The sequence below is a fragment of the Marinicella litoralis genome (assembly GCF_002591915.1).
Classification (GTDB): Bacteria; Pseudomonadota; Gammaproteobacteria; order Xanthomonadales; family Marinicellaceae; genus Marinicella; species Marinicella litoralis.
Map to the genome: position 1 here is coordinate 1 of NZ_NIHB01000006.1, position 115,343 is coordinate 115,343.

Annotated in this window: 106 protein-coding genes and 1 tRNA gene (1 of these 107 running past the window's edge); 64 read left to right on the forward strand and 43 right to left on the reverse strand. The window is 42.1% G+C overall.

The features are described 5' to 3' along the window. Positions 1–122 (reverse strand): transposase (locus CCS90_RS13350; RefSeq protein ID WP_143751564.1); only part of this gene is annotated, 122 nt, incomplete at its 3' end. A 316-nt stretch (positions 123–438) separates the two neighbouring features. Here CCS90_RS13350 and CCS90_RS13355 point away from each other — a divergent pair. After that, a complete protein-coding gene (locus CCS90_RS13355; protein ID WP_099020078.1) occupies positions 439–738 on the forward strand; it encodes a hypothetical protein in 300 nt (99 codons plus the stop codon). Between the two features lie 114 nt (positions 739–852). Here the strand turns inward: CCS90_RS13355 and CCS90_RS13360 are convergent, their stop codons facing one another. Both CCS90_RS13360 and CCS90_RS13365 read right to left on the reverse strand, forming a co-directional pair. Further along, positions 853–1,983 carry a serine hydrolase domain-containing protein gene (locus CCS90_RS13360; RefSeq protein WP_162846928.1) on the reverse strand — a complete coding sequence of 377 codons (1,131 nt, stop codon included), beginning with the start codon at positions 1,981–1,983 and terminating at the stop codon, positions 853–855. Positions 1,984–2,147: 164 nt separating this feature from the next. Beyond that, complete coding sequence (locus CCS90_RS13365) at positions 2,148–3,602, reverse strand: amidohydrolase family protein (protein ID WP_099020080.1); 1,455 nt, start codon at positions 3,600–3,602, stop codon at positions 2,148–2,150. A gap of 511 nt (positions 3,603–4,113) precedes the next feature. On the opposite strand from CCS90_RS13365, the gene CCS90_RS13370 reads away from it, so the two are divergent. After that, entirely contained in the window at positions 4,114–7,194 is a 3,081-nt protein-coding gene (locus tag CCS90_RS13370; RefSeq protein ID WP_133566565.1) for a hypothetical protein, read from the forward strand. Between the two features lie 330 nt (positions 7,195–7,524). Here the strand turns inward: CCS90_RS13370 and CCS90_RS13375 are convergent, their stop codons facing one another. Next, a complete protein-coding gene (locus CCS90_RS13375) occupies positions 7,525–9,315 on the reverse strand; it encodes a hypothetical protein (protein WP_099020082.1) in 1,791 nt (596 codons plus the stop codon). Further along, a complete protein-coding gene (locus tag CCS90_RS13380; RefSeq protein WP_099020083.1) occupies positions 9,315–10,682 on the reverse strand; it encodes a hypothetical protein in 1,368 nt (455 codons plus the stop codon). Before CCS90_RS13380 ends, CCS90_RS13375 begins: the two co-directional genes overlap by 1 nt. A gap of 746 nt (positions 10,683–11,428) precedes the next feature. On the opposite strand from CCS90_RS13380, the gene CCS90_RS13385 reads away from it, so the two are divergent. Then, the gene (locus CCS90_RS13385) at positions 11,429–13,114 is read left to right on the forward strand and encodes a serine hydrolase domain-containing protein (RefSeq protein ID WP_099020084.1); all 1,686 of its coding nucleotides are present in this window, start codon (positions 11,429–11,431) and stop codon (positions 13,112–13,114) included. A gap of 141 nt (positions 13,115–13,255) precedes the next feature. Here the strand turns inward: CCS90_RS13385 and CCS90_RS13390 are convergent, their stop codons facing one another. Continuing rightward, positions 13,256–13,495, reverse strand: a complete 240-nt coding sequence (locus tag CCS90_RS13390; protein ID WP_099020085.1) for a hypothetical protein — start codon at positions 13,493–13,495, stop codon at positions 13,256–13,258. A gap of 360 nt (positions 13,496–13,855) precedes the next feature. Here CCS90_RS13390 and CCS90_RS13395 point away from each other — a divergent pair, with 360 nt between their 5' ends. The 4 genes from CCS90_RS13395 (at position 13,856) to CCS90_RS13410 (ending at position 19,016) form a co-directional block, all read left to right on the forward strand. Continuing rightward, positions 13,856–14,980, forward strand: coding sequence for a methionine aminotransferase (locus CCS90_RS13395; protein ID WP_246027050.1), 1,125 nt, complete (start codon positions 13,856–13,858; stop codon positions 14,978–14,980). After that, positions 14,977–15,783, forward strand: coding sequence for an amidohydrolase (locus tag CCS90_RS13400; RefSeq protein WP_099020087.1), 807 nt, complete (start codon positions 14,977–14,979; stop codon positions 15,781–15,783). The genes CCS90_RS13395 and CCS90_RS13400 overlap by 4 nt, the downstream gene beginning before the upstream one ends. 122 nt (positions 15,784–15,905) lie before the next feature. Next, positions 15,906–17,267, forward strand: a complete 1,362-nt coding sequence (locus CCS90_RS13405; RefSeq protein WP_099020088.1) for a hypothetical protein — start codon at positions 15,906–15,908, stop codon at positions 17,265–17,267. Between the two features lie 633 nt (positions 17,268–17,900). Next, a complete protein-coding gene (locus tag CCS90_RS13410; protein ID WP_143751566.1) occupies positions 17,901–19,016 on the forward strand; it encodes a hypothetical protein in 1,116 nt (371 codons plus the stop codon). An 87-nt stretch (positions 19,017–19,103) separates the two neighbouring features. Here the strand turns inward: CCS90_RS13410 and CCS90_RS13415 are convergent, their stop codons facing one another. After that, complete coding sequence (locus CCS90_RS13415) at positions 19,104–19,355, reverse strand: hypothetical protein (RefSeq protein ID WP_099020090.1); 252 nt, start codon at positions 19,353–19,355, stop codon at positions 19,104–19,106. Positions 19,356–19,581: 226 nt separating this feature from the next. On the opposite strand from CCS90_RS13415, the gene CCS90_RS13425 reads away from it, so the two are divergent. Continuing rightward, positions 19,582–21,474: a DUF885 domain-containing protein gene (locus CCS90_RS13425; protein WP_099020092.1), complete on the forward strand. Its 1,893-nt coding sequence runs from the start codon at positions 19,582–19,584 to the stop codon at positions 21,472–21,474. 115 nt (positions 21,475–21,589) lie between these two features. Here the strand turns inward: CCS90_RS13425 and CCS90_RS13430 are convergent, their stop codons facing one another. The 3 genes from CCS90_RS13430 to CCS90_RS13440 form a co-directional block, all read right to left on the reverse strand. Beyond that, positions 21,590–22,528, reverse strand: coding sequence for a winged helix-turn-helix domain-containing protein (locus tag CCS90_RS13430; protein ID WP_099020093.1), 939 nt, complete (start codon positions 22,526–22,528; stop codon positions 21,590–21,592). Between the two features lie 102 nt (positions 22,529–22,630). Then, positions 22,631–23,887 carry a pepsin-like aspartyl protease gene (locus CCS90_RS13435; protein WP_162846927.1) on the reverse strand — a complete coding sequence of 419 codons (1,257 nt, stop codon included), beginning with the start codon at positions 23,885–23,887 and terminating at the stop codon, positions 22,631–22,633. Beyond that, positions 23,880–24,833, reverse strand: coding sequence for a patatin-like phospholipase family protein (locus CCS90_RS13440; protein ID WP_099020095.1), 954 nt, complete (start codon positions 24,831–24,833; stop codon positions 23,880–23,882). The genes CCS90_RS13435 and CCS90_RS13440 overlap by 8 nt, the downstream gene beginning before the upstream one ends. Positions 24,834–24,926: 93 nt before the next feature. Here CCS90_RS13440 and CCS90_RS13445 point away from each other — a divergent pair, with 93 nt between their 5' ends. Continuing rightward, complete coding sequence (locus tag CCS90_RS13445) at positions 24,927–25,373, forward strand: hypothetical protein (protein ID WP_099020096.1); 447 nt, start codon at positions 24,927–24,929, stop codon at positions 25,371–25,373. A gap of 29 nt (positions 25,374–25,402) precedes the next feature. Here CCS90_RS13445 and CCS90_RS13450 read toward each other — a convergent pair whose 3' ends face one another. Both CCS90_RS13450 and CCS90_RS13455 read right to left on the reverse strand, forming a co-directional pair. After that, positions 25,403–26,404, reverse strand: coding sequence for a GGDEF domain-containing protein (locus CCS90_RS13450; RefSeq protein ID WP_099020097.1), 1,002 nt, complete (start codon positions 26,402–26,404; stop codon positions 25,403–25,405). A 70-nt stretch (positions 26,405–26,474) separates the two neighbouring features. Next, positions 26,475–26,888, reverse strand: coding sequence for a secondary thiamine-phosphate synthase enzyme YjbQ (locus CCS90_RS13455; RefSeq protein WP_099020098.1), 414 nt, complete (start codon positions 26,886–26,888; stop codon positions 26,475–26,477). Between the two features lie 257 nt (positions 26,889–27,145). On the opposite strand from CCS90_RS13455, the gene CCS90_RS13460 reads away from it, so the two are divergent. From CCS90_RS13460 to CCS90_RS13495, 8 genes are all read left to right on the forward strand, one after another. Continuing rightward, positions 27,146–29,542, forward strand: a complete 2,397-nt coding sequence (locus CCS90_RS13460) for a S8 family serine peptidase (RefSeq protein ID WP_099020099.1) — start codon at positions 27,146–27,148, stop codon at positions 29,540–29,542. A 139-nt stretch (positions 29,543–29,681) separates the two neighbouring features. Then, a complete protein-coding gene (acnD, locus tag CCS90_RS13465; RefSeq protein ID WP_099020100.1) occupies positions 29,682–32,273 on the forward strand; it encodes a Fe/S-dependent 2-methylisocitrate dehydratase AcnD in 2,592 nt (863 codons plus the stop codon). Between the two features lie 92 nt (positions 32,274–32,365). Beyond that, positions 32,366–34,747: a M14 family zinc carboxypeptidase gene (locus tag CCS90_RS13470; RefSeq protein ID WP_099020101.1), complete on the forward strand. Its 2,382-nt coding sequence runs from the start codon at positions 32,366–32,368 to the stop codon at positions 34,745–34,747. Between the two features lie 206 nt (positions 34,748–34,953). After that, on the forward strand, positions 34,954–36,384 hold the full coding sequence (locus tag CCS90_RS13475) for a cytochrome ubiquinol oxidase subunit I (protein ID WP_099020102.1): 1,431 nt from the start codon (positions 34,954–34,956) through the stop codon (positions 36,382–36,384). Position 36,385: 1 nt separating this feature from the next. Then, the gene (gene cydB / locus CCS90_RS13480) at positions 36,386–37,390 is read left to right on the forward strand and encodes a cytochrome d ubiquinol oxidase subunit II (protein ID WP_180236535.1); all 1,005 of its coding nucleotides are present in this window, start codon (positions 36,386–36,388) and stop codon (positions 37,388–37,390) included. Next, complete coding sequence (locus CCS90_RS14865; protein ID WP_133566564.1) at positions 37,387–37,509, forward strand: DUF2474 family protein; 123 nt, start codon at positions 37,387–37,389, stop codon at positions 37,507–37,509. The genes cydB and CCS90_RS14865 overlap by 4 nt, the downstream gene beginning before the upstream one ends. Before the next feature lie 119 nt (positions 37,510–37,628). Then, positions 37,629–38,804 (forward strand): 2-methylaconitate cis-trans isomerase PrpF, encoded by a 1,176-nt coding sequence (prpF, locus tag CCS90_RS13490; protein WP_099020104.1) that lies wholly within the window; start codon positions 37,629–37,631, stop codon positions 38,802–38,804. 29 nt (positions 38,805–38,833) lie between these two features. Continuing rightward, complete coding sequence (locus CCS90_RS13495) at positions 38,834–39,781, forward strand: TraB/GumN family protein (RefSeq protein ID WP_133566563.1); 948 nt, start codon at positions 38,834–38,836, stop codon at positions 39,779–39,781. Here the strand turns inward: CCS90_RS13495 and CCS90_RS13500 are convergent, their stop codons facing one another. After that, a complete protein-coding gene (locus CCS90_RS13500) occupies positions 39,782–40,636 on the reverse strand; it encodes an MBL fold metallo-hydrolase (RefSeq protein WP_099020106.1) in 855 nt (284 codons plus the stop codon). Between the two features lie 5 nt (positions 40,637–40,641). Then, positions 40,642–41,214, reverse strand: coding sequence for an NUDIX hydrolase (locus CCS90_RS13505; protein ID WP_099020107.1), 573 nt, complete (start codon positions 41,212–41,214; stop codon positions 40,642–40,644). A gap of 585 nt (positions 41,215–41,799) precedes the next feature. On the opposite strand from CCS90_RS13505, the gene CCS90_RS13510 reads away from it, so the two are divergent. The 9 genes from CCS90_RS13510 (at position 41,800) to CCS90_RS13550 (ending at position 52,569) form a co-directional block, all read left to right on the forward strand. Beyond that, the gene (locus CCS90_RS13510) at positions 41,800–43,155 is read left to right on the forward strand and encodes an NAD(P)-dependent oxidoreductase (protein ID WP_099020108.1); all 1,356 of its coding nucleotides are present in this window, start codon (positions 41,800–41,802) and stop codon (positions 43,153–43,155) included. After that, complete coding sequence (gene preA / locus CCS90_RS13515; protein WP_099020109.1) at positions 43,148–44,413, forward strand: NAD-dependent dihydropyrimidine dehydrogenase subunit PreA; 1,266 nt, start codon at positions 43,148–43,150, stop codon at positions 44,411–44,413. Before CCS90_RS13510 ends, preA begins: the two co-directional genes overlap by 8 nt. Positions 44,414–44,454: 41 nt before the next feature. Next, positions 44,455–44,940 (forward strand): hypothetical protein, encoded by a 486-nt coding sequence (locus tag CCS90_RS13520; RefSeq protein ID WP_099020110.1) that lies wholly within the window; start codon positions 44,455–44,457, stop codon positions 44,938–44,940. Positions 44,941–44,989: 49 nt separating this feature from the next. Continuing rightward, a complete protein-coding gene (gene aptA / locus CCS90_RS13525) occupies positions 44,990–46,300 on the forward strand; it encodes an omega-aminotransferase AptA (RefSeq protein ID WP_099020111.1) in 1,311 nt (436 codons plus the stop codon). 302 nt (positions 46,301–46,602) lie between these two features. Then, positions 46,603–48,099: a CoA-acylating methylmalonate-semialdehyde dehydrogenase gene (locus tag CCS90_RS13530; RefSeq protein WP_099020112.1), complete on the forward strand. Its 1,497-nt coding sequence runs from the start codon at positions 46,603–46,605 to the stop codon at positions 48,097–48,099. 56 nt (positions 48,100–48,155) lie between these two features. After that, entirely contained in the window at positions 48,156–49,025 is an 870-nt protein-coding gene (locus CCS90_RS13535; RefSeq protein WP_099020113.1) for a nitrilase-related carbon-nitrogen hydrolase, read from the forward strand. A 160-nt stretch (positions 49,026–49,185) separates the two neighbouring features. Beyond that, complete coding sequence (locus tag CCS90_RS13540; protein ID WP_099020114.1) at positions 49,186–50,628, forward strand: NCS1 family nucleobase:cation symporter-1; 1,443 nt, start codon at positions 49,186–49,188, stop codon at positions 50,626–50,628. A gap of 30 nt (positions 50,629–50,658) precedes the next feature. Next, positions 50,659–52,101 carry a dihydropyrimidinase gene (hydA, locus tag CCS90_RS13545; protein ID WP_099020115.1) on the forward strand — a complete coding sequence of 481 codons (1,443 nt, stop codon included), beginning with the start codon at positions 50,659–50,661 and terminating at the stop codon, positions 52,099–52,101. A 27-nt stretch (positions 52,102–52,128) separates the two neighbouring features. Further along, a complete protein-coding gene (locus tag CCS90_RS13550; protein WP_099020116.1) occupies positions 52,129–52,569 on the forward strand; it encodes a nucleoside deaminase in 441 nt (146 codons plus the stop codon). A gap of 15 nt (positions 52,570–52,584) precedes the next feature. Here CCS90_RS13550 and rsgA read toward each other — a convergent pair whose 3' ends face one another. Next, the gene (gene rsgA, locus CCS90_RS13555; RefSeq protein WP_099020117.1) at positions 52,585–53,463 is read right to left on the reverse strand and encodes a ribosome small subunit-dependent GTPase A; all 879 of its coding nucleotides are present in this window, start codon (positions 53,461–53,463) and stop codon (positions 52,585–52,587) included. Positions 53,464–53,552: 89 nt separating this feature from the next. Between rsgA and orn the strand changes: the two genes are divergently transcribed. Next, the gene (orn, locus tag CCS90_RS13560) at positions 53,553–54,122 is read left to right on the forward strand and encodes an oligoribonuclease (protein WP_099020118.1); all 570 of its coding nucleotides are present in this window, start codon (positions 53,553–53,555) and stop codon (positions 54,120–54,122) included. Positions 54,123–54,154: 32 nt separating this feature from the next. Here the strand turns inward: orn and CCS90_RS13565 are convergent, their stop codons facing one another. The 11 genes from CCS90_RS13565 to ccmA form a co-directional block, all read right to left on the reverse strand. Continuing rightward, a complete protein-coding gene (locus CCS90_RS13565) occupies positions 54,155–54,517 on the reverse strand; it encodes a response regulator (protein ID WP_099020119.1) in 363 nt (120 codons plus the stop codon). Positions 54,518–54,703: 186 nt separating this feature from the next. Next, on the reverse strand, positions 54,704–55,654 hold the full coding sequence (locus tag CCS90_RS13570) for an isopenicillin N synthase family dioxygenase (protein ID WP_099020120.1): 951 nt from the start codon (positions 55,652–55,654) through the stop codon (positions 54,704–54,706). 8 nt (positions 55,655–55,662) lie between these two features. Then, positions 55,663–56,790, reverse strand: coding sequence for a tetratricopeptide repeat protein (locus CCS90_RS13575; protein WP_099020121.1), 1,128 nt, complete (start codon positions 56,788–56,790; stop codon positions 55,663–55,665). Then, positions 56,783–57,178: a cytochrome c-type biogenesis protein gene (locus CCS90_RS13580; protein ID WP_099020122.1), complete on the reverse strand. Its 396-nt coding sequence runs from the start codon at positions 57,176–57,178 to the stop codon at positions 56,783–56,785. Before CCS90_RS13580 ends, CCS90_RS13575 begins: the two co-directional genes overlap by 8 nt. Further along, a complete protein-coding gene (locus tag CCS90_RS13585; protein WP_099020123.1) occupies positions 57,175–57,720 on the reverse strand; it encodes a DsbE family thiol:disulfide interchange protein in 546 nt (181 codons plus the stop codon). Before CCS90_RS13585 ends, CCS90_RS13580 begins: the two co-directional genes overlap by 4 nt. Continuing rightward, a complete protein-coding gene (locus CCS90_RS13590) occupies positions 57,717–59,660 on the reverse strand; it encodes a heme lyase CcmF/NrfE family subunit (RefSeq protein ID WP_099020124.1) in 1,944 nt (647 codons plus the stop codon). Before CCS90_RS13590 ends, CCS90_RS13585 begins: the two co-directional genes overlap by 4 nt. 2 nt (positions 59,661–59,662) lie before the next feature. Continuing rightward, entirely contained in the window at positions 59,663–60,121 is a 459-nt protein-coding gene (gene ccmE, locus CCS90_RS13595; protein WP_099020125.1) for a cytochrome c maturation protein CcmE, read from the reverse strand. A 1-nt stretch (position 60,122) separates the two neighbouring features. Beyond that, complete coding sequence (ccmD, locus tag CCS90_RS13600) at positions 60,123–60,299, reverse strand: heme exporter protein CcmD (RefSeq protein ID WP_099020126.1); 177 nt, start codon at positions 60,297–60,299, stop codon at positions 60,123–60,125. Next, positions 60,296–61,069, reverse strand: a complete 774-nt coding sequence (gene ccmC, locus CCS90_RS13605; protein WP_099020127.1) for a heme ABC transporter permease CcmC — start codon at positions 61,067–61,069, stop codon at positions 60,296–60,298. Before ccmC ends, ccmD begins: the two co-directional genes overlap by 4 nt. Before the next feature lie 18 nt (positions 61,070–61,087). Then, positions 61,088–61,750 carry a heme exporter protein CcmB gene (gene ccmB, locus CCS90_RS13610; RefSeq protein ID WP_099020128.1) on the reverse strand — a complete coding sequence of 221 codons (663 nt, stop codon included), beginning with the start codon at positions 61,748–61,750 and terminating at the stop codon, positions 61,088–61,090. Beyond that, positions 61,747–62,388 (reverse strand): heme ABC exporter ATP-binding protein CcmA, encoded by a 642-nt coding sequence (ccmA, locus tag CCS90_RS13615; protein WP_162846926.1) that lies wholly within the window; start codon positions 62,386–62,388, stop codon positions 61,747–61,749. Before ccmA ends, ccmB begins: the two co-directional genes overlap by 4 nt. Positions 62,389–62,702: 314 nt before the next feature. On the opposite strand from ccmA, the gene CCS90_RS13620 reads away from it, so the two are divergent. The 3 genes from CCS90_RS13620 to cobB all read left to right on the forward strand — a co-directional run bounded on the left by CCS90_RS13620 (position 62,703) and on the right by cobB (position 65,273). After that, complete coding sequence (locus CCS90_RS13620) at positions 62,703–62,936, forward strand: hypothetical protein (RefSeq protein WP_099020130.1); 234 nt, start codon at positions 62,703–62,705, stop codon at positions 62,934–62,936. A gap of 207 nt (positions 62,937–63,143) precedes the next feature. After that, on the forward strand, positions 63,144–64,550 hold the full coding sequence (locus CCS90_RS13625; RefSeq protein WP_099020131.1) for a M12 family metallo-peptidase: 1,407 nt from the start codon (positions 63,144–63,146) through the stop codon (positions 64,548–64,550). 27 nt (positions 64,551–64,577) lie between these two features. Next, complete coding sequence (gene cobB / locus CCS90_RS13630; RefSeq protein WP_099020132.1) at positions 64,578–65,273, forward strand: Sir2 family NAD+-dependent deacetylase; 696 nt, start codon at positions 64,578–64,580, stop codon at positions 65,271–65,273. An 89-nt stretch (positions 65,274–65,362) separates the two neighbouring features. Here the strand turns inward: cobB and CCS90_RS13635 are convergent, their stop codons facing one another. Both CCS90_RS13635 and CCS90_RS13640 read right to left on the reverse strand, forming a co-directional pair. Further along, a complete protein-coding gene (locus CCS90_RS13635) occupies positions 65,363–66,271 on the reverse strand; it encodes a sulfotransferase family protein (RefSeq protein ID WP_099020133.1) in 909 nt (302 codons plus the stop codon). Further along, positions 66,271–66,945 carry an aspartyl/asparaginyl beta-hydroxylase domain-containing protein gene (locus CCS90_RS13640; RefSeq protein WP_099020134.1) on the reverse strand — a complete coding sequence of 225 codons (675 nt, stop codon included), beginning with the start codon at positions 66,943–66,945 and terminating at the stop codon, positions 66,271–66,273. Before CCS90_RS13640 ends, CCS90_RS13635 begins: the two co-directional genes overlap by 1 nt. Positions 66,946–67,126: 181 nt before the next feature. On the opposite strand from CCS90_RS13640, the gene CCS90_RS13645 reads away from it, so the two are divergent. Together CCS90_RS13645 and CCS90_RS13650 are read left to right on the forward strand one after the other, a co-directional pair. Then, positions 67,127–67,324: a hypothetical protein gene (locus CCS90_RS13645; protein WP_099020135.1), complete on the forward strand. Its 198-nt coding sequence runs from the start codon at positions 67,127–67,129 to the stop codon at positions 67,322–67,324. A gap of 11 nt (positions 67,325–67,335) precedes the next feature. Then, positions 67,336–68,391 (forward strand): acyltransferase family protein, encoded by a 1,056-nt coding sequence (locus tag CCS90_RS13650; protein WP_099020136.1) that lies wholly within the window; start codon positions 67,336–67,338, stop codon positions 68,389–68,391. A gap of 81 nt (positions 68,392–68,472) precedes the next feature. Here CCS90_RS13650 and CCS90_RS13655 read toward each other — a convergent pair whose 3' ends face one another. Then, positions 68,473–69,075 (reverse strand): carboxymuconolactone decarboxylase family protein, encoded by a 603-nt coding sequence (locus CCS90_RS13655; protein WP_099020137.1) that lies wholly within the window; start codon positions 69,073–69,075, stop codon positions 68,473–68,475. A gap of 131 nt (positions 69,076–69,206) precedes the next feature. Between CCS90_RS13655 and CCS90_RS13660 the strand changes: the two genes are divergently transcribed. The 3 genes from CCS90_RS13660 (at position 69,207) to CCS90_RS13670 (ending at position 73,301) form a co-directional block, all read left to right on the forward strand. After that, positions 69,207–69,770: a LemA family protein gene (locus tag CCS90_RS13660; RefSeq protein WP_211337081.1), complete on the forward strand. Its 564-nt coding sequence runs from the start codon at positions 69,207–69,209 to the stop codon at positions 69,768–69,770. A gap of 4 nt (positions 69,771–69,774) precedes the next feature. Beyond that, positions 69,775–71,637 (forward strand): DUF2207 domain-containing protein, encoded by a 1,863-nt coding sequence (locus tag CCS90_RS14975; RefSeq protein ID WP_099020138.1) that lies wholly within the window; start codon positions 69,775–69,777, stop codon positions 71,635–71,637. A gap of 275 nt (positions 71,638–71,912) precedes the next feature. Next, a complete protein-coding gene (locus tag CCS90_RS13670; protein WP_099020139.1) occupies positions 71,913–73,301 on the forward strand; it encodes a Na+/H+ antiporter NhaC family protein in 1,389 nt (462 codons plus the stop codon). Positions 73,302–73,356: 55 nt separating this feature from the next. On the opposite strand, the gene CCS90_RS13675 is transcribed toward CCS90_RS13670, so the two are convergent. Both CCS90_RS13675 and CCS90_RS13680 read right to left on the reverse strand, forming a co-directional pair. Further along, the gene (locus CCS90_RS13675) at positions 73,357–74,220 is read right to left on the reverse strand and encodes an acyl-CoA thioesterase (protein ID WP_099020140.1); all 864 of its coding nucleotides are present in this window, start codon (positions 74,218–74,220) and stop codon (positions 73,357–73,359) included. Beyond that, positions 74,213–74,782: an N-acetylmuramoyl-L-alanine amidase gene (locus tag CCS90_RS13680; protein ID WP_099020141.1), complete on the reverse strand. Its 570-nt coding sequence runs from the start codon at positions 74,780–74,782 to the stop codon at positions 74,213–74,215. The genes CCS90_RS13675 and CCS90_RS13680 overlap by 8 nt, the downstream gene beginning before the upstream one ends. A gap of 206 nt (positions 74,783–74,988) precedes the next feature. Here CCS90_RS13680 and CCS90_RS13685 point away from each other — a divergent pair, with 206 nt between their 5' ends. From CCS90_RS13685 to CCS90_RS13820, 28 genes are all read left to right on the forward strand, one after another. Then, on the forward strand, positions 74,989–75,498 hold the full coding sequence (locus CCS90_RS13685) for a YceD family protein (RefSeq protein ID WP_099020142.1): 510 nt from the start codon (positions 74,989–74,991) through the stop codon (positions 75,496–75,498). A 29-nt stretch (positions 75,499–75,527) separates the two neighbouring features. Continuing rightward, positions 75,528–75,725, forward strand: a complete 198-nt coding sequence (rpmF, locus tag CCS90_RS13690) for a 50S ribosomal protein L32 (RefSeq protein WP_099020143.1) — start codon at positions 75,528–75,530, stop codon at positions 75,723–75,725. Between the two features lie 99 nt (positions 75,726–75,824). Further along, a complete protein-coding gene (locus CCS90_RS13695; protein WP_099020144.1) occupies positions 75,825–76,769 on the forward strand; it encodes a phosphate acyltransferase in 945 nt (314 codons plus the stop codon). 20 nt (positions 76,770–76,789) lie between these two features. Beyond that, on the forward strand, positions 76,790–77,761 hold the full coding sequence (locus CCS90_RS13700; protein ID WP_099020145.1) for a beta-ketoacyl-ACP synthase III: 972 nt from the start codon (positions 76,790–76,792) through the stop codon (positions 77,759–77,761). An 18-nt stretch (positions 77,762–77,779) separates the two neighbouring features. Next, positions 77,780–78,712 (forward strand): ACP S-malonyltransferase, encoded by a 933-nt coding sequence (gene fabD / locus CCS90_RS13705; protein ID WP_099020146.1) that lies wholly within the window; start codon positions 77,780–77,782, stop codon positions 78,710–78,712. Between the two features lies 1 nt (position 78,713). After that, the gene (gene fabG / locus CCS90_RS13710; protein WP_099020147.1) at positions 78,714–79,451 is read left to right on the forward strand and encodes a 3-oxoacyl-ACP reductase FabG; all 738 of its coding nucleotides are present in this window, start codon (positions 78,714–78,716) and stop codon (positions 79,449–79,451) included. 158 nt (positions 79,452–79,609) lie between these two features. Further along, the gene (acpP, locus tag CCS90_RS13715) at positions 79,610–79,849 is read left to right on the forward strand and encodes an acyl carrier protein (protein WP_099020148.1); all 240 of its coding nucleotides are present in this window, start codon (positions 79,610–79,612) and stop codon (positions 79,847–79,849) included. A gap of 96 nt (positions 79,850–79,945) precedes the next feature. Further along, positions 79,946–81,193 (forward strand): beta-ketoacyl-ACP synthase II, encoded by a 1,248-nt coding sequence (gene fabF / locus CCS90_RS13720; RefSeq protein WP_099020149.1) that lies wholly within the window; start codon positions 79,946–79,948, stop codon positions 81,191–81,193. Positions 81,194–81,206: 13 nt separating this feature from the next. Next, positions 81,207–82,505, forward strand: coding sequence for an aminodeoxychorismate synthase component I (locus CCS90_RS13725; RefSeq protein ID WP_162846925.1), 1,299 nt, complete (start codon positions 81,207–81,209; stop codon positions 82,503–82,505). After that, on the forward strand, positions 82,502–83,308 hold the full coding sequence (gene pabC, locus CCS90_RS13730; RefSeq protein WP_099020151.1) for an aminodeoxychorismate lyase: 807 nt from the start codon (positions 82,502–82,504) through the stop codon (positions 83,306–83,308). Before CCS90_RS13725 ends, pabC begins: the two co-directional genes overlap by 4 nt. Continuing rightward, positions 83,305–84,306: an endolytic transglycosylase MltG gene (gene mltG, locus CCS90_RS13735; protein WP_099020152.1), complete on the forward strand. Its 1,002-nt coding sequence runs from the start codon at positions 83,305–83,307 to the stop codon at positions 84,304–84,306. Before pabC ends, mltG begins: the two co-directional genes overlap by 4 nt. Further along, positions 84,306–84,938 (forward strand): dTMP kinase, encoded by a 633-nt coding sequence (tmk, locus tag CCS90_RS13740; protein ID WP_099020153.1) that lies wholly within the window; start codon positions 84,306–84,308, stop codon positions 84,936–84,938. The genes mltG and tmk overlap by 1 nt, the downstream gene beginning before the upstream one ends. Further along, positions 84,935–85,909 (forward strand): DNA polymerase III delta subunit-related protein, encoded by a 975-nt coding sequence (locus CCS90_RS13745; RefSeq protein WP_099020154.1) that lies wholly within the window; start codon positions 84,935–84,937, stop codon positions 85,907–85,909. Before tmk ends, CCS90_RS13745 begins: the two co-directional genes overlap by 4 nt. A 2-nt stretch (positions 85,910–85,911) precedes the next feature. After that, positions 85,912–86,268: a PilZ domain-containing protein gene (locus tag CCS90_RS13750; RefSeq protein ID WP_099020155.1), complete on the forward strand. Its 357-nt coding sequence runs from the start codon at positions 85,912–85,914 to the stop codon at positions 86,266–86,268. A gap of 3 nt (positions 86,269–86,271) precedes the next feature. Beyond that, positions 86,272–86,766: a hypothetical protein gene (locus CCS90_RS13755; protein ID WP_099020156.1), complete on the forward strand. Its 495-nt coding sequence runs from the start codon at positions 86,272–86,274 to the stop codon at positions 86,764–86,766. Beyond that, positions 86,753–89,311 (forward strand): putative bifunctional diguanylate cyclase/phosphodiesterase, encoded by a 2,559-nt coding sequence (locus tag CCS90_RS13760; RefSeq protein WP_162846924.1) that lies wholly within the window; start codon positions 86,753–86,755, stop codon positions 89,309–89,311. Before CCS90_RS13755 ends, CCS90_RS13760 begins: the two co-directional genes overlap by 14 nt. 48 nt (positions 89,312–89,359) lie before the next feature. After that, positions 89,360–89,989 (forward strand): RNA polymerase sigma factor RpoE, encoded by a 630-nt coding sequence (gene rpoE / locus CCS90_RS13765; protein WP_281275193.1) that lies wholly within the window; start codon positions 89,360–89,362, stop codon positions 89,987–89,989. Beyond that, the gene (locus CCS90_RS13770; RefSeq protein ID WP_162846923.1) at positions 89,979–90,569 is read left to right on the forward strand and encodes a sigma-E factor negative regulatory protein; all 591 of its coding nucleotides are present in this window, start codon (positions 89,979–89,981) and stop codon (positions 90,567–90,569) included. The genes rpoE and CCS90_RS13770 overlap by 11 nt, the downstream gene beginning before the upstream one ends. Before the next feature lie 20 nt (positions 90,570–90,589). After that, positions 90,590–91,045, forward strand: coding sequence for a SoxR reducing system RseC family protein (locus CCS90_RS13775; RefSeq protein ID WP_180236536.1), 456 nt, complete (start codon positions 90,590–90,592; stop codon positions 91,043–91,045). A gap of 58 nt (positions 91,046–91,103) precedes the next feature. Beyond that, the gene (locus CCS90_RS13780) at positions 91,104–92,462 is read left to right on the forward strand and encodes a Do family serine endopeptidase (RefSeq protein ID WP_099020160.1); all 1,359 of its coding nucleotides are present in this window, start codon (positions 91,104–91,106) and stop codon (positions 92,460–92,462) included. 85 nt (positions 92,463–92,547) lie between these two features. Then, positions 92,548–94,332, forward strand: a complete 1,785-nt coding sequence (lepA, locus tag CCS90_RS13785; protein WP_099020161.1) for a translation elongation factor 4 — start codon at positions 92,548–92,550, stop codon at positions 94,330–94,332. Between the two features lie 13 nt (positions 94,333–94,345). Beyond that, positions 94,346–95,146 carry a signal peptidase I gene (lepB, locus tag CCS90_RS13790; protein ID WP_246027049.1) on the forward strand — a complete coding sequence of 267 codons (801 nt, stop codon included), beginning with the start codon at positions 94,346–94,348 and terminating at the stop codon, positions 95,144–95,146. Positions 95,147–95,218: 72 nt separating this feature from the next. After that, positions 95,219–95,578: a DUF4845 domain-containing protein gene (locus tag CCS90_RS13795; protein WP_099020162.1), complete on the forward strand. Its 360-nt coding sequence runs from the start codon at positions 95,219–95,221 to the stop codon at positions 95,576–95,578. 6 nt (positions 95,579–95,584) lie between these two features. Then, entirely contained in the window at positions 95,585–96,244 is a 660-nt protein-coding gene (gene rnc / locus CCS90_RS13800) for a ribonuclease III (protein WP_246027048.1), read from the forward strand. Next, the gene (gene era / locus CCS90_RS13805; protein ID WP_099020164.1) at positions 96,241–97,146 is read left to right on the forward strand and encodes a GTPase Era; all 906 of its coding nucleotides are present in this window, start codon (positions 96,241–96,243) and stop codon (positions 97,144–97,146) included. Before rnc ends, era begins: the two co-directional genes overlap by 4 nt. A 14-nt stretch (positions 97,147–97,160) precedes the next feature. Beyond that, complete coding sequence (gene recO, locus CCS90_RS13810) at positions 97,161–97,817, forward strand: DNA repair protein RecO (protein ID WP_099020165.1); 657 nt, start codon at positions 97,161–97,163, stop codon at positions 97,815–97,817. A gap of 197 nt (positions 97,818–98,014) precedes the next feature. Further along, positions 98,015–99,907: an acetyl/propionyl/methylcrotonyl-CoA carboxylase subunit alpha gene (locus CCS90_RS13815; protein ID WP_099020166.1), complete on the forward strand. Its 1,893-nt coding sequence runs from the start codon at positions 98,015–98,017 to the stop codon at positions 99,905–99,907. After that, positions 99,904–100,797: a hydroxymethylglutaryl-CoA lyase gene (locus tag CCS90_RS13820; RefSeq protein ID WP_099020167.1), complete on the forward strand. Its 894-nt coding sequence runs from the start codon at positions 99,904–99,906 to the stop codon at positions 100,795–100,797. Before CCS90_RS13815 ends, CCS90_RS13820 begins: the two co-directional genes overlap by 4 nt. Positions 100,798–100,804: 7 nt before the next feature. On the opposite strand, the gene CCS90_RS13825 is transcribed toward CCS90_RS13820, so the two are convergent. The 8 genes from CCS90_RS13825 to CCS90_RS13860 all read right to left on the reverse strand — a co-directional run bounded on the left by CCS90_RS13825 (position 100,805) and on the right by CCS90_RS13860 (position 111,535). Beyond that, positions 100,805–101,518 (reverse strand): hypothetical protein, encoded by a 714-nt coding sequence (locus tag CCS90_RS13825; RefSeq protein WP_099020168.1) that lies wholly within the window; start codon positions 101,516–101,518, stop codon positions 100,805–100,807. After that, entirely contained in the window at positions 101,515–102,099 is a 585-nt protein-coding gene (locus CCS90_RS13830; protein WP_099020169.1) for a sigma-70 family RNA polymerase sigma factor, read from the reverse strand. Before CCS90_RS13830 ends, CCS90_RS13825 begins: the two co-directional genes overlap by 4 nt. Before the next feature lie 24 nt (positions 102,100–102,123). After that, positions 102,124–103,752 (reverse strand): vWA domain-containing protein, encoded by a 1,629-nt coding sequence (locus CCS90_RS13835; RefSeq protein ID WP_246027047.1) that lies wholly within the window; start codon positions 103,750–103,752, stop codon positions 102,124–102,126. Between the two features lie 182 nt (positions 103,753–103,934). Further along, positions 103,935–105,965, reverse strand: coding sequence for a M13 family metallopeptidase (locus CCS90_RS13840; protein WP_211337080.1), 2,031 nt, complete (start codon positions 105,963–105,965; stop codon positions 103,935–103,937). Positions 105,966–106,102: 137 nt separating this feature from the next. Beyond that, on the reverse strand, positions 106,103–108,841 hold the full coding sequence (locus CCS90_RS13845; RefSeq protein ID WP_099020171.1) for a DUF349 domain-containing protein: 2,739 nt from the start codon (positions 108,839–108,841) through the stop codon (positions 106,103–106,105). Then, complete coding sequence (gene dusB / locus CCS90_RS13850; RefSeq protein ID WP_099020194.1) at positions 108,841–109,815, reverse strand: tRNA dihydrouridine synthase DusB; 975 nt, start codon at positions 109,813–109,815, stop codon at positions 108,841–108,843. The genes CCS90_RS13845 and dusB overlap by 1 nt, the downstream gene beginning before the upstream one ends. 5 nt (positions 109,816–109,820) lie before the next feature. After that, positions 109,821–111,038 (reverse strand): TraB/GumN family protein, encoded by a 1,218-nt coding sequence (locus CCS90_RS13855; RefSeq protein WP_099020172.1) that lies wholly within the window; start codon positions 111,036–111,038, stop codon positions 109,821–109,823. Between the two features lie 406 nt (positions 111,039–111,444). Next, positions 111,445–111,535: transfer RNA gene (locus CCS90_RS13860), tRNA-Ser, on the reverse strand. A gap of 172 nt (positions 111,536–111,707) precedes the next feature. On the opposite strand from CCS90_RS13860, the gene CCS90_RS13865 reads away from it, so the two are divergent. After that, positions 111,708–112,157: a peroxiredoxin gene (locus CCS90_RS13865; RefSeq protein WP_099020173.1), complete on the forward strand. Its 450-nt coding sequence runs from the start codon at positions 111,708–111,710 to the stop codon at positions 112,155–112,157. 62 nt (positions 112,158–112,219) lie between these two features. Here CCS90_RS13865 and CCS90_RS13870 read toward each other — a convergent pair whose 3' ends face one another. The 4 genes from CCS90_RS13870 to CCS90_RS13885 form a co-directional block, all read right to left on the reverse strand. After that, on the reverse strand, positions 112,220–112,501 hold the full coding sequence (locus tag CCS90_RS13870) for a polyhydroxyalkanoic acid system family protein (RefSeq protein WP_099020174.1): 282 nt from the start codon (positions 112,499–112,501) through the stop codon (positions 112,220–112,222). Positions 112,502–112,504: 3 nt separating this feature from the next. After that, the gene (locus tag CCS90_RS13875; RefSeq protein WP_099020175.1) at positions 112,505–114,298 is read right to left on the reverse strand and encodes a M56 family metallopeptidase; all 1,794 of its coding nucleotides are present in this window, start codon (positions 114,296–114,298) and stop codon (positions 112,505–112,507) included. A gap of 12 nt (positions 114,299–114,310) precedes the next feature. Next, positions 114,311–114,694: a BlaI/MecI/CopY family transcriptional regulator gene (locus tag CCS90_RS13880; protein WP_099020176.1), complete on the reverse strand. Its 384-nt coding sequence runs from the start codon at positions 114,692–114,694 to the stop codon at positions 114,311–114,313. 181 nt (positions 114,695–114,875) lie between these two features. After that, positions 114,876–115,343: the 3' portion of a hypothetical protein gene (locus CCS90_RS13885; protein WP_099020177.1), read on the reverse strand. The gene runs 210 nt beyond the window's last position; the window shows 468 of its 678 coding nt (coding positions 211–678); its start codon lies beyond the right edge, outside the window — the gene reads right to left on this strand; its stop codon occupies positions 114,876–114,878.

Here is a 115,343-nt window from a genome sequence, read left to right on the forward strand (position 1 = left end):
CAATTGTAGAAAGTGCCTTGTGAGATGTTTAGCTGGCGGCAAATATCATCGACTTTGACTCCAGACTCGTGCTGTTTGATGGCGCCAATGATTTGTTCTTCTGTATAACGTTTCTTCTTCATAATGAGATCTCCTCAATATTAGTTTAATTGGAAATCTCATCCTTGTCATGGTTCTGTTTTTGGGGGAAAGGTCAGGTAATTGTAAAGGAATGTTTTCTTGACATAGGATAATTATAACTGATTAATCATTTGTTATAACTGGTGTAAATACCTGTATTAATTAAAATAAATAAGCTGAGGACAGGCATCGCATTTGGTGTACCTAAAGTAACTGCTAAAACCAAGGACATCCTTCGATTTAACAGCCATTGAAGCGGAACAGAGCCATAGCCTGATTAAAACCATTTAAGCCAGCTGATGGCTGGAGCCAGTTAATGTGAATGATTTAAAAATATATTATCACTCTGAAAAAGATGAATACTTTGTCCATCATGATGTCAGCAAGATTCATTACATTGAACTTGATTTCAGAAGAAAAGAAGTCAACTGGAAATTTTACCTCACCCTTCCTGAGGGCATGCATTGGAAAGCCGGTGATCAAATGGGTGGATTAGGTTGTGATCATCATGTCAAAACACAAAGTTTTGAAGAATTCATTGAAAAACCACACCTGGAACTCCCGCCAGAAAAACTTTCTGAAGCGTTAAAGTGTATGGGTACCCCGGAAAAAATTTGAAAACAGATTCAACTCATGTCATTCATGTTTATTATTATGGCTAAGTTAAATTTAATACCACTCAAAGTAAATCAAATGGGCCATGGTCATTGAAGCCCATTGATTGTTGCTTTATCAGCGTTCAGATCTGAACAGATATTCATGTAACTTGGGTGATGAGGGGTCGAGGATTGTGATGGCATTGATCATGGCTTTCATGGCAAAATCACTGGGACCATTAAGCAATATGACCACACCATCTTGAGTGGCTGGGTAGTAGTAAGCCAATGTGATTAATGACCAATCTGAACCGCCGTGGCCAATCAAGCGACCGCCCTTGAATTCAGTGACGTTCCAGCCCAGTCCATAACCCTGGCGGGAAGGGCAGTGGGCATTGGGTAATTTTTCACACTGAAATCCTTTGACCAACGGTTGCTCTGCTTTGATGGTATTTATTTGTTGTTGTAGCTCAGAATTGAGACCGCTGTTATTCATTGACCAAATCAAAAACCTACTCAGGTCTTGGACCGTGATAACCATGCTACCTGCTACTGAAGTGGTGCCTTCATTTGAACACCACCCGCCAGGACGACAGTAATGTCCATAGAATTCACCGCCTTTATCCAGCGCCTGGGCAATGTCATGGTACAGGGCTTTATTAACGCTCATGGACACATTCGACATGCCAGCAGGTGTGAACACATATTCTTGAGCCAAGGCTTCAAATGACGTGTCCAATTTGTTTTCAATGAACTTGGCCAGGTATTGAAAGCCTTCACCGGAGTAGCTGTAATGAGTCCCAGGAGGGTTGATGAATTTTAATTTTCTATCCTCGCTGAAAAAACGCCAATTGGCAAAGCCCGTGCTGTGGGTCAGCACCATACGTGGGGTTAGTTTTAGGTGGCGTTCATCATCGATGATATCTGGGTCAACCCAATGTTCTGACATGGGTTCATCTAAGTTTATTTTTCCCGCTTGAACCAATTGCAATACCGTTTGTGTGGTGACGAGCTTGGTGATGGAGCCGACATCAAACAGGGTGGTCTCGGAGGCTGGTATACCCGGTGCTTGTTGACCATAATGACCGGTCCATTGGATTTGCCCTGACTTGATCACTGCTACACCGATGGTGTTGAGCTTGTGTTTTTGTAGGGTTGCCAAAAAAGCTTGGTCCAGTTTTTCTCTGTGTGGTTGTGAAGCATCTGTGATGTCAGCTTGAATCACTTGACTAAATAAAAACAGTATCAGTACACATGTGTATTTCATGGTTGCGAACTCCCGATAATTTTTGATTAATGCTGGTGCCTTTGTGGCTTGGTTTGTATTGAGAACGTTTGGTACGGCTTTTTGATACATTTTATTGGTGATCAACGGGGTCAAAGGTAATTAATCATCGGGGCCAGTGGTGTTGATTTATTCTAAAGAATAGATTAATTGTAATTCTTTCTGTTACTCCATTTATAATGATCTTTCATGGATTCGTTCCACTTTGCGAGCTTGAGAAGCATGGCATCGATTTGGTCTTTATCCAACCAAGTGCCATTGACGAAAACACCATCGATTGCTCGGGTGTTACTGATATCATCCAGTGGATTTGCATTGAGCAAAATAAGGTCAGCATACTTACCGACACTGACCGTTCCAACCGTGTCTTCGATACCCAGCCATTCTGCTGGTAGACGTGTGGCTGCCATCAATGTTTCTTCATTCGTCATGCCTGCCTCGACCAATAAGGCCAGTTCATCGTGTAGCGAGAAACCTGTCAGTATTCCAGAAGTGCCCGCATCGGTGCCTACCAGCATGGGGACACCCGCTTTTTTGAATGCTTTGACCAATGCTTTATGAAAGTCAATAAGGCGCTCAAAATAAGCAATGTTTTCTGGGCTGGCGTTTTTGTGGTACTGGTTGGATGTTAACCATTTGTCTTGCAAAATCGGGTGTACATATTTCAAAGTATCCATGGTGCGAATTGAATCGAGTGAGCGGGCCTGGTTCGCTATGCTGACAAGGGCCAATAAGTTGGGAGTGACCCAGGTCCCGTTGTTCTTGGTGATTTCAGCAAAATATTCAGCATCCTGCGCAGTCATGTTTCTGTTTCTTATTTGTTTTGAGTATTCTTCAGCGTGAGCAACCAAACCGAAATGAGGTACGAATGCCTGTGCGGTTTTGCCTTTAAATGCATCCGGAATATGTCCAACCACTTTAAGCCCTTGTTTACTGGCTTCATCAATAACAGCTTCGAAAGATTCAACATTTAAATGAGAATAAACTTTCACAAAGTTGTAACCTTCCGCTTTTAAGCTTCGCACGGCTTGTCTGGCATCTGAAGCTGTATTGACAATTCTTCCACCATTGCTTTGATCCCCACCATTGATGACTGGGGCCAATGCCATTCGTGGCCCAATGACCTGGCCACTGGCAATTTCATTTCTCTGTGCAAAGTGCGCAACCCGACCATCCAACTCAAACACTGTGGTTACGCCATTGGCGACATATGTGGTCATGACGTATTGGGTATCCATGAAGAAGGTAGCGCCTTGGGTGGGTTGGTTACCTTTAAAGTTGATACTCGCATTGGTGTGTACGTGCATGTCAATCAACCCAGGTATCAGCCATTTGTTTTTTCCATCTATTATTTCGGCATTGGCTGGAATTTCGCCATTGATGTTCAATATCTTTTTATCTTGAATCACTACCGTGGCATTGTTGATGGTTTCCTTGTCTTTTTCCATTGAAATGACATTAACATGGGTGATGGCAAAAGTTTGATTTGAGCCCAATACTTTGTTCGTAGGGTTATTCGGCTGCTCGGCTGCAAGGGAACTGCTCGAGATCAATATCAATGTGAATACAGAAAATAAGTTGGTTCTGGGTTTGTTTGTCATTCGAATATTTAGCAATCAATTATATGCTGTAACGGTCGCACGCTGGCAAAGTTACTTTTTTATTCTAAAAAATGCGCGCCTGGTTTTCAGCCTTCGCTGGACTGACGAACTTTGTGTATTGGATTAGGCTCTGTCCGCTTCAACTCCGCCTGCTTCGCCTACATGGATGTAGGTGTGCCGTGTTAGCAGGACGCAGAAACGGCCGCCTACATGGGCAGATAATGTTCCTGACATGATTCTGCATTTCACACGTCCATGTGGGTCATGTAGGTGTGCCGTGTTAGATGGCAGGAATTGTTTCCGACAATTCTCTGCATTCACCCCGTCCTGGGGATCGACACGGTAGCGGCCGGCTCCGCTTACTTCGGCTTCGCTCAGTATAGGCGATACACGTAAGTCATGCATATTGACTGTGTTTTGAATTAAATCAGGATTAAATCAGGGTTCATACAGTTTTTAACTCACCTCTATCTTTAGAATTTATGTCTTCTATAACAACTGGGAGACGGTGATGAGACACTTTTTAACGTGGGTACTTTTGTTGATGGCTTTAAGCGCTTCAGCAACATGTCCGGTAGATACCCCTGCCAGCTGTGCCATTGATGATCAACTGGCCAATGGTCGGTGGGATTTAAGTCAAGTCAACGGTCAATATACCTTATTTGGAAGTGAGGTATTTTGTGAATTTTTGAGTGATGGCTTTTGTGACTTACCCGATGATTACAATCCTGTCTCAGGCACTTTCAATGTTTCCCGACTGGGAGGTTCAGCAGCCAATTACATTGATGTGGCCTGTGATGGCAGCATCACCGGACAAGGCCATGAATTGATCAGTGGTACTTTAGAAAAAACCGCTGACATTCAATATGGTTACAGTACGTGTAACGATACCGAACCGCAGGACATGAACTGGAATGTCACGATTGACCGACAATATGACATCAGCGGCCAGGTCACTGGCGTTGGACAAGTTGATTTAAACTATGAGAATGACACCAGTACAATCACAATAACAGGCGTATCTGCTTATGGAGTGGATTGTTATTGGTATTCATATAACGCTAGCTTACCTGATTTCGATCTATCCGGTTCAACGGAATCGGTCACCTTATCAGGCGCTTATGACCCAATTACCTATCAATGGAGCCCAACCACCATACCCACCAATGGTACGAGCTGGCTGGATGATATTTTGCACCGACTGGCATTAAATGACAGTACTCAAGATGAGACGGTACTTGAACCTGAAGGTCACAGTCAGCCTGAAGATCAGTTATACACCACCTACTTTATTCAAGACACGGTCACTGTCACTGATCAAATCAATCATGATGCCACGCCTGAAATGCCTAAAGTGCTGGGTGTCATGCTGAATGAACCGGCTCAATACTTACAAAACGTTCCGGTGAATACCCAGCTCATTGCTACCATAGACTGGCGAGGACAGCCTCCCGGAGACGTTGAGTTCACTTATGGAGGGGTGGTTGAAACCGTGGCCGGCAGTGATATTGTAAACTGGGATTTTGATGCTGGCATGCCTGGAGACAGCATTCAAGTGATTGCCATTCAAGGTGACCAACAATCAGTTCCTTACACATTGGCTGTTCCCAAAGTCAGCCTGCCACCTTGGGCCGGCTCAAGCGGTGATTGGAACGGTTCTGGCGGCATTGAATATCAAGGCTTGCTCAATTGGCCGATTTCCTTGGACACCACCCGCACCCTGAACACGCTGTCCTTGTTTACCGGAGATTGGGGCTTGGCGAACGCTTCTTCTGAATACAATGCCACGGTCTTCTCAGACGGTGGAGCCGGTCCAGGTGACTTGAACACCCAGGTGACTTTTAAATTTGCGGGTAAAAGCGTTGATTTTCAAATCCAAGGACAAAACACCAGTTATTTGAGTTGTGAAGACATGAGTACTGATGGTGATGCCACCATTGAAATACCCATCCCGGGCTGGCAAAAAACCTTAAACCCGCTCACAGCCATACCCGGCCTGCAAAGTGCTGCCTGTGGTTTGAGTGGATTTCTTTGTGATGTGATTCAAAGCGTCGGCATCAAAGCATCAGCCAGCGCCAATGTCTCAGGCACCGGTAACTATGCCGGCGACACTGGCGATATTCAATGGACCGGCGGATCGGTCGGAGGCAGCATCAGTGCTCAGGCCGGTGCCGGTATCCGCTTACCCAAACCACTGCACCAAGTGGCTGGCGTCAGTGTTTCAGGCGGTGGCTCAGGCTGTATTGATTTTCAAGTGGCCCCGGATTTTAATTTATCGCAACTGGGGGCCCAAATTGACCTGTCTGCCCAAGCATTTTTTATGGGGTTCAGTGCATCTGCTGATGAAAGCTGGCCAATAGGTGATGGTTGTGGCGGTCGCCATTTCCAATCACGTGAATTAACCGGCGGTGGCTGGGTACCAGTGGATGGCCATTTAGCCATGGCTCAGCAATGGAACAATCAAAACTTACAAGGGGTGGCGGTTTGGTCTGATCCCGACCTCACTCAACCGCGTCCGGCCGGCCAACTCAAATACCGTTTTTATGATGGCATGACCGATAGCTGGGGTGCGATTCAATCCATTCCGACTGTTGTTGATGTGAACCATTCACCCAGCGTACATTTCGATGAACAGGGGCATCTATTGGTTATTTACCAAAGTAATGATGCGGTCGTACCCACCGACCTTGGTCAATTGGCTGCCTTTGGCAATGGGTATGAACTGAATTGGGTGTTGATTGATTCAATCAGTACTCAGGTGATTAATGAAGGGCAGCTCACTCAAAACACTCAGCATGATTTTGGGCCAAGACTGATTACCAATCAAGCAGGAGAAGTCAGTCTGTTTTGGCAACAAGCCTCGGGCATTGAAGTAACTGGTACAGCGACCGATCCGGTCAGTATTTATCAACTAGACTGGGATGCCATCAATCAAAATTGGGGATCACAAGTTTTAGTCGCAGACCAGTTAATCAACACCTATGGCTGGACCCCGGCGGCATGGTCTAATGACACCAAAGTGCTCATGTTAACCCATGATACGGATGCAGATTACAGTACCGCGGATGACCGAGAAATGGTGGTTTACCGACAAGCAAATGGCAGCTGGGGAGCGCCTGTGGCTTTGACTGCCAATGCAATAAACGATGAGTATGCGGTGGTTGATTATGATGTGGATGGGCAGGAGCTTATGTTTTGGCGTGAGGGTCAAGCACTGCAATCTGCCATTGATGGAAGCTTGACTGGTATTATCCCATTACAACAAGCCACTTATATGGATGGTGTTGGTAACGGTTTGTCCCAAGCTGTTTTGGCACAGCATAACCAGCTGAAAGCGCTGGTCTGGCCCCAAAACACCCAGCTGATGATTTCTGTTCAAGACCATGAGGGCATGTGGCAACCCAGCACAGACTTATCGCTGACAGTAAATAATGAGGCTTTGGATGTATTCTCGGCTGAAATCAATCAAGGTCAGTTACATTTGGGCTGGGCCAGCCGAGAATTTACCGGCAACGGCTATACCGATGTATTAACGCCGCATTTTTCAAAACAGTTATTGTTTGATGAGATTTTCAATCATGGCTTTGAATAAAGAAATCAATGGGTTCGGAGTCGGTGATTGTTCTTTATTAGCGTTCAGATCAAAACAGATATTCATGTAACTTGGGTGATGAGGGGTCGAATGTCGCCCATTATCATCGCCCATGGCATTTTCAATGGTGCTTGGTTTTTATTGTTGGAGAGAATCAATGGTGGGTTCAATTGATAAGTAGTTTTATTGTTTGAAGCACAGGTTGGGGCGGGTGTTACTTTGGTTGGACAAGGAGATTTTAAAGGAATGTTTTCTAGATATAAGAAAATTACCGCAATATAAAAAACATGTCTTTAGTTTGGCATTTATCAACACGATTTTTTAAAGTATTCAATTACCTAGGATGCTCCCCATTCTTAAGGAAGACACTCTAAATCCGACCATCACCCTAACACTGTAATCGTCGAAAATTCGATTACCCCAATGCTTTAAATAGTCAACTTCGACAAATGTAGTGGTGCTTCCAAAATGGGCGTCAAATCCTAAGCCTAAGCCAGCATACCTGCTTCTTTTTTCACCTTCCCATATATTGTCCAATCCCAAAGATCCTTTTGCGTAAACGCCTATTAGGTTTCTGCCAATTCTTTTGGAAGGTGTAAACAAAGACAAATCGAATGAGCTGAGGAATTTGCCCTTTTCATTATAAAGTTGGTACCTGTTTTCCATACGACCACTGAATTTCTCACTGATCCTTCCTCGTAATATAAACCCCAAGGAAGAGGAAGGAATGATGTCATCATTGTCAAGTCTGGTTTCATGAGAAAACCCGAAGGTCATGAAGTTGTATTCTTTGAATTCTTCTCTGTCACAATTTCTTTTAAAACATAATAAGTTTGGGTTTTTATAGTGATCGAAAAATTGAGGCTTGCCATTGATTAATGAATTCATTGAACGATTATCTTGAGTGATTGGATAAGCTTTGTTTGGAATCATTTGAGTAACTTCTTGTGTAATTTCTAGCGCCCTTGTTTTATCACCTAAAATCACCAATGTAAAAAAAGACTCTATGCTTTTGGATGTTTGTTCAGTCACATATTCAGATGAGGATGGGCAAATGGCAACTGTAAAATATTCATGTTTATTAGGTTCGCATTTGACGTCGAAAAAATCTAAGTGATTCAATACTACAAACTCATGTTTATTACAATCATCGAAGATGATACATCTGATAGATTTGAATTCAATTGTCTCTTCAATCATTGGCAGTGATAATACCTTTATACTGGGTTCAGATGTATCCAGTTTCTCTGAGATTTTTTTAATAAATGTTTCAGGTGTTTTTATGAATTTCATTCCAGTTACAGATTGAATTTCTGACAATGCTGCTGAAATATTTTCTTGTGAGTGGTCATGGAACTTTATATAGACAGTTTTTTGATCCAGGTTACTGTCACCATATACATAAAACTTATTCTCAAATGATTCTAATAGCATCCCTGTATGATTGAAACCATCATGATAAGCCTGATCGTAGTTATGCCTCCTCAATGACCTGTTTAGCCCATTGTGACCAGCAGAAAATGAATCTTCTAAGAAATGAAGCCCAAATGCTTTTGCTGCCATTGTGACTTGCATGTCTTGTTGATTTTCTACCAGGCTATAAGCTTCATCAGTCCATTTATTCCATTGCAAAACCGATCTGGGTTGAAAATGAGTTTCGTTGTCTGAGACAAGTTTGGCCCACTGCAGAAATGCTTTTGTCTTTGTGTTCGTTAAAACATCTTGAAAAATTACATGGCTAGAGTCAACTTTGTTGTCTGAAGTTATTTTTATTATTTCATCTGATCCTTCGATATTTGATAAATCAGAACAATTTAAACTGGTGCCATTGTTTAGAAACTTACTGTCTTTGTTTATAGATATTTTTTCATAGTCAGCGACCCAATCCCCTGAGAGTGCCACCATGTGGCTGAAACACAGTTTTATTAATGGATTTTCACAATAAGCGGCATAATCTTCAATTTGTTTCCGGTTCTTTATTTGGCCTTTTATAGCTGCACATGCAGAATCGTATGCCTGGTAAGTGATGTATGCATGTTCATTGTACTTCCATGCATGGCCGTCAATACTGATGGTTAAACTTAGTATCAAAATAAATATCAACCATATTTGTTTATTCATCAGTTTAATTTCACATTACAATTCAACAAGGCTGCTAAAGCCGGTCCATCTGTGACTGCATTGATTTTATCTTTTTCAATGTCGTAGGGATTTCCAGACAGTTTTCTGATTTCGAACAGCATTCTTGACCATTGGTCATTGGTGAAATCGGTTATTCCATCTGGTAGGTTGGCTTTTTTAACCAATCGATCGAAGGTTTCTTGTATGTAATGCTTCGCTATTTTTTCATCATCTGAGGTACAAGCCAGATTGACTTTGGCGATGACTTCATTGCTGATTTTCTCAACTTTTGTTTTTTTGTTTGATGTTTCAACTTGGGTTTGGTATTCATCAATAGCAGCTGACATTTTAGTGTCGAAGCTATTGTTGTTCACTGCTTGTTCCATCTCTTCTTGAAACTCCAGAAATGTTTGAACAGAGTCTAGTTCCAATGCACTGAAACCACTGTTAATCTGAACTATCAAGTAGGTTTGGTCTCGGTATTCACAGAATGAAAGGTTGTTTTTAGTTTTATCACAACTACAATCTTTATCTTTATCTTTTATGTAGATGCGACCGTGTTCAGAACAGTACCTATATGACTTCCAGTCTTGTTGGTCGAATCTGTTTTTTCTGCCATCTTCAATAATATTCTTATTGGGTTGTTGCCTCATGATGATGTAATCACCAGTTGCTACCTGGCTGTATTTGGCTGTTTGAAACCTGCCTCCCTCCGGATGTAATACGAAGATATATTGCAATTCAATGTCGTCTTGTTCGCCACTGAGTAACTGTTCTCCCAATGCTTCTAGTGATTTCATCACAGGTGAAGCTGGGGCATAGGCTTTCGCACCCAGTGTAGCCAGTGTAGATAGCAATGCTTTGGTTTGTTGTGCTTCGCCAACATCAAGTTCTAGAACTGTCAGCTGAATGATCAAAGGATTGCCTTTGTATGTGATGGGACCGTATATAGGTAACATGGAAAGGTTCAAAAATTGGCCTCCGGACCTGACATCTTCTGAATAGTAAATCAGTCTCCCTTTGTTTTTTGTGGCACTGTTTCTAAAGTCGAGGACTTCACCTTGGCCTTGTTCGAAAACCCTGGCCACGATAGCTATTTCGCCGCGAACTGTATTGGTAAACAGGTAAGACAGTGTTTTCTCAAACCGCTCGGAGTAATCGGATATAAAGGCTTGTTTTAAATGGACCGATATGGATTCATCTTTATGAATGATCCTGCTTTCCATTGAAGCATCTTGTTCATATTTTTTAATGAATGTTTGGTCGTCCTTAGCCACTCGGTAATCCGATTCACCGATGTTTAAACTGACTTTATTAGAACAACCCAAAATGAAGATGGAAAATAAAAATACGATAATGGTTTTCATATGACACCCCTCATGATGAGTTTTAAACTCATTTGGTTCATGATCTTGGTTGCATATTTTCAGTCCATCAATATGGCATTTTAATCAAATAGATTTTATATCTTTCCCACGGATATACGATATGTAACCACCCTTTGTCTATACAAAATACTACAATTAACAATATAGAACAATAAAATAATCAAATAAATGCAAATAAAAAATACCCATATTTACTGTGACTGAAAAGTGATTATGGCTTGTTGAGCTTCAATTAACCATGTAGTTAAATCATATCTTCTTTTGATTAATCAAACGTTGGAAGTGCTTCTATTTCCAGCTCTACCTTACCATTACAATTAGACTTCGACTTCGACCTATGATCCAGTCACGATTCTAACAGCGCCATCCATGGCGACGACGACGAGCTCAGTCGGCTGCAATACTTGCTACAAAGCAGATCTCATAAGGTGGGAACACACCCCTCGATCGTGTACAGGAAGTACATGTGCAGCATTAGAATGGATGCGGTAGCTGCCCCCTCTCAAGCCAACAGTAGGGCCTCTTAAGGTAGGGGAGGAAAACAAACACACCTTCGGCTACTCAAGCTTTGGAAGTGCTCAGTCGGCCTGGTGGCTAGGTCACTGAGTACATGGTGAGAGCTGATAGGAAGAACATGGTCTGCTATATAGGCTCTTCAGCATGAATGCTTTTGCTATGCCTATCTACATCCATTAGAATGTTTCTTTGTCAATGAGCACATCGCCATGAATTCCAAGTACTTAAGTCTTTTATTACTGATGTTGTCTCCCTCGGTTTGGGCCACTAAGACGCAAGAAAAAGCGGTAGATGAAATTTTTTCTGAATGGGATAAGGCTAACATGCCGGGTGCCAGTTTGGGTGTGTTTCAAAATGGGAAAATCATCTATGCCAGAGGTTATGGCATGGCCAATTTAGAGTATGACATACCCAATGACGCCAATTCTGTATTTCGAATCGGTTCCACCTCTAAGCAATTTACTGCTGCCTGTATAGTGTTATTGGCGGAACAAGGTAAGCTGAAATTAACGGATTCACTGCACTCTTTTTTCCCAGCGTTCCCAGACTATGCAAAAGAAATCACAGTCAGGCATTTGTTAAACCACACCAGTGGTGTCAGAGATTACCTGACGCTGTCATTCTTGAAGGGTTTGACGGATGAAGATTATTACGAAGACAAAGATGTGATGCAATGGTTGACCAATCAAACTGCATTGAATTTCGCTCCTGGTGAGGAATATATTTACAGCAATTCTGGTTATTGGTTGTTGGGCCAAATTGTTAAACAAGTGACCCAGATGGATATGGCGGAATTTGCCGCCAAAGAACTGTTTGAACCATTGGGGATGTACCACACACATTTTCATAACAACCACAAAGCCATCGTAAAAAACCGTGCATCAGGTTATGCGCCAAAAGAAGCAGGGGGTTATCAAATCAGCATGACCACGCTGAACATGATTGGCGATGGTGGCATATTCACTACCATCAGTGACATCAAAAAATGGGATGATGCCTTTTATAACAGCGAAGTACTGAGTAAAAAGTTTTGGCAAGCTATGATTACTCAGGGCAAGTTAAACAATGGCAAACAAATTGAGTATGCTTCAGGTTTAATTATCGAGCCGTATAAGGGTCTGAATGCCATCAGTCATGGCGGCGCATTTGTTGGTTTCAGAGCTGAGTTGTTACGCTTCCCTGATCAAAAGTTCACCGTTGCGGTGTTCGCCAATCGCAGCGATGCCAACCCAACATCAATGGCTTTTAAAGTGGCAGAAGTGTTCCTGGAAGAAGAATTTAAAACAGCGGCTCAAGTCAAAGACAGTTCTGAGTCCAATGCGGATATTGCTGGAAACGATGAAGCAGCAACACAATTGGCTGCTGTGCCTTTAGAACAATTGACGGGTGAATACCAGTTAAATCCTGGCATTCAATTAACAGTAAGCATTCAAAGTGGCACATTGCATGGCTATCAGATTTGGAATCAAAAAGAGTATGATTTTGAACCCATAGAAAATGCAGTCAATACATTCAAGATTGTGGGTGATGATACCTTCTCCTTTGAGTTTGATGATTTTGAGAATAATCAAGCGCAAGTCATTAACTTGAGTCGGAATGGCAGCATGTCGGCTTGGAATAGGGTGGACATTGTTGATACCAGTGGTGTTGAATTGTCTGGTTTTGTTGGTGATTATTACAGCAAGGAATTGGATGTGGTATATCAAGTCACCTTTAAAGATGATGCCCTTTTCATTCAAGTTGATAACAATGCGCCAGAAGCATTGGCTGTTTTAGCCATTGATCAATTGTCCTATGATGGTATTGTCTTGGACTTCGTAAGGCAAGAGGGCGTTATTACAGGTTTCATCATGTCAGCAGGTCGAGTTAAAAATCTGGTTTTTGGTAAACAATGAATCATTGAAGCCAGAAGATTTACTACCAACGGAAGGTGCCTAAGCTTCGACGAGCTCAGTCGGCTTGGTATGGAGTTTGGATCTGTGATTGGGCTTGATGTGGGTATTTATGGAATTGCGTGAGCTGGTGAAAGGGTTCAATCAAAACATCATTTCGTCATCTGGCATGTGTTCTTTGACCAGTTGGTTCACCAGTTCTAGGATCATTTGTCGTGCGGGTTTGAAAAATTCAGCTTGGTCAGGGAAGGTTTTGGATCTGATGGCGTAGATTTGGTTCCACTTTTCGAGGATTCTGAGTTTATCTTCAAAGCACAGCTCTTGGTCCTCCATCACTTGAGTAGGGGAAGTGTAACTCTCGACTATCATGACATCTTGTATCATTTTAGTTCAAACTCATACTGATATGATTGATTATGTCTCCTGTCCATTAACTGAAATTTTACCAAGACAGCGAGTGATATCAAAGGTCTGAGGGACATTTATTTGTATTTATTTAAGGTTTCCAGTGTTTTTTTGTCTTTTTGTGGCTGGATTCAATCATAAGATTCGATTGGCTTAGTTGCCAAGAGTAGGGTCTTTTAAGGCAGGGAAGGAAAAAAGGCACATTTGGTATTTTCTGCCACGGTTATTGATGAAGTCCTTTAAAATAGGTGGTTTATTCATGTAAACAACAGGAAGGTTATGGTGGAATCATCTTTTCAATCCAAGCTGCCTCATTTGGGGACCAGTATTTTTACTGAAATGTCGCTGATGGCGAATCAGTTTCAGGCGATTAATTTGTCTCAGGGTTTTCCTGAGTTTGATACCCCAGCGTTTCTTAAGTCTGCCATCAAACAAGTCATTGATGAGGGTAAGAATCAGTATTGTCCTTCGGCTGGTTTGCCTGAGTTGTTACAGCAGATTGGGGATTTGGTACAGCGCTGCTATATCAAGGATGCAGCGAGAAAATTGGATGCTTTGAATACCATTACGGTGACTTCGGGTGCCACCGAGGCCTTGATGGTGGCTATTCAGACTTTGGTGCGTCCGGGCGATGAGGTGATTGTGTTTGATCCGGCTTATGATGCTTATGAACCGGCGGTTGAACTGGCCGGTGGGCGATGTCGCCACATTGCGATGAATGCACCAGATTATGCGATTGATTGGTCTTTGGTGAAGCAGGCGATTAATGACAAGACCCGGGCAATCGTGATCAACAGCCCACACAATCCGACGGGTACTTTGTTGGGTCAAAGTGATTTACTGGCCTTACAGCAGATGGTCTTGGAACATGAGTTGTATGTCATCAGTGATGAAGTTTATGAGCACATGACTTTTGATGGTCAAGCTCATGAGAGTGTGTTGGCCTATCCTGAGTTGTTTCAGCGTTCCTTTGTGATTTCAAGTTTTGGTAAAACCTTTCATTGCACTGGCTGGAAGTTGGGTTACTGTGTGGCGCCTGAGGCTTTAACGACCGAGTTCAGAAAAATTCATCAATACGTGACCTTTTGTTCATTCACACCGGCACAATTTGCAGTGGCTTCGATGTTAAAAAATCACCCGCAGCATGTTGATGAGCTCAGTGGATTTTATCAGCAAAAAAGGGATGTGTTGGTTGCGGCTTTAGCCGATTCTCGTTTTAAAGTGTTGCCTTCAAAAGGTACGTACTTTCTGTTGTTGGATTATTCTGCAATTTCGGACTTGGATGATGTGGCGTTTTGTCATTGGCTCACTCAGGACATTGGTGTGGCGGCCATTCCACTCAGCCCGTTCTATCAGGCGGAAATCCTTGAGGTGTATCACCAAAAGCACAAAGTGGTGCGTTTGTGTTTTGCGAAGAATGATGCCACTTTGTTAAAAGCGGCGGAAATACTGTGTCAGCTATGAATCAAGCCAAATCCAAAACAACACTTCATGTTGCAGCCGTGCAATATGACATCCAATGGTTGGATAAACCTGCTAATTTGACCACTTTGGAAGCCCTGATTCGTGGCTTTCATCATGAGAATGATGCAGTTGACTTGATGCTATTGCCTGAGACATTCTCTAGCGGATTTTGTATCGAAGACAATGCTGTTAAGGAGCCGGAGGATGGGGGTGATGTGCTTATTTGGTTACAAGGGATGGCCGCAGCATTTAACTGTGTGGTGGCTGGAACGGTGTTCGTTCAGCAGGGTGGCAAGAAAGCGAATCGATTTTATTGGGTCAGGCCTGATGGTTCGGTTGAGTATTATGACAAGCGTCATTTGTTTCGTCTGGGCAATGAAGGCGATTTTGTGTCTCAAGGCAAGGCAAGAAAAGTACTCGAAATCAATGGTATACGAATACTTCCACAAGTCTGCTATGACCTGCGTTTCCCAGTCTGGTCGAGGAATCGGCAGGACTATGATGTGTTGGTGAATGTGGCCAATTGGCCGGCTGCCAGACGCAACGTGTGGGACACTTTACTGCAAGCCCGTGCGATGGAAAACCAGGTGTTTGTGGTGGGTGTGAATCGCGTCGGGGATGACGGTAAAGGCGTGGCGCATTCGGGTGGCACTTGTGTGCTTGATTTTGTGGGAACGCCCTTGGTAGCAGCTGAGGATAATCGCCAGCAAGTGATTCGTGCTGAGCTGGATTTTTCTGCCTTGGAGCGTTTTAAAACTGATTTTCCGGCTTATTTGGATGCGGATGATTTTGAGCTTGCTTAGTGGTTCTGGGGAGATGAGGATCTTTAATAAATTAACCAGACATGGGTGAAGTCATTGCATGAATCTCGTGGCTTGTGGGTTTCATGATAAACTTTTGAAACCAATCAATAGGTAAGCTCGCAATGAAAATTAAAGAACAATTATTGACACTCATGCTATCAGTCATTTTGCAATTCATTTTGACGACAGCTGATGCCAATGAGGGACCAACTGTACTCGCTTTTGAGGATCATGGTTATGTGAATCCTTTTACTGGAGGCGTGGCATGGGAAACCAGCAATCATGCGGATGTACTGTCGATGGAATGGGCCTTTATTGGGCTGAGTGAAGTACTGCCGCTTTGTTCGGGTGGTTTCGACTGGACATCGGTTGATGATTTTCTTGCCACCGTAGATGCCCGAGGACACCAAGGCATACTTCGTCCAATTGTGTTTGGACCAGGTTATGGTGATGAAAATTATGCTCCCAGCGACCTTTTGGTTAATGCCTTTGTTTATGAATCAACTACATTCGATAACCCCGCTTGGAATGAAGCCAGTGTTCAGTCCTGTATTTTGAAATTTATCGATGCCTTCGCCCTGCAATATAAGAATGACCAACGAGTGGCATATATTCAAATGGGTCTGGTTGGGCTGTGGGGTGAACATCACCTTGATGGCGGGCCTTATAATCTTGCCAACTTTCCATCTTTTGCTTTTCAGAAGACCATGATCAACCACTTTATTGATGGTTTTGGTCACTTTTCAACGGACCTTTTGACGGCATTGTCACTTGATTCGGCACAGGACCATGGGTTTTTCAGCTCGGCCGACACTTCGCTGGACAATCTGCGCTTTGGTTTTTTTGATGACAGCTTGCTTACAGCCAATCACGCGGCCGGCGACAATTGGCGGCAGGATGTTGCTCCAGCTGCGCAGCTGGCGCTGCATAGACAACATGGGTGGGGTGGAGAGGCCTATTGGTCAGGGTGCAACAGCAACGGCTCGTGGACAACCCCGCCGAATGATTGTGGCAATGGTGAAACCCTCAGTGACCAAGCTGAGCGCATCGGTTTGAATTATATGTTGGGTTCGCCCGCATTTGACGATAACAGCATCTCTTCTGCAACCTTACTTGCGGCTTCGCAGATGATGGGTTACAAATTCACCGCTACAGCCGCAACCAGGTTGGACGCCAATACCATCCATGTCACTGTCGAGAACACGGGTGCTGCTTTTTGTCCTTACATGGTTGAGGTATGCACAATAGAAGGCTGCGGTGGAGACCTTTCGACCCTCAGTCCTGGGTCCAGTAGGGTGGTTGCCGTTCCTGCTTTGGCCGCAACGTCTCAAGTGCTTTATTTTAATTCTCCACGACTTAACCCAAACAGTTCACAGAAGATTCGCTGGAGCAACGTGGGTGCCGATGATGAGGCAGCTACATTGACTGTTACGGTTGATGCGGCTGGTCTTATCTTTGCAGATGGCTTTGAATCGATTCCTTAGCTTATTAACTAACGGTCAGAAGGATTCGGCTTGATGAATGTGTAACACACCCCTCGATCCCCTCTCAAGAGGGGAGGAAAGGAACACACCCCTCGATCGTGTACAGGAAGTACCTGTGCAGCATTAGAAAGGATGCGGAAGCTGCCCCTCTCAAGCCAACAGTAGGGCCTCTTAAGGCAGGGGAGGAAAGGAACACTACTTCACTCACTTTGGCTTTGGTAGCGCCTCTTTTTCCTTTGCGGCCTTTCCAACGTTGGGAGATCCTTCGATCTCTGATCCAGTCTCGATTCTAGCACCACCATCCTTGGTGGCGTCGACTACGCTCAGGATGACACTTCGACTTTTGATCAAGTCTCGATTCTAACACCACCATCCTTGGCGTCTTCGATTGTGCTCAGTCGGCTTGGGTGGTAGATTGAGCCTATCGCAAGTAGTGGCAGGTAAGGGGAAGTGTCAGTAGGTGTTTCATTTATTTTGTATATTTTGGCACATTGTAATATGGCTTTTTCTTTGCTTTAATAACAGTCAGTATTTTCAGTAGGGATTGCTGCAAAAATGTGGTTTGGGATGACTGAGGTTGAGAAATAATGTGGTCTTAAGAAGGTCTGTTTTGGGAGTGGTTGAATGAGTAACATGAAGTTTAAAGCAATGGTCGGTTTCTGTTTGATGGGATTGATGGGTGATTTTGCCTTTGCAGCACAACATGAGACCAAGCCTGAACTGGATGAGCTGAGTTGGGATCAGCAGTTTCAGTTACATTTATTAAACAGTGATGATTCTGATTTACAGGCGTTTGGGCTTTTACAATTATCATCCGTTCTTACAGCACCTATGGCTGATGAGCGGGTGGTTAAACAAGTTAAAAAAGCCATCAAATCACTCTCTGAACGAGGCGATTTAAGTTCACAAGCCCTGTTTATTATGACCAATGTTTGTCACAGTCAATTGGAACCTGGCGTTTGTGATCAGTCTTATTTTATAGCCAAACAATTACAAGATTATCCAGATGACATGGCTGTCTATTTATCACCACTGAACCAAGCTTTTCAGCTTGAAATTGAAGGTGAAGTTTTTGACTTGGTTAAGCAAATGGCCGCGACGCCATATCTCAGTAATCACTCTCATTATAGTCAAGCCTATGAAGATGCGTTACACAGTTACTTTAAACAGCATCCATTCTCTGATTCAATGATTGATGAGGCATTGGTGGAACATTTGAATTGGTTTCATCGTGACGATGAAATCAGTGAAGAATTGCTTGAAGGGTTGCGTCAAAACATGCCAGAAAATATATTATTGATAAAAATGATAGTCAGCGAGTTGTCGATGCCAATTTTACCCTACAAGGGCTTGATGGATGCTTGTCGAACCTATGATGAATTAAGCGAGGAATGTTTAACCATAGCCGATAAATTAACTTCTTTATCCAAAGATTACATTGGAATCATCATCGGTTTGGCCATACCTGAGCAGATGTATGAAGCACAGGGGTTGATACAAAAACACCAAGAGGCTTTGTTCAACAAGGAGCAAAAGAAGGCCGAAGTGGCGTGTTTGGGGAAACTGGTCAATGTTTCAGATATTTTTGGTGAAAACCGCAGTGACATGTCAGAACGGTTCAAAGTAACACGGCAAGCGGGTGAGCGAGCTGGAATGATTCACCATGCCAATTTATTGTATCAACGTGCGCTTTTACAAGACGCAGAACAGGCCGAAGCCATGAACCCAGAGCATTGTTTGGTTGAGTGAAAAGTCAATTGAGGTAGCAAGCTTTATCAATCAAATCAAACACCTTTAAAGGTCAGAGCAAGCGTTAATTAAGCATGGTTCATAACATTACTTAGCAAAAACCTTACCACCGATCATCTTATACGCGGGTGTACCTTTGACCAAGGTGTCGCGAGCGAACACCTGTCCACAATCGGGGCAAGTGCAGGGTTCCTTGGTGTAGTCTTTGCTGATGCGTTGTTTGAAGCATTTAAGCAATGAGCCTTTGCCACCTTTGCGGTATTTGAACAGCTGGGCTTTGCATTGGCTGCAATAAACATCAACGGTAGCTGTGGGTCCTTTTTTGTTGGGTTTTGCCATTTGTTTGGATTTTTTCAGTGTGCCTCAGATTAACAGGATGCCAGCTGTTTGGCAATTTCGCTTTGCTGGTTGGGCTATCCAGCCGTGGAAGTGTTCCGTGGGCTTGGGGTACAGTTGTTTGGTGTTTTGGTTTGATTGTTTGTGCTTTGGGTAATTTCAGATTTACCGTGAATTTAGTGGGCGACACCAGTAAGATGTAGGTCTTATTTTAATCGTGGGTTTTTCTATGAAGTTTAAGTATTTATCAGTTGGGTTGGTGTTTTCGGTTTTTTTGCTGGGTTGTCAGGATCAAGTGGCTGATGAGCCGGCTGTGGTTGTCGAACAAACTGAGGTCAAGGTTGAGGCGCCGGTTGAAGCGGCACCGGTCATCACACCCTTACAAGCCAATTTTGCTGCCAGTGCTGCGGTTTTATTTCATGCCAGACCACACTATGCCACTGTTTTGGGGGTAGATGAATCGATAGCGGGTGGACATTACAGTCATCGATTGGATGATTATTCGCCAGCTGCTGAGGCTCAACTCAGATCAAAGTTGCGAGAAATCAATCAGCAATTGGCTTCGATTGAAGTCACCGATGCCACTGATGTAGACAACCAAAAAGTGATGATGAATTTGAATCGTTATTTTTCGGGGAATGAAGCTTTTGATATTGGCTATGTAGACTTGTGGATGGGTTTATCTCCATTTGTGGTCAACCAAATCAATGGTCCATTGATAGATGTACCGAATAACATCGCCACCAATCAGAAAATCAACTCGGTGGCAGATGCAGAGCATTATTTAGAACGCCTGGATGGTTTTGATGCATTCTTACAAAGTGTGATGGCTAAGTTGGATGCCGATACAGCCAAGGGTTGGATTGCGCCAAAGGTGATTTTAGAGAAAACCATGGCTGGGTTGAATGCTTTCATTGCCCCTGAGGTGACACAACATCCTTTGTACACGTCTTTTGAGAAACAGGTCAGTGTGCTTGAAGGGGTTAGCCAAGAAGAAAAAGATAACATGTACAAGCTGGCTGCGGAACACATTGAGAATGGTGTTTATACGGGTTATCGTTTATTGATTGAATCACAAAAACAATTGTTAGACAAAGCCACCACCGAATCAGGTATTTGGGCGCAACCCAATGGCGCGGCTTACTATGCCGATGCGGTGAAAATGTTGGGTGACACCGATTTATCTCCAGAGCAAATTCATCAATTGGGACTGAATGAAGTGGATCGCATTTCGGCAGAGATGGATGCGATTTTGGTGGCCAATGGTCACACCGAAGGCACGGTGGGTGAGCGCATGTTGGTCATCAATGACGACCCGCAGTTTTTGTATGAAGATTCAGCAGAAGGTCGAGCTGAGGTGATTGCTGATTTGAATGGATATATTGATCAAATCAATCAGCGCATGGATGAGTTGTTTGCGACCAAACCGCCTTATGAGGTTGAAGTCAGGTCTTTCCCTAAATCCCGTGAAGCTTCGGCACCTGGTGGTCAATACTCATCACCGTCATTGGATGGTTCACAACCTGGGATTTATTGGATCAATTTACGTGACATCAAGGCTGTGCCTAAATTTGATTTGAAAACCTTGACTTACCATGAAGCCAACCCAGGCCATCATTGGCAAGTCGCGTTGAACTTAGCTCAAGACAGTTTGCCGATGGTGCGTCGCATTGCACCTTACAATGCCTATGTTGAAGGCTGGGCTTTGTATTCGGAGTTGGTGGCCAAAGAAATGGGCATGTACGATGGTGACCCTTATGGTGATTTGGGTCGTTTGAAGGCTGAATTGTTCCGCGCGGTGCGTTTGGTGGTTGACACGGGTTTGCACCATAAAAAATGGAGCAGGGAAGCCGCAATCAAATACATGGCGGAAACCACAGGTACAGTTGACTCTGATGTGGTGGCCGAGATTGAACGATATATGGTTTGGCCAGGTCAGGCTTTGGGATACAAAATGGGCATGATCAAAATTGTTGAATTGCGTCAAACCGCACGTGATGCTTTGGGTGAACATTTCGACATCAAAGCGTTCCATGATTTGGTGTTGTTGGGTGGTGCGGTTCCTATGGCCATTCTGGAAGACAATGTCAATGCATGGATTGAGTCTCAACAAGTGAATTGATTGATTCTGACTTTATAGTGAAAACGCCGGGTATTTGCTGGCGTTTTTTTTGTGTTTTGTTTGTGCGGTTTGCTGACTGAATTATCTTTGGTAGGAAGCTCAGCTTGAATGTTGGCTAGGTTGTTTCGGGCATTTCTATGTGCAGCATGCTGGAGCTGGTTTCGCCATTTTCATTGATGGTTATGGTATACAGGATGTTGTAATTTTGATGGCTCATCGGTGGGTATTTGGTTTCATTGATCAGTCGGTTGACCATATCTGGAATGGTGTTGCTGTGGCCGATGATGAGTACAGTTTGTCCTTTGATTTGGTTCATGAAATTAACCACATCGAATGACATGGGGTAATACATTTCTGGCTTCACTGAGCTGTTTGAAGCGATCAAATTGGCGGTCTGGATGTTGCGTTTGAATTCGGTGGTAAAAACCTGGTCAAAAGAAGTGTGTTGTAGCACTTTTTTCCAATATTTGGCCCTGGCAATCCCAGCTGGTGAGAGCACTGGGTTTTCTGAAGTTTCATCGGCCTTTTCGGTGTGTCTCAATATATAAATTTGGGTCACATTGGATTTTGATTCTTCAATGATTTTGCTGGTTTGATTGGCCGAGGATATGCTCTTGCCGGTTTCTTGCCGGTTTTGTTGGTAGATGAATGCCAAGCTGCCTAACAAGGCAATCAATAACAACCAAACCAAGGTTTTGTGTGTGGACTTGTTGTCCGGTGGTGTTATGTTTGTTGTGTTGTTTGCATCTATCGGTGCTTCAAAGCGATAGCCCACTTTGTGCACAGTCACAATAAGGTCTTCGCTGATACCCGCTTGTTTAAACATTTTCCGCAAGCGTGCTATGGCGGCTGGGATGACTTCAGGTGAGCTGGGTTTGTCGTGCCAAACTTGGTCCATGAAATCATTGCTGTGAACGGTGGTTCCTTCATGTTCGATCAGCATTTGTAGCACCATAACAGCCTTAAGGTCGATGCTCAGTTCGACACCGTTTGAGGTGATGATGTGGTCTGTAAAATCAACTTTAATGTGTTTGATGTTGTAAGTAGGGTTCACAGTGTGGTCACTTTATTGGCTTGGTATTATCTTACTGCTTTGGTCGTCAAAAAATGCAGCAAAAACACCATTTTCTTAAAATATTTTATTCCGCACAGCATTTTAAGGTGATTGATCATCGTAAGTTGATTGAGTCCAATGGATTTGTCCCAAGCGGGTGTTTGAACGGTCAAAAATGCAGGTGTAACTGTTGATCAGCGGTAGGCCACAAAGGGTTTGATCAGGCCATTGGGGTAATTGGTTCATGATCATAAACATCCAATTATTTGGGCCTTTGGCATGGGATTGCCAATATTGTTTCGCGCTGATGGTTAGTGCAACGGGTTCATCTCTGGGCCCGGCAAAGTTTAGGGTCAAATCTGGCCATAAATCGATATCTAGCAAGGCGTTTTGGTAGTCCTTACCCTGTTGGAAAGCTTGCTTGAACGCTTCAATGGTGGAGACAAAGCTTGCGTCGATTTGTTGCAGGCAATTGACCACATATTGATAAAGTTGTTGTTGTAATACCAAAAAGCTACAACCTGAGTCTATGATTGAATTGGAAAAAAAACTGTTAAGGTGTTTTGCATCCAACGGCGGTGCCTTACAAGCTGGGAAACCGTCCACGGCCACACTGATTAAGTGGGTGTTGTAATAGGCGTCATGCAGGACTTTGATGGTTTTTGATTGTTCGGTCGAAATGCCGGTATCACCTATGATGAATTGTCCTTGGTTCAAGGGTTCGGATTCTATTTCGGCCAGACTCATACCTTGATGAGGGATATACTCAACTGATCGCTGAGTGATTAAGGTGAATTGGTTGGGAACCACTTCGTGTTCTTCAAAGTCATCAAACAAGGGAGTGATGTCTTGTTCAGGAAATGGTCGCAGGTATTTTTTGAATGCTTTGATGGCAGTGGCATTTTTTTCAATGGTAAAAGGCCAAGGATAACTAGCTGCCAGGGTGGGTGATTGTTGTTTTAAATATGCACTCACATCGTATGATTTATTGAGGTGATGATAAGCCATTCCCCATATACCATCGGCTTGTTGAAAGCTGTGTTGTTGGGAGGCGCTGACCAAGGCAATGGGCGCATTGTACAATTGAATGGATTGACTGTGGTTGAGTCCTATGTGGGTTTTGATTACTGGACCTGCCCAGCCTCCGGCTCCGTAGACGACGGCTTGGGCCAAGGTGGTGGTACTGAGGTATTGGTCATTAATGGGTTGGTATTTATTTAAGTCGATGGCCAAGGTGCTGCTGCCAGTATCTATCATGACATTCACCTCAACTTGTTCACTGCCGATGTAAAGTTTCGTGGTGTATGCGCCGATACCTAAAGCCAAATTGATGGGTAGGACAATGCGTTTATCAGTCATCATCAACCAGGCGCTGGGTTCTGAACAAGATTTCTTCTTTCATCCTTTGAACGCAAGCATACCCTTCTGCTATGGAGTCTTTGGCTTTGTATAGTTGTAACAAACCGACATCATTCAGACGCGGTTGTAACAAAACGTCAGGCGGCTCACCGGCCAAACGACTGCGGGTCAGATGCGATGACATGATGTTGATGGAATTTGAAATGACATCAAGGCTTTTGGGTTCCTTGACTTTGCTGCCGTCAGAACTGATTAAACTCATGGCTATTTGGAAATTGGCCTTGGCTTTTTCCCAGATTGAATCATCTTCGTTTTCATCTTCATTACTTGCTTCTTCAGAGTTGGTTTCATCTTCTGGTTTTTCATCAACCACTTGGTAACTGTTGATGATGTCGGCATTGAGGTTGACTGCTATCACCACATCGGCCCCCATGGCTTTACACAGTGATACGGGTACTGGATTGACCAAGCCGCCATCGACCAGCCATTTGTTGTCGTGCAATACACTGGGGAAAAGGCCTGGGAATGCCATTGATGACCACAACGCATCGTGTACCGAACCTTTTTGTAACCAAACTTCTTTGCCGGTACTGAGGTCTGTGGCCACGGCACCAAATGGTCGGTCCATGTCTTTAAAATTCAATGATTCCATCCCGATGGTTTGTTCAAACAGTTTTCGCATATTGAGTGCATTAACAAAACCTGCTGCGTTGATATTGATACTGAGGAATCTACGTATGGCACTTTCTGTCATCGACATGGCCCATTCTTCCAGTTGGTCTAAATTTGAAGTGGCATAGCTGGCGCCCACCAAGCTGCCGACTGAACATCCGGCAATCACATCGGGTTCAATGCCCATTTCTTGCAAAGCCCTGATGACACCTATGTGTGACATGCCTCTGGCAGAACCGCTGCCCAATACCAGGCCTATTTTAGCTGAATGCATAATTTAAATAATTTTGACAACAATGTTTAGTTTAACTGAAAAAGCAAAGTATTTTTACTGGATAATTTTAGTTGTTAACACTGGAGTGGTAAAATGAGCCACATGAATAAAACCTTGGAACTCATTGCTCACCAAATCAATGCCACTGATCAAATGATGGTGGCAAGTATTGAAGACTATCGATTTAATTTGGTTGAGTTTAATCATGCAGTGCATATTAAACTGGCTTATTGTTACCTGGTAAAAAATGGACCTAAGACTTCAATCCTCAACATGCAAAATACCTTGAAAGGTTTTTTACATGCCAATGGTGTGGATCGGAATAAATTTCATGTCACCTTGACTCATGCATGGCTAAAAGCAGTGTGGCACTTTATGCAAAATTGTCCTGCGATGAAATCTTCTGATGAATTTATCCAAAACAACCCAGCGCTGCTCAATAAAGATTTGTTGTTGTCGCATTACAGTCATGAATTATTGTTTTCAGACCAAGCCAGAAAAAAATACGTTGATCCAGATTTGAATAGGCTGCCTGAGTAAACTCGGTTGAGAGAATCAGCTTGTGCCTATCAACTTGATATGACTTGGTTCCTGCCTTGTTTTTTAGCGGTGTATAAATTCCTGTCACTTTCTCGGATCCAGTCAATTCGAGTCATCTTGGGTTTTAACCTTGAAAGACCAATGGATACAGAGACCTTGAGTTCAGGGAACATGTTGATTTCTGACACTGCCAGCCTTATTTGTTCTGCCAGTCGTTTGGTTTTTTCCCATGGCAATTCTTCAATAACAACAATGAATTCTTCGCCGCCATATCGAAACACGATGCCGTAATCTTTCACTGTGTTTCTGATCGAATGTCCAATGGTTGTTAATACTTCATCGCCTTGATCATGGCCAAATTGATCATTGATTTTTTTAAAGTGATCAATGTCAATGGTCATTAAGTGGCTGTTGTCTGCCATCTTGTGGTGACTGTCAATGATGTCATTGAGCAAATCATTGAGGGTACTTCGATTATATAAACCGGTCAATGAATCAGTGATGGCAAGTCGGTGGAGGGCGAATTGTTGCTTGTTGATTTGTCGAATACTGACGGCAGTGAAAGCACTGATTAATGAAAGTGTTGCTGAGATTCGCAAAGCCAAGCCGTGGTCAAAAGTATTGAAGGACAAATATGTGCATAAAACAATGGCAACTATATTGATCAACCAGGCTTGCCGCTCAGGCAATAAGTAATAAAAACAAATGATGCCCGGAAAACTCCATAAAACGCCAATGATGCCTTGAGCCGGAATAGAAAAATAACAAAATAACAAGATGACCGGAGAAAGCACAAAAAATGAAATGTTTGAGTAGTATTTTTTCCAAACCAGAACGGTAAATGTATTGAATAAAAAAACGGCTGTGACGATGAAGGAAGCTACGGCTACGTTTAAAGGCCCGTTGATAAAATTATTGATGGCAAATGGTGTGATGAAAACCAAAGCCACATTTCCTAACCACAAAGCGGACTTATTAAGTACACTGAATTCATTTTGTTGGTACTGCAGAATCTTCTTCGCCCTTTTCATAACCCACCGAATTTACACACCTTTAATAGTATAGCTCAATGTTGCAGGCGAATGTAATTATTGCATTTCTTCAATTTTGCAGGGTTAAGGTCAACTGACGATGGTGTGGTCGATCACGATGTTCACAAAGGAAGATGCCTTGCCAGGTTCCTAAAGCCAACTGACCTGCAGTAACAGGAATGGTCAGCTGACAACCCATCAATGAAGATTTTATGTGTGCCGGCATGTCATCATCTCCCTCATAATCATGTTGGTAAGGGAAATCTCGTGGCACCAGGTGTTCTTCAAATCGCTTGAAATCCTCGCGAACGGTTGGGTCGGCATTTTCGTTGATGGTTAAGCTGGCTGATGAATGTTTAATAAACACATGTAACAGACCCGCCTCAACGCCATGAAGCGATGCGCCAACGGCGGCTGCAACTTGATCAGTGATCAGGTAATAACCACGGCCGGGTGTTTTGATGGTCAGGTTAAATTGCTTCATAGGTATTTTAAGGGGGCGTATGTTCTAAAGCATCCATTATAAGCTTTTGTAAACAGTTTGAAATGGTGCTTGCTAAATAGTTGAAGTCGAAAGATTAATTTTGATTAATCCACGTTTGTTCAATTTATTTCGTTTCATGCAGCTGTTTTATTGGTGCAAAAACAACTGGCTTTTATTGATTTATTCTTCAAAAAATGCTTATATAGCTCGGTAATTTATTACCCAATATATTTAACAGAAAAGACGGAGACCCACAGATGAATAGAATACTGATCCTTGGTTTGGTACTTACTTGCTTTGTAAGTGTGGCCAAATCAAATGAAAATAAATACAACTATGTCGTAAAGTTTCATGAAGACGGCTTGTTAACTTACCAAGGTGGTGTTAACAAATTGGCAGCCACAGCGCCTAAGAAACAAGGCAGCTCTGCAAAGTTTTTAGCCAAGTCGGCTGAAGCATTGGCCTACAGTGCTTACTTAAAAGATGTCAAAACAGAAAGAATGAATGAGATTTCACAAGTCCTCAGTCGCGAAGCCAAATCCATGTACCATTACAAAGCGGTCTATCATGGTGTGATGATGGAATTGACTGCTACAGAGGCACAACAATTACGCAGTTTAAATAACATCAAAAGTGTAGAGCAAGAGCCGGTTCATTTCTTAGACACTGAAAGGGGTCCTCGCTGGATCAATGCCGATCAAGTTTGGGACGGAACGGCTGTACCCATAACATCCTTGCCTAACAAAGGTGAAGGCATGATTGTTGGTATCATCGATACCGGGATTAATTCAGGCCATCCTTCATTTGCTGGTACTGGACCAGTCGACGGCTATGTTCATACCAATCCATACGGTGCTGGCAACTATGTCGGTCATTGTATCGGTGGTGACAACGATGGCAACCCACCACCATTTGCAGAGATTCCATGTAACAATAAATTAATTGGTGCCTGGGGTTTTGAGAATGATGGTACGGCGCCAGAAGATGGTGGTGGACATGGTTCACATACAGCCAGTACGGTGGCTGGAAATGTTTGGGATGGACCGTTTTATGATTCAGCGGCTGGATCAACCATTGCATTGGATCAAATTTCAGGGGTGGCACCACATGCCAACATCATTGCTTATGATGTTTGTGGTGAGACAAGCTGTGCTACTGTATCTGCTGGTGTTGACCGTGCGATACAAGATGGTGTGGATGTAATCAACTTTTCAATATCTGGCGGAACCAATCCATGGAATGACACCGATCGCATGTTCCTTGATGCGGTTAATGCAGGTATTTTCGTTGCAGCCAGTGCGGGTAACACCCGTGCCACCAACACCAACCCAATTGCTGATGTTTCTCACAAAGGACCTTGGGTGATGACGGTTGCTGCCAGTACCCATGATCGTGATGGTACGCGTCTGATTGGTGATTTTACAGGAGGCGATACTTCTATTACGCAAAATAACTTGCTTGGCCAAAGTAACACTGGTGGCTATGGTCCTGCTCCGATTGTTTATGCCGGTGACTACTCCAATGGTGATCCTGATCCAGAACAGTGTTTGAACCCATTTCCTGCTGGTACGTGGACCAATGGTGAAATCGTGGTTTGTGACCGTGGTGCCATTGCTCGCGTATTGAAAGGAGCCAATGTGGCGGAAGGCGGTGCGGCGGGTTTTGTTTTAGCCAATGTCGACCCAGATCCAGCTGCCAATACTTTGGCTGCCGATTTTCATGTGATTCCTGGAATACATGTCAAAGTCATCAGCGGTAATATTCTGAAAAACTGGATCAGTACTGGTTCAGGACATATGGCGAGAATTAAAAATAACACCGGTGGTGGCAACCCAGCTGTGGGTGATATCCTTGCTGGCTTCAGTTTGCGCGGACCTAACTTGACATTTGATGTCAATAAACCAAGCATCACAGCACCGGGTGTAACGGTTGCTGCGGCAGTCAATGCAGATGTTGGTACCCCGAATGGTGCTGCTGAAATTGGTTTCTTAAGTGGAACGTCAATGTCTAGCCCGCATACAGCCGGTGCTGCAGCATTGATGCGTGCAGTTCATCCTGATTGGACTGTTTCTGAAATCAAATCTGCCATGCAAATGACGGCTGATTTGACTGGTCGCAAAGAAGACAATGCAACGCCTGTAGATACCGACGATGTGGGTACCGGCCGCGTGGATTTGGCCAATGCGCCGAATGCTGGCTTTGTGATGGATGAAACCTTTGCAAATTATTTGGCAGCAGATCCAGGTAATGGTGGCGATCCTAAAACATTGAATTTGCCCAGCGCAAGAAATTCATTTTGTGGCACATCATGTTCTTGGACACGGACTTTAACCCCTAAATTGGCAGCTGACGCTTCATGGACTGTTACCACGTCCACTGATGATCCTGCATGGAATTTAACCGTGACTCCTGATTCATTTGACTCAGTCAATGTCGATCAAATCTTTGTTGATGGCTTAGAAGGTGTTACATTTGTTCCAGCATCTGATCAAACCATCACCATCACGGCGGCTGGTACCATTCCATTGACCACCGATGGCATGTCATTTGGTACAGTGACCATCAGTGATGACAGTGGTAACTCACCTGATTTGGTGATTACGGTTGCAGTCAATCAAGCACTGCCTTATGGCGGCGTTCCACCACTTGACTGATCAACGGTAAATTGTTGAAATAAAAAAGCCCAAATTAATTTTGGGCTTTTTTTTGTGCTGGTTTTGCTGTGTTCAATGGCAATAACGGTTAAAATCTACAGATAATTATAAAGAATCAACCACAGGCAAGGATATAGACATGAATTCTCAATTTCGTAAACCATTAGCAAACTCAAAGTTAGATTATTTCGATACCCGTCAAGCTGTTGAGGCCATACAGGCTGGCGCCTATGACAAACTGCCGTACACTTCTAAGGTTTTGGCTGAAAACCTGGTACGTCGCTGTCCTCCTGAAGATTTAACGGCAGCCTTACAACAAATCATCGAGCGCAGAAGTGATATGGATTTTCCTTGGTACCCAGCACGGGTGGTGTGTCATGATATTTTGGGCCAGACGGCTTTTGTTGATTTGGCCGGTTTGCGAGATGCCATTGCTGAAAAGGGTGGTGATCCGGCACAAATCAATCCGGTGGTACCCACTCAGTTGATTGTTGATCATTCTTTGTCGGTAGAGCATGCCGGATTTGATAAAGAAGCCTTTGCCAAAAATCGAGCCATTGAAGACCGACGCAATGCCGATCGGTTCAGGTTTATTAATTGGTGTAAAACGGCTTTTAAAAACGTCAATGTGGTGCCTCCAGGTAACGGCATCATGCACCAAATTAACTTAGAGCGCATGTCGCCAGTGATAGAAGCACGAGATGGTGTGGCATTTCCTGACACCTTAGTCGGAACAGACAGCCACACGCCGATGGTTGATGCATTGGGCGTGATAGCGCTGGGTGTGGGTGGCCTGGAAGCAGAAAGTGTGATGCTAGGTCGTGCTTCATACATGCGCCTGCCAGACATCATTGGGGTTGAAATGACAGGGGTTCCACAAGCGGGTATAACCAGTACCGACATCGTGCTGGCCATCACAGAATTTTTACGCAATGAAAAAGTGGTTTCCAGTTACTTGGAATTTTTTGGTGAAGGTGCCGAAGCCCTGACTTTGGGTGATCGTGCCACCATTTCCAACATGACGCCTGAATTTGGTGCTTCTGCAGCCATGTTTTATATTGATCAACAAACCATCGACTACTTGACTTTGACTGGTCGCGATGCAGAACAGGTGAAATTGGTTGAAAACTATGCGAAACAAACTGGTTTGTGGGCCGATCAAATGACCGGTGCTGAATATGAACGGGTGCTCAAATTTGATTTATCTGCAGTTGGTAGAAACATTGCCGGTCCATCCAATCCACATGCCCGAGTATCTGTCAGTGACTTGGCCAGCAAAGGCATCTCAGGTGACTACAGTGCTGAGGGTGATTTGATGCCTGATGGCGCTTGTATCATTGCTGCCATCACCAGTTGTACCAATACATCTAATCCTAAGAACATGGTTGCTGCAGGATTGATTGCCCGCAATGCCAATAAACTCGGTTTGCAGCGTAAGCCTTGGGTTAAAACATCCTTGGCACCAGGCTCGAAAGCCGTGACCTTGTATTTAGAAGAATCCAAACTATTGCCTGAATTAGAGCAATTGGGTTTTGGGGTGGTGGGCTATGCCTGTACTTCTTGTAATGGGATGAGTGGCGCTTTGGATCCCAAGATTAAACAGGAAATCCTTGATCGTGATTTGTATGCCACTGCGGTGTTATCGGGCAACCGTAATTTTGATGGGCGTATTCACCCACATGCCAGTGAAGCCTTTTTGGCCTCGCCGCCCTTGGTGGTCGCTTATGCCATCGCCGGATCCATTCGATTTGACATTGAAAAGGACGTCTTAGGCATCGACCAAGCCGGCAATGAAATCAGGTTGAAAGACATTTGGCCGTCAGATGAAGAAGTCAATGCGATCATCGCTGCCAGTGTTAAACCAGAGCACTTTACCCAAGTCTATAATCCGATGTTTGACATCAAAGCCGCTTTGGCGGCGAAAACCAATCCATTGTATGACTGGGATGTGAAGTCAACCTACATACAGCGTCCGCCTTATTGGGAAGGTGCCTTGGCGGGTAAGCGCACCATGCAAGGTATGCGCCCATTGGCGGTTTTGGGTGACAACATCACCACTGATCATTTGTCGCCTTCAAACGCCATTCAATTGTCCAGTGCAGCCGGTGCTTATTTAGCTAAGATGGGGGTACCTGAAGAAGATTTTAATTCTTATGCCACTCACCGCGGAGATCATTTGACGGCCCAAAGGGCCACTTTTGCCAACCCTAAATTACTCAATGAAATGGTGCGCAATGAAGATGGCAGCATCAAACAGGGGTCGTTGGCACGACTGGAACCTGAAGGCACTGAAATGCGTATGTGGGAAACCATTGAAACTTACATGCAACGCAAGCAACCGCTGATTATTGTCGCTGGAGCCGATTATGGTCAAGGTTCATCGCGAGACTGGGCAGCCAAAGGCGTACGCTTAGCTGGTGTTGAGGTGATTGTGGCAGAAGGTTTTGAACGCATACATCGCACCAACTTAATTGGCATGGGTGTATTACCATTGGAGTTCGTCAACGGTGAAACTCGAAAAACTTATGCCATTGATGGAACCGAAACTTATGCTGTGCAAGGTGACATCACGCCAGGTGCCGACATGCAAGTGGTGATGACCCGCAAAAATGGAGAGCAAGTGACCATTCCAGTGAAAAGTCGTTTGGATACTGCTGAAGAAGTGTCGGTATATGATGCCGGTGGTGTGTTACAGCGATTTGCCAATGATTTTTTGAGTGCCAACAGTTAAAAGTGATTTGAATGTAAGTTGAGTTTAGAAAACTGTACTCATAATCAATTGACTGGATTCATACCATACAAACAAATTAAAGAGGATTGATAATGAATTTTATAAAAGTTAGTTTGGTGGTATCAATGTGGATGTTGAGCTTTGTTGGCCTAGCTTTTGATGATCAAAGGTTGATTGTTGATGTGAAGTGGACTGATGAAGCTCAACTGATTAAATTGGCCGATCAATTTGATCACTTTAAGCTGGATAAGAAGCATCAAACCATGGGGTTGGAAATTGATGGGCTTGAATTACAATGGCTCAAAGATCAAAATTTTCAAGTGACCATTGATGCTGATCGTACGGAGCAATTACAACAAAATTTAAATAAAAACAGTCAGGCCCAATCAAAAAACACAGCAGGAGCAGGGATCCCAGGGTTCGAATGTTACCGTACGGTTGAAGAAACCTTTGCGACTGCCATGGCGCTGGAGGCAGCGTATCCCAATTTAGTCAGCTGGACAGATGAAGGTGATTCTTGGGAGAAAACCCAGAACCAACAGTCTGGTTATGATTTGAATGTGTTGGTTATTACCAATGAAGCCATGACCGATGACAAACCACCTTTATTCATCACCAGTGGTGTGCATGCCAGAGAATATGCCAATGCTGAATTAATCACTCGATTCGCTGAATATTTGGTGCATGCTTATGGCAATAATCCGGATGCCACATGGATAATTGATCATCATGAAATCCATTTGTTGTTGCAAGCCAATCCAGATGGGCGTAAGAAAGCCGAAACTGGTTTGTCATGGCGTAAAAATACCAACAATGCTTTTTGCCCCAACAGCAATACTCGTGGGATTGATTTGAATCGAAATTTTGATTTTTTCTGGGGCTGTTGTGGGGGTTCAAACACTGACCCTTGTAGCTTATCATTTCGAGGCCCTTCAGCGGCATCAGAACCTGAAGCTGCTGCCATACAATCTTATATGAATTTGCTTTTCACTGATTTTCGGGATGATGATTTGATTTCATTGGCGCCTGATCATACTGCAGGCATTTATTTAGACATACATAGTTATGGTGAAGTGATACTTTCATCTTGGGGTTTTTCAACGGATGCACCACCGAATGGTGATGGCATTTTGTCACTGGCCAGGAAATTTGCTTTTTTTAATAATTATGCGCCTCAGTTGGGCAGCTTGGGCACTGTCGATGGGGCAACCAAAGATTATGCATATGGTCGCTTTGGCGTTCCAGGTTATACTTTTGAATTGGGCACTTCATTTTTTGAAGACTGTGGTACTTTTGAAAATTCTATGGTGGAGCCCAACATCAATGCCCTAATTTATGCTGCCAAAGCCTCTCGTCAACCATACACCATTTCACAGGGTCCTGACGTGACCAGTTTGCAACCTTTTGCTACACCTTACAGCACAGGGGATATTGTGAACTTTTCATTGGTGGCAGACGACCAAAGGTATGTTAACGGAAACGGTACAGAACCCACGCAAAACATCAGCCAAGCGCATTATTCAATCAATACACCGCCATGGGATTTGGCAGCAACAACCATCGACTTACTTCCCTCGGATGGGGTTTTAGACAGCCCTCAAGAATCATTTGATGTGTCAATCGATACCTCGGGTATGTCGATTGGTCAACACCTTTTATACTTCAGAGCCAAAGATGCCAATGACAACTGGGGGGCAGTCAGTGCTTTGTTTTTGGACCTCGTTGATCCACAAACATCACCGCATATCCAAGGGGTGGTCCGTGACATCAACACCCTGGCACCCATTGTATCAGCTCAAGTATCCATCAATTCCTATCAAGTACAAACCGATGTCCAAGGCGCTTATGATCTACAAGTGCCTGCGGGGCAGTATGCACTGCAAGTGTCTGCCGCAGGATACTTGTCAACAGCCACTTTCATGGTGGATGTAACACCTGCTCAAACCAGTCAAAATGATTTCAACCTGGTCCCTCTGGTTGAAATATATGCAGATGATGGTGAAAATGGTGACAATGGATGGACAGCACCCAATGGATGGGTGCTTGCAGAAGAGTTGGCTTTCAGCCCATCTCATGCCTGGAGTGACAGCGTGGGTGGTAATTATCCTGACAATGCTGACAATGCACTGACTTCACCAACCATCGATCTGACGGGAATCAACGATGCCACTTTAAATTTCAGACATCGGTACCAGTTTGAAAGCACCTATGATTTTGGCCATGTGGAAATTTCTGCCGATGATGGGGCGAGCTGGTCAGAGTTGCAGGCATTTACAGGCAACAGCCCAACTGGAGAGTGGCCAATGGCAACCTATTCATTGTCTGCTTTGAATGATTCGCCAACAGCCAGAATCAGGTTTCGCGTTACCAGTGATTCAAGCGTCACCAGAGACGGGTGGTATATTGATGATGTCAGTGTGATTGTGCCATTTGTGGCCTCAGTGGATTTGATTTTTATTGATGGTTTTGATTGATTCAATTCTGCTTGAATCCCAAACAGGCAATCGGCATGGCTCGTTTTGGCTTTCTATGGTTTCGGGTCAAAATTGATCGGGCTCACCACCTGAAAAATACTTCGATTAAACATGGGTTAATGCCACTTTCGGTGGTTAAAAAGCTTGAAAAATCGTATAATATGTAGCGATATTTAAGACACCAATTACCCACTTGGAGAACTTTCATGTTCGAGTTGTTTGATGCTGTTCTGGCTGCCCGCTTGCAATTTGCGTTTACCATTGCATTCCATATTATTTTTCCAGCGCTTTCTATTGGTTTGGCATCCTATTTAATGGTGCTGCAAGCTTTGTGGTTAAAGACCGGCAGGGACATTTATCGCAGGGCATGGCGTTACTGGGTGAAAATATTTGCAGTCATCTTCGGTATGGGCGTGGTCTCAGGTATTGTGATGAGCTATCAAATAGGTACTAACTGGAGTGTCTTTTCTGACAAAACGGGTCCAATCTTGGGTCCTTTGATGGGTTATGAAGTCCTCTCTGCCTTTTTCTTGGAAGCTGGCTTCTTGGGTGTGATGTTGTTTGGTTCAAACCGAGTGGGGCGCAAGCTGCATTTTTTAGCAACCACCATGGTGGCCATTGGCACCATGATTTCAGGTTTTTGGATATTGGCGGTGAATTCATGGATGCAAACACCAGCCGGTTATGCCATCAATGATGTGGGACAGTTCATCGCAGCCGATTGGTGGCAAGTGATCTTCAATCCTTCCTTTCCCTATCGTTTTGTTCACATGATGTTGGCTGCTTATTTAACCACCGCGTTTTTGGTTGGCGGCGTTTCCGCTTGGCACTTACTCAAAGACAAAACCAATGCTGCTGCTAAATTGATGTTTTCTATGGCGATGTGGATGGCATTGATTGTGGCGCCGATTCAAATTGTGGCAGGCGATTTTCACGGCATCAATACATTACAACATCAACCGATGAAAATTGCAGCGATGGAAGGCCATTTTGAAAGTCAAAATGGGGCGCCATTGATTTTGTTTGGTTGGCCTGATGTGGCGGCAAAAACGGTGCATGGCAAGGTAGCAATACCAAAGTTAGGAAGTATGATTTTGACCCATGATCCAGATGGTTACTTGGCTGGATTGGATGCATTTCCTGAAGCGGATTGGCCGAATGTTCCTTTGGTGTTTTGGTCATTCAGGATCATGGTGGCAATCGGCATGTGTATGGCGATGGTTGGGCTGTGGTCAATGGTGGCAAGATTGCGGGGTCGTTTGTATGAGTCTAAATGGTTACACCGAGTCGCAGTCACCATGGCACCCAGTGGAACCATAGCCATCTTGGCTGGCTGGATCACCACAGAAGTGGGCAGGCAACCCTATACCGTTTATGGCTTGTTACGCACGGTTGACTCGGTATCGCCGTTAGATGCACCAGCAGTCAATGCTTCATTGTTGGCCTTTGTGTTGGTTTATTTTGTGGTTTTTGGGGCAGGCATTTACTATTTGTTCCAATTATTCAAACACACCCCGAGTTTGAATGAACGTGACATCAAAATGGGACAGCCAAGAAGGGCTGCAGGCATAACACCCATTCAAGGTTTGGATGATCATTCTTGGCATTCAGCTGATAAAAATAAGGAGGATCATTGATATGGATTATGTGTTGATTTGGGCCGCCATCATGGCTTTTGCAGTTTTTGCTTATGTGGTATTGGATGGATTTGATTTAGGCATCGGCTTGTTATTTCCATTCATCAGTGACCAAGATGAAAAATCAAATGCGATGAATTCGATTGCTCCTTTTTGGGATGGCAATGAAACCTGGTTGGTGCTCGGTGGTGGTGGTTTGTACGCAACTTTCCCATTGGCATTTGCTGTCATCATGCCGGCGTTGTATGCACCGTTGATTGTGATGTTATTGGCTTTGATCTTCAGAGGTGTGGCCTTTGAATTCAGGTGGCGTGCTCGATCTGATGCAGCACGAAACAGGTGGGATTTGGGTTTTACCCTGGGTTCTTTTTTTGCCACCTTCAGCCAAGGGGTAGCCTTGGGTGCTCTGGTTCAAGGCATCTCGGTGGTTGACCGTGGTTATTCTGGAGGGTGGTGGGAGTGGTTGACACCATTCAGTATTACGACTGGAGTTGCAGTGGTGATTGGTTATGGCTTGTTAGGGGCATGCTGGTTGATCTACAAAACCGAAAATGGCTTACAGGCGTTTTGTAGACAAGCCGCTGTTTTGCTTACTTGGGCACTGGGTGTGATGATTGCTGTGGTGAGTATTTGGATGTTGTTCAAACAAGATCCTTATATGCGACGTTGGTTTGATTATCCTAATTATTGGTATTTGTCACCGGTACCCTTGTTGGTTTTGTTGTTGGGTGTGTATTTGCTATGGGCATTGAAAAAAGGGCGTGAATTGTCGCCGTTTTTAAGTGTTATTGGCTTATTTGCTTTGAGTTATTTTGGTTTATGTATCAGTTTTTACCCCAATATAGTGCCACCGTCCATCACCATTTGGCAAGCCGCTGCACCTGAATCCAGTTTGAAATTCTTATTGGTGGGTTCTGCTGTGCTGATTCCCATGATCTTGGCCTATACGGCCTATTCTTACTGGGTTTTTCGTGGCAAAGTCAATTCAGAGGATCAATACCATTGAAACCTGAACCCAAGCAAAACAACAAAGGCAAACAATGGCTGTGGTTTGCTTTGATTTGGTTGGCCAGTGTGTGCTGTTTATTTACAATCAGCTACGTGATTAGGTTGGCTTTGTTATAAACGACCACTTGACCACTGTGATGAAAGAAGAATTGACTGATTATTGCGCGCCAGTCGTCCTTTATATTCAGTATAATTGGCATGCAATTTTAAATTTTAACCACAAAACACATTAATTCATGACAAACAAACCGCAAATCAAAGTCCCAGCCACTTACATGCGAGGTGGCACATCCAAAGGTGTATTCTTTAAGTTGTCAGATCTACCTGAAACCGTTCAAGTGCCTGGCCCAACACGTGATCAATTTTTATTGCGTGTGATTGGCAGCCCGGATCCTTATGGCAAGCAAACCGATGGTATGGGTGGTGCCACTTCCAGTACCAGTAAGACAGTGATTTTGTCCAAAAGCAATGAACCAGGTCATGATGTGGATTATTTGTTTGGTCAAGTGGCCATTGATAAGCCCTTTGTCGACTGGAGTGGCAATTGTGGTAATTTAACGGCAGCTGTAGGATCTTTTGCCATCAGCAATGGCTTGGTTGCAAGTGACCGAATACCACAAAATGGTGTGGCAGTGGTGCGCATTTGGCAAGCCAATATCAACAAGACCATTGTTGCTCATGTGCCCATGACTGAGGGAGCCGTGCAGGAAACGGGTGATTTCGAATTGGATGGGGTGACTTTCCCCGCGGCAGAAGTCAAAATTGAATTTGTAGACCCGGTCGGTGATGCAGCGATGTTTCCAACAGGACGTTTGGTTGATGATTTAGTGGTACCAGGATTAGGTACATTCAAAGCCACCATGATTGCTGCTGGGATTCCTACCATTTTTCTCAATGCAGCAGACATCGGATTCAAAGGCACTGAGTTACAAGGTGACATCAATGGCGATGAAAAGGTACTAGCGATGTTTGAGACCATTCGTGCCCACGGTGCGATAAAAATGGGTTTGATTCAATCAATTGATGAGGCGGCGAGCAGACAACACACGCCGAAAGTGGCAATCTTGGCTCCAGCTGCCGCCTATACATCTTCCAGTGGAAAAGTCATCAAAGTGACTGACATTGATTTGAATGTTCGCGCCATGTCAATGGGCTTACTACACCATGCGATGATGGGTACAGCAGCCGTGGCTATAGCCACTGCCTCAGCGATCCCCGGTACTTTGGTTAACCTCGCAGCCGGTGGCGGCGATCGCTCTGAATTGCGCTTTGGCCATCCTTCTGGCACCTTAAAAGTGGGTGCTGAGGTGGTACAAATTGATGGTCAATGGAAGGCGAAAAAAGTGATGATGAGTCGCAGTGCACGGGTGTTGATGTCGGGTTCTGTGCATGTGCCTGGCGAAGTTGTTTAATCATAAGTAAAAATTAAAAGGAGTTGATTGTGTCGAGTAAAAAACCTGCTATTACATTGATGTGTATGATTGGCCTGCTGGTCTTCAATGGCCGTGTGCATGCAGAACAACAAAAAGAATTAATCAACCAGCCCACACAATCCATGTTATGGAAAGTGACTGGTAACGGTCTGGAAAAACCTTCTTATGTTTTTGGCAGTTGGCATTTTTTGTGCCGCAATGAAATTGTTTTTAAAAACAAAGTTAAAGTTGCCATCAAAGAAACTGAACAACTGATGTTTCAAAACTTTGTTACTTATTTGGGATCAGATGACTACTATGAAAACAGAAAGGAAACTGAGCGCATTGACAGCGGGGAACCTATTTATAAAATTGATGACAGGAAAGTAAGAAAACGTCTGTTGAAATTAATTAAAGAACACATGGATTTGAAAATAGATTTGGCCAAAAGGGTGATGCCGATAGTGAAGAGAATGACTCCAATGGAAGTGTTTTTTTCATCCATGCATTCATTCATCAAAGATTGTAGCGGTTTAGGTTCCTTTGATAATTTACTGTATCAGCATTATCAAAAAATTAACGCGCCAATTGGTTCTTTCAATGAAAGAAAAACATTCCTAGAACGTTTGATGGCATCTGGTTTCTTGCAAGCAGAAAGTCTAATGACTTATTTAGAAGAAATTGAAAGTAAACGAGCTATGGTAAGAGCCATGAAAGCTCATTATTATTTGGATGAAGATGTTGATGGTTTAAAAAAGTTGTATCGAATTTTTTTGAACAATGACTTGGTTGATGAAAAAAGCATCAACAAATATGTTTTCAATATCGATACCCAACCATGGGTTGATATGATGGCCTCCTGGATAGCAATTAAACCCACTTTTATTTCAGTTAACGCCAATTATTTATTTAACGATGGTCTTGGTGTGATTGAACTGTTAAAGCAAAAGGGTTATGAGGTTGAACCCGTTCATTAATTAAATTTGATTCATTGGGATTTTAATGTAAACAATGCCATTGTCTGCCGGTTCACCAAAATCTCCCAAGCGCATATTACTTTGAATGGATGGCAGGATCAGTTTGGGTACTGACAATTGTTGGTCTCTGGTTTCGCGTTTTTCTTTATATTCAGCCAATGTGGTATTGGTTTTGATCATTTTATTGTGTGTCTTTTGTTCTCCAATGGTGGTTTTGTGCATTGGCTCTTCTCCCTCATCAGGATAGTCATGACATAAAAACACCTGGGTTTCATTGGGTAGCTGGTAAAGTTTTTGAATTGAATTAAACATGTGTTCTGCGCTGCCTCCTGGAAAGTCCACCCGCGCAGTTCCTAGGTGTGGTGCAAACAAAGTGTCTCCTACAAAAACAGCTTGATTTATGTGGTAACTGGCGCAGGCGGGGGTGTGACCAGGTGTGTGCATGACTTTGGCGGTCAATGTTCCAATTTCAAAGCATTCTTCATCATCAAACAAATGATCATACTGTGAGCCATCAATCGGTGTGTCATCACCAGTATCAAATATCGGAACCCACATCCTCAGCACATTTTTTATGCCTGCGCCAATGGCGGTTTTGCCACCGATGTGTGCTTGTAAATAATGAGCGGCCGAAACATGGTCTGCATGTATATGGGTCTCAAGTATCCATTGGTTTTTCAGCTGGTTTTCATTGATGTAAGTGATGATTTGATCGGCACTTTCGGTGCTGGCTTTGGCAGCATCTTGGTCATAATTCAATACAGAATCTATCACCGCAGATTGATTGGTGCTTTGATCCACCACTATATAGCTAAATGTTGAGGTATCAGGGTCGTAAAAATGTTGTATGTGCATATTTTTCAAGACTTTAGATCGTATTGTTTCAATAGTTCGTAATCGATGATGATGTCTTCTTCCTTGATTGAGAATTCGCCACTGGGCATTTCTCTGATGTATCGTTTCAATGCTGTGATGCCTACTGGGAAAGCAATTTGATCCCAGGGAATGTCTTCTGGAGCAAATAATTTAGCGTCAGACGTTTCGGCCCCAGCACCAAAATTTTCATGTGCCAATTCAGCCCTGAAATAGACATGTACTTGATTGCGTTGGATGATGTTGTAGACGCCAAATAATGTGATGTTTTTTAAATCAGCCAGTACTTCTTCCTTCACTTCACGAATCGCACCGGTGCGAGTGGACTCACCATTTTCCATAAAACCAGCAGGAATGTTCCAAAAGCCACTGCGTGGTTCAATGGTTCTCTTACCCAACAAGATTTTTCCTTTGTGTTCAATGATACAGGCATTAACCACTTTGGGATTTTCATATTGAATGGTATAGCAGCTTTGGCAGACAGCACGGGGCTTGTCATCACCTTGCGGAATCAGGTATTTGACCTCATGGCCACATTGGTTACAGAATTTTATCGTCATTGATATATTTTAACATTTTGTCGTCGATACTGCCCTCCATAGAAAAAATAATTTCATGCCTCGGTATTAAAATTTTCTTGTTGAATGACTTCATTTGAACCAAGTGAAGCATTGTGTTTTCATAATGGATGCTGAATAAGCCAATGACCTGCCTGGGTTGTTGTCTTGAGCCCGCCTTTTTAACGGGTGATTCAGATAAGCGGTTGGCTGAGTTAATAAACCAAGATTTATTTATATGTAATCATCCATAACAGGTCACTTGGCTTTATCCAGACGAATCTAATGTGATTAAAGTAAACAAAATCAAAGACATTCGCAGGCAAAATTAATGTTTCATGTTAAATATATTGTGCTTTGTCTTGACAAATTCGCACAAAATGAATATTTTTAATACCTAGGATTTATTGATGGCTGGTCTTTTATTCAATAGTAAACTGATAAATGGCGATGGTAAATCTCTTGTTTGATTGTTGATTCAATCAAATAATCAAATCTTTGAATAGAATCACTGTATTCTCATAAAGCAGATTCATCGGTCCTGGCACAAATAATAACGACAATAATAATTATAAAGAGGACTGATATATGGCGCTAAAACCGTGCTGCTCAGCTGATGGAAAACCGCTATCCACAGCATCCATAGCATCAAATTTTTCAGATTTGCATGAACCCTTAGGTGTGCAACAAGCCGTCGCAGAAGCCAATCGCTGTATTTATTGTTATGACGCGCCTTGTATAAAAGCCTGTCCAACCGGCATAGATATTCCGACCTTTATTCACCAAATTCGTACTGATAACATCATCGGCTCAGCCAAAACCATTTTGGCTGAAAACATCATGGGTGGTACTTGTGCTCGGGTTTGTCCGACCGAGGTTTTGTGTCAGGAAGCCTGTGTATTAAACAACGAGCAAGATCATGCGATTGAAATAGGGCACTTGCAGCGATTTGCTGTTGATCATTTTATGGTTGAAAGTCAGGCTCATCCATTCACGCGAAACCCAGAAACAGGCAAGTCAGTTGCGGTGATTGGTGCTGGGCCAGCCGGCTTATCATGTGCTCATAGGGCTGCCATGCTGGGTCATCAGGTTACAGTATTTGAAGCCAAAGATAAGCCAGGTGGTTTGAATGAATATGGCTTGGCAGCCTATAAAATGGTGGATGACTTTGCTCAACGTGAAGTGGTATTTTTATTGGAAATTGGTGGCATTGAAGTTAAATACAATCAAGCGCTGGGTGAGCACATATCGATTGATCAGTTGAGAAAGGAGTTTGATGCGGTATTTATCGGTGTAGGATTAACCAATACATATTCTTTGGGTTTGGACAATGAGGACGTTGTTGGTGTAGCTGATGCGGTGGATTTCATTGAACAAATCAGACAAGCCAAAGACAAATCAAAAGTTAAAGTTGGCAATGATGTGGTGGTCATCGGCGCTGGCAATACCGCCATAGATGCGGCAGTTCAAGCCAAAAGATTAGGCGCAGCCAACGTGAATTTGGTCTATCGACGTGGCGAAGAACACATGAGTGCCACTGAATGGGAAGTTAATTTAGCCCGCACCAATGGCGTGAACATACATCTATGGGCGGCACCCAATTCAATCAAGGGCCAAGATTATGTCAAGGCGATTGAATTCAATAAAACCAAAATCAAACACAATAAGTTGGTAAATTCTGGCCAATCCTATCAAATAAAAGCGGATCAGGTGTTGAAAGCCATTGGTCAAAAACTGAATAACTCTGTTTTGACTGATATAGAGACTCACTGCGGAAAAATAGTGGTTAATGATCGATATGAAACATCGCTAAGCGGTGTTTATGCAGGTGGTGATGCGATTCAATTGGGTGAAGATTTAACCGTGCAAGCGGTGGAAGACGGTAAGCAAGCAGCGCATTGCATTGATGTAGCGTTGATGATGAAGGAGGTGAATCATGGCTGATTTAAGTTGTACCGTTGCTGGGATTAAAAGCATCAATCCGTTTTGGTTGGCCTCAGCGCCACCGACCGATAAATACATCAATGTAGTCAGGGCTTTTGAAGCTGGCTGGGGTGGTGTGGTATGGAAGACCCTGGGTGTGGATCCACCGGTAATCAATGTATCTAGCCGTTATGGTGTGCATAAAAACAACAACGAAATAATAGGGATCAATAACATCGAATTGATTTCTGATCGACCCTTACAAGTGAACCTGGATGAAATCAAACGAGTGCGCAAAGAATGGCCAGATCGAGTCATCATAGGTTCGATGATGGCGGTGATTGAAGAAAGTGCATGGAAAGAACTGGCAGTGAAAATAGCTGATGCCGGTGTACATGGCATTGAATTGAATTTGGGTTGTCCTCATGGCATGTGTGAACGCGGTATGGGATCGGCGATTGGTCAAGTGCCAGAGATGGTGGAAAAGGTCACCCGCTGGGTGAAAGAAGTGGTTGATATTCCAGTGTTGGTTAAACTCACACCCAATATCACCAATATTTTGTGGGCGGCTGAAGCCGCTCAAGCCGGTGGTGGAGATGCCGTGGCTTTGATCAACACCGTCAACTCAATTGTTTCAGTGGATTTAGATGCCATGGCACCTACCCCAGTGGTTGGTAGTCAAGGCACTCATGGCGGTTACTGTGGCACTGCAGTTAAGCCAATTGCGTTGAACATGGTGGCTGAAATTTCGCGCAACAATGACACCAAAGATTTACAGATTTCTGCCATTGGTGGTATTGAAAATTGGCGCGATGCGGCCGAGTTCATCGCTTTGGGTGCCGACGGTTTACAAGTGTGTACTGCGGCGATGTTGTATGGTTTTCGCATAGTCGATGACATGATTGCTGGACTCAGTCAGTGGATGGATGACAAAGGTTATCAGTCATTAGATGATTTTCGTGGTCAAGCCGTAGGCAACACGGTTGACTGGAATGCTTTGGACATGAATTTTGACACCAAAGCTTTGATAGATACTGAATCTTGTATTGAATGTGGTCGTTGTCACATTGCTTGTGAAGACACCAGCCACCAGGCCATTGCCTTTGATGTGGCCGAGGATGGCAAGCGAACCTTCACTGTGATTGATGATGAATGTGTGGGCTGTAATTTATGCCAACATGTCTGCCCAGTCCCCGATTGTATAGATATGGTGCCGGTTGACAATGGACTGCCTGAAATGACTTGGCCAGAACATCCTTTAAATCCGATGAACTCTTAAATGATTACCATGAAGTACTTGAAGGGAATGAAGAGAAAACAATGAAGGAACAAGATTTATTAAAAAAGGTTTTTGAAAAAACGAACGCAACGAATCAAGAGTATTGGTTGAAGCAATGTGATGACAAAGAATCTGCCATAGCACTCTCTATGCTTTTTGTTAGAGAGTCGTTAAAGTTGATTCAAAAACCTAATCAAACAGAATGGTTAGATGCAACTATAAAAGATCTTGAATTTCGCATAGGCAGAGATGATTTATATTCAACTGGGTTTTTACCAGAAAAGCCTAATTTACTTTCAGCGGTTAAGTCAGTTAAAGAAAGCAATGTTGATAGGTCTGCTTTAACACATATCATCAGAGAGTCACAAAAAGATGTCCTATATGGAATGTTTTCCTTATTGGGAGGAGGTCACTGTTTTGAAGATGGTTTAGAAAGTGCTTGGGAACTGTTTGAAATAGATGAAGATGGTAAGCCCAAAAGAGGCTTTGTTATGATGAATGAGATAGTCAATGAATTTGAAAACTAAACTTCATTGACTTCCTGCCATTCATGGTTAAAAAAAAGATATAAACAATATGACAACACAAAACTTAGAAAATTACTGGATGCCATTTACGGCCAATCGACAATTCAAAGCCAAACCACGGTTGGTGGTGGGTGCTGATGGCATGTATTTCAAGCTTGAAGATGGTCGACAAATGCTGGATGGCATCGCCGGGCTTTGGTGCTGTAACGCCGGTCATAATCGCCCGCGCATTGTGGAAGCCATTCGCCAACAAGCCGGTGAGTTGGATTATGCGCCAGCCTTCCAAATGGGCCATCCCAAACAATTTGAGTTGGCAGAACGTTTGGCCAACTTAATGCCTGGTGATTTGAATAAGATATTCTTTACCAACTCAGGATCAGAATCGGTAGAAACCGCTTTGAAAATGGCCATTGCTTACCATCGGGTGAGGGGCGAAGGGCATCGCACGCGACTGATAGGTCGTGAGAAAGGCTATCATGGGGTCAATTTCGGCGGTACATCTGTAGGCGGTATGCCTGCCAATCGCAAGATGTTTGGTTCTTTGGTCAATGGTGTCGATCACATTCGACATACGCATGGTGTTGCTGGCAATACATTTTCTAAAGGACAGCCAGAAAACGGTGCTGAATTGGCAGATGACTTAATCCGTTTGATTGAATTACATGACGCGTCCACCATTGCAGCGGTGATCGTTGAACCTTTGGCTGGTTCGGCAGGGGTGTTGTTACCGCCGAAGGGTTATTTAGAGCGGTTGCGCAGTATTTGTGACCAACATGGCATCTTGTTGATCTTTGATGAAGTGATTACTGGTTTTGGTCGATTGGGGGCACCATTTGCCACTAATTTCTTTGGTGTAGAACCCGATTTAGTCACCACCGCAAAAGGTTTGGCCAATGGCGTGATTCCTATGGGTGCGGTGTTTGCCCAAGACAAGATATACGATGCCTTCATGCATGGACCTGACAACATGGTTGAATTTTTTCACGGCTATACATTTTCAGGTAACCCTATGGCTTGTGCCGCAGCCATGGGAACCCTGGATACCTATGAAGAAGAAGGCTTATTAACCCGAGCCGCTGAATTGTCTGATTATTGGCAGGATGCGGTGCATTCATTGCGTGATTTAGATCATGTGATAGATTTAAGAAATTTAGGCTTAATTGCGGGGATCGAATTGAGGCCCCGAGAAGGTGCACCTACGGCTCGTGCTTTTGATGCTTTTTTACAGGCCTATGATGCCGGTTTATTGATTCGTACCACGGGTGATACGATTGCCTTATCACCGCCGCTAATTATTGAAAAAGAACACATTGATTTCGCTTTTGAAACCCTGCGAAAAATAATTCAGTCACTTGATTAATTTTAAAAATAAGTTTCGCACAGAGAACACAAAGAACACAGAGTAAGCAAACAATTATTCGAATGGGTTGTTGGCTTTAGCCGACCTGTTAATCAGGTTGATTTTAAAAGGGTTGACTGAAGTCAACAACCCTCAAATATTGAAGTAAATTAAAGTTTACCTCAGTGGCCTTTGCGAGCTCCGTGCGAAAAAATAGTTTTTAGCAAGAGCTTTAAAAGGTTTAAGAGGTTTGAGGTTTTGTGAGATGTGGTTTTAGGGCATTAAATGAATAGAATATACATGAGAATAAAAGAGATTTAATTATGGCAACAATACAACACATCATAAACGGACAAAGAACTTCGGGTTCATCAGGTCAAACCCAAGCGGTTTTTAACCCGGCCAACGGTCAACAAAGCGGTGAATTGGTTTTGGGTGGTTCGGATGAAGTGAACACTGCAGTTAAATCTTCATTAGCGGCCTTTGAATTGTGGTCTGCCACAGCACCGGCTAAACGAGCTGCGGTTATGTTTAACATGCGTCAGTTGTTGATGGATCGCGCCGATGAAGTGGCATTGACCATCAGTAAAGAACACGGTAAAACTCACGACGACGCCTTGGGTGAAGTGACTCGTGCATTGGAAGTGGTTGAATATGCCTGTGGTATCACAGAAAAACTCAAAGGTGATTTCAATGCCAATGTGGGGCCCGGTATTGATACCCATTCTGAACGGCAACCCTTGGGCGTGGTGGCTGGTATCACGCCGTTTAATTTTCCAGCGATGGTGCCTTTGTGGATGATTCCAATGGCTTTGGCTACTGGCAATTCTTTTATCTTAAAACCATCAGAACGTGATCCATCCAGCGCCAATTTGGTACACGATTTGTTTATTGAAGCTGGCTTACCAGCTGGCGTGCTAAATGTCGTACATGGTGGCAAAGAAGCCGTTGACGCCATCTTGGACCATCCTGACATCAAAGCCGTTAGTTTCGTAGGATCAACACCGATTGCTGAATACGTTTATACCCGAGGTTGCGCCTCTGGTAAGCGCGTACAGGCATTGGGTGGCGCGAAAAATCACATGATCATTATGCCAGATGCTGATTTGGATCAAGCAGCAGATGCACTGATGGGTGCTGGCTTCGGTTCCGCTGGTGAACGCTGTATGGCCATCAGTATGGCCGTTCCAGTGGGTGATGAAACGGCCGATCGATTGATTGCTAAACTCAAACCACAAGTCGAGGCGTTGAACATTGGTCCCTATAATCAAGAAGGTGCTGAAATGGGGCCGGTGATTACTGCAGAAGCCAAATCTCGCATTGAAGGCATGATTACCCAAGGTGAAGCCGAAGGTGCTCATGTGGTGGTCGATGGCAGAAACCATCAGGTTGATGGTTATGAACAAGGCTTTTGGGTAGGCGCCACTTTGTTAGACCATGTGAAAGCGGAGATGTCGGTTTATAAACAAGAAATATTTGGCCCTGTATTATCGGTATTGCGAGCTAAAAATTATGACGAAGCGGTGGCGCTGATTAATTCGCATGAATACGGTAATGGCACCGCTATATTCACCAGAGATGGTGATGCTGCCAGAAACTTTGCATCGAAAATCCAAGTGGGTATGGTGGGCATCAATGTGCCGATTCCAGTGCCCGTGGCATACCACAGCTTTGGCGGTTGGAAACGTTCCATATTTGGCGCCCATGGTATCTATGGTCCCGAGGCCGTACATTTTTACACCAAATTAAAAACAGTGACATCCAGGTGGCCAACAGGCATCAGATCAGGTGCACAGTTTAATTTCCCAAGTATGAATTAGTTACTTGGTGAGACAAATGATAAATTAAATAAAGAACAATAAAAGAGGAAAACAATATGGCAACACTGAAAGCTGGTCTTATACAGATGGGACTCAAATCTTCAACCGACAATGATCCGGAAACCATCAGGAAAGCGATGATTGAAGCGCACATACCGATGATCGAAGCGGCGGGTGAGCAGGGTGTGCAAGTGCTGAGTTTTCAGGAAGTCTTCACTCAACCCTATTTTTGTCCCAGTCAAGACAGTAAGTGGTATGCCAGTGCTGAATCCATTCCTGAAGGCCCAACCACCCAGCTCATGATGACCTATGCAGCCAAATACAAAATGGTCATTGTGGTGCCGATTTATGAAAAAGACGACGTCAGTGGTGTGTATTACAACACCGCTGCAGTGATAGATGCCGATGGCAGTTACTTAGGCAAGTACCGCAAAACCCACATTCCTCAAGTGGCTGGTTTCTGGGAGAAGTTTTTCTTCAAACCGGGCGCATCAAACTGGCCGGTATTCCAAACCCAGTATTGTAAATTAGGTGTGTATATTTGTTATGACCGTCATTTTCCTGAAGGTTGGCGTGCTTTGGCCTTGAATGGCGCGGAGTATATTGTCAATCCATCAGCGACAGTGGCTGGTCTGTCTGAATACTTGTGGAAACTTGAGCAGCCTGCTGCCGCAGCGGCCAATGGTTGTTGGATTGGTGCCATTAATCGAGTGGGCACAGAAGAACCTTGGAATATTGGTGAGTTTTATGGGCAAACCTATTTTGTTAATCCTCGCGGTCAAATTGAAAAACAAGCGAGCCGTGATCAAGATGAATTGATTGTGCATGACTTGGATATGGACATGATTCAAGAAGTCAGAAACACTTGGCAATTCTTCCGAGACCGTAGACCCAGTACCTACGGCAAGTTGACAGATGGTGAGTGATAGGTGGTCAGTAAATTAAATTACGTTGTCATTCCGACTAAGCGAAGCACATGAAGGAACCTCATGATGATTAAGTTCAACCTAGGCTGTTTGAGATCCTTCGGCTTCGCTCAGGATGACAATATAAATGACTTCATGATTAAACAAATCAGGAACAAATATGAACGCAAATAATAAAATCAGACAAGCAGATGATCTTTGGAACAAAGATCTGGCACCGACAACTCAAGACCAACGGACCTGGGATTGGAAATCGTACGCAGCCTTGTGGGTTGCCATGGTGGTTTGTGTGCCGACATATATGTTGGCTGGTGGATTGGTGGCAGAGGGCATGTCGTGGTGGCAAGCAGTGATCACAGTGTTATTGGGCAATGTGATAGTGTTGGTTCCGATGATGTTGATTGGGCATGCGGGTGCTAAGCATGGCATCCCATTTCCTGTGTTATTGCGTTCATCCTTTGGTACCAAGGGCGCGCGCATACCAGCGCTGGCTCGTGGGCTGGTCGCTTGTGGTTGGTTTGGTATCAACACATGGGTTGGTGGCTCAGCCATTTATGTCATCATCAATGCATTGACTGGTGGAGCCATATCAGGTTCACCATTACCATTCTTCGGAATTGATATCGGGCAGTTTATTTCATTCCTTGGGTTTTGGGCCATGCATTTGTACTTCATCAAACACGGCACAGAAAGTATCCGTTGGTTAGAAACTTACGCGGCCCCATTTTTAATTGGTATGGGTTTGGTGTTATTAGGCTGGGCCTATTATACAGCAGGTGGCTTTGGTGAAATGTTGTCAGCACCTTCACAGTTTGCGGAAGGTGGACCACGCGAAGGTCAATTCTTCGGTGTCTTCGTCGCGAGTTTAACTGCTATGGTGGGCTTTTGGGCCACCATGGCTTTGAATATTCCGGATTTTACCCGTTTTGCAAAATCACAAAAAGACCAAATCATTGGACAAGCAATCGGTCTCCCCCTACCCATGGCCCTGTTTGCATTTATCAGTGTGGCGGTGACTTCAGCGACTGTAACCATTTTTGGAGAGGCCATATGGGATCCCGTGGCCTTGGCTGGGAAAATGGGAGGCGTGGGTGTATTGGTGGCTCTGGCTGCATTGGTGGTGGCTACATTAACCACCAACTTGGCTGCCAATGTGGTGGCGCCTGCGTATGGCTTTTCAAATTTGAACCCACGTAAAATCAGTTTCAAAATGGGTGGTTATATCACCGCAGCCATAGGCATAGCTATATTCCCTTGGAAACTATTAGAAACAGCCGGTGGCTATTTATTTGTATGGTTGATTGGCTATTCTGCTTTACTGGGTCCTATTGCTGGAATTTTGATAGTGGATTATTTTCTGGTACGAAAAAGTGAGCTGGAAGCCGTTGATTTATTTGATCATGAGGGACAATATGGTGCTTGGAATTCGGCTGGAATGTTCGCTTTGTTGCTGGGAATATTACCTAATTTACCTGGATTTTTACACGCTGCCGGTATCGTTGAAAGTGTACCAAGCATATTTGACACCCTTTACAGTTATGCTTGGTTTGTTGGACTTTTCATTGCAGGAATTGTGTATTTGGTGTTGAATAAAAACAAATAAAGTGGATTGAATTTTGGTGGAGAAAATATTATGTCAATAATGATCAAAGGCGGCACTGTTGTCACAGACAGTCAAAGTTACCAAGCAGATGTATATTGTGAGAATGGAGTGATTAAATCCATTGGTAAAGATCTCGAGACACCATCAGGTGCAGAGCTTGTTGATGCCAGCGGTCAATATGTCATGCCAGGTGGCATTGATCCGCATACCCACATGCAATTGCCATTTATGGGAACTGTGGCTACAGAAGATTTTTTTACCGGTACAGCGGCTGGACTGGCTGGTGGTACCACCATGATCATTGATTTTGTGATTCCCAGTCCACAACAGCGATTGATGGATGCCTACAAGCAGTGGCGTGAATGGTCAGAAAAAGCCTGTTCAAGTTATTCTTTTCATGTGGCGGTGACCTGGTGGGATGACAGCGTATATAAAGATATGGGTACGTTGGTTCATGAGGAAGGGGTTAACAGTTTCAAGCACTTTATGGCCTATAAAAACGCCATCATGGCAGATGATGAAATCATGTACAACAGCTTCTCTAGGGCTTTAGAGTTGGGCGCCTTGCCTACGTGTCACGCAGAGAATGGCGAAATGGTTTTTCAATTGCAGAAAAAATTATTGGCGATGGGGATGACCGGTCCAGAAGCCCATCCTTTGTCTCGTCCGCCAGCAGCTGAAGGAGAAGCGGCTAACCGTGCCATCAAGTTGGCTGAAGTGATTGGCGTGCCATTGTATTTGGTGCATGTTTCAACCATTGACGCTTTAGAAGAAATCACCCGTGCTCGATCCAATGGGCAAAGGGTGTATGGAGAGGTTTTGGCCGGACATTTGATGTTGGATGACAGTGTTTATTTAAACACTGATTTCGAATCGGCGGCTGCGCATGTGATGTCTCCACCATTCAGAAAGCCAGAACATCAAAAAGCACTGTGGCAGGGTTTGCAATCTGGAAATCTACAAACCACAGCTACGGATCACTGTTGTTTTTGCGCCGAGCAAAAGGCCGCAGGGAAGGATGATTTCAGTAAAATTCCTAATGGTACGGCGGGTATCGAAGACCGCATGACGGTATTATGGACTCATGGCGTTGGTACCGGAAAATTAACACCACAAGAGTTTGTGGCGGTGACTTCGACCAATACGGCGAAGATATTTAACATCCATCCACGTAAAGGCACCATTCAAGTGGGTGCTGATGCTGACATCGTGGTATGGGATCCAGAAGGGACCAAAACGATTTCCAGAAAAACCCATCATCAGAATATTGATTTTAATATCTTTGAGGGAATGAAAGTGAAAGGTGTTCCTTCGCACACCATCAGTAATGGTCGTTTGGTGTATATCAATGGCGATCTCAGGGCTGAGAAAAATACTGGCACATACATCAAAAGAAAGGCTTTTCAACCGGTATTTTCTGCATTGAAAAAACAAGCCAAATTAAATCAGCCAAAACCGGTTAAAAGAACTTAAGCATAATGTTGAATAAAGGATTGAATGATGACAGATGAATTTTTACAGGCTGCCATTGCAGAGGCCAGAAAAGGCTTGGCAACCGGTGGTATTCCCATTGGTTCGGTATTGGTGATAGACGGAAAAATAGTGGGTCGTGGGCACAACCAAAGGGTGCAAAAAGGCAGTGCAGTTTTACATGCTGAAATGGATTGTTTTGAAAATGCCGGCAGAATCAAAGCCGCAGACTATAAAAGAGCCACTTTATATTCAACCTTGTCGCCTTGTGATATGTGCAGTGGAACAGCCTTACTGTATGGAATTCCTAAAGTGATCGTAGGTGAGAACAAAACCTTTCAAGGGCCTGAAGATTATGTTCGCTCCAGAGGCGTAGATGTCCAAGTTGTGAACAACCAAGAATGTATTAAAATGATGGAAGACTTTATTGCCGATAAACCTGAGCTTTGGAACGAAGACATCGGGGAATAGTTTGATCAGTTTTGGCTAAGCCCAGTACTTCATAGAATCGACAATCCGCAAAAAGGAGTGGTAGCGATTTTCCCTGATTTTATTGTCTTTGACAGCTTGCATGATGGCACATTGTGGTTCATGAATGTGGGTACAATTACTGAATTTGCATTGTCCCAAGTAATCTTGAAATTCCCTGAAACCACCAGCGATTTCATGGGGAGTCATTATCCATAAACCATATTCCCACACACCCGGCGAATCAATGATGTTGGCATTCAATGGTTCGTCATAATACATCTGTGTCACACTGGTGGTGTGTGCGCCTTTACCCGTCTTATCAGACAATTTTCCTGTTTTTAATACCACCGATGGCATCATGACACGGGTGATGGATGATTTACCTACACCGGATTGCCCAACAATGACGGTGGTTTTATCCTTCAGTAACGGTTTAATATCATTGATGCTTGCCACTTCATCTTTAGAAGTTTTGAAGACGTTATACCCCAACTGCTCGTATTGATTGATGATGCTGATAAAAACTTTTGAATCAATGTCAGATTTATTGAAGATTAAAATCGGTTCAATGTCTTCATGCTCTGCTGTCACCAAATAACGGTTCAAGATGTCTCTGGTTGGGAATGGTTCGACAGCCATGACAATCATGATTTGATCCACATTGGCTGCCATGTGTTGTTTGCGACCTCGGTTGTCTGCACGACAAAAGCTGTTGAATCGTTTTTGAATTTTTTTAATCACATAAGCAGATTTAGAAGCTTCAATTTCTACCACATCACCGCAGATTGGTTTCATTTTACGAGCAAAGAAAGCCTTGATTTTACTGTGATCATCACAGTTGATTAAAGTGGCTGTGGTTTTTTGGGTTGAGCTTACTCGATATAAATCTGTCATAGCGACATGGTAACTGAAATGATGGATTAATCCAACAAACAGCAGTACTTCAAGGTAAAATACACACTGACATCATCAAGGAATACTCAATGAGCAATAAAAGTAATTTAATTTGGATCGATTTGGAAATGACAGGCTTAAATCCAGCCAAAGACCATATCATCGAAATTGCCACCATCGTAACCAACCAAGAATTAGAAATCATTGCTCAAGGCCCCAGTATTGCGGTTCACCAAAGTGAAAAGACATTGTTGGCGATGGATGACTGGAACACAGAACACCACAGTAATTCAGGACTTTGGGATCGTGTTTTGGAATCTGATGTTTCTGCCAAAGAAGCGGAACTTTTGACCATAGAGTTTTTACAAGAACATGTACCAATTCATTCATCTCCGATGTGTGGCAACAGTATTTGCCAAGACCGCAGATTTTTAGCTAAGTGGATGCCTAAGCTAGAGAATTATTTCCATTACCGTCAAATTGATGTGAGCACAATCAAGGAGTTGATCAGAAGATGGAACCCTCAACTGTTGGACGGTTTCAGTAAGACAGGACAGCATTTGGCAATGGCTGACATTGAGGAATCAATCAAAGAGCTTAAATACTATCGCCAGTTTATGGGCGAAATTGCAGGACAAAAAAAACCACCGACTTTATAAGCGGTGGTTTCAATCAATTTTGAATTTCTGTGTTATGGCAAGTGGGCTTCCAACACTTTTTTCAAAGCTTTGTCGGTAACGGGTTTAACCAAGTACTCTTTGGCACCTTGTCTCAGTCCCCATACACGATCGGTTTCTAATTTTTTGGTGGTGACGATGATAATGGGTATATGAGCAGTTCTTTCATCTTTGCTGATCTTGCGAGTGGCTTGAAAACCATTTAAATCAGGCATAACCACATCCATTAAAATCAAATCGGGCAGTTGTTCCCTGGCGATTTGAATCCCTTCTTTTCCATCTTCTGTGAGTATGGTTTCATGACCCAGTTTCTCAACTATTTTTTGCATGCCATATAACTGAGAAGGTGAATCGTCAATGATTAATATTCTTGCCATAAAATTTACTTCGTTTTTAACCTTTGATTATCATAATGAATATTGAGTCTAAATGCAAAAAAATGTGTCAGATCCGTGCACCTGAGTTTAGTTAGTTGGGTTAATTGGTTGAATGTGGAGATTTTAACCAAAAATTGTCAACTAAATGTAGGTGTTACTAACTCAGAACTTGTACAAGGATGACAATTATTTACTTAAGCCAATTTCTCTCAAACGTTGGTTTAAAAAGTCCCTGCCTGTGATGTCTTCATACAATCGCCCGTCACCTTGACACGAAGGTATGCAACTTAAAACAGCGTCGGGGTGGGGGTGACAAAAGAATGGCATGGAATAACGATCAGAGGAAGCGTCCATTGGGTTGACCACTCGGTGTGTGGTTGCAGGAATCATTTCATTGCTGATGCGCGATAACATGTCTCCGGAATCGATGACAATTTGCCCCGGTGTTGAATCAACCGCCAGCCATTGTCCATCTCGGTCGAGTAATTCCAGACCGCTGTCAGTTGCACCCACCAATAAAGTAATTAAATTGATGTCCTCATGAGCAGCGGCACGCACTGATCCAGGCAGTTCAAATTCTGTCATGGGAGGGTAATGGATCGCCCGTAAAATAGAATTACCATCGTGGGTTAATTTTTCAAAATAATCCTTTGGAACATCTAATGCTGTGGCCAATGATCGAAACATCATCAGAGCAGTTTGGTCCAATTGTTGATACAAGGCATAGGTGCTTTGTTTGAAATTCGGAATTTCATTGGGCCACATGTTGTCAGGGTATTCATTGGCCAAAGGGTGGTCACTGGAGACTTCTCGACCCACATGCCAAAATTCTTTTAAATCAGGATTTTTGCTGTTTTTTGCATGTTCCTGTAACCTTGGAACATAACCTCTTTTGCCACCGTCGTGGATGTTGTACTTTTGTTTGGTGGCCAATGGTAATTTAAAAAATGATTTAAATACTTGATAACATTGGTCAACCAAATCGAAATTAAATTGATAGGGGTTGAGTACGATGAAGCCATATTCCACCAGACCTGCGTAAAATTGATCAACAAAACGTTGTTTTTCAAGGGCAGTTCCAGCCACATAATCTTCCATGTTTAGTTCAGGTACTTTTCTGGTTTCTGTTGTAGTCATGATGTGGGTTATTGATTGAGAGTGAGTTGGACGGTTGTGTTCGATTGACTGGCAGTCACTGTATTACTGAATATATCATCTTCAGCTGGTGTGGCATTGCCAGTCAGGCTTAATTTTGCAGAAAACTCCACTTGATCAAAAGTACTGAGCTTTCGTTGTGGATTTAAATTTTGTTGGTCGCCTACCTTGACTGAAATTGGCCAATTGAATGGTGCAGATATGGGTACCGCAGCAATTGGCATGGGTGGTCCATTTATTTCTTTGGCATAGATAAAAAGGCGGCTGGTGGCAGGCAAATCAATGGCATTGATCGATTGATCTGCACTGACCACAATAAAGTACGTTACCGTTTCAGGTGATTGGGTTGTTTGGTTGGTACTTGAATCCATTACAGGCTTGTTCAATGCCGTCCTGGCCATATTGATTTGTTGTGTGATAGTCGATCTGATGTTTGGGGCGTCAACCAGGGTCAATAATTCAGTCCACATTGATTCAGCTGCTTCAAATTGTTGGTTCTCATAATGGACAATACCTTGAAGCCACATTGCTTTTTGGTACCTAGGCTCGATCTCAAGCGCTTGTTTGAGGTAGCTTTCCGGCTCGCCCAAAAAACTGCCTGTGTTGTTGTTAAAAGCGATGGCTTCGGCCAATGCTGTCAGAATATCAGGACTGTCAGGTGCCAATTGATTGGCTCGATGATAAGCCTTAACTGCAGCTGGGTAGTTTTGCATCGACATCATGGATCGGCCATACAATAGTTGACCATCAACATCATCTGGGTTCTCAGCCAATTTCTGTTCAAGCTGTTTGATGGCTGTGTCGAGATCGGGTGCATTGTTGGCGGTTGTTACTGAAGTTCTCTGTTTCAGTGGAATGTCATGAATCCACAAATAATCAATGACAAAAGTGGCAGGAATAATCAATAAGCTGACCAGTAATATGGTTAAGCCTTTGTTGGGTTGTTGGTTCAGTTCTTGAATGGCAGCGATGTACTGTTTTTGGTTTTCTTCATTGGCATCATTGAGTTGCGCCAACAACCATTTTTTTTCCGCTGATTTTCCTTGACGGCTGAACCAAAAAGTAAATAACAACAAGGCAAAAACAGACAGACCTAAGTAAATAAACAATTCATCCATGTTGTCTCTTCCTGATGTTGATAAACAAAATAATGCCACCAATTAAAAAAACCAACAAGGGTGAAAACCATAAAAACAATGTACTGGCATTCATCGGTGGGTCGTAATTAACAAAGTCACCATAGCGATCGATCATATAAGTTTTGATGGTTTCGGCATCTTGTCCCGCTTTGACAAAAGCGGCCACTTGGTCCTTTAAATCTTTGGCCAAGCCTGCATCCGAGTCAGCCAAGTTTTGATTTTGGCACACCAAACAGCGCAGTTCTTTGGTTAATTGTTGATACAGTTCTTCTTGCTGAACGTTGTCAAACTCATACACATCTATGGCATGTGATTTGATAGACATCATTACCATCATTATGAAGATGATGATTTTAAATACATTCATGGGTTCGTCGCTCCTTGGTTCATTTGTTCAATCAAAGGCATCAATTCTTGTTGGATGTTTTTCTCAGTCAATACGCCCGCAATTTTATAGACAATGGTACCTTGGGCATCAATTAAAAAGGTTTCCGGTGCACCGTAAACACCTAAATTGATGGCAGTGTCTCCCTGATAATCCACCAAAATTTCATGGTAGGGATTGCCCCATCGTTTAAGCCATTTGATGGCATCTTCAGGTTCGTCTTTCCAATTGAGACCTACCACTTTGATTTTGCCCGAATTGGCCAAAGCCGTGACCAATGGATGTTCAAACTGGCAACTGGGACACCAACTACCAAATACATTCAACATCCAGGGTTGACCGATAAAGTCATCTTGGTTCAACACTTGGTTACTGTAAAGGGTGGGGTGTTCAAACTGAGGTATTTTTTTACCGATCAAAGGTGAGGGTAAAACCTCTGAATGGTTGTTCAAATTGACATACAACAACACAATCAATCCGATAAATACACTCAATGGAACCAAAGCAATAAAAACTTTTTTCATGACAGTTTTAACCTTTCTTTCATGACTTGATCAACTTGTTGTTGTTCTAAGCGTTTGTTGCGTTTATTGAACAAAGCAATCAATGCCCCAGCCATCATCATTAAGCCACCAAACCACATCCATCTGATGAATGGCTTGATGTAAATTCTCACTGCCCAATCACCTTTGTCGTTGATTTGCTCGCCCAATGAAACATAGATGTCTTTGGTAAAGCCAGGATAGATATCAGCCTCAGTCATCGGTTGCTGTTGTTTAGGGTAGTGTCTTTTTTGCGGATGTAGCTCGACCAAGGGTTGGCCATCTTGGCTGACCAAAATTGACCCTTGTTGTGCGCGGTAATTTTCGATTTGAATTGATGTGACACCATTAAAGGTAAAGTCATAACCGGCCACTTGGGTGGTTTGACCTGGTTTCAATAACAGGTCTTTTTCGACGTCTTTGTGTTCTGTCATTGACATCCCAAACAAGAACACAGCGACCCCCAAATGAGCCACACTCATGCCGATAAAACCCGCATTGGGTTTGCCTGGGAATTTAATGATTTGCATGATTGAGGTCGAGGCAATCCAAAAACCGCCAAACACCCCAGCGGTGGCTCTTAAGTTCAAACCATCAAACGCAAAATATGCCAACACAGTCAACAGGCCGGCGATGAAAAAATGGGGCAGCAAAGCCTTGACGGCTGAACTCATTTTGTCTTTGTGCCATTTCATTTGAGCACCCAAAGGCAGCAACACCGCCATAGGAATCATTATTAAGAAAAACATCAATCCAAAATAGGGTGAGCCGACTGATATCTTTTTACCCATGGCTTCAAAAATCATTGGGAACAAAGTACCCAATAAAATGGTGAAGGTTGCCGTAATGAACACCAGTGAATTACCAAGCAACATGGTTTCTTTTGATTCTAAGTTGATGGCATCTTTTGATTTGAGTTGATTGACCCTTAAGGCATATAAAGTCAAAGCGCCTCCGGCATAAATGGCCAACAACACCAGAATGAAAATACCGCGAAATGGATCTGCAGCAAATGAGTGTACCGACGTGATGCTGCCTGATCTGACCAAGAAAGTACCTAATACACATAAGCTGAACGCGATGATGGCCAATAAAACAGTCCAACCCCTGAATGCGTTTTTACGTTCACTCACGGCTTGAACATGAATCAAAGCAGTGCCTGCCAGCCAGGGTAAAAAGGAGGCGTTCTCAACCGGGTCCCAGAACCACCAGCCGCCCCAGCCAAGCTCGTAATAAGCCCACCAACTGCCCAAAATAATACCAATGGTGAGAAAGGCCCATGCTAAATTAGTCCAGCGACGTGACCAGCGAATCCATTTTTCGTCGATTTGACCACCAATCAGCGCAGCCACCGCCAATGAAAATGCGACTGACATCCCAACATAACCAAAATACAACAAAGGGGGATGAATGATCATGCCGAAATCTTGTAACAACGGATTCAAGTCTCGGCCATCTAGCGGGGCTGGGTTGGTGATTTCAAAGGGATTGGAAGCAAATAACACAAAAGCAATGAAGCCAGTGGCTATGATGCCTAATACAGAAAGCACCCTTGAAATCTGGCTTAAGCTCAATGAACGACTATAACGAGCCACCGCAGCTATCCACAAGGCTTGAACCGTGATCCACATCAACACCGAACCTTCGTGAGCCCCCCAAGTGGCGGTGATTCGATAACGTAAGGGCAGGGCAAGACTGGAATGTTGCCACACATAAGTGACCGAGAAGTCTTGCAGCACGAACAGACTGACCAAAATGGCAAAAGTCGAAAAAACCAAGACAAACAATAAGTAGGCAAGTGGCCTGCCAGTTCGCATCAAACTGTCGTTGTTCTTATAGTACCCAATCATCGGTAATAACATCAAAACAACAGCGGTGGTGAGAGATAAAATCAGTAAAAATTGTCCAATGGAAGCCAACATGTTTAATTAGACTCCTTGTTGGTGTTTTTATACTTTGGCTTGGCTGCTTCTAAGGCAGCCGCAGCTTCAGGCGGCATGTAATTCTCATCATGTTTGGCCAACACTTCTTCGGCCACAAATAATTGGTCATTCTGCATTTTGCCAATGGTTACCACGCCTTGACCTTCACGGAATAAATCCGGCAAAATGCCTTCGTACTCGACCAAAACACTGGCTGCAAAATCGGTCACCTCAAATTGAACCTTTAAACTGTCAGGAATGCGCCGCATGCTGCTTTCTTTTACCATGCCGCCTAGTCTGAAGCTTCGGTTTACAGGGTAGTTCTGTTGTGATACTTCAGATGGACTTTTGAAATACATCATGTTGTCTTTGAAAGCGGTTAAAAAAATACCAGTAGCGATGCCAACACCTACGGCCACCATCAATACCATCATCAATCTCTTTTTACGGGTTGGTGTCATCTCAGTTATCTCCTGAATGTTTTTGTTGGGTCTTGAGCTGCTTGGCGTGGATCAGTCGTTTGATTTTTTTCGATTGGCTTTTAAGGCTAACGAAATCTGCCAACAGAGCAAAAATAAATACGCCGATTGAGGTCCATACATAAAAATCATATTTACCCATGTCAAATAGTTCCATCATGATTGATCTCCTGACAGTTCTTTCTTAATCACCTGTTTGACCCACTGTTTTTTACTTTCTGTTTTCAGTAAATAGCTTTGTGCACGAGAGAGCATAGAATAAATAAAATAAAATTTTGTCGCCAATGCCATCACCAATAAGGGTCTGAGCATGTCCCAATCTTTGATGCCATTGGAACCACCCATCAATGAAATAGATGAGCCTTGATGGATGCTGGTCCACCAAACCACTGAGTAACGAATGATCGGCAAGTTGACCAGGCCAATGATGGCCACCAAAGCTGCCAATCGAGCGGCTTTTCTTGGGTCTTCTTCATAGGCACTGTAAATACCCATCACACCAATATAAAGGAACAATAAAATCAACTCAGATGTCATTCGTGCATCCCAGTCCCAATAAGTGCCCCACATGGGTTTGCCCCAGAGCATGCCGGTTAACAAGGTAATCACAGTAAATAAGGCACCTATGGGCACACAAGCCATCATCACAGCCTCGGCCACTTTCATGCGCCATACAAAAGTGATGATGCCTGCTATGCCAATAATGGCATAGATGAACATACTCATCCAAGCAGCAGGCACATGAACAAAAATGATTCGATAAGAATCACCTTGTTGATAATCAGTGGGGGCAAAAAACAGCCCATCGATCAAGCCATACAAAGTCAATACAATCGCCAGAAACAACATGGGTTTAAGCCAATGCCTGGTAATGCGATAGAAGCTGGGTGGTGAACCCATTTCATGGTAAAACTTAACAATACGATTCATGCTAACAATCTCTTTTGTTTATTCCAAATTTATTTTTATCGCTGCAGCTGCAGCCAAAGGAGCCAAAGTTAAACTCAATACAGTACAACCCAATAACAACATCAAATGTCCCCGGGCTGAGTTACCTAAACTGGTTTCTAATACCGCCCCTGCGCCAAATATAAGTACAGGGGCCAATAATGGCATCACCAATACGCTCAGTAACATTCCACCATTTCTGATGTTCATAATCAATGCAGAACCGACTGTGCCCAATAAGCTGAATATGGGGGTTGCAAGTAACAATGACAACAGCAAAACACCGTAAGTATGTTCCGGTAAATGCATCAATACAGCAATGACTGGAGCAAACAAAATGACCGGTATACCGGTGGTGACCCAATGCGCAGAGGCTTTACTTAATGTGGCCAAATATAAATTCATGCCTGACAATACATACAAGTCTAAACTGCCGTCTTCATAATCATCTTTGAAGATGTTTTCCAGGGTAATCAAGGTACTGAGCAAAGCCAAAATCCAGACCACAGCAGGTGCTACTTTAGCCAATGTTTGTGCGCCAGCCCCCAAGCCTAATGGAAACATGGTGACAATCAACAGTTGAAATACCAATGGTTGGTAAATATTTGATTTTTTACGCCATGAAACCAAAACGTCTCTTTTAAACAGCGCCCAAAACCTCATGCGCTGTGCTCCTCAATGGCAGCCACCAGGGTGATGTGATGATGGGCCAATTGATGGATTTTCTTTTGGTCATGGGCGGTGAGTATGACAACACCGCCACGTGTAATGTGGGCGGCAATGACCTGGTACAACCAATCACAGCCTGCGTGATCTAAGTTAACGAATGGCTCATCTAACAGCCAAAAGGTTTTGTTTAATAACAGCAATCGACTCAATGCCAAGCGTTTTTTCTGGCCAGCGGATAAGTCACTGGCATACTGGTGCTGGTAACCGGCCAAACCTGCGCTGTTCAATACTGATGCAATTTGCTGTTGATTAACGGTTGTTTCATTGATGTGTGCCACGAACTCCAGGTTCTCTTGACAGCTTAAATTGCCTTTGTTGCCCAGTTTATGACCCAGGTAATGGCTGTGCTGCAACCACAGATTTATATCTGCAGACTGTTGATACAGTCGTTGTCCTGAAGACAAAGTACTTAAACCAGCCACGGCTTCTAATAAGGTGGTTTTCCCTGAACCATTGGGTCCTGCAATCACTGCCAGTTCTGACTTGTCGATCGCTAGATTGACAGGAGCAAACAACAGGTCTCCAGCTCGTTGGCATTGGGCATCATTAATTTGTAGCAAAGCAGTGGTCAATGGTTTGGTTTTGTGGTTAATTTTGAAGCGCCAATTTTAGTGATTGGTTCTAATAAAGTAAAGGAATCACGGCGTTATGCCCCTCAATTGTCAGATTAAATGACCATAAATTGATTTAAGACAAGAAATTGTTTTTTCTCAGATTAAATGGACGGTATCTATCATGCTAAATGAATTCTGGCTACATATTACCGTTTAAACAGGTAACAAAACCGCTCATCCATTCAACTCACTCATATAAGGGCTAATTCGGTGGCTGTCATGTAATCTATTTCTCAAAATTATAATAATAACTAATTGGGTAAGAGGGATACATGGAAAATTTAATGAATATGTCTATCAATGACAGTTCAATCAATAGCAAGTCATCGATTGAGCAACAAAAGAAGCAAATAATGACGAACATCAAAGAGCTGCAACGCGATTTAATCAAAGCTTCATTCAAACAGACTGCGGGTTCTACCAAACATGCGGAGTTGTTGCAGTTAATCAATGATGAAAGGGCAAAAATCAAAGGTTTGAATCAGCAACTCGCTGGTATCAATTAAGTACCTTGGTACCTCTTTTGTTCGTTACATAAAACCCTGTTTTCTGAAAATGTCACAGCGATTAAGCGGCATTTTAGAATTTATATGATGTTCCGATATTGCCAACCCTTTCACACTATAAGTCATCCATGAGTGATATTTCATAAATTAATAGATGTTTTATCCAGCGTAATTTAAAATAATTAGTAATTAATATCGGTGTTGGTGATGAAAAATTTTCTGTGGTTATTGTTGTTGGCGACCAGTTCGATGGTTCAAGGTAAACAAATTTCGTTGTTGGATGAAAATTACAACCAGAGTTTGAAGCAGATTCAAATCGGGCAAAAAATCACATTTTCTGATGTTGCAATGGACCACTTGGGCACAGTTAATTTAAAAGTGGTTGCGCAAAAAGTGTTTGCGGACGATGCGAAAATTGTTATCAATACAGATAAAGGTGTGGTTGAAGCCAGTCCGCCACTCAACCAATATTTCAGCGGTCAGATTGAGGGGATGATTGGGAGTCATGTGTTTTTTGGCATTTTGGAAGGTGGTAAAATAGAAGGTGTTGTGACCACGGATGAAGGCAGTAAATACGCGTTAAATTGGCAACAATCGAATGAATTTAAACTCATCAGTCAAAACATCAAATCGATGGCCAGTAAGGACAATCGCTGGTTCAATCCAGTAGATTACATTGAAATACCCAGTGATCAAGTTCAAGCCAATAAAGTCCAATCTTCAAATAAAACGGCCCAAGGCAACACTGCTTATTATATTAAATTGGCTGTAGAGACTGATTTCGAATTTTATAATATATTTGGAAACAGCACCGATACTGTGAATTACATCGCTGGCTTAATTGGCTATATATCATCCATTTATACCGACGAAATTGACACTTCTATTCTTGTTGGAAATACGTCAATTTGGAGTACCAGCAGTGATCCTTGGATTGCCACCAATACCGAATGTGCTTTGTATGAGGTCGGTAAATACTGGAATGACAATAACTTGGGCGTCGATCGAGCTTTGACTCACTTTATCAGTGGCAAAAGCAGTTTAAGTGGCATTGCTTGGGTTGGTGTGCTGTGTAATGCCGGTTTTCTGGTTGATTTGTCGCAGTCTTCTTGTGATGGCAGCAACATGTCAAATTATGCTGGTGCCATCAGTAATTATGGCGGTAACTATGGGGTAAGTTCAGGTTTGAGTGGTACATTCAATCCAAACAATCCACAAGTTATTTGGGATTCAGTGGTGGTCAGTCATGAGTTAGGGCATAATTTTAATTCACCTCACACCCACTGCTATGAGGATATCGGCGGCAACAGTAATCCAGTTGATGAATGCAACAACTCTCAGGCGGGACAGCCTGGTTGTTACACCGGTGCTCAAAGCTTGCCAGGCCCGTCAGGTCAAGGCTCAGGTACCATCATGAGTTATTGTCACTTACTGAGCCCAGGTTTGTCGAACATCTCCTTGACTTTGGGCACTGGGCATCCATTTGGAACAGCACCTATTCGTGTACCCAATCGCATGCGCAGTCATGTTGACGCAACGGCACTATCCAATCCGCTGTGTATTGTTCCACTGTCTAATTTAATTATTTTTGAGGATGGTTTTGAAGGCACATAGCCCATAACTTTTTGTTATATATAATACATGTATAAAAAAACAGTGGTGCTAACAGGGGCAGGTGTTTCGGCAGAAAGTGGCTTGTCGACATTTCGTGACAACAATGGTCTGTGGGACAATCATCGGGTTGAAGATGTAGCCACGCCGGAAGCCTTCGATCGCAATCCAGAATTAGTTCATCAATTTTATAACCAGCGCAGAGCCGCATTGAGCACGGTTGTACCCAATACAGCTCATATGGCTTTGGCCAAAGTAGAAAATCGCAGCGAATCGTTTTTACTGGTGACCCAAAATGTAGATGATTTACACCACCGAGCAGGCAGTGAAAATTTGTTGCATATGCATGGTGAATTGTTAAAGAAACGCTGTGTTCAATGTCATGAAATCAGTTCACAACAATCTGATTTAACCCTTGAGTCAATTTGTGGGCATTGTGAAAGGGTAGGGACATTGCGGCCGCATATCGTTTGGTTTGGTGAAATGCCATTGTATATGGATGAAATCATGCTGGCTTTGATGCAATGTGATTTATTCGTTTCAATTGGCACCTCAGGTACGGTATATCCGGCGGCAGGATTTGTAGAAATAGCCAATCAATCCGGCGCTCATACAGTCGAGTTAAACCTTGAACCCAGTGACCAAAACAGCCAGTTTCAGCAGTCAATTCATGGTCCAGCCAGTCAAGTGGTACCAAAATTTTTCGAATCCATTGAATTGATTTAGCGTTATTGGTTTTCAAATGGCAGGGTATCTGATCTTTTAATCGACCCAACAAGTTCAAGGGTGATTGCGCTCATGGACAGACACTTCACTCAAGTTTCTCTGGATTTTTTGCCCCAAATACTTTTCAGGGCCATAATTTCATCTTCATACTTTCGCCATTTTTCTGGATCTGGCCGCGTGAGGGTGGTATTGGATGGTGTGAGTTTAAAGCTGAGGGTGCTGATGTCATGGTTTGGATTGATGAATTTGATGACTTTGCATAGGGTGGTATGGCTGTTGTTGATCAGGTCGTAGTAGTCAAGTCGATGGGTTCTGTTAGGATCCAATTTAGCCAGTTCATATTCGATGGTTTGATTGCTTTGTTGCCATTGGAAGCAGGCAATTTCAGCAATGCTTTTGCCAATCATTTGGCGCCAGCCAGCAGGCAATAAGAAACACCAGGCTGGTAAATGCCAGCCAGGTAAATTTGGATAAGTGGCGAATCGTCCGGTTTTTATGCCCAAGTGCCAAGCTTCGATTAAACTGGCTATGGTTTGGCGTGGATCTCGTTGCAAATAGATGAATCGAGCATCAGGAAAAATTTTCAATATAAATGGAATGTTCAAAGCATTGCGAGGTGTTTTTTCAATGAAAATGGGTGCTTTGGGTAGACCGGTCAATTTGGGGTCAATGTACCTTTGGTTTTGTTTGTTTTGTAGCATGAAAAGAAAGCATGCTTTGATCAGCCGATTGGTCCTGGCGTCTGCATGGGTCGCATTGAGGCTGCTTGAATCTTGTTCTCCATTGGCAAATCTGAGGTGAGGGAATTGACTGAATACCACATGACTCTCATTGCCGATACTCCACATGTGGTCTTGCTGTATCAACTGTTCAAATAACAGGGTGCTGCCAGACCTGGGTGCCGATAGGATGAATATCGGCTGCTGAAAAAGTTGCGACAGTGCTTTGTCAGTTAAATGTTGTGTGGCCTGGTGTGCCAGTGATAATAAATTTTGCATCAAGGATGGCAGTAACAAGGAATCATTAAACGGTCAGTTGCCTGGCAAGACTCGGGTGTGCACAATTCACCAGGATGGGTTTTGTCGGCACAACAACAAGGCTCGCCAGGCACCACAAAATCCAATATCAAGTGAACCCGGTCAATTTCACTGTTGTTGCTAACTGAATGGAACCTGCGGTTGTTGATTTCCACCACTTCGCCGACTGGGATGTGCACTGTTTCATCACCAACTGTGAAATGGACGTCTTCATGGGTCACAATCGGTATGTGTATCCGATGAGAATGAGCCAATGAAAAATTTTTATCTTGATGTGCACTGATGGTACCACCGGCTTTTAACTTAATGATATTGGCACGAATAAAATATCCTGCGCCATATTGTTCGATCAATGTTTTATTGGCCAGCTTATTTTCATAATATTGTGCGATGTAGGCCAAAACAGGTTGAATCACAGGTCCAAAAACATCCAAGGCAGGATGTTTGCTTGGGTTCATGTGACGAAAATCAGGATCGTGAACTAAATTGATGGTTGCTGTGTCTTCATGTACATCGTATTTTTGTTGTCTGCTTATGTCCAAAGCCCAGTGTTTTTCAGTTAAGTTGTTAACCAGCTTTTGAATGGGGCTGACATCGGCATCACAGATGTGATTGAAATTTCCGTTGAAGTTCATGGTGATTTATATAAGCAATTGTTCCGAAAGTTAAGATTATACGCAATCTGCTTTAAAATCGAAAAAATTATCCGTGTCTCTGTTATCAATCAATTCATTTTTGAAGCGTCACTTAAATCAATCTAAAATAACAGTTCATAAAACAAGCAATGATTGTAAAACACTGACTTATAATACCTCGATGAAAAAAGACCAAGCCAGAGAAAAAAATGAGCAACAAAGCCCTGCTAAGCTGACATTTTTGTTTATATTGTTACCCGTATTGGTGGTCATTTTGATGGCCATATTTTGGGTGATATTTACGGCCACTCGAAAACAAGTCGAGCTGACAGAAGTGCTCTCATCCGCAACCGCTGTAGTCTCTATGTACATTTTATAGCGTGTTTGAATATGATTAATAACATCCAAATCTTAAGAGGCTTGGCTGCATTGTGGGTTTTCCTTCATCACAGCTTAGGACATTTTAAAGCCATGGGGTTTTCATTTTTGCCTTTTGAGTGGCTAGCCAGTTATGGCTACATTGGCGTGGATGTGTTCTTTGTCATCAGTGGTTTGGTCATGGCCAAAACCACAGAAAAGCATGATTCAGGTTGGCATTCGGGTCAATTATTTTTAGGCAAACGATTTTTCAGAATTTACTTGGGCTATTGGCCTGTTTTTATCCTGACGTATGTAGTTTACTGGTATTTTCAAGACGAAAATTTATCCAAAATAGATTTGATTGGATCAATATTTTTGCTTAATGCCAATATGTTTGAGTTACTCATAGGGCCTGCCTGGTCTTTGCCTTTCGAATTGTATTTTTATTTGTTGATTGCCTTGTTAATCTTTTTCAGTGTGAAAAGGCCCCATGTATTCTTTTTAATCATCAGTGCTTTAATTGTTATTAAGCTCAATGTGATGGATTTTGGTGTCAGTGCTTTGATTGATTTGGTTTTATCACACATGATATTTGAATTTATCATGGGTTATTATTTGTGGCACTACCGGCATTATTTTTTAAAAGTTAACTTTTTGATTTATTTGATTGTAGGTGCTGCATGCTTCATGATTGGCAGTTATTATGATCTGGTGAATACGGTTTGGAGGCCAGTTACTTTGGGGCTGTTTTCATGGGCAGTGGTGGCATTGGCATTAATCTTTGAAGGTAAGCTTAAACCAATAGTAGTTAGGATGTTCAAACCCATTGGAGATGCATCCTACACACTTTATTTACTGCATTCGGTGCTTTTATACAGTTTTTACCATACGGGAGTCAGAACTTGGTTTGTTGATCAACAATGGCCATTGGCTGGATTCACCGCCTTAATTTTAATCGTGGTGTTATTAAGTTACCTGTTTTATCTCATGGTTGAAAAACCTTTGTATCATTTCGCGGTCAATCGATTCATTCATGATAATCGCAATGACAACAGCAAATTAAATACCAATCACAAGAAAATTTAGATGGCTATGATTGGCTAAGGACAGTAAAAGAATATGTCCTGTGTCTTTGCTTAGCTAATTACCGCTGTTGTTAGCACTTATTTATCGATGATTCCAGTCATCTGGATCATCAGAATTATTTGGTGACAGGCCAATGATGTCACCCTCTGAATGAACACCCAGTCCCAACACTGTTCTGTTGGCATAATTAAAATAGGCGGCCACTTGGTTAATTTCTAAAATCTGGCCATCGGTCCAACTTTCTTTGTGCATTTTTGTTATCCATTCTTTAGATAGGCTTGCGGGCGATAGGGTTAATTGTTTAACGTAATCCAATGCGACTTGTTGTTTGTTATTCAATAACTGATGATTTCGGTTAAGTAATTCTTGTTTGATCAACGTGGCTTTATTTTGATCATTGAGTAAGCGATTCATGCCAGCAAAATGATGGTCTACACAATATTGACATTGATTGAGCATGCTGACATATATGCCGATACATTCCAAAAACCATTTGCTGATTTTGTTTTTAGGGTGGTGAAGTGTGTATTTGTATAAGGTCATATGACCTTGCATGGTGTGTGGCCTGAGAGAATGCGCCAGCATGATGTTATCGACGTTGTTGTCTGGGCCTTTTACTTGATTGTAGAGTTTCAATAAGTTGTCTTCAGCTAGTTCATATGGGATGGTTTTTATCCAAGTCATGTCGGGTGCCTTTGTTAATTAACAAGAATGTAAAAAGTCAATGGTTCTATTGTCTCATGTCACTAATGGCACTTCATATATATACTGTGATTAAGTTATAATTATTGCTTATATTAAATTTGGAGAGAGCCATGCGAGGAGCTAATTTTTTGATGTTTGTGATGTTAATCATCGGGGCTGTGGTGTTTTGGGGTATTTCGATGTACAACCGCTTGGTCAAAAAACGCAACCATGTGGAAGACGGTTGGAGTGGAATTGATGTACAACTCAAACGTCGACATGACTTAATCCCCAATATTGTTAATGTGGTGAAGAAATATGCTGAACATGAGCAAGAAACATTAGAAAAAGTCATCCACTTACGCAACGCGGCTCAAGGCAGGCACACACCAGGACAACAAAGTGAAGATGAACAGAAGTTATCACATGCCTTGTCTGGTTTAATGGTTCAAGTGGAAGCTTACCCTGATTTAAAAGCCAACAGCAATTTCATTGACCTACAGCAGCAGCTCCAAAAAGTAGAGGATGACATTCAATATGCACGTCGGTATTACAATGGTGCTGTGCGTGAATACAACACGGCAGTTCAATCTTTTCCTTCAAACATGGTTGCCAACAAATATGACTTCAGAGAAGCAGAGTTTTTTGAATTGGAAAATCCAAAGCATGCTGAAAACCCTGAAGTGAATCTGTAAATTGATGAACAAGTACAAAGGTCTTTTTATCAGTTTGCTGTTGCTGGCATTTCAAGTGCAAGCAAAAGAAAGGATTAAGCATTTTCACAGTCAAATTGAAGTCAAATCCAGTGGAGACATCTGGGTCACTGAAACCATTGCTGTTGAGGTCGAGCACGTCAACATCAAGCGTGGCATTTACCGTGATTTCCCAACTTTATACAAAACCGCTTTATTGACCAAGTCTACCGTTGATTTTGCAGTGATTTCAGTCAGCAGAAATGGCCATGCTGAGCCCTTTCACAGAAATAAACTGAGCAATGGTGTGCGGCTTTATATTGGTGATCGAAACCGCATGGTTGAGCAAGGCGAACAGGTTTACACCATCAGTTACAAAACCAACAAACAAATAGCCTTTATGGATGATTTTGATCGATTCGCATGGAACGTGACTGGCAATGATTGGCGTTTCAGCATGGATCGTGTCACTGCAGAGGTTCAATTGCCTGATGGCGTGTCAATGGCCATGGTAAACAGTGGTGTTTGGACTGGTTTTGCGGGTGAAACCAGTGCTGATTATTCAAGTGAAATCAATGGCAGTGTCATTAAAATTCAAAGCACCCAGCCGCTTGAGCCTTACCAGGGGATGACTTTCAGTTTGGAAATTCCCAAAGGATTTATTGTCAATGATTCTAATTGGTTGATGGACTTTTTCAGTGACAATTTAATGTGGGTTTTGATGGTTGTGGCATTGTTGTCATTGTTGATGTTTTATGTATTGGCGTGGCATCAAGTGGGCAGGGATCCAGAGGCTGGTGTCATCATTCCTTTGTTTTATCCGCCTAAGGACATATCTCCTGCTGCCATGCGGTATATTTTAGAAGAGGAAACTGGGCATAAAAATTTCACCGCAGCCATTATCAATTTAGCCGTCAAAGGTTATGTGGAATTGAAAAAGAAAGGTTCTGGTTACGAAGTCACCAAACGACAAACCAGTGGTGAAAAATTAAAGCCCATGTCATCTGGTGAAAGCATCATCATGCGTCGATTATTTAAGTCCAGAAATCGTATTTCAATTGATAAAAAATACGATGCAAAAATCAAGACAGCAATTAACAAGGTGAACAGTCGAATAGAAACGGAATACAAGGCCAAATGCTTTAAAGACAATAAAATGTTGGGTTATTTTGGTATTGGTATCAGCGTATTGACCTTGCTGTTTCTGATGCTGCACTTGAATGTACTGAATGGCGAAATGTTTGGTGGCTTCGCGGTGCTTTTTGTTGTGGCTGGCTATGCAATATTTACCATTCATAAATCATTCAAAGGAGCCATGGATTTGGGTCATTTGCTGTTTATTGGTGTCTTTGCCTTTTCACTGTTCAGGAACATGGGTTCTGAATTACCTATTGAGGTCATATTATTTGGTGTGTTTTTGATCTTGATTAACGGGCTCTTTATTTATTTACTTAAATCCCCAACACCTTTTGGTCGTGAAATGATGGACGACATTGAAGGGTTTAAATTGTATCTTTCTACAGCTGAACAACACCGATTAGACGTCATGCACCCGCCCGAAATGAGTCCAGACTTGTTTGAAGAATACTTGCCCTATGCCATTGCTTTGGGAGTCGAAAATAAGTGGTCAGAACAGTTTGCCAATCACCTCAAGTCTGCTGGAATAGACCCCAATCATTCTGACTATCACCCGAATTGGTATTCAGGTGGGCATTTTAACCTTTCTGGTTCTTCGGGTGGTTTCAGTGAAATCAGCCAAGGCATGGCCAGTACCATTTCATCGGCTTCAACCCCGCCCTCATCATCAAGTGGCGGCGGCGGTGGTTTCTCTGGCGGAGGTGGCGGTGGTGGCGGCGGAGGTGGCTGGTAACATACCTACCGCTTTTCTGCCAAGTTGTTAAAGCAGGATCAATTTAATGCAGCTTACATAGAATTTCCGTTAGAGGTTGATGCTGAATTTAAGTTCAAAGGGCAGGTTAAAGTTGAAGTTGAGTGGCTGTGTTAGGTTTGATATATATTGTTTGAAGTAGTTAACACAGCCGAATTTGAATCACTTAGAATAATTAATGGCATAATTCATCGTACCTGTGGTGCATGATGTTGATAAACTTTCAACCCGTACGATTCGAGGAGACCGGTACATAAATGAAAATTAAGCAAACACATTTTTCCCATGCCTTGTTGGTTTTTGCTGGCTTGTTTGGATTGATTGCTGTTGGCATGTTTGCCCTGGGTCAAATGCTTCACATGGCTTTATTGGTGTCAGTGATATGGGTGGCCTTGAATGCCTGGTTATTGGGTTTTCAGTATGAAACCATCCGGGAAATGATGAGCAGCGCCATCAATCGGGCATTGCCGGCATTTTACATCTTCTTGTTGATAGGCTTGGTGATAGCCGCATTGATGAAAAGTGGCACTGTCGCAACGTTGATCTACTATGGTTTGGATTGGCTGTCTCCTCAGTTATTTTTACCTGTGGGTTTTGTCTTGTGTGCCATGATGTCATTGTTGACAGGGACATCTTGGGGCACAGTGGGAACCCTGGGAGTGGTTTTTATTGGCATAGGCACCGCCATGGAATTGCCTATGCATTGGGTTGCAGGAATGGTCATATCTGGCGCTACTTTTGGTGACAAAATGTCACCCATTTCAGACACCACCAACTTGGCTGCCATGAGTGCAGAAACTGATTTGTATGCTCACATCAGATCTATGTTGATGACTACTGTGCCCACTTTTATTTTGGTGCTCGTTATTTTTGCTGTGGTGGGTCTGAATTTCGCTGCTGTTGATGGTTCTGACAGTCAGGTTGAAAGCATTCAAATGGCATTGGCCAATACATTCAATTTAAACCCCTTACTGACGCTGTGGCCAGTGGTGGTGATGGCTGTGCTCAGTTATAAAAAGTTTGCACCAGAGATCAGTATGACGGCTTGTGTTTTAACAGCTGCTTTGATTGCTTTGTTTATTCAAGGCGAATCCGTCACTGGATTAACCCATGCATTGTTTTCAAACAGCAAGGCCGATACAGGCATTGCCAGTATTGATGATCTTCTGGGTCGTGGTGGTTTGTACAGCATGGCATGGACTTTGTTGTTAGCCATTATTGCCATTGCTTTGGGTGGCATCTTGCAAGGTGCTGGTTTTGTGCATGCCCTTTTGGGTGGGTTGGTCAAACGGGTTAAATCCACTGGAAGTTTGATTGCCACCACGATTGGCACTGGGTTTTTGACTGCAGCGGCACTCAGTGAAGCTTATATTGCTATTCTATTAAACAGTGAGCTGTACAAAAAAACATTCAAAGACCGTGGCATAGATGCATCGGTGTTGTCTCGATCGGTGGAAGAGGGTGTTACCTTATTGGTGGCCGTAATTCCATGGAGTGTGGCAGGTGCCTTCTACTCTGCCACATTGGGAATTTCAGTGATTGAATATGCGCCCTTTGCTTTATTTAATTTATTGAATCCGATCATTGCCATTGTGTTGGCTTATTTAGGAGTCGCCATAATAAAGTCGAAGTCTCAACAGTCATAGCTTGCTAGTTAAGCTGATACTGTTTGTTGGCTGATGCCAGTTTTTTATTCTGATTTTATTCCGGCTTGTCCCACATGCGCATCAAACCTTGTTGTGCAGTTGATGCCACTAAATTTCCCTTGATGTCAAACACATGGCCAGTGGCAAATCCCCTGGCTTCTGATGCACTTGGACTGTCACAGTCATAAAGCAGCCAATCATCAATTTGAAAGGGGCGATGGAACCACATGGCGTGATCCAGGCTGGCAAATTGTAATTTAGGGTCTAAATAGGACACGCCGTGGGGTAAAGTTGCGGTAGAAACCAAATGAAAATCAGATACGAATGTCAGTAAAGTGCGATGCATCGATTGGTCTGCTTCTAATGGGTATCGGGCTTTGAACCAAATCCTTTTAATGGGTTCCTTGGGTTCACTGTCAAATGGATCCACATCATCAACAAAGCGAAACTCAAATGGACCTTGGGTGGTTAATGTTCTTCTCATCCTTGGAGACAGGTGCTTGATCTTGTCTCCTGGTATCAAAGTTTTTTCAGTCAACTCGTCTGGCAGAGGTACTTTAGGTATGGCTTTCTGGTGTTCCATGCCTTTTTCGAACTTTTGAAATGAACAAGCCAAAATCAATATGGGCTTTCCATTTTGTATGGCTGATACTCGGCGATTACTGAAAGTGCGTCCATCTCTGGCACGTTCCACTTGGTAAACCACAGGTTTGTTACAGTCGCCCTCTCGCAAAAAATAGGCATGCAGTGAATGAACCTGATGTTCTTCGGTGGTTAAGTAGGCTGCTTTGAGTGCTTGTGACAGGGCTTGACCGCCAAAGATTCGTCCGGTGCCTATGTCTAAGGATTGGCCGCGAAACAAGTTGACTTCCAAGTGTTCAAGTTCAAAGTACTTTAATAATTTCTCTAATTCATTCATATTTTTGTGCGTTGCTGCCGATGTTAATCAGGCGTATATTTTTCATCACCAAATCCCATGGAAACAAGGGACCTGGGTCTATTTTTCTTCTGATTTGCAACTGCGGATTGTCAGTTGCTGCTATCTTTGTTTGATCCAAATCTTCATGTCCAGCAATGTGTTTAAGTGATGGAATGGCAGCCTGAAGGTAATTGATTAATTTAATCAGGCTATCAATCAGTGCATCAGGGTAGGTCTCTTCAGGTGACTGTTGGTTGCTGTCATGCCAATTGGGAAATCTGCCGGAATTAACCAATTCAATGCCAATGGATTGTTGGTTGTGACCTTTGACGTGGTGCGCGATTTTATTGGGTTTAACCCACTCTTGAACACTGCCATCCCGGTCAATATAATAATGGCCTGAATTGCCGGTTCCACTTGAATAATGTATGACTTCACCGTAATGCCGGGCCATTGTTAAATCGGGTAATTCAGTACAGTGAATCACCAATAATTCTATTTGTGCCAATTCGCGACCTGATAATTTGGATTCGTATGGCAACGGTTGTTTTTGAATGTGCAATTCGGCGCCTTAAAGTGAGATGAGGTCATCATAACAAATGAACCATTGTTTTTAAATCATTGGATCCATGCCCTGATTAAAATAATTCCATAATCTTGTTCATATTCCTGCTGATTTTTATGGTTGATTTGGGTATACTTATATTCACTTAAAAACTCGTTATTTGGTTTGCAATCAGATGTTAAACCCAGTAGAATCCGCCGGCTATGGCTAAATCACTACCAGATTCAATAGATTTAAACTCAGCTGTGAGAAAAGAATGGCAGTTGAAAGGAGAGTTGTTGCTTTCAGATTTAGATCGAATGCCTGCAGAATTAATACATTCTACAGACGCATTGGTTAAATATGAAATCTTATTCAGACAAGCCAAGTGCGGTCTGGGTGAAGCTATCATCCGAATTGAGTCAAATTTAGAATTGATATGTCAAAGAAGTTTAGAAGCTTTCGAGTTTTCTTTACAAACCAATAATGTAATTGGGTTTATCAGTAAAATGGAAGATGAAGCTGAGTTAGCAGCTGATGTTTCTCCCTCTTGGGTTGAGGGCGTTCAGGTTGATCCGAAAGCATTGTTAGAAGATGAAATATTGTTGTTACTTCCAGACATTCCAGTGAAACCTGGTGCGGAATTAGACAGTCAGTATATGGCAGATCATGAAAACGAAACGGTAGAAGAGGAAACTGAAAACCCTTTTGCTGTATTAAAAGATTTTAAGTAAAAGATTTAAAGTAATTTTGGAGAATCAAAATGGCAGTACAAAAAAGCCGTGTCACACCTTCTAGAAGAGGTATGAGACGTGGACACGACAAATTAAAAGCAAGTACTTTATCAATTGAAGCTGAAACAGGTGAAACTCATTTACGTCACCACGTCAGCCCAGAAGGTTTCTACCGTGGTAAAGAAGTGATTCAGTTTGAAGACAAAGAAACTGACACAGAAGCATAAAGTTCTGGTTCAGTAAACCGTTAAGGTTTGCTTAACTGTTGTAGAACAAGTTAATATGAATGGGTAAAGATTTCTTTGCCCATTTTTATTTGTAGCCTTATGAATGATAAAAAACCTGTGATTGCAATTGATTTGATGGGTGGTGATGACGATCCCCTGTCGCGCTTGCGTGCCATTAAGTCGTTTTTACTGAAAGAAAAATCATTTAAGATCAATTTGTTTGTCAATCAAGATTTTTATAAATACCAATCCAAGCACTTTGCCAATTTGCCTGCAAACATGGCAGTTATTCAATCTGAACATTCTATTTCAATGGATGAATCACCTTTGGTGGCTTTGCGTAAAAAACGCAACAGCAGCCTGTCAATGGCGATCAAGGCTGTGGCTGACAATCAAGCCGATGTGATATTGTCGGCGGGTAACAGCGGAGCTTTGGTGGCGTTTGCCAAGTATTGGCTGAAGCCCAATGCACCCATTGAACGTCCAGCGCTGGCCACAGTTTTACCTGGATTTCCTAAACCAACCTTGTTGTTAGACATCGGGGCAACATTAGAATACAGGGCCGAAGATTTATATGCTTTGGCTGAGCTTGGTGCCGAAATTGCGCCTCAATTATTGGCATGTGGCAACCATCCAGAAGTGGCCTTGTTAAATGTCGGTACTGAACACATCAAGGGACATGATACGGTACAACAGGCCGATCGATTGCTGCAAAATTCCGAGCTGAATTACCTGGGCTTCTGTGAAGGAACCCATTTGTTTAAAGGTTATGCTGATGTGATTTGTTGTGATGGCTTTGTCGGCAACATTGCATTAAAAGCCTGCGAGGGGTTGGCGCAACAGCTACAGCTAAAACAGCCCTTGAATTGGTGGCAGAAACTGTTCTGTCAATTTAATGATGTTAATTTTAATCCGGCCCAATATAATGGGGCATTGCTACTTGGTTTAGATGGCTTGGTTGTTAAAGCACATGGCAACAGTAATGAGTCAGACTTCCACCATGCATTAATCAGAACTGCTGAATACATCAAGAAAATTAATTAAGTCGAAGGAAATACAAACACATGAGAATTTATTCAAGAATCACAGGCACAGGCAGTCATTTACCTGCAAAAATAATGACCAATGCCGATTTGGAAAAAATTGTTGATACAGATGACCAATGGATTCAAGATCGAACTGGGATTAAACAAAGGCATGTCGCTGTAGAAGGTGAGACCACATCAACATTGGGTTTGGAGGCTGCAAAAAAGGCCCTTAAAGTGGCTGGTATAACCGCTGATGACATTGATTTATTGATTGTAGGTACCACCACGCCTGATTTGATTTTTCCCAGTACAGCTTGTTTGATTCAAAAGGGTTTGGGTTGCTCAGGCATCACTGCCATGGATGTCAATGCGGCTTGTAGTGGTTCGATTTATGCTTTAGGTGTGGCGGATAAATTCATTCAGTCCGGCCAACACAAAAGGGCCTTGGTGATTGGCGCTGAAACATTGACCCGCATGGTTGATTGGACTGATCGCACGACTTGTGTACTGTTTGGAGATGGTGCCAGTGCCATTGTATTAGAGGCCAGCGAAGAGCCAGGTATCTTATCCACTCATTTACATGCTGATGGGATGAATGATCATTTGTTGAATGCCACGGTAGGGGTTTCAACTGGATTGAAAAATGAACCCAATGGTGGTCTGAAAATACGCATGAAAGGCAGTGAAGTATTCAAAACGGCAGTGATGACTTTGGGGCGCATTGTTAAAGAAACTTTGAAAGCCAATGACATGAAAAAAACCGACATAGACTGGTTGATTCCGCATCAAGCCAATCTGAGGATAATCACTGCGACGGCAAAGAAACTCAGCATGAGTATGGATCAAGTAATAGTTACTGTGGACAAACACGGTAATACTTCGGCCGCTTCGGTCGGTTTGGCATTGGATGAAGCCATCAAAAGTGGAAAAGTGGCACGTGGAGACGTGTTGTTATTAGAGGCCTTTGGTGGTGGATTCACTTGGGGTTCTGCGCTCATTAAATACTGAAATAACATCAAATAAATAATGAATAAAATAGCTTTCGTATTCCCAGGTCAGGGTTCGCAATCTGTTGGTATGCTTGACGGGTTAACCGAATACACTGAAATTATAGATTGTTTTACAACAGCCAACGAGGTACTGGATGTTGACCTGTTGAAAATGGTCAATGAAGGGCCAGTCGATGAATTGAATCAAACCCAATGGACCCAGCCGGCATTGTTGGCGACTTCGGTAGGAATTTTTCGAGCCATTCGAGCCAGAAAAGAATTTGATATCAGTGTTTTGGCGGGTCATTCATTGGGTGAATATTCAGCCCTGGTTTGTGCGGGTTCTCTTTCTTTAGAAACTGCTTTGAAGTTGGTTCATAAACGTGGTTTGTATATGCAACAAGCCGTACCATCAGGCCAAGGCTCTATGGCAGCTGTTTTGGGTTTAGAGGCTGCTTTGGTTGAACAAGCCTGTCAGCAAGCTCAAGCTGAAATGTCCGGTAGTGTCAGTCCGGCCAATTATAATTCGCCTGAACAAATAGTGATTGCTGGATCTGTTGCAGAAGTCACCAGAGCCAGCGAATTATGTGTGGCTGCTGGCGCCAAAAAAGTCATGCCTCTGGCTGTGAGTGTGCCTTCTCACTGCGCGTTGATGAAATCCGCTGCAGATCGCTTGGCTGTTGATCTTGAGGCCATTGAATTGACCCAGCCAGAGCTTCCAATCTTACATAATGTTGATGTCAAGTCACACCAAGACCAGGCTGTGATAAAGCAGTTATTGGTACAACAGTTGTATTCACCTGTCAGGTGGACTCAGACCATGGAGGCGTTTCAAGCAATTGACATTGAAATGGTCGTTGAATGTGGGCCTGGAAAAGTCCTTTCTGGCTTGTTTAAGCGTTTTGATCGCAGTTTAAAAACAGTTCCTTTGCTGAATGCCAAAGGTATTGAATCAATCATCGAGGAATAACATGAATTTAAGTGGACAAACAGTTTTGGTTACCGGCGCGAGCCGTGGAATTGGTAAAGCAATTGCAACAACTTTGGCTCAAGCAGGTGCTGTGGTGGTGGGGACTGCCACTTCTGAAGGTGGTGCCCAATCCATATCCAACTACCTGGCAGAATTCAATGGCCATGGTTATGTATTGGATGTGGCCAACCAAGAAAGCATAGATGTCTTGTTGCAAAGCATGAAAGAAGGGGTGGGGCTTCCAACCATTTTAGTCAATAATGCAGGTATCACCAATGATAAGTTGTTGATGAGAATGGGCATTGATGACTGGGATCAGGTCATTAACACCAACCTTTCATCCATTTATAGAATGAGTAAAGCTTGCATCAGGGGCATGATGAAAGCAAAAACAGGCCGAATCATAAACATCGGTTCAGTGATTGGTGATATGGGGAATCCTGGGCAAAGTAATTATGCGGCTGCCAAAGCCGGTATCATCGGATTTTCAAAATCATTGGCCAAAGAAGTCGGCTCGAGAGGTATAACAGTGAATGTCATCGCCCCTGGTTATATTCAAACTGATATGACAGATGAATTAGATGAGGCACAAAAAGACAGTTTGATGGAGCAAGTACCATTGAAGCGACTGGGCAGTACACAAGACATTGCCAATGCCGTATTGTTTTTGGCTTCAGATTCTGGCGCGTACATCACAGGCGAAACATTACATGTCAATGGTGGTATGTATATGACTTAATTGTTTCTTAGATGCATGATTTTATGGCATGATATTAAACGGACGTTTGAAACAAATTAAAAACAAAAACTTGAATAACACATATCCGCCACAATTTAAGGGTGGAATATTTTATAAACCTTGCATACAATATGCTTTTTTACATAGGTAAACACTAAATGAGTGACGTAGAAAACAAAGTTAAAGAAATTGTTGTTGAACAATTGGACTTAGATGTTGAAGTTTCAGAATTAAGTAATTCGGCTTCATTTGTGGATGACTTAGGTGCTGACTCTTTGGATACAGTCGAGTTGGTCATGGCATTGGAAGAGGAGTTTGAGTGTGAAATTCCTGAAGAAGACGCTGAAAAAATCACCACAGTTCAACAAGCGATTGATTACGTGACTGAAAACGCCTGATCTTTTTGCTGAATGATTCATTGAAAAGCTGCGATTTAATCGTGGCTTTTCGAGTTTATACGGATTCAGTTTGAGTCGAGTAAACGGGGACAAATTATGACAAAACGCAGAGTAGTTGTCACTGGTATGGGAATCATATCGCCAGTGGGAAACACATTAAAACAAGCTTGGGACAATATCGTGAACGGGGTCAGCGGGATTGCACCCATCACTCATTTTGATACGACTAATTTTGCTGCAACGATTGCGGGTGAAATTAAAAATTTTGATGTCACTGATTACATTTCTTCAAAGGATGCCAAGAAAATGGATCCTTTTATCCATTATGCGATGGCAGCAGGTCAAGACGCGTTTGAAGATTCAGGTCTTGAAGTCACAGAAGAAAATGCTGAACGCATAGGCGTTTATGTAGGTGCAGGTATTGGTGGTATTTTGGGCATTCAAAATACCACTGAAACATGGATGACTAAAGGGCCTAGAAGAATTTCACCATTCTTTATTCCCAGCACCATTATCAACATGGCATCAGGCCACTTGAGTATTAAATATGGCTTGAAAGGACCCAATTTAGCCATGGTTTCTGCTTGTAGTTCAGCCACTCACAGTATAGGTATGGCTTTTCGCTCTATCGTTTATGGCGATGCCGATGTTATGGTATGTGGCGGTGCAGAACACGCTTCAACCCCAATTGCCATTGGTGGATTCTCACAATCTAAAGCACTGTCGACACGAAATGATGATCCGACTGCTGCCTCCAGACCTTGGGATGCTGAACGAGATGGCTTTGTCTTGGGGGATGGCGCTGGTGTGATGGTGATTGAAGAATATGAGCACGCTGTCAAACGGGGTGCCAAAATATACGCCGAATTATCAGGTTTTGGCATGAGTTCAGATGCACATCACATGACGGCCCCTTCTCCTGGTGGTGAAGGTGCTGCTCGCTGTATGGTCAATGCAATCAAAGATTCTGGGTTTAATAAAGAACAATTTGATTATGTCAATGCGCATGGAACATCTACACCGCAAGGTGACCAAGGGGAGAGTGATGCGGTCAAAGTGGCCTTTGGGGCCCATGCCCATAATTTGGCTGTTTCTTCAACCAAGTCGATGACGGGACATTTATTGGGAGCGGCTGGTGGTATTGAAGCCATTTTCAGTGCCATGGCCATCAAAGATCAAATCTTACCGCCAACCATCAATTTAACGCATCCAGACCCAGCCTGTGATTTGGATTATGTGCCAAACACAGCCAGAGAATCGAAAGTTGATGTGGTTATTTCAAATTCATTTGGTTTTGGCGGTACCAATGGTTCATTGGTATTCAATAAACTGAAATCAACATAAGCTGTGGATTGATTTGATCAGTCGTAAACTTTCAATTGAACCCGATTTATTGGCTTGTGCTACAAATGAATCGGGTTTTTTTCCTGCCTTATTAGAAAGCCAGTCATTAAACAATAAAATAGGTTGTTACGATATTTTGTTTGCAGCGCCGGCAACTGAACTTGTGGCTTATGATCAACAACAATTGAATCAGTTGTTGAACACCATAGATACCAACCCAAATCAAAACCCTGGTCTCAGTCCTTTTCAATATGGTTGGTTGGTGTATTTATCCTATGAGTCGGCTTATTTGATGGAGCCTAAGCTTACACATTTGATTACACAGACAGAGGAACCCTTGGCCATAGCCATATATTGTCAGGGCAGTTTGGTAAAAGACCACAGTAATGGGCAATGTTATTTATTTGCTGCGTCAGAGGAAGTGGCTGAACAAATTTTACATGAATTGGATTCAAAAAAACTTGAATTCAATCCTGTTGTGGAACTGAATGAAATTGAAGAAGAAGCAGGCCTTGAATTTGAACATGCAGTGCGGGCAGCACAAAAGTTAATTAAAGCTGGCGATATTTATCAGGCCAACTTGTCCAGACAATACATTTGTCATGCCAATGCGCCAATAAACCCAGTTGCCGTTTACGCCCAATTGAAAATCAGCAATCCTGCACCATTTGCTGTTTTGATGCGATGTAATCATTTTGCAGTTGTCAGTTCTTCGCCTGAAAGGCTGCTCAGCATTAAAGGTGGCCTGATTGAAACCAGGCCAATAGCTGGGACCCGGCCGCGTGGTATGGATAAAGCAGAAGATGATGCTTTGATAAAAGAATTGATTGATACGCCCAAAGAACGAGCCGAACACATCATGCTTATTGATTTAGAACGCAATGACATCGGTAAGGTTTGTGAAATTGGTTCAGTGGAAGTCGATGAATTAATGGCCGTTGAGACTTATCAACATGTGCATCATATTGTGTCGAATGTAAAAGGTCGATTGAGCGCTGGTGTTTCAGTGGTTGATGCAATCAAAGCTTTGTTTCCTGGTGGTACCATCACTGGATGTCCTAAAATCAGGTGTATGGAAGTCATTCATCAGATCGAAAACAGAAACAGAAGTGCCTACACAGGCAGCATTGGATACATTAACCACGATGGACAGGTCGACTTTAATATATTAATCAGAACTTTTTGTATCAATGGACAAAGCATAAAATTCAATGCCGGTGCAGGCATCGTTTTTGATTCAGATCCGGTTGCAGAATTGGCTGAGACCAGACACAAAGCCAAAGGCATGTTGAATGCATTGGTGCAACCATGATTGTAGCCGCTTCATTTGATGTCAATGAACCAGAAAACTGGAACAACCGAGCCCTTCAGTATGGAGATGGTGTGTTTGAAACCATGCGTTGCATGGGTGGTGAACTGCCATTGTGGTCTTTACACAAAAGACGATTGAAGCAAGGATTACAACGTTTGAATCTCAAACAACCAGATTTGAACGCTATATATTCATTGATCAGACAACAATGTATAAGTCGAAGTTACTCAGATTGTGTGGTGAAGTTGGTTGTCTTTCGGACATTCCAAGGGCGTTCCTACCAAGCCAAAATTAATGATGTTGAATGGTATGTGACCACAAACAAATGGGAGCAACAAACCAAAAAGCTCCATTACGTACTGGCTGTGGCAAAAGCCAGGCTCAGTAAACAGCCCGCTCTGGCTGGAATTAAGCATTTGAATCGCTTGGAACAAGTGTTGATTGCCAATGAACTTAATCAACTTCCAGGGGTTGATGATTTACTGGTTTTAGACCAAGCCAATCGGATCGTTGAAACCACACACCAAAACATCGTGTTGATTAAGGGTAGTCAACTATTTACTCCAAAACTTAAGCATTGTGGAGTGAAAGGGGTGGCTTTGAAGTGGTTAAAAAATAACTTTGATGTTAATGTAAAAGCCATTGATTTTACTCAAGTAAGCGACTTTGATGCGCTGATGGTTGGTAACTCAATCAGGGGATTTCGATTGGTCGCAGAGGTCATTGCTGTAGATTCATTTGTGACTTCTCATCCAGTTCACGATAAAATAACCCGTCTATGGGGTCAGATGTTTAATCAATGAAAAAAATCTTTATCTATATCTTCGTTCTGCTTTGCCTGATGTTAATGGCCTCTGGCGGTTATCTCTATGTGCAATATCAACATTTTTTATCACAGCCTGTGTTTGCTGAGGTGCCGACGACATTTGAGATTAAAAAAGGCAGTAGTTATGGTAATTTCGTGCAAAACATCAAGTCCAATCGTGGCATGGGGTCGGTTTTGAATTGGAAAATAATGGCCAGAATCAATCATTTAGAAAACAGCATCAAAGCCGGCGAATTTGAAGTAAATACACCTTTAACCCCCTTGGAGCTGGTGCAATATGTGGCACAAAACAACGTAAAAACTTACAGCATCACTTTAATCGAAGGTCATCATTGGGCCCAAATTAAACGACACTTGATTGACAGTCCAATTTCTAATGTTTTACTCGATTTGAGTGATGAACAATTGATTGATTTGCTGAACATTGAGGCCGGCCATTTGGAAGGACAGTTTTTGCCAGAGACCTATCAGTACGTCAAAGGCGATCAGGATATTGATATCCTTGAGCGTGCTCATCAAGCATTGCTTAAGGTGCTAGAAAAAACCTGGGAAGAAAGGGATCCCAGTATAGCGGTAAAATCACCCTATGAATTACTTGTACTGGCTTCCATCATAGAAAAAGAAACGGCTCAAAGCAGTGAAAGAGACATCATTTCAGGGGTGTTTAATCGCCGCTTAAAATTGGGTATGCGGTTACAAACTGATCCCACTGTCATCTATGGCGTTGGCGCATCATATGCTGGAGACATCACTTCGGCCCATTTACGAACAGATACGCCATATAACACTTACACGCGTGGAGGTTTACCACCAACACCTATTGCAATGGCCAGTGCAGCTTCCATCTTTGCAGCCGCTCATCCAAACAATGGCAAAGAACTGTATTTTGTAGCCAACAACAAAGGTGGACACACTTTCAGTGAAACTTATGAACAGCACAAGCAGGCCGTTCAGATTTACCTCAAGGGAAATTGATGAATTCAACAGCTCGTTTTATCACTTTGGAAGGCTCAGAAGGTGCGGGCAAAACAACCGCTTTAAAAGTCATTCATGATACTTTGAACGATTGGGGCGTGTCGTTCATCCAAACCAGAGAGCCTGGTGGAGAAAAAAATGCAGAAGCCATCAGGGATTTATTGTTGTATAGCGATCACTTAGACGCAAAAACAGAGTTGTTACTGATGTTCGCAGCACGCAATGAGCACGTGGTAAAAGTCATTAGACCCATGTTGGAAAAAAATATTTGGGTGGTGTCTGATCGATTTGTTGATGCCAGTTTCGCCTACCAAGGTTTGGGACGAGGTCTGCAATGGGAAACCATACAATATTTTGAATCATTGGTAGTTGGCGAAACCCAGCCAGATTTAACACTTTATCTCGATGTTGATCCTGAGACGGGGTTAGCAAGGGCGGCCAGTCGTTCAGAGAAGGACAGGATTGAGAAAGAAAGCCTAACATTTTTTAATAACATCAGGGCAGGGTATTTAAAACGCATGAGCGAAAACGCTAACAGAATGAAGAAAATTGATGCCAATCAAAGCATTGAATCAGTTACCAAACAGATTCAACAGGTACTCAATGACCAGCAAAAGGCCTTGTTGACATGACTCAGTATTGGTTAGCAAAGCACCTGCAACAATGGCGAGATTCTTTGTCATCTGATCGGAAACCTCAAGCCGTTATCTTGAGTGGTGCCCAAGGAATGGGTAAGTCACTGTTGTTGAATCAAATCACAGAAGATTTGTTGTGTAGAAAATCGACTCCGGCCTGTGGAACTTGCCAAAATTGTCGCTTAAATCAACAGGGCTTTCACCCAGATGTTGATCGATTGGTACCAGAAAACAATGTGATTAAAGTGAAAATGATCAGGTCATTGACTGATTTTTTTATCTCAACGCCGCATTGTTCTGATCATAAGTTGGCGATTATTGAAGGGGCACATTTGATGAATGCCGCCGCTGCCAATGCTTTGTTGAAAGTGCTTGAGGAACCACCTTCGAGAGGCTTGTTGTTTCTAATGACCGACAGCAAACACCGTTTGATGCCTACCATAAGAAGTCGATGCATCAATTTGGATGTCCACTTAAATCAGACAGAAAAACAGCAGCAGTTGCCTTGGCTGAAGAATCAGGGACCGTGGACTGAAGATCACATTTTGGATGCATTGATGTTGACAGATTGGCAGCCATTGTCGGCATTGGAACTTTTAAATTCAGCTGGGGTAGAGCGATTTAATCAATACCTGGACTTACTTTATAATGCGTCAACCCAACAACAATCAGTTACTGAAGTGGCCAAAGAATTGGCGGAAATTGATCAGGTACAAACATGGCAGCTGTTACACAGATACAACAGTCAGCTGATTAAATCGTTACTGAAACCGAAAAACACATCAATATCGGCCCAACATCCATTAAGTCAATTGATTAAGAAAAAGCCGAAAGTCCTTCATATTATTGTTAAATTTGCTGATATGATTAATTCGGTTATGATAAACTTTAATACTCAAATAAAAAAACAATTATTGATTGAATCTGTATTGATAGATTTAAAAAGTGAACTGAATCGCAGGAGTTAATTATGGCATTTGCAGGCAACATGGCAAAAAAAGGTATATTGTCCTTAAACATTCAGGGTGCTGCAGAACTTCATCAGTGTTATATGCCCTTTGTGACTAATGGCGGTTTATTTATAAAAACCACCAATAAATACAGTCTTGGCGATGATGTCTTTTTGATATTAACACTTGATGATGATGAAAGAATGCCTATCACAGGCAAAGTTATTTGGATCACGCCCAAAGGATCTCAGGGTGGGAAAAGCCAAGGCATCGGTGTTCAGTTTGCCGACAATACCGATATGGAAGTTGTCAAAACTAAAATTCAAAGTATCCTGGCGCCATATGCTGGCCAGGAAATCCCAACGTCTACCATGTAAACCATGAGTGAATTCCTTAGCAGCCATGAGTTAATCAACTTGGAAGAAGAGTTGAGAGCGGCTGATCAAGCATTGTATGTGAATAAAAATTCAAAAGAAGGCCTGGCCAAAAGTTTCAAAGCATTGTCTTTGCGCACTGGCTGGGCCATCTATTTATGGGACAATGATCAAGGCTTGATGAATTTAAAAAGTTCCGAACCGCCCGCGCCTAAAACCAAATCATTCAATGAGGCCATCAAATTCGCCTTGGCCCGCAAACATTTTTCGGTTTTCATTTTTCCTATCAATGACAAGGATTCTTGGCTTGAAGCCAAAGTGTACTTTACTTCAAACCCAGACAAGTTTGATGGTGTGGTTAAATGTTTATTTATATTGGCCAATGATAAAGAACATCCTTTTTTATTGAAATCAGGCAAGCTGGTTAAGCTTAATATGGGACTGGATGGAAATTTCGTTCTGAGGGATGGTTCATGGATCAGCGCAAATGACATTCCTTAATAAAAACATACTGATTGCTTGTAGTGACAAAAAAGATCGGTTGCAATTTTTCAACTATTTTGATGATTTAGATGCTGAAAAAATATTCACTGCCAGTGATTATGGGCAGATGAATGATTTGTTGTCTCACAGTGAGGAAAAATTCGACATCTTGGCTTTTGAGATATCAACTGCATGGATCAAAAATCTGGAAAAAATCAAACAAATCATTGAGGCCAATGAAAACCTTAAATTGATTGCGGTGGTTTCAAGTAAAATGAACATGACTCCATCACAGCATGCGGAAATTGAGAAATATGTAGACGGTTTATTCTATTCACCCGTCACGCAACAAGAGTTGTTGGCCAAGGGGTCAGCAATGAATACACGCGCGAAAGAACAGCGTAATCATTCAATTGTGGAGTTGGATGACTTTCTGGGCTTGCATTTCCAATTGACCAGCTTACCAAAGGCACTGATTGATACATCTACCCATCAAATCATTGAAGTCAACGATGCATTTGTTAATGAATTTAAAATCAAAAACAAACAATCAAAAGGTCAAGTATGGCATCAGGTATGTCAATTGAAAAACCAAAGTGATGTTGAAAAAGTTCATGCTCGATTGAATGAAACAGGTCAATACACTCAAAATGTTGGGTTTGAAGTAGGATCTAAAATCATCCCGGTTCAGTTGAACTTTTATACCACTGTATTTGATGATAAAACCTATTATTTGGTGGAGTTTGTCAATCAGTCTGAAAAATTGTTTTATGAGCGCTTTCTCAAATACTTGAGTCAAATAACTGAACTGAACTTTGAACAAAAACAGTCTCAGCAAACCTTGCAAAAGATGCTGCAGTGGATGGGTTTGGATTTTTGCTTTATAGTCAATAATAACTTAAGCAACCAGAACCAAAAATTACTGTGGGATAGTTCACTGAATAACTATGCCGAGTATTATATTGGTTGTGAACATGATTTTATCGACAGGAAGTTAAAGACTGATTTGGATTTCGATATTGAGAAAGGCGCCAACAAAGACATTCCCGGTGATGAGTTTTTAAGTTTTTATGGTGTCTCCTCTTTTATGGCTTTTAACTGTTCAATTGACAATGAAAATCAAGTTACATTAGTGGTTGGAAGTATTAAAAATGTCCATAAATGGAATTCATTCAAAATTCTATTTGGTCAATTGGCATTGCACTATAAGCAAACCATGGCGTTTAAGGCATTACAGTTTTCACATGAGTCGGAAAGCCAATATGATGTGTTAACCGAGCTGATGAACAGGCGATATATCGTTAAGCGCATTGAACAATCCATTGATAACAATATACATAGCCATGTAGGGCTTGCAGTTTTATTTATAGATTTGGATCGTTTTAAAGTCATCAATGATTCATTGGGTCATGATGTGGGTGATGATGTGTTGGTTAAAATTGCTCAAATTTTGAAAAACAATGTTCAAGATTATGGTGTTGCTGCTCGGTACGCAGGCGATGAATTTTTGGTTCTGCTTGATAAACAAGTGAATCAAGAAACGGTCAATGAAATTGCGAAAAACATCCTGATTGATGCCGCTAACCCCATTAAATTAAACAATGGCAGTGAAATCAAACTCACTTTATCAATCGGCGGGGCATATTTTCCAGAACATGGTAGTACGGTCAGTAAATTAATTAAGCATGCAGACATTGCACTTTATAATGCCAAGTTGAATGGGAAGAATAGATTCACCATATATAACAATACACTCGATGGCGACCAAGCCAAGCAAAGCGAAGAAATGGTTCGGAACCTTCAAGCTGCCATCGAGCTTGATCAAATCGAAGTGTATTACCAACCCAAAATTAACGCGTCCACAGAAGACATTATGGGCTTCGAAGCCTTGGTACGCTGGGAACACCCCGAACTAGGAATCATCAGTCCAGGTTTATTCATTCCTTTGGCTGAACAAACTGATTTGATTTATCCCATCGGCTTATTGGTTATTGAGAAAGCGGCTGAGTGTTTGAAAAAATGGCAGAAACAATACAAAATCCCTTTGACCATGTCGGTAAATTTATCTCCCATTCAATTGAATGACAAAGATTTGACCAGCAAAATAAGCCACATCATCGATAAAACTGGGATTCATCCTAAGCACCTGGATTTTGAAATCACAGAAAGTGAAAAGTTCAAAAGTGTAAAAGATGCATTGTTGATGTTCAAAAAAATAGTCAATTTAGGTTGTACCCTGTCAATTGATGACTTTGGTACGGGTCATTCTACCTTGGATTATTTGCGTAAAATCCCTGCCAAAACCTTAAAGATTGATCAAGTCTTTGTAAAAAACATAGGCCTGAGCCCCGATGACGAGGCCATTTTAGACGCCACCATCGATATGGCCAAACGAGTGGGGCATTTTATCGTTGCTGAAGGCGTGGAGACTGAAGAACAAAGACAATATTTAACCAACAAAGGTTGTGATTATTTTCAAGGTTATTTGTTTTGTCGCCCATTACCGAAAAAAGAAATTGAAAGGATATTGCTTCAACGTGAAGAAATATTAAAAAATAATTAACATGGAGTGAACTATTTTGAAACAGCTACAGTCCAAGCAGGCAACTCAATGAAATTAACAGAAGAAGAGAAGATGTCTGAAAAAACACTTGATGCAGAATTGGTAACACAAGCCCAGCAAGGAAAAATGTCCGCATTTGAATTGTTGGTCAATCGATACCAGCAAAGAGTGGCCAATGTGATATCCAAGTTTGTTAAAGACAGGCATGAGATTCAAGATGTGGCACAAGAAGTGTTTATCAAAGTTTTTCGGGCATTGCCTAATTTCAGGGGTGACAGTTCTTTTTATACATGGATTTATAGAATTGCTGTTAATACATCAAAAAACCACCTGGTTTCTCGATCAAGAAGAATTCAGAATACACAGGTTGAGTTCGAAGATGCGGAATCCTTCAATACCAATGAAGATCAAAGGAACTTAGACACTCCTGATGCAGTCTATGCACGTGGAGAATTAGAACAAACCATGTCAAAAGCAATTTCCATGTTGCCTGAAGATTTAAAGGCAGCGATTGTTTTAAGAGAAGTTGATGGACTTAGTTATGACGAAATTGCCGTCAAAATGGATTGTCCTATTGGTACGGTAAGATCAAGAATATTCAGAGCCCGTGATGCCATAGATCAAGCATTAAGGCCATTGTTACAAGATGAGAGTAAGAGAAAGCAAAATGTCAGATAAGTCAAATCAAAATATTTCTGAGTTAATGGATGGCGAATTATCCAGTGATTGCAGTCGTTTCTTGTTAAAAAGAATGCAATCTGATGATGCATTGAAAGGCAGTTGGAATCATTACCATATGTTGCGTTCATGCTTACAAAAAGAGCACAGTGCTCCATTGTTACATGATTTGGGTGCTGCTGTTGTTAGTCAACTGAATAACAGCAAAGTAGCAAACATGAGTCATGAAAAATCTCCAAAACGATTTCTAAAAGCATTTTCAGGAATGGCCATTGCCGCTTCTGTTGCTTTGGTGGCGGTGTTTTCATTCAATAACTTAAACCAATTTGAATCACCAAGTAATAACATGGTTTTTGCCAAAACCTCAAAGCAGTTAATCAATCCTCCAAACGCCAGTGTGGTTCGTGTTGAACAACCAGCCAATTACAGCAGGTACCCGTCATTGACACCGCAGGTCCAACAGTACATCAATGATTCGAACACCAGTTTGACCATACCCGTTTATTACAACACCGATTATGTCAACAGTGTTATCATTCAAAGACAATTGAATAGCACACAAATACCTGCTGACGAATGATTCGATTGGCCAGTGTGGTTATGCAAAATAACCACACAGTTACCCTCCAGCTTCAACAACAAGAGAAATGTGCAGGTTGCCCGAAAAATTGCAATGAACCACTTTTTAAGTTGTTTTCCATGAAAAGTAACCGCATAGACCTTAGTACCGACAACAAACAGTATCAATTAATTGACGGTGATCATTTATTAGCCAATAAACTTAAGATTGGTCAATTAATCGTGTTAAACATTGATGACTCAGACTTGTTCAGATCAAGTGCTTTGCTTTACTTCCTGCCACTTTTGTTGATTCTGATCGGAGTTTCTGTCGGTCACTTTGTGGGCAAATGGTTGGGTTTGTTGACTGACCTGTCTGCTTTGATGGGATTGGTTATAGGGTTGTTCACTGTGGTTTTTATTTTTAAAAATAAAATCATGCTAAAACACTTGAAATTTAGGCCAAAAGTAACGATTTTAAGACCTGAAGGCACTTAACTGTACAGATACAGTCTATAAGCGAATCTAAACCCAAATATAATATTAAGGAGTCAATATGAATAAATTATTATTGCTGTTGTCACTGATTTCTTTGAGTCATGCATCTGACTCAAAAGACATCAACTTGCCAAACTTTGTAGATTTAGCTAATTCAACGGGTCCTGCAGTGGTCAATATTGTTGCCAGAGATAATGTTGATGACAATCCAAGTCCGACCAATCAGCAAAATCAAGAGTTGTTTAAGTTCTTTGGCATTCCCAGTCAACCACAGAATCGAGATCGAGTTTCTGGTGGTTCTGGCTTTATCATTTCTGAAGATGGTTTGATCTTGACCAACAGGCATGTCATTGATGGTGCCGATAAAATCATCGTGACCTTGTTGGACAGAAGAGAGTTTGAAGCTGAATTGGTTGGTGAAGATGAAGCCAGTGATATTGCGGTATTAAAAATTGATGGAAAAAAATTGCCCAAATTAGCCATTGGTTCTGCAGATGACTTGCAAATAGGTGAATGGGTGATGGCCATCGGTTCACCTTTGAGTTTTGAGAACTCGGTGACCAAAGGTATAGTCAGTGCCAAGGGCAGACAAATCGGTTCACAACAGTATGTACCTTATATTCAATCAGATGTACCAATTAATCGTGGTAATTCTGGTGGTCCACTGATTAACCTTGATGGTGAAGTGGTGGGTATCAATACTTTGATTTATTCAAACACCGGCGGTTATATGGGAATTTCATTTTCAGTTCCTATCGATGTGGCCATGAATGTGGCACATCAACTACAAACCAATGGGGTGGTTAAACGTGGTTTATTGGGTGTTGGCATTGATGATGTCAATCAAGCGATGGCGGACTACTTGGGCATGGAAAAGCCAATGGGAGCCTTAGTCAACCAAGTATCTGAAGGCAGTTCAGCCGAAAAGGCTGGTATAAAAGTGGGTGATGTGATCATCCGCTTTAATGGAAAAACCATCAAAACCAGACAATCATTACCACCAGTGGTCGGTACTGTCATGCCGAACACAGAAGTGTCATTGGAAGTGTTCAGAGATGGTCAAGTTAAAAAATTGACAGCAAAACTTGGGGTTTTGAGTGACAATTTAACCGCCAATGTGGGCCAAGATGGTAATTCTGAAGTAAAAACAGGTATAGGTTTTTCTGTGAGTAAATTGACTGAACAAGATAAAGAGCGCACCGGTGAATCTGCAGGAGTCATAGTAACAAGCATCACCGAGAAGGACGTGGAACGTGCGAATTTAAGGGTTGGCGATGTCATTAAGCGCATTGGTAAGGTTGATATCAGTAATTTGTCAGACTTCAGTGATGCCATTGATAATTTGGACGATGACGAACCTTTGGTGTTGTTGGTTAAACAAGGACCGGGGAATACCTTTATAGTCATTGAACGATAAGCCTTATCAGTATAAAATACCCACAAATCCCATGAACTCCATGGGATTTGTTGTTTTTGGCTTAACCACACCTTAATAGGATTCAATGAAAAATATTCGAAACTTCTCCATCATCGCCCACATTGATCATGGAAAATCAACATTGGCAGACCGCTTTATTCAAGTCTGTGGCGGGTTGACTGAGCGCGAAATGGACAAGCAAGTTTTAGACAGTATGGATATTGAACGTGAACGGGGTATTACGATTAAGTCTCAGGCCGTTTGCTTGGAGTTCAAATCTAAAACCGGTGATGTCTATCAATACAACCTCATTGATACCCCAGGTCATGTGGATTTTTCATACGAAGTGTCCAGATCTCTGGCTGCCTGTGAAGGTGCTTTATTGGTGGTTGATGCTGCACAAGGTGTCGAAGCACAATCTGTGGCTAATTGTTACACGGCCATTGAAATGGGTTTAGAAGTTATTCCGGTGATCAATAAGATTGATTTACCCTCTGCTGATGTGGAAAAAGTCAAATTAGAAATCGAAGAAATCATTGGCATAGATGCTTCTGATGCGCTGTTGGTTTCAGCCAAAACGGGTCAAGGTATTGACGACGTATTGGAAGCCATTGCTGGTTTGATACCGGCTCCCAAAGGTTCTCCTGATGAGCCTTTACAGGCTTCAATCATTGACTCATGGTTTGATAATTACCTGGGTGTGGTTTCACTCATCAGGGTTTTCAATGGACAATTGAAAGTAAAAGACAAAATTCAAATCATGTCATTGAAATCAGATCAATTGGTGGAAGGCTTAGGTAAGTTCACTCCGAAAAGAACCCCTGGAACACATTTAAATTGTGGTGAGGTTGGGTACCTCAGTGCATCAATCAAAGATGTCCATGGTGCGCCAGTAGGTGACACCATCACCTTGACACAAAACCCCGCCAAAAAAGCCCTTGATGGCTTTATGCAATCTCAGCCCAGGGTATTTGCTGGATTATTCCCAACTTCTGCTGAGGATTACCAGAATCTTCGTGAGGCACTAGAAAAATTACGTCTTAATGATGCATCCCTTGCTTTTGAACCAGAATCATCGACTGCTTTGGGGTTCGGTTTCAGGTGCGGATTCTTGGGCATGTTGCATATGGAAGTGGTTCAAGAGCGAATTGAACGTGAGTTTGATATCGATATGGTGACCACAGCACCGACAGTGGTGTATGAAATGATTGATAAGAGCGGTAATCAAGTGATGTTGGATAACCCAGCTGATTTACCAGCGATGTTTGAAGAAATCAGAGAACCCATTATTATTGCCAATATATTGTTGCCGCAGGACCATGTGGGTTCGGTCATCAGTTTATGTATCGAGAAAAGAGGCATTCAGAAAAACATGCAATACCTGGGCAACCAAGTTCAGTTGACCTTTGAGTTGCCATTGAGTGAAGTTGTGTTGGACTTTTTTGATCGATTGAAATCAGTCAGTCGTGGCTACGCTTCTTTTGAGTATGAATTCAGTCATTATCTTGCCGGTCCATTCATCCGATTGGATGTATTAATCAATGGTGAAAGGGTTGATGCCCTGTCTATTTTAACTCACAGAGACAATGCGCAAAAACGAGGCAGAGATTTGACTGATCGTTTGAAAGAGTTGATTCCACGGCAAATGATAGATGTGGCCATTCAAGCAGCGATTGGTTCACAAGTTATTGCCAGAACCACGGTCAAAGCATTCAGAAAAAATGTGACGGCAAAATGTTATGGTGGTGATGCTTCGCGCAAAAAGAAATTATTAGAAAAACAAAAAGCAGGTAAAAAACGAATGAAGCAAATTGGTCGAGTAGAGGTGCCACAAGCAGCGTTTTTAGCCATATTGAAAGTAGACAGTTAAGAGGAAACTACTGGTGAACGAAATACATTTTGATTTTGAAGCATTTTTAACCTTAGCCAGTGCCCTGACTTTGGTGTGTTGGCTGATTGTAAAAATTAAATACAAGTCTGTCGAGCCTGATAACCAAGGGTTTATGACCTCATTGGTTACCTTTGGCTACTCATTTTTTCCAGTTTTCTTTTTTGTATTGCTAGTCAGAACATTTGTATTTGAACCTTTCAGAATACCTTCGTCATCCATGATGCCAACTTTATTGACCGGCGATTTTATCTATGTGAATAAGTTCTCATACGGTCTGAAGTTACCTGTATTGCATGATACCTTTATTGAAATAGGACACCCAGAAAGGGGTGATGTGGTGGTCTTCAGATTTCCGCCCAATCAAAAGGACGATTACATCAAAAGGGTGGTCGGTTTACCTGGTGACGATGTCTTTTATGACACCAGAAGTAAACTTGCGTACATCAATGGTAAGGTCATGAAACAAACGATTGATGGTCAATATGAAGGCTTTATCGATGACTTACAGGACCGTTCTCGGGTGATTCAAAAAACAGAATTCTTGACTGAAACAGGTCATAAAATCTTGACGGTTAATGGGGTCTCAAATCAACCTTTTAAATTCACTCGGTTGACGGTGCCAGAAGGGCATTATTTCGTGATGGGTGATAACCGCGATAATTCATCAGACGGCCGTGTTTGGGGTTTGGTCCCGGAAAGGAATTTGGTGGGCAAAGCACAGTTTATTTGGATGCACTGGAGAATACCGCACTTTTTTGAAGGTTTAAAAAGAATCGGTACCAAGATCATTTGACAATGATTTAACATCATTTGATAATAATTGAATTAAAATCATTCAATCCTAAAGATAATTAGAGGTAGCACAATGAAATCATTAAAGAAAGCACAAGGCATTACATTAATTGGATTCGTTTTTGTATTGGCCGTTTTGGGTTTTTTTCTGTTTGCAGGGATGCAAATTGTTCCCGTGTATATGGATCATGCATCAGTGGTGAAAGCCATGAAAGCCGAGGCAGCAGAGAGCAGTGGAAAGTCTCCGAATGAAATTAAGAAAAGTTTGGGTTTTAGGTTGGGTGTGAGTTATGTCACTGAAGTCAAATCATCTGACTTCAAAATTGTGCGTGGAAATGGCAGGGAGTTACAAGTTAAATATGAAGTGAAAAGACCGTTCTTATATAATTTGTCGTTTGTCATGGAATTTGCTGAAACCGTTCAACTAGACTGAATCAAGTTGAAAATCCTTGGTCAAAACATTGAATGGTCTCGTTCAGCTTTATTAGATCAAGCATTGACACACAGAAGTGTCGGTAAAAAAAACAATGAAAGGCTGGAGTTTTTAGGAGATTCAATCCTTTCATTGGTTATTTCAAACTTACTTTATCAAAAGTATTCAAACCTTACAGAAGGCGAATTGTCTCGCTTGCGGTCACAATTGGTCAAGGGGAAAACCTTGGCTGAAGTGGCCAGACATTATCAATTGGGTCCATCAATTAAACTCGGTCAGGGCGAAATTAAATCTGGCGGAGTTAACAAGTCCTCCGTTCTGGCAGACGCAGTTGAAGCCATTTTTGGCGCGGTGTTACTGGACCAGGGTTACGAAGTTGCCAAACGATTCATTGAACAGGTGATGACACCTTGGCTTGACAAAGTCAATCCCAGCGTCATCAAAAAAGATGCCAAATCCCAATTACAAGAAATGTTACAGCAACAAGGCTTGGAATTACCCGTTTATCAATTATTAGAAGAAATAGAAACAGATCAAATGACACAATTTAAAGTACTTTGCCACGTGCAAACATTAGACTTGAGCATTGAGTCCAAAGGCAGTTCAATCAAAAAAGCAGAGCAGTCGGCTGCCAATAAAATGATTGAAGCCTTGGAATTACAATGAAACTCGGCCCATTCAAATCAGGCTATGTATCGGTCATAGGTCGCCCCAATGTAGGTAAATCAACCTTAATAAACCAAGTCTTGAAGCAAAAGCTTTCAATTGTTTCGCATAAACCACAAACCACCAGGCATCAAATTTTGGCCATTCATTCAACTGAAAATGGACAAATGGTCTTTATTGATACCCCAGGAATTCACAACCAAAAAGGCACGGCTTTAAATAAACATTTGAACCAAACGGCACAGTCTTCATCACATGGTGTTGAAGTGGTGTTATTTTTGGTCGAAGCCATGAAGTGGACAGATGAAGACTTAAGGGCTGCAAAAGTGGTTCAACAATCTACGGCCAAAAAGATATTGGTGGTGAATAAAGTAGATAAGATCAAAAACAAAGAGCAGTTGATTCCATTTGTTGAAAAGATTTTAAATGACTTCGAATTTGATGGCATTCATTATGTAAGTGCTTTAAAAAACAAACAGATAGAACCTCTGGTTGATGTGATTTTCAATCACTTTCCTGCTGGAGAACCGATATTTGATGAAGATCAAATTTCTGATCGTTCCACTCGATTTTTTATCACTGAACTAATCCGAGAACAATTGATGGAACGTTTTCATCAGGAACTGCCTTACAGTGTTACGGTAAACCTGGAGTCCTATGAAGTCAAAGGGCTGATTCATCACATTCATGCCGTTATTTGGGTGGAACGAAAAAATCAAAAAGGCATCATTATTGGCAAACAAGGTGAAGCCATAAAACAAATTGGGGTCAATGCCAGGCAAGAAATACAAAAATTCATTGAGGCCAAGGTGAATTTAAAGCTTTGGGTAAAGGTCCAATCATCATGGACGGATGACATCAAAGCCATTGAGGCCCTAGGCTACAATGATGAATACAAGTAAATGTTTTAATCGACATGTATTCCGACCAAGCTTTCGTATTACATAAACGTCCTTACAAAAACAGCAGTGAGTTGGTCAAACTGTTGACATTGAAAAGTGGCTTGGTTGACTTAATCAGTAAGGGCAGTCGGAGTTCTCGATCAAAATTCAAAGGGATGTTACAACCTTTTGTTTTGACTCAAGTTTTTTACACCGGCCGATCATCTTTGAAGACCTTAACTGAGGTGTCCCAGCAAGCAGTCTTAAAACCTTGTCCTTATAAAAACCATGTATCAATGCTCTACTGTAATGAGTTATTGTTGTTAATTGGTATGCAAGATGAGGTGCACAGTGAAATTTTTAACGCCTATCAATTGACAGTTGAGCAATTGCAGAACAGCCGTTCTGTGAGTTTGATTTTACGAAAATTTGAGTGGTTCTTAAGCCAAAATATAGGTTATGAACTGAACTTGCCAGCATCAGTGAATCCTACCGATTTTATTGAGTTTGACCCATTGAATGGTTTGCAAAAAAGTAAACAAACAAAAATCTGTTCTGTCCACACTTTCAATCAATTTATTGGTCAGCAAAAGCTTAATTCAGTCGAAATCAAAGAAATAAACCATTTAATGAAATCAGTGGTAAATCACATGGTGCATGGTAAAACCATTCAAAGCAGAAACTTACTTTAAGCTGATAATCAGTCTTTACACAACCAGTCAATTCGTGGCCTCTTGTTGACTGGCTGGTTTTTTATTTATTTGTACAACAAGCAAACCCAATAAGCTGACTAATTGCATAAAATAAAATTTTGATAATTACGTCGACAATACATGATGATTTTACTCAATAAGGTATAATATTCCGCTTTATAAACCCATCAAATATTATGCCGATTTCCAAAATTTTGATTGCCAATCGCGGTGAAATTGCAGTTCGCATTATCAATACCTGCCGTCGCATGCACATCAAAACTGTTGCTGTTTATGCCGATGCCGATAGGTATGCCAAACACGTACAAATGGCAGATGAAAGCTGCCACATTGGATCGACTGATTTATCAGATTCTTACTTGAATGTAGATAAGATCATTGCTGCCGCAAAGAAACACGGTGTAGATGCGGTTCATCCAGGTTATGGATTTCTTTCTGAAAGGGCTTCCTTTGCTGAAGCATTGAAATCAGCTGGTTTGATTTTTATTGGTGCGCCCGTTGAGGCTTTGAACTTAATGGGCTCAAAATCAGCGGCCAAACAAACCATGTTACAAGCAGATGTCCCATGCGTTCCTGGTTATCAGGATGATGACCAAAGTGTCAATACATTACAACAAGCTGCCAATGAAATTGGCTACCCTGTTTTGATCAAAGCCGTAGCGGGTGGTGGTGGTAAGGGCATGAAAATTGTCCATGCAGCAGAGGACTTTCTGAATCAATTAAGTTCTGCAAAACGAGAAGCAATGAATGCCTTCGGGGACGATCAGGTGATCTTGGAAAAATACATCACTCGACCTAAACACATTGAGGTACAGGTTTTTGCAGATTCTCATGGTCATGTGGTGCATTTGTTTGAACGTGATTGTTCAACTCAAAGAAGGTATCAAAAAATCATTGAAGAAGCACCAGCCGCTGGTCTCAGTGATGCCACCAGAACTGATATGCTTAATGCAGCCATTAAAGCCACACAAGCCATAGATTATTTGGGTGCAGGTACCATAGAATTTATCATGGATGGAGATGATTCGTTTTATTTTATGGAAATGAATACACGTCTACAAGTTGAGCATCGTGTGACTGAAATGATTACAGGTGTGGATTTGGTTGAATGGCAAATCAGAGTCGCTCAAGGTGAACCCTTGCCGATGAAGCAAACTGAAATCCATGACAAGGGACATGCCATTCAAGTTCGCTTATATGCTGAAGACCCACAAAATAACTATTTACCTTCAACAGGTTTGTTAGAACTGGTTAAGCTGGCACAAATTGAAAATTCTGTGGTTGATTCTGGTGTTAGGACCAGTGATTCTGTCACCATTCACTATGACCCCATGATTGCTAAATTAGTGGTTTGGGCGAAAAATAGAAAAGTCTGTATCAATAAAATGCAAACGATTTTGAACCAAAGCGCTATTTTTGGGGTTAAAACCAACATGGCCTTTTTGTCGCAGTTGCTCAATAACAATGCTTTTAAAAAACATCAAATATATACCAACAGTTTAGACAATGATGAATTGGATTTATCGACTGAGTTACTGCCTGAAGTGATTGCCATTTATAGCCACCACTTATTAAAGCACAATACAGAAGCAAGGGCATGGCAGCAATCAAATGGTTGGCGCGTTCAAGGCGAGCAACCACTCGAATTACAGTTGACATTTTTGGGTGAAGAGCAAAATCATGTCGTCTCTTGGGAAGAGGGCGAATATTTAATTAATGGCAGTCATCATTATTTGCCACAAGCCAAAGACCTGTGCCATATTCATAGAAATCAAGTGCAAGTGGTTCATAATAATTTACGCTATGAATTCACATTACCAGATTATGAGGCCAAAACTTCTGCTTCAAATGCCAATGCGATTTATGCACCGATGCCAGGCAAGATCATTGAAGTTAAAGTGTCAGCAGGTGAATCGGTGAAAGCAGGCCAGACTGTGGTGGTTATGGAAGCGATGAAAATGGAATTAGAATTAAAAGTTGAACGTGATGCCGTGGTTGAAAAAGTGTTTCATCAACAAGCGGATCAGGTAACAGCAGATGCCATGCTGGTTGAATTGGAAAGTTCATGAATCTACCCAATCAGGTAAAAATCGTCGAAGTTTCGGCCAGAGATGGTTTGCAAAATGAAAAGCAAATTATTGATGTAAAGGATAAATTGGCTTTAATCAATGGACTGAGGGCTGCCGGTGTTAAGCACATTGAAGTCACCGGGTTTGTGTCACCCAAATGGGTACCACAGTTGGCCGATGCATCAGCTGTTTGTGCTGGATTAACCCCCGATGAGCAAGTCCATTATTCGGCGCTAACGCCTAACATAAAGGGGTTGGACGCTGCGATTGAAGCCGGTATCAAAGAAGTCGCTGTTTTTACGGCTGCCTCTGAAAGCTTCACTCAAAAGAACATCAACTGTTCGATTGATGAATCATTTGAACGTTTTTTGCCTGTATTAGAGAAAGCCTCAGCACACAAAATTAAAGTGCGAGGTTATGTGTCATGTGTACTGGGCTGTCCCTATGAAGGCAGTATTGAACCCAAAATGGTTGCAGAAGTTGCTCAGCGATTATTTGAAATGGGCTGTTTTGAAGTATCTTTGGGTGACACCATTGGAACAGGAACCCCAAAAGCGGCACAGCGAATGTTTGCCCTTACGGCTGAGCATGTTCCAGTAGATAATTTGGCACTGCATTTTCATGACACTTATGGCCAAGCACTGGCTAATATACATGCTTGTTTGGAACTGGGCGCCACTGTGATTGATTCATCCGTTGCTGGTATTGGTGGTTGTCCTTATGCCAAAGGTGCCACTGGTAATGTCAGTACAGAAAACGTCATTTACATGCTTAATGGCATGGGTATTGATACTGGGATTGACTTGGACAAATTAGTTGCAGCCGGTCGTCAAATTTCTGTTGTACTGGGCAGAAATCCCAACAGCCAAGTTAACAAGGCTTGGAAATAACAGGGTTTTATTGCGCTGACTTTTTTGAGTTCAGCTGAGACCATAAATCTTGAAAATCAAAGTCTGGATAAAATTGAATCATTTCATTCAACAGCCGTTCAGCTTTTTCTAGTTGTCCTTGTTCAAGGTATTGATTGAATTGTTGTAATTCCAGTGCCATCATAGGATCCATGTGACTTTGCTTGATGGTTTTTTTATTGCTCTTGAACTCATTCATCAGTAAGGCTTTGTTGGCTTTTAATGATTGTTGGTCAATGGGTTTACCCGTGATGGATTGTGAGTTTTGTTCTTGGTTCGCTTGTGGCAACGCCGCTACTGGAGCAGGCATTGATTTAGGTTTTGCTCGTATGTGGTTGTTGTCTTGGGTGATTTTAATTCTTTTGTATTCTACTGTTGATTCCTCTGTTAAAGATTCGGCATTGACTGATTTGGTTTGATTTTCAGCAGCATGGTTCTCTGAGTTAGGTATGGTCAGTGATTCTGTGCTTATTAACTCGCTTTGTGTCAGTAACCAAATCATTGGTATAAGCAAAACCACTGAAGCGGCAGCCAACCAGGGTTGCCTTTGCCTGCCAGATCCAAAATAATCATGTTTACTTTCTTTTTTGACCGCTTGTTTTGCATGCTTTAGTATCAACTCATCCAAATCTGCAGGTGGCATATCTTGGTTGGCTGCTCGATACAATTCAGTCAATTTTTTGTCTTCATCTTGTTGGTTCATTTGAAGCGCTCCATAGCCAGTTTTATTTTGTTTACAGCATAACGGTATTGGCTTTTTGTTTGTTCTATTGGTTGTGCTGTTATTTGCGCAATTTCTTTGATGCTGAAACCACTTTCATGTTTCATCACAAATGTTTGCCGTTGATTAAGGGGAAGCAAAGAGATGGCATGGTCGAGTGCTTTGGCCATTTGTTTGGTTTCAAATTGATTTTCCGGCTGTTTTAAGGGCTGTTCATTGGCCTGGGAGTCGGAGCTTGCGTCTAAGCCATTCATTGTTATCGTCCTACCAGATTTGCGAAACTGATCTATCAACAGCCTTCTGGCAATGGTATAGGCCCAGGTGGTGAATTTTTGTTGGTGGTTGAATTGTTCTTTGCTGTTTATAATCTTAAACCACAACTCCTGAAATATTTCCTTGGCATCATGCTCGTGGTTGATTGATTTTTTGATAAAGCGAAACAGAGGGCCTTTGTGCCTTTGATAGAGTAGCTCAAAGGCCCTTTGTTGGTTATCATCATTGCGACTGAATTTGAACATCAGCTGTTCATCGGTGAGTCGTTCATCATTGCATTGATTCGGCATCCATTCATTTTAATGTGATGTGGTTTAATTAGCCAATCCTTTGGCCAAAGAGACCAATTGTAAAAACTCACCTCGATAACCAAAATGATCGCTGCCTTTGGACTTTCTAGCCAGTGTCAATACATCATCATAACCAAATTCTTTCAAGTAAGTTCCTCCTCTGAGTATTTGGCCAAAGGCAGCCACCGATGCGGCAAATTTAAATTCTTGACTTGCCTCTGCCATAGTTTTGATTTGATTTTTCATGATTGGCCACTGTAAAAGCAGGCTGTTGTTTTCATCGGGTTTTTTGTACCTGATTTTCAAAAAGGCAATTTCATTTGAAGTGTTGTCAGACACTGGATTCTTTTGGTATCTTGATGTGGTTAACCACCCTTGTTGACCTTGTAACACCACTTCGTATATTGCAGTGACGGTATGGCCTGCGCCAATTTCACCCGCATCAACTTTGTCATTGGCAAAGTCTTCATTTTTCAATTGACGATTTTCATAGCCAATCAGCCTGTATTCCTTAACCGTACTGGGGTTGAATTCTATTTGAATTTTGACGTCTTTGGCAATGGTGAACAAGGTTGAGTTGATTTGCTCCACCAAAACTTTATTGGCTTCTTTTATGGTATCAATATAGGCGTAGTTACCATTGCCAACATCGGCCAATTGTTCCATCAAGTGGTCGTTGTAATTGCCCGTACCAAATCCAAGTGTGGTTAATGAAACACCTTTTTTACGCTTGGTCTCAACCAAGGTTTTTAATGCTTCAAAATCAGTGGTACCGACATTAAAATCTCCATCAGTAGCGATTAAGATTCGATTGATGCCTCCTTCGACCTTGTTTTGTTCAGCCAATTGATAGGCCAAATGAATACCAGCAGCACCATTGGTGGATCCTCCTGCGCTTAATTGATCCAATGCACTGGCAATCTTAGCTTGATTGTTACCTGGTGTTGGTTCGAGTACTACGCCGGCTGCACCCGCATAAACCACAATTGAAACATGGTCATTTTCAGTCATTTGCTTACTTAGTAATTTCAATGATGATTTCAGTAATCCAATTTTGTTGGGACTGTTCATGGAACCTGAAACATCCAGTAAAAAAACCAAATTTGCAGCAGGTCGCTCAGCAGTGAGTTTCTCAAATCCCTTGATACCAATATGCAGCAGATGGGCTTCATTGTTCCAAGGAGATGGGGCCATTTCTGTGTTGGCCAAGAAAGGCTGAACCCAATTTTCCGGGGATTGGTAATTATATGAAAAATAATTGATCAATTCTTCAATGCGCACAGCATCCTTGTGGGGTAGTTGGCCTTGATTGAGCATTCGGCGCACATTGGCATAGGCGCCTGTATCAACGTCAATACTGAAAGTTGATATTGGGTTTTTTAAAACGGATTGAATTGGTTGGTTTTCAAAATGTTTATAATTTTCACGGTCTTCCACCATGGCTGGGTAAGTAGCTGGTGTCATGGATAATTGATCTGACATGGCAACTGATTTTAATCGTGAGCCAGTTTCCATGATTTTAGGCTTTGGTTGTTTATGGGATTGATTTTGTTTAAGCCTTTCTGCGTTGACTTTACGTTCTTCGCTGCTCTGTTGTTGACCTGCACAAGCGATTAGCAGGGCTGTTATGCTGACTAAGAGAATTCGTTTCATCATTTAATCCTTGGTTGTAATACTTAATGCTATATACGTGCCAACCAAGAGTTTGGGTTAAATGGTTTTGATTTAATTTTACATTGCATTGTGAAATACAGTTTTTTCTTAAATGATTTTGTTCAATGCATAAAAAAAGGCGAATCATGGATTCGCCTTTTTTGGGTATTGATTGATGGGTATCACCAAATTTTAACCCGTTCTTCTTCTGGTAAGTACATACCATCCCCAGGTTTAACATTAAAAGCTTCATAGAATTCCGGTAAGTTTCTTAAGATACCATTGGTTCTGAATTCTGAGGGTGAATGTGGGTCGGTATCAATGCGTCGCAACAATTCTTCATCACGGTATTTACGTTTCCATACTTGTGCCCAGCCTAGGAAAAACCTTTGTTCAGGAGTGTAACCATCAATGATTCTGTTGTCGGTATAGTTCTTCTTGAATGCTTTGTATGCGATGGCCAAGCCACTGAGGTCACCAATGTTTTCACCCTGGGTGAATTCACCTTTTACATGGGTCCCATCGACTACGGTAAAAGCATCAAATTGTTTGACTAATTTGTTGGTCAGCTCTTCAAACCGAGATCTGTCAGCTTCAGTCCACCAATTTTTTAAGTTACCGTCGCCATCATATTTTGACCCTTGGTCATCAAAACCATGACCCATTTCATGACCAATCACAGCACCAATGCCACCATAATTGACGGCTTCGTCTGCCTCTAGATTAAAAAATGGCGCTTGTAAAATAGCTGCTGGGAATACAATTTCATTTTTGGTTGGATTGTAATAAGCATTCACCCTTTGTGGATTCATGCCCCATTCATTGCGATCTATGGGCTGACCTATTTTGCTTCTGTTTCTGTGAGTGAAAAATCGTGTGGCTTCTTTGATGTTTTCTATCAAATGAGTCCCTGTAATGTTCAATTCACTGTAGTCTCGCCAAACATCAGGATAACCAATTTTGGGATCAAATTTATTGAGTTTATCCAAGGCCTTAACTTTGGTTTCTTCACCCATCCATTCGAGTTCTTTGATACTGGAGCCATAAGCATCACGCAGTTGTTCAATCATGCTTACCATGCGCACTTTGGCTTCTGGTGGAAAATGCTTTTTAACGTATACCTTTCCTACCAATTCTCCAGCCAAGCCATTGACCAAATCAACGCCACGCTTCCACCTGGGTTCTTGTTCTGTGGTTCCAGATAATACCGTGCCATAGAATGAAAAGTTTTCATCAGCGAAATCAGCATTCAAATGAGTTGAAGCATTGCTTAATAAATGCCATTTGTAATATTTTTTCCAATCATCAACAGAATATTTTGTAAAAATTTGATTCAATGTGTCCAAATAAGGCGGTTGAGTTACCACTAAATTTTCAGGTTTATCTATCATGGTGTGAGTCAACCAACGGTCCCAGTTGATATTGGGTACCTTGCTGGTAAATTCGTCAAAAGTCATTTTGTTGTAGGTTTTATCGCGGTCTCTATTTTGAATGCGATCCCACTGACCTTCAGCCAAATCTTTTTCAATGGCATAAACTGTTTGGGTTGTTGCCACAGGATCTTTGATCCCAGCCAATGTAAACATATTGGTCATGTGCTGTTGGTATTTTTCTCTGATGCTTTGTGATTTTTCATCTGCTTTAAAATAATAATCTCGATCAGGCAAACCTAAACCGCTCTGTCCTACATATACGATGTGTTCATCAGATTTTTTCTGGTCTATATAGACGTACATTGACAGCGGAGAGGAACCATATATATCTGCATATCCCATGTATTCACTTAAATCATTGCTGTTTGAAATTTGATCAATTTTCATCAATTCATTTTTGATTGGTGTCAGGCCCTTGGCTTCAATCGCTGCTGTGTCCATAAATGATTTATAAATATCAGCAATCTTTTGTTCTGAACTGCCTTGTTCATTGTCCATTTTTGAAACCTCTTCAATAATGGCCTGGACATGCTCTCTGCTTTCGTCACCCAATTTATTGAATGCACCAAAGTTTGATTTATCAGCTGGAATTTCAAATTCATTCAACCATTTACCATTAACGTGTTGGTAAAAGTCATCCTGGGGTCTGACAGATTTATCCATATCAGACAAAGTGATGCCTGATGATATGGTGGGTTTGATTGGCTCTTGTTTAACTTGGTTGGGTTGACAGGCAGCCAATCCAATGGTTAAGCCAGTTAATAATAAAGTTCTATTCATGAATCCTCGTATGCGACAGAAAAGGACAATATTCTATATAGCTTGCTGAGTAATTGGATGTGTCTATGGTCATGAAAAAGCCAGCATGGGGTTTGTATTAACCATGCTGGCTTTTAATTTTCGTAGTAGCGTGGTAATCAACCAAAGGCCAAAGATTTCAAGCCTTTAATCACTTGGTTGATCCTCTTTTTGTTGTCTTTGATGAATGAAGCATCTGATTTTGGCAGTAACAACCAACTGTCTAATAAATGCTTGGCATGTTCATTGTCCTGAACCCCTTTTTCTCCTGACATGCGCTCTGAAAGTATTTGAACTTGATAGGCCATGCGTTGTTCCATGAATTGATCTGGGGTGCTTAATCCTGTCAAAAATTCAGCTGCAATTAAATGCTGATTCAAAGAGTCTGCATTTGATTCTGCAGTGGCTCTTTGATTAAACCAAGCAAGCAAGTTGTCATTTTTTGTGCCTGCGAGCTTATCATTCAAGGATGTTTGATCAATTTCACCTTGTTCAAATTGACTGTATATTTGATCAATTTTTTCTTTCAGCTTAAGTTCATCCGTTACCGCTTTATTTTTAATTTTATGTATTTTTTCATCAATTTGTTGTATCAGTTGATTTAACTCAGCTTGCATGAATTGCCCTGGCTTTTCTAGAGTGTCCCATGCTTTCAAGGTGTCTGCTTTAAAAGCGGCCAATGATTCAATGTCTTTATTGGATTTAAGGTTTTTTTGTTGTTTTGTTATGAAGTTTTTAACCAACTCTTTTTGTTCTTGTTGTGCTGAATTGAATTCTTCTTTGACTTGATTCCTTTGATTAAACAAAGCATCATTGGCTTTACGGAATTTTTTCCACAGTTTACGTTCTGTATATTGCTTTACGATGCCTGCTGACTTCCATTGATGTTGAAGGTTTTTTGCGCTTTCAATCGCTTCATTGATATCATCCAACTCCTGTAGAGCTTGTGCTTGCTCAATTAATTTCATTTTTTTAGATTCGGCAATTTGATAAAATTCATTGAGTTTTTGATCAATTCTATTGATTGATTTTCTCAGTCTTTTAGCCATTTTACCCCTTTGTTTCGGTGGTAATTGATCCAAGGCTTTTAATTCTTTGAATCCATCGCGAGTGATTCGCGCCAAGTCACGTTCAGCGGTATTGTCTAAATCACAACTGTCCATTTCATTAATCAACTGGTTGATCGTTTCCAAACGGTCATTTTGTACTTCACTGCGTTTTTCGAAGAAGGGTTGGGTGGGTTCAAACACGGCTTTTGATACATTTCGAAATTCCTGCCACAATGCCTGGTTTCTTGATGGGTATTTATCACCTTCTAATTTTTCCATGTCTTCCAATGCATACCATTGGGCATTGGAATCTTTAAGTTTTTTCAAGACGGCGTCAGGATGGAGCCCTTGGCCATGCATGGCAGCCACAGAATTGATGATTTCTTGTCGGGCTTTGTCATTACTCCACTTTTGCCAATTTCTTAATTCTTTAAGTCGGCTCCACACCTGATCTAAGTGGTATTTGTTTTGCTTGATAACAGGATGTGAGAATCCAGCCAGTTTCTTCAAACTGGCGATTTCATTGCTTACTACTTTGGCTTGTGCCAATTGACCGTCTTCAATCAATTGAATGGCTTGGTCTATCAAGGCAACAGCTTTATCAGCAGCTTGATCTCGTTTCATCGCAGATTGGTCAATTTTTTCTGCAAGCTTGGTGCACAGGTTGTTGAATTGTTCATTCAAGTGACTGAATGCTTCACTGTTTTTGGTGTTCTTTGTGGCCTTTTGCCATTGTGACTTAAATTGTCTGAGTTGTTGGGGGGTGGCAGTTGGCTTGCTTAATGCGTCATTGATGTCATCGACCACTTTAAACACATGATCAGGAATCTTTTGGTCTTGTTGAATTTGCTCCCTTAAGGCCAATAACGCTTGGTTGATTCGCTGGTGTTTTGCTTGGTCTTTGGGGTCAATTGATGAAACATCTAATTCGTTCAATGATTCAATGGCTTGTTGAATTTTCATCAAAGAATTGAGTTGATTGTGCTCAATGGAGGACTCGATTTCATTCAATTGTATGATGGTTCTTTGTTTTTTTTGTTTCTGTAGAAATTCTGTTCGGTGGTCAGGGTCGAGAATCATTCTTGCCGCTTCATAGGCGCCTGCAAATCGAAGTTTAAGATTTTCAGGGACTGTAGATTCCAAGTTAGTCCATTGTTGGTTGATGGCTGCAAGGTCAATGTCTTTTGAATTTTTACCATGCACCACTGAATCTAATTTTTGACACAATTCGATGGCTTTTTGTTCCAGTTGTTTGTCATTGCTGGTTCCAAGGCGCTGTTCCAATTGTTTTCGGAGTGCTTTGTTCTTTTTGGTTTTTTCCATCAATCGTTGCAGGGTGGACGGCTGACTGATATGTTGCAGTATGGCACTTTGAACGGCTGGGTCTCGCTCTTTTAATAACAAATCCCCTAAGAAACCTTGTTGTGTAATTTGGGCAATCGCCTTAATTTTGATGGAAGTGTTTTTGGCATCTTGAGCAATGGCCTGAATAACTTCTTTGTCATTGATGTGTTGAAATAAATCTTGATATTGATCGTCTTTATCAGCATTGATGCAGGCAACCAATTTACGCTTGGCCACTGATTTTATTTTTTTACTTTGGTGGGTGTTTACAATGTGATTGATGTCAGTGGGGTTTGATATTTTGTTGAGTGCAGCCAGTTGGACTTTTTCGCTGACGTCTTCAAACACAATGGTTAATAATTGTCCAGTAAGTTCAGGGTCTTGACTGGTTTGTATGGCAGTCATTCGGACTTTTTCGTTTGGGCTTTGCCATTTAGGTTTATTGAACCATTTAATAATACTCATTACGCCACCTGTTTCAGTAAGTTTTGATTGATGAACAACAATTGTTCCTCCGCTTGATCAATTTTCATTAATTGGCGGGCCATGTGATCCAACGCTGTGCCAGCAAGAAACCATTTGATGTGTTTTCGTGCCATGCGATAACCGCGGTCTGGACCATAGAAATCATGTAAATTAACGATGTGTTGATACATGACAGAAAGTATTTCGTTTTGTTGTGGTGCTGCCACCACTTCTCGCGTCTCTAAATACTGCCTTATTTGATTGAAAATCCAAGGGTTGCCTTGAGCAGCTCGACCTATCATAATGCCATCGCATTGGGTTTGTTCAATGACTGCTAACGCTTTGTGAGGGGTTGTGATGTCCCCGTTGGCGATGACTGGAATGCTGATGTGCTGTTTGACTTCAGCAATTAATCGATAATCAGCATCTCCTTGGTATTTTTGTTGTTTGGTTCTGCCATGTATGAACAGGGCTTGGATTCCATTGTTTTCCGCCATCTCAGCAATTTGCAAAATGTTTTGTTGGTCTGAATCAATTCCCAAACGGGTTTTCAATGTGATTGGAACATCCGTTGAACTCACCACTGCTTGCAAAATGTCATTCACCAAACTTGGGTCTGCCAGTAAAGCGGAGCCGCATTTTTTCTTGGCCACTTTTTTTTGTGGACAGCCCATATTGATGTCTACGATTTGCGCTCCATGTTGTACATTCATTACTGTTGCAGTTGCCATTTGATCAGGATCAGATCCGGCTATTTGAACTGCAATCGGTCCAGGTTCTCCGGTGTGGTCCATGCGAAATTGGGTCTTCGCCGTTTTTAATAAAGACAAATCACAACTTAACATTTCGGACACTGCATATGAAGCACCCAGACTGCGGCACAACTGACGAAATGGGCGGTCAGTTACGCCCGCCATGGGCGCTAACATCACTGGATGTTCGATGGGGTAGGGGCCAATTGAAAATGCGGGCATCATCGTTAAATCAATTGATTGAATATTTTAAAGCCGCTGACCCAAGTGGCTATGGCTGAGCCTACATTGGTCAAAACGAAAATCAATAAGATTCGAGTCACTGGATTTTTCCACCAGCCCTTGAGTTGCATGGCATCAGTTTGTAAGGCTTCAAAATCATGAACTTTGGGTTTTCTGATCATGGTTTCAACCAACGCAGCAACCATGCCAGCAGCTATGGTTGGGTTCAAGGATGTGAAAGGGGCAGCCAGCATGGCAGCAATGATGGTTATGGGATGTGCACCGGCAATCAAAGCACCAATTCCAGACAACACGCCATTATAAATAAACCAAGTTTTAATCATGTCCATACCCAGTTCTTTGTTGGTGGCAAAGCCCCATGCAAAACCAAACAAGATGATTGCTGTGATCAACCATGGCAATGATTTGAGCCAAATTGATTTTGGGGGTAGGGTATTGAGTTTGTTGATGGTCTGGTTGGTGTCGATGGGTTCTTGCATGTAATTATGCAAACCTTTCAAGTGGCCTGCACCAATAATCACCAATACATTTTGAGGTTTGTTTTCAGGATTGTTCTCAACAGCTTGTTGTAATCTGGCTGCCATGAATTGATCGCGTTCGTCTATCAGCGATTTGAACAGTGATTCTGAGTTTTCTGAGAACTCATTGAAAGTGCTTTCCAGCATGTCCCCTGATTTTAATTTTTCAATTTCTTGTTCGCTGATTTGTTCCTTATCAAAAAAACCACCAAAACCGAAAAGTAAATTAACCTTTTCTAAAAAACGCAGGGATCGCCATGTACGTTTCATGGTGATGCCAACACTGCGGTCAATTTTCCATAAAGTTAAGCCATGTTCTTGAGCTGATTTGATGGCTTGCTTCATTTCTGCACCTGGCTCAACGCCCAATTGGTCGGCCAATCTTTTTTGATAGGCGCTCATGGCCAAGTTGGTTGCAATCAAACCAGTTTGCTTGTTTTTTATGATGCTGATCAAATCCATATTCCGGTACCTGTTTTGATCAGTGATGGCTTGGAAACGGATTTCATCTAATTCGATGGCAATGGTGTCGAATGATTTGGTGTCAATCAATGACTTGACCACATCTGCACTTTTTTGTGACACATGAGCGGTACCCAGTATCAAAAAGTTGACACCACCACATGCAATTGATTGATGAGGTTGTCCTTTGAGTAATTCCGTTAATTGCAGATTGTTATCCATTGTGGTTAGGTTCCAAGGCACAAAAGTCGGTTATTTTAACACTATGGAAATGGATTTTTACAACTGTTTGCAGCATCAAGTCAATGCGCATTGATTTTAGTGGCTAAGTGAACGGTTGTGCGGCTTAAAAAGGGTGGGTGATTATCTCAATAACGCAGTTATTGCTGAAGTTTTATTGAGATTAAATAGATCGTGGTAAAAGAATGGCGGAGAGATAGGGATTCGAACCCTAGGTACGCTATTAACGTACGCTGGTTTTCAAGACCAGCCCCGAGATAAACACAATGACGACTTTCACGAAGTGAAAAAAGTCTTTGTAGTGTTCTCGAAAGGGCGTGCATTCAACCGCGAATAACGCAGTTATTGCTGAAGTTTTATTGAGATTAAATAGATCGTGGTAAAAGAATGGCGGAGAGATAGGGATTCGAACCCTAGGTACGCTATTAACGTACGCTGGTTTTCAAGACCAGTGCATTCAACCGCTCTGCCATCTCTCCGCAGTGGTTGCTCATCAACAAATGAGGATGCGTACTTTATCCTATTATAATATTCAAATCCAGATTTTTTTTACCGAAAAAAGTATTTTTTTACCAACTAAAAAATTGACACCTTTTTATTTTTGTTTAAAACGGCTAAAATACGCGCTTTCAATTGGTTCTGAGATTTAATATGACAATAGAAACTGGTGACAAAGCACCTGATTTTTCATTGATTGCAGACAATGGTAAACCCTTTAAATTATCTTCTAAACTGAAAGGTAATGCATTATTGGTGTTTTATCCTGGCGACGGTTTGCCTGTATGTAAACAACAACTGTGTGATTATCGAGATGGTTTTTCTAAATTTACAGATTTAGGCGTGGATGTGATTGCAATCAGTTCAGATGACTCCGATTACATCAAAACTTTCAAAAAAGAAAATAACTTACCTTTCACATTACTCAGTGATAAAGAAGGCGAAGTCGCTAAAATGTATGATTCATTTGGCTGGTTTGGCGTGAAGAGATCTGTCTTCTTGGTGGATAAGAACTTTGAAATCAAATACAAACACATAGAATCGGTTTCAATCTACAGTCGTTCGGTTGAAGAGTTGACTGAAATGGTTAAGCGCAAAGCTTAAAAAGCATACAAAAACCTGGATCAGGTTATTAAAGGGCTAAAGAGAGATATTTTAGCCCTTTTTTATGTGTCAAAACATTCGTCCAATTTGTTGTTGATTTCATTTTCAATGACAGACTTAAAAGGAATCATGAAAAACCCCAATTTGGCATAAATTTCAATGCCATCATCTTTAATCAACAAATTGCCAGTGACTCCAGAGCCGGAAAGCCTGCATTCAGTCTCAGTGACAAATTCATGCTGTATGGCGTACTTATCTCTCAATGCGTTAAGCATGGTTTGTAAGGTTTGCTTAGAATGATCTATGTGACATTCAAGTGGATAAGTGATGTTGATTTCTGACATATTTTATTTGTTACACGGCGTTGGTTTTCTTACACGGGTACCCGTTTGGGTTAATTCGCAGTTTTTCTCAACGACATCGCTGATGGCAAAACTGAACATCTGTTGGTAGGTTCTTTGTAGGGTAGAGTGATTCAAAGATTCGGGCTCAAATTTCCACTTTTTTATGGCTTTAACGACTTCTTGTTCAAACGCCACGTAGTTGTTTTTTTGAGAATTAACTTTGATGTCATAGGCTTTGCCATTGGGTTTTAATCGAAAGGTTGCAATGACATCTTGCTCAATTTGATTGTACCAAAAATGTTGTGGATAGGTTGGTGGCAAATATTTTTTCAATACCGGCATGATGGGGTTTTTGTCATCGAAGGATGTCAGGGTCAGTACCTGTGATTGAGTTTCATGTGAGCTGGTGCTTGCTTTAATATTTTCAGGTGGTTGGTATGACAATGCTGACAAGTCTATGACTTCAGGTATGTTGGTTTTCGGAATGACAACTTCATTAGAAGCAACTAAATCTAAATCTGTATCGAACAGGTGATTTTGATCTAAAGATTGTTGTAAATGTACATTCAAGTCGTTGATCACATCATTAAAGGCATGTTTTTTTGGTTCAACCATAAGAGCTGGTTTGTCTTGGCTGATATCAGAATTTGGTATAGATTTAATCAATCTCTTGTTGATTGGTTTTTTAACATTGGGGTAAAAGTTTTGCTGTGAAAGGTTTCTTTTAACCCACTGATTTTGTGTGCTATTCGTTGTTTTCATGGCCGGAATAAGCAGGTTGTTATCAATCGTTGCAAGCATGGTTTCATTATCCGACATTCTGGGTTGTAATAATAATGTAGTGAGGACAACCAACAGAATAATCGGCATAAAAATCATCAAGGATGACTGGCTTGACTTGTTTTGCAGCAAAAATTTAACTCGACTCAGCAACATGCCGTCATTGATACCCAAGTGAACACTGTGGTTCATCTTCATTCCATTGGTGAATGTGGCAATGTTGGTCAGTGCTTTGGCATAAGTAATGGCTTCAGTTTCATGGGCTAGGACCATTTGATCACAACACTGTTCTCTGACGTGTCGTATGTCATTGTTCATCCACCTAATTCCTGGGTGAAAAAACAACAAAATATCTGCACACAACTGAATGATGTTATGAATAAAATCATTTCGCTTTAAGTGACATAACTCATGTTTTATGATGGCTTCAAGCTGTTCTTTGGGTATTTGGCTGATTAAACTCAGTGGTAACAATATGGTTGGTTTGAAAAAGCCATAAGCCGCAGGTACCATGACTTGCTTGGATACTTTCAATAAGGGTATGGTGGCCAAATCTAATTTAATGGATATATTTTTAACAAATTGTTTCAGTTGACTGGAAATGTGTGGGTCACACTCATGTCTAATTGATGATAAATTCAACCATGATTTGATCAGTCGGAAACTCAGAAACAATACAGTTAACCCCCATGCCAAAACAAAATAGGGCAAAGAAATATCGATCATGTAAAAAAACAAATTCTCGGCATTCAGTTGCTGGTACGACTGAATTGATTGGGTGGTTAATTCAATGTGGCTGGAAGAGCTGTTGGGGTATGATGCATTGTAGCTATTGAGAATCGGAATGATTAAACTGACCAACACCAAAGACATTCCTGTCCAATATTTGGCGTGAACTGACTGAATGGATCTGGTGATTACCCAGTACAGCAATGTGATTAATGTGCCTTGCCATAAAAAATGGATCAGCGACCAACCTAATGTGGTTATTAATAGTTGTGTATCAGCTAAATTCATGACCGTATATTCTTAACTTTCTTCTTCCGCTTTTTCTAAAATTGCTTTGATTTCATTGATCTCAGATTGTTTTGTGATGTCAGCGGTCCCCAGTGCTTGTAAAACAAGTGAACTGATAGAGCCACCAAACAACCGGTTTTTCAGATCATCCAACATTTGTTTTTGGGTTTCTTTTTTACTTAAAGAAGGTTGGTAAATGTGTGCTTTTTGTTCGCTGTTGCGAGATACCAAGCCTTTTTGATGCATAACTTGCAACATTTTCAAGGTTGTGGTGTAGCTGGTTTTGCCGTTTTTGATGAGTTCCTCATGGATTTGACGAACCGTTGCTGGAGAAATCTGCCACATGATGTTCAGTATGGCTAATTCTGTTTTGGTTGGTTTTGGTATGTTGATCATAGTAGTAGTTTAGTGTTTAACGAAGTTCCTCGTATATTGTATCAGTATTTAATAGAATCTTTCAAGGGAGGTTGAATTACCTAAAACCGCCACTTAAAAGATGGCATGACAAAGTTCAGAAATGATGTGACCTCTTTGTCACAAAAAGCGCTTCACAAAATTGAATTTTTGTTGTTGATTGTTAAAGCCACTTGAAACTGGTTAATTTGGTTAATATGGTTGGGTTGTCTTTGACTTGATGAGATTGCTTAGACGGCAGACATTGGCGTTTTGGATCGAGCCATGACTCGGTTTTTTTTGATGTTTTGTTGCTGTAGATGCGTTCTGCAATCAAAGTTTTGTTGTTGGATATATTGAATTGATACGGGGTGACTGATTTATTCTTGAGTACTTGTAGTTCAATCTTTGTGTTTTGTTGGCAAGCTGCCAAAGCCAAAGCCAAAGGCATCATTTGAGATGAGATGACTTGTTTGTTTTTGGGTTCATATTGGGTGAGCTGACCTTTGTGTTGTATTTGATACTGTTTGCTTTCCGGTTGCCAGTTAAAGGTATAAGTTTTGTTGCTAAAGGCAGCTTTTTGATTCATTTCATGATGAGTAGCCAGCAAAACCTTATCGTCATAAATGAATTCAGTCTTTTCAACTCTTTT

Bases quoted from the DNA above. Each gene is read 5' to 3' on its own strand.
- CCS90_RS13360 (WP_162846928.1), bottom strand. From the start codon at position 1,983: ATGAAATACACATGTGTACTGATACTGTTTTTATTTAGTCAAGTGATT.
- CCS90_RS13365 (WP_099020080.1), bottom strand. From the start codon at position 3,602: ATGACAAACAAACCCAGAACCAACTTATTTTCTGTATTCACATTGATA.
- CCS90_RS13370 (WP_133566565.1), top strand. From the start codon at position 4,114: ATGAGACACTTTTTAACGTGGGTACTTTTGTTGATGGCTTTAAGCGCT.
- CCS90_RS13375 (WP_099020082.1), bottom strand. From the start codon at position 9,315: ATGAATAAACAAATATGGTTGATATTTATTTTGATACTAAGTTTAACC.
- CCS90_RS13380 (WP_099020083.1), bottom strand. From the start codon at position 10,682: ATGAAAACCATTATCGTATTTTTATTTTCCATCTTCATTTTGGGTTGT.
- CCS90_RS13385 (WP_099020084.1), top strand. From the start codon at position 11,429: ATGAATTCCAAGTACTTAAGTCTTTTATTACTGATGTTGTCTCCCTCG.
- CCS90_RS13390 (WP_099020085.1), bottom strand. From the start codon at position 13,495: ATGATACAAGATGTCATGATAGTCGAGAGTTACACTTCCCCTACTCAA.
- CCS90_RS13395 (WP_246027050.1), top strand. From the start codon at position 13,856: ATGTCGCTGATGGCGAATCAGTTTCAGGCGATTAATTTGTCTCAGGGT.
- CCS90_RS13400 (WP_099020087.1), top strand. From the start codon at position 14,977: ATGAATCAAGCCAAATCCAAAACAACACTTCATGTTGCAGCCGTGCAA.
- CCS90_RS13405 (WP_099020088.1), top strand. From the start codon at position 15,906: ATGAAAATTAAAGAACAATTATTGACACTCATGCTATCAGTCATTTTG.
- CCS90_RS13410 (WP_143751566.1), top strand. From the start codon at position 17,901: ATGAAGTTTAAAGCAATGGTCGGTTTCTGTTTGATGGGATTGATGGGT.
- CCS90_RS13415 (WP_099020090.1), bottom strand. From the start codon at position 19,355: ATGGCAAAACCCAACAAAAAAGGACCCACAGCTACCGTTGATGTTTAT.
- CCS90_RS13425 (WP_099020092.1), top strand. From the start codon at position 19,582: ATGAAGTTTAAGTATTTATCAGTTGGGTTGGTGTTTTCGGTTTTTTTG.
- CCS90_RS13435 (WP_162846927.1), bottom strand. From the start codon at position 23,887: ATGACTGATAAACGCATTGTCCTACCCATCAATTTGGCTTTAGGTATC.
- CCS90_RS13440 (WP_099020095.1), bottom strand. From the start codon at position 24,833: ATGCATTCAGCTAAAATAGGCCTGGTATTGGGCAGCGGTTCTGCCAGA.
- CCS90_RS13445 (WP_099020096.1), top strand. From the start codon at position 24,927: ATGAGCCACATGAATAAAACCTTGGAACTCATTGCTCACCAAATCAAT.
- CCS90_RS13450 (WP_099020097.1), bottom strand. From the start codon at position 26,404: ATGAAAAGGGCGAAGAAGATTCTGCAGTACCAACAAAATGAATTCAGT.
- CCS90_RS13455 (WP_099020098.1), bottom strand. From the start codon at position 26,888: ATGAAGCAATTTAACCTGACCATCAAAACACCCGGCCGTGGTTATTAC.
- CCS90_RS13460 (WP_099020099.1), top strand. From the start codon at position 27,146: ATGAATAGAATACTGATCCTTGGTTTGGTACTTACTTGCTTTGTAAGT.
- acnD (WP_099020100.1), top strand. From the start codon at position 29,682: ATGAATTCTCAATTTCGTAAACCATTAGCAAACTCAAAGTTAGATTAT.
- CCS90_RS13470 (WP_099020101.1), top strand. From the start codon at position 32,366: ATGAATTTTATAAAAGTTAGTTTGGTGGTATCAATGTGGATGTTGAGC.
- CCS90_RS13475 (WP_099020102.1), top strand. From the start codon at position 34,954: ATGTTCGAGTTGTTTGATGCTGTTCTGGCTGCCCGCTTGCAATTTGCG.
- cydB (WP_180236535.1), top strand. From the start codon at position 36,386: ATGGATTATGTGTTGATTTGGGCCGCCATCATGGCTTTTGCAGTTTTT.
- prpF (WP_099020104.1), top strand. From the start codon at position 37,629: ATGACAAACAAACCGCAAATCAAAGTCCCAGCCACTTACATGCGAGGT.
- CCS90_RS13500 (WP_099020106.1), bottom strand. From the start codon at position 40,636: ATGCACATACAACATTTTTACGACCCTGATACCTCAACATTTAGCTAT.
- CCS90_RS13505 (WP_099020107.1), bottom strand. From the start codon at position 41,214: ATGACGATAAAATTCTGTAACCAATGTGGCCATGAGGTCAAATACCTG.
- CCS90_RS13510 (WP_099020108.1), top strand. From the start codon at position 41,800: ATGGCGCTAAAACCGTGCTGCTCAGCTGATGGAAAACCGCTATCCACA.
- preA (WP_099020109.1), top strand. From the start codon at position 43,148: ATGGCTGATTTAAGTTGTACCGTTGCTGGGATTAAAAGCATCAATCCG.
- CCS90_RS13520 (WP_099020110.1), top strand. From the start codon at position 44,455: ATGAAGGAACAAGATTTATTAAAAAAGGTTTTTGAAAAAACGAACGCA.
- aptA (WP_099020111.1), top strand. From the start codon at position 44,990: ATGACAACACAAAACTTAGAAAATTACTGGATGCCATTTACGGCCAAT.
- CCS90_RS13530 (WP_099020112.1), top strand. From the start codon at position 46,603: ATGGCAACAATACAACACATCATAAACGGACAAAGAACTTCGGGTTCA.
- CCS90_RS13535 (WP_099020113.1), top strand. From the start codon at position 48,156: ATGGCAACACTGAAAGCTGGTCTTATACAGATGGGACTCAAATCTTCA.
- CCS90_RS13540 (WP_099020114.1), top strand. From the start codon at position 49,186: ATGAACGCAAATAATAAAATCAGACAAGCAGATGATCTTTGGAACAAA.
- hydA (WP_099020115.1), top strand. From the start codon at position 50,659: ATGTCAATAATGATCAAAGGCGGCACTGTTGTCACAGACAGTCAAAGT.
- CCS90_RS13550 (WP_099020116.1), top strand. From the start codon at position 52,129: ATGACAGATGAATTTTTACAGGCTGCCATTGCAGAGGCCAGAAAAGGC.
- rsgA (WP_099020117.1), bottom strand. From the start codon at position 53,463: ATGACAGATTTATATCGAGTAAGCTCAACCCAAAAAACCACAGCCACT.
- orn (WP_099020118.1), top strand. From the start codon at position 53,553: ATGAGCAATAAAAGTAATTTAATTTGGATCGATTTGGAAATGACAGGC.
- CCS90_RS13565 (WP_099020119.1), bottom strand. From the start codon at position 54,517: ATGGCAAGAATATTAATCATTGACGATTCACCTTCTCAGTTATATGGC.
- CCS90_RS13570 (WP_099020120.1), bottom strand. From the start codon at position 55,654: ATGACTACAACAGAAACCAGAAAAGTACCTGAACTAAACATGGAAGAT.
- CCS90_RS13575 (WP_099020121.1), bottom strand. From the start codon at position 56,790: ATGGATGAATTGTTTATTTACTTAGGTCTGTCTGTTTTTGCCTTGTTG.
- CCS90_RS13580 (WP_099020122.1), bottom strand. From the start codon at position 57,178: ATGAATGTATTTAAAATCATCATCTTCATAATGATGGTAATGATGTCT.
- CCS90_RS13585 (WP_099020123.1), bottom strand. From the start codon at position 57,720: ATGAAAAAAGTTTTTATTGCTTTGGTTCCATTGAGTGTATTTATCGGA.
- CCS90_RS13590 (WP_099020124.1), bottom strand. From the start codon at position 59,660: ATGTTGGCTTCCATTGGACAATTTTTACTGATTTTATCTCTCACCACC.
- ccmE (WP_099020125.1), bottom strand. From the start codon at position 60,121: ATGACACCAACCCGTAAAAAGAGATTGATGATGGTATTGATGGTGGCC.
- ccmD (WP_099020126.1), bottom strand. From the start codon at position 60,299: ATGATGGAACTATTTGACATGGGTAAATATGATTTTTATGTATGGACC.
- ccmC (WP_099020127.1), bottom strand. From the start codon at position 61,069: ATGAATCGTATTGTTAAGTTTTACCATGAAATGGGTTCACCACCCAGC.
- ccmB (WP_099020128.1), bottom strand. From the start codon at position 61,750: ATGAGGTTTTGGGCGCTGTTTAAAAGAGACGTTTTGGTTTCATGGCGT.
- CCS90_RS13620 (WP_099020130.1), top strand. From the start codon at position 62,703: ATGGAAAATTTAATGAATATGTCTATCAATGACAGTTCAATCAATAGC.
- CCS90_RS13625 (WP_099020131.1), top strand. From the start codon at position 63,144: ATGAAAAATTTTCTGTGGTTATTGTTGTTGGCGACCAGTTCGATGGTT.
- cobB (WP_099020132.1), top strand. From the start codon at position 64,578: ATGTATAAAAAAACAGTGGTGCTAACAGGGGCAGGTGTTTCGGCAGAA.
- CCS90_RS13635 (WP_099020133.1), bottom strand. From the start codon at position 66,271: ATGCAAAATTTATTATCACTGGCACACCAGGCCACACAACATTTAACT.
- CCS90_RS13640 (WP_099020134.1), bottom strand. From the start codon at position 66,945: ATGAACTTCAACGGAAATTTCAATCACATCTGTGATGCCGATGTCAGC.
- CCS90_RS13645 (WP_099020135.1), top strand. From the start codon at position 67,127: ATGAAAAAAGACCAAGCCAGAGAAAAAAATGAGCAACAAAGCCCTGCT.
- CCS90_RS13650 (WP_099020136.1), top strand. From the start codon at position 67,336: ATGATTAATAACATCCAAATCTTAAGAGGCTTGGCTGCATTGTGGGTT.
- CCS90_RS13655 (WP_099020137.1), bottom strand. From the start codon at position 69,075: ATGACTTGGATAAAAACCATCCCATATGAACTAGCTGAAGACAACTTA.
- CCS90_RS13660 (WP_211337081.1), top strand. From the start codon at position 69,207: ATGCGAGGAGCTAATTTTTTGATGTTTGTGATGTTAATCATCGGGGCT.
- CCS90_RS14975 (WP_099020138.1), top strand. From the start codon at position 69,775: ATGAACAAGTACAAAGGTCTTTTTATCAGTTTGCTGTTGCTGGCATTT.
- CCS90_RS13670 (WP_099020139.1), top strand. From the start codon at position 71,913: ATGAAAATTAAGCAAACACATTTTTCCCATGCCTTGTTGGTTTTTGCT.
- CCS90_RS13675 (WP_099020140.1), bottom strand. From the start codon at position 74,220: ATGAATGAATTAGAGAAATTATTAAAGTACTTTGAACTTGAACACTTG.
- CCS90_RS13685 (WP_099020142.1), top strand. From the start codon at position 74,989: ATGGCTAAATCACTACCAGATTCAATAGATTTAAACTCAGCTGTGAGA.
- rpmF (WP_099020143.1), top strand. From the start codon at position 75,528: ATGGCAGTACAAAAAAGCCGTGTCACACCTTCTAGAAGAGGTATGAGA.
- CCS90_RS13695 (WP_099020144.1), top strand. From the start codon at position 75,825: ATGAATGATAAAAAACCTGTGATTGCAATTGATTTGATGGGTGGTGAT.
- CCS90_RS13700 (WP_099020145.1), top strand. From the start codon at position 76,790: ATGAGAATTTATTCAAGAATCACAGGCACAGGCAGTCATTTACCTGCA.
- fabD (WP_099020146.1), top strand. From the start codon at position 77,780: ATGAATAAAATAGCTTTCGTATTCCCAGGTCAGGGTTCGCAATCTGTT.
- fabG (WP_099020147.1), top strand. From the start codon at position 78,714: ATGAATTTAAGTGGACAAACAGTTTTGGTTACCGGCGCGAGCCGTGGA.
- acpP (WP_099020148.1), top strand. From the start codon at position 79,610: ATGAGTGACGTAGAAAACAAAGTTAAAGAAATTGTTGTTGAACAATTG.
- fabF (WP_099020149.1), top strand. From the start codon at position 79,946: ATGACAAAACGCAGAGTAGTTGTCACTGGTATGGGAATCATATCGCCA.
- pabC (WP_099020151.1), top strand. From the start codon at position 82,502: ATGATTGTAGCCGCTTCATTTGATGTCAATGAACCAGAAAACTGGAAC.
- mltG (WP_099020152.1), top strand. From the start codon at position 83,305: ATGAAAAAAATCTTTATCTATATCTTCGTTCTGCTTTGCCTGATGTTA.
- tmk (WP_099020153.1), top strand. From the start codon at position 84,306: ATGAATTCAACAGCTCGTTTTATCACTTTGGAAGGCTCAGAAGGTGCG.
- CCS90_RS13745 (WP_099020154.1), top strand. From the start codon at position 84,935: ATGACTCAGTATTGGTTAGCAAAGCACCTGCAACAATGGCGAGATTCT.
- CCS90_RS13750 (WP_099020155.1), top strand. From the start codon at position 85,912: ATGGCATTTGCAGGCAACATGGCAAAAAAAGGTATATTGTCCTTAAAC.
- CCS90_RS13755 (WP_099020156.1), top strand. From the start codon at position 86,272: ATGAGTGAATTCCTTAGCAGCCATGAGTTAATCAACTTGGAAGAAGAG.
- CCS90_RS13760 (WP_162846924.1), top strand. From the start codon at position 86,753: ATGACATTCCTTAATAAAAACATACTGATTGCTTGTAGTGACAAAAAA.
- rpoE (WP_281275193.1), top strand. From the start codon at position 89,360: ATGAAATTAACAGAAGAAGAGAAGATGTCTGAAAAAACACTTGATGCA.
- CCS90_RS13770 (WP_162846923.1), top strand. From the start codon at position 89,979: ATGTCAGATAAGTCAAATCAAAATATTTCTGAGTTAATGGATGGCGAA.
- CCS90_RS13775 (WP_180236536.1), top strand. From the start codon at position 90,590: ATGCAAAATAACCACACAGTTACCCTCCAGCTTCAACAACAAGAGAAA.
- CCS90_RS13780 (WP_099020160.1), top strand. From the start codon at position 91,104: ATGAATAAATTATTATTGCTGTTGTCACTGATTTCTTTGAGTCATGCA.
- lepA (WP_099020161.1), top strand. From the start codon at position 92,548: ATGAAAAATATTCGAAACTTCTCCATCATCGCCCACATTGATCATGGA.
- CCS90_RS13795 (WP_099020162.1), top strand. From the start codon at position 95,219: ATGAAATCATTAAAGAAAGCACAAGGCATTACATTAATTGGATTCGTT.
- era (WP_099020164.1), top strand. From the start codon at position 96,241: ATGAAACTCGGCCCATTCAAATCAGGCTATGTATCGGTCATAGGTCGC.
- recO (WP_099020165.1), top strand. From the start codon at position 97,161: ATGTATTCCGACCAAGCTTTCGTATTACATAAACGTCCTTACAAAAAC.
- CCS90_RS13815 (WP_099020166.1), top strand. From the start codon at position 98,015: ATGCCGATTTCCAAAATTTTGATTGCCAATCGCGGTGAAATTGCAGTT.
- CCS90_RS13820 (WP_099020167.1), top strand. From the start codon at position 99,904: ATGAATCTACCCAATCAGGTAAAAATCGTCGAAGTTTCGGCCAGAGAT.
- CCS90_RS13825 (WP_099020168.1), bottom strand. From the start codon at position 101,518: ATGAACCAACAAGATGAAGACAAAAAATTGACTGAATTGTATCGAGCA.
- CCS90_RS13830 (WP_099020169.1), bottom strand. From the start codon at position 102,099: ATGCCGAATCAATGCAATGATGAACGACTCACCGATGAACAGCTGATG.
- CCS90_RS13835 (WP_246027047.1), bottom strand. From the start codon at position 103,752: ATGAAACGAATTCTCTTAGTCAGCATAACAGCCCTGCTAATCGCTTGT.
- CCS90_RS13840 (WP_211337080.1), bottom strand. From the start codon at position 105,965: ATGAATAGAACTTTATTATTAACTGGCTTAACCATTGGATTGGCTGCC.
- CCS90_RS13845 (WP_099020171.1), bottom strand. From the start codon at position 108,841: ATGAGTATTATTAAATGGTTCAATAAACCTAAATGGCAAAGCCCAAAC.
- dusB (WP_099020194.1), bottom strand. From the start codon at position 109,815: ATGCCCGCATTTTCAATTGGCCCCTACCCCATCGAACATCCAGTGATG.
- CCS90_RS13855 (WP_099020172.1), bottom strand. From the start codon at position 111,038: ATGGATAACAATCTGCAATTAACGGAATTACTCAAAGGACAACCTCAT.
- CCS90_RS13865 (WP_099020173.1), top strand. From the start codon at position 111,708: ATGACAATAGAAACTGGTGACAAAGCACCTGATTTTTCATTGATTGCA.
- CCS90_RS13870 (WP_099020174.1), bottom strand. From the start codon at position 112,501: ATGTCAGAAATCAACATCACTTATCCACTTGAATGTCACATAGATCAT.
- CCS90_RS13875 (WP_099020175.1), bottom strand. From the start codon at position 114,298: ATGAATTTAGCTGATACACAACTATTAATAACCACATTAGGTTGGTCG.
- CCS90_RS13880 (WP_099020176.1), bottom strand. From the start codon at position 114,694: ATGATCAACATACCAAAACCAACCAAAACAGAATTAGCCATACTGAAC.